We start from the raw sequence: 115343 nt of genomic DNA, 5'->3' as shown, positions 1-115343 counted from the left end.
GCCGCCGACGCGGTGGACGCGATCGGCAGCGACGTCTCCGGCCGCATCGCGCGGTCGATCACCGACAAGGTGCCGCTGCTGGGCGCCGACGGCTACCACGCGCTGGTCAACCAGGCCGACCAGCTCGCGGGCAAGCACGGCGTGCACCCGTACCGGATCCGGCACCTGCTCGACCGCTACGGCTCGCAGGTCCACGAGGTGCTCGCACTGGCGGAGGAGCGGCCGGAGCTGCTCAAGCCGGTGCCGTCGGCACCGAACTACCTGCAGGCCGAGGTGGTCTTCGCGTGCAGCCACGAGGGCGCGCTGCACCTGGAGGACGTGCTGACCCGGCGCACCCGGATCTCCATCGAGTACCCGCACCGCGGCGTCGACTGCGCCGAGGCGGTGGCCCGGTTGATGTCGGACGTGCTGGGCTGGGACGACGAACGCATCGCCCGCGAGGTCGACGTCTACGTGCGGCGGGTCGAGGCCGAGCGCGACTCCCAGACCCAGCCCGACGACGAGGCGGCCGACGCGAAGCGGTCGGCGGCGCCGGAGGCGCGGGCGAAGCTGGTCGAGCCGGGCAGCTGACGGCGACCGGTGCCGTGCGGGCCCGCTCGTCCGGGAGTGCTGACGGGCGGAGTCCTGCGACCACCAGCGGCGCAGCGGCTCCCGGGCGGCCGCGGCCGAGTCGACGCGGCCGGGCGCGGCACTGAACCGCGCTCGCACCCGGGAGCGCCGCCGGACGTCCGCGGAGGGGGACGACCACGGCCGGGGACGACGGTGGTGCGCGTCAGCCCGGGCGTGCGGGGACATCCCGCCGCCCGGGCTGACGCGTTTTCGGGATTTCCGTTGCGGGGCAAGCGGAATCTCTCTTGGCGGTTGGCGGCGGATGCTCGACCGGACCCGTGGGCGAACGGCCGGTCATCGGCCCGCGGGCCGGTCAGTCCCCGGTGACCTCGGCGAGCAGTTCGTCGAGGTGGCCGATCATGCGGCGGGCGTCCACCGGCGCGACCGTGCTCCACGGGTCGCCCGACGGCGACTGCCGCCTTACCTGCACGTAGCGGCCGCGCGGGGTGTCGAAGAACCCGACGACGTGCGAGCCGCGCAAGCGGCGCCCCCAGCGGTCCCGCGCTGCGGCGCCGAACTGACCGCGCGCGCCGACCTCGCCGACCATGCTGGTCAGCGCCTCGGCGTCGCCGGAACGCACGCCCCTGCGCCGCAGCCCCGCCTGCAACCTCTCGACGTCGGCGCCCGCCTCCGCGGCGGCCGCGTCGAGGTCGGCGCTGGGCACCGACACCGAACCGCCGGGACCCGGGCCGAGCTGCGGCAGCACCGATGCGGCCTCTCGCGGCAGGCCGGACGCGGCGGCCGGTCGCAGCGTCAGCGCGTCGTCCTCCTTGGCCGCGAGCACCGCGTGCTCGTCGTCGGCGGCCGCGAGTACCCGGACGCTGCGCCCGAGCCACAGCCGGCCGTCGACCTCGCGCCGCGGCCGCGCGAGGGTCCGCAGCATCCGCTCCAGCTCACCGTCGATGCCGGTGGGCCCGCCGAGGCCGCGCCGCGACAGCGACCGCCACGCCGACTCCACCAGCTCCGCGCGTTCGGTGTGGGTGCGTCCGGGCGAGGGGACCTTGAGCACCAGCGGCATCGTGTCCAGCCCGAGGTGCTCGAAGAGGACGTCGAACTCCAGCGCCGACAGGGTCACCAGCCGGTCCCGGTCGGCTTGCGCGCCGATCACCATCGGCCGGGCTCGCCACCGATCACCGGCCGGGAATGGGTCTGGGGTTCGTCGAAGAAGCCGCCCGGACTGCCGAACTCCTCGGTGACCTCGCGGTCGAGCTGTTCGGGCTCGTCGTTGCGGGGCCGGGGCGTCCCCGCCGCGCCACCGGGGCGGGCCGGTGCGCCACCACCTGGACGAGCCGGTGCGCCGCCGCCTGGACGTGGTCCGGAGCCGCGCGCGGGGGCACCACCTGGTGCGCGGGAAGCCGCGCGAGTTCCGGAGCCCCGGGATGCCACCCCGGTCGCAGACCGCGCCGCCGGGACCGCGGGTGTGCTCGCGCCCCAGCTGATGGTGATCGACTGCTGTCCACCGGGGGTGGGCGAGCTGGACTTCACCGGCGCGTCCACGACGACCTGGGGCGGCGGTGCGAACGACGCCAGCGAGGTGGTGTTGGCGGTCGTCGAGGCTTCGTAGGTGCGCATGACAGCGAACGCGCGCTGCTCGGCGGCGTCGCGCTGGGACTCCTGCACCTCGTAGTCGCTCTGGCCGCCGAAGAGGTGGGTGAGCACCGACTCGGCCGCGCCGGGCTCCTCGGCGGTCACCGGCACCGGCGGCGGCATGTCGGCCCGCGCCTTGCTGATGAACTCCGCCTGCTGCTCGGCGCGGTCGCGCATCGCGTCGGCCGCCTGCTGGGCCTGCATCGCCCAGTCGCCCAGCGGGCGCAGCCCGTCCCGCGCGCTGTCGGCGGCGGCGCCCTGCCAACCCGACATCGCGCCCGACAGGGCCGTCGCGAGCCCGCTGTCGATCTCGCCGAGCGCGCGGGTCAGCTCGCTCCAGCGCCGGATGGAGTCGCTGGAGCCCGACGGGCCCGGACCCTGGTGGATCTGGTCGAAGAGCTCCTCGTGGCGGTAGCCCTGCCAGCGGTGGTCGCCCATCGGCTCAGCAGCCTCCGCCCATGCGGACGACGTTGTCGTCCTCGATCCGCTCGTACTGCCTGCCCGCCAGGCGCAGCGACTCGGCCGCCGCCTGGAGCTGGTCGCGGTACCCGCACAGCGCGGTGAGGGCGTCGTCCCCGCCACCGACCGAACGCTGGTTGAACTCCTCCGCCGCGGTGCTGCTGACCGGGTCGCCGGCCCACGGCCGGATGCGCAGCTCGGTGATCGCGTGCTCGATCTGCACGCCGACCTCGTCGAGCGAGGTCTGCAGGGCGCTGACGAGGTTCGGGATGGCGGAGGGCTCGACCTGCACCGATCCGCCGGCCTGCGCCGGCACTCCGGTGGAGTCCGATGAGCCGTAGCCCGGTGGTGAACTGAGCGGCACGGTTTCCCCTCCCACAGGTGAGACGTCCGCGGAACACTGTAATCACCATTTGTCACTCTGGGGAGTGCTCCAAACGCGGTGAGTGTCACCAACGGAGGGCCTAAAGGTGCCGGTCACACACGAGGCGGTGAACACGCTGGCAACCGGGAGTCGCCGAAAGATCACGCCCGATCGTGTGGCGGCGTGCGCCTAACCGGTGGGTTCGACCACCGGCTCGGACTCGGTCTCCGGCTGCCGGCTCGGCTTCTCGGAGCTCGACGTGGGCGGCGCCACCAGCGACGCGACGGTGTCCTCGGCGACCCGCTGGGCGCCCGCGCACAGCGATTCGAGCGGCGGCGCGGGACGGCCGCCGTCGTCGCGGTAGAGGACGTCGACGTGCTGGCCCTCGGCGACGTCGATCGCGACGTTGCACGACAGGTTCAGGTCCGGAGTCTTGATCACCAGCGCGGGGAATCCGCCGATGACGACCGGGGTCGCCTCGACCTGGGCGGTGTCGTCGGTCCAGACGCCCATGCCCTCGGTGGTGATCAGCGACAGCCGGGCGCCGACCTTCGCGGTGGTGTTGCGGTAGCTGCAGGTGGCCGCGTCGCCGAAGCCTGCCTCGGAGTCCGGCAGCGGCTCGCGGTCGAAGCCGAGCTGCGCGCGCTGGTCGGCGGTGAGCAGTTCGCACGGGTTCAGCCCGTCGAGGGCGATGTCGAACGGGCGCGGCGGCAGCGGCTGCGCCGAGCTCGTGGTGGGCGGCGGAGGTGGCGGTGGCTGCGTCGCGGTGTCGGCGGTGTGCTCCGCCAGGAGTCCGCAACCGGGCAGCGCGAGAGCCGCGACGACCGACGCCCCGCCCAGCAGGCGTCGTCCGGTCCGCGAGCTGTGCATGGTGTTCACCGTAGCGAAACGCCCGGCACACCCGTTGGAGCTCAGGCGAGAACGCGTCGTGCGCTGCGACTCAGCTCACGCGGGGTGTCGCGGGACGGGGCTCACCGGCGGCGCCGGGCGAACCACAGCCCGAACGCCAGCACCAGCAGCACCACGAAAACCGGTTGTTTGACCACGATCGCGAGGAACACCAGCATCGCGCCCACGCACGCCACGAGCACCAGGTTCCCGCTGCGGGACGCCGGGACCGACCGCACGGGTACCGGTGCGCGGTCGGACGGCCGAGGGGAGGGCAGGTCGTCGAAGAGCGCGTCGAGCTCGGAGGCGTAGCGGGCTGAGGCGGCTCTTACGCAGCGTTGGTCGTACTCGTCGACCTCCAGCCTGCCCGCGGACATGTGCGTGCCGAGCAGTTCCATCGCCAGTTCGCGTTCCTGATCGCCGACCCGCAGGTCGCGCTGCTTGCCCACGGCCCCATGGTAGGCCGCCGGACGGGGTGGTCAGTCTTTGAGTTCGCAGAGGGTGGTGCCCTGGGTGAGGGTGTCGCCGGGCTGGGCGGTCAGGCCGGTGACGGTGCCGTCCTTGTGCGCCAGTACCGGGTTCTCCATCTTCATCGCCTCCAGCACCGCGATCTCCTCACCCGCGCCGACCCGGTCGCCCTCGGCCACCGCGAGCTTGACCAGCGTGCCCTGCATCGGCGCGGTCACCGCATCCCCCGAGGCCGCGCCACCACGACCCCCGCCCGAGCGCCTGCGCGCACGCCCCGCCCCCGCGGCCGGTGCGACCGCCGGAGTCAGATCCGCCGGCAGCGACACCTCCAACCGGCGGCCACCGACCTCGACCACCACCGTCCGCCGCCGCGCCGCCTCCGCGGCCTCGGCCGCACCGTCGAACGCCGGCAGCGTGTTGTCGAACTCGGTCTCGATCCACCGGGTATGCACCCCGAACCCACCGGCACCCTCGGCGGTGAACGCCGGATCGGCCACCACCGCCCGGTGAAACGGCAACACCGTGGCCAACCCCTCCACCCGCATCTCGGCCAGCACCCGCCGCGACCGCGCCAACGCCTGCGCCCGATCCCGCCCCCACACGATCACCTTCGCCAGCAACGAGTCGAACTGCCCCCCGATCACACTGCCCGACTCCACCCCGGCATCCACCCGCACCCCCGGACCCGACGGCACCACGAACCGCTCCACCGTCCCCGGCGCAGGCAGGAAATCCCGCCCCGGATCCTCCCCATTGATCCGGAACTCGATCGCATGCCCCACCGGCACCGGATCGGCGTCCAGCCACAACCGCTCACCCGCCGCGATCCGCAACTGCTCGACCACCAGATCCAACCCCGTGGTCTCCTCCGACACCGGATGCTCCACCTGCAACCGCGTGTTGACCTCCAAAAACGAAATCGTCCCGTCCACACCCACCAAAAACTCCACCGTGCCCGCACTCGCATAACCCGCCCGCGCACAGATCTCCCGCGCCGCGGTATGAATCCGCTCCCGCTGCTCCCCGGACAAAAACGGTGCCGGCGCCTCCTCCACCAACTTCTGATGCCGCCGCTGCAACGAACAATCCCGCGTCCCCACCACCACCACGTTGCCGTGCCGATCAGCCAGCACCTGGGCCTCCACATGCCGCGGCCGGTCCAGATACCGCTCCACGAAACACTCACCCCGACCGAACGCCGCCTCGGCCTCCCGCACCGCCGACTCGAACAACCCCGGAATCTCCTCCAGACTGCGCGCCACCTTCAACCCCCGGCCCCCACCACCGAACGCCGCCTTGATCGCCACCGGCAACCCGTGCTCCTCGGCGAAGGCCACCACCTCATCAGCACCCGAGGCCGGCTCCTCGGTCCCCGGCACCAACGGCGCCCCCACCTCCAACGCGATCCGCCGCGCCGTCACCTTGTCCCCCAACACCCGGATCGCCTCCGGCGACGGACCCACCCACACCAGACCCGCATCCAGCACCGCCTGCGCGAAATCCGCGTTCTCCGACAAGAACCCATACCCCGGATGCACCGCATCCGCCCCCGACCGCTTCGCCGCATCGATCACCTTGCCGATGTTTAGGTACGACTCCGCCGCCGTCGACCCACCCAACCCGAACGCCTCATCGGCCAACCGCACGAACACCGCATCCACATCCGGCTCCGCATACACCGCCACACTGCCCACCCCCACATCCCGGCACGCCCGAACCACCCGCACCGCGATCTCACCCCGATTCGCCACCAGCACCTTGCGCAGCGGCGCGGTGCGTTCACGGGTGTCCTGGACGTCCTGCTGGGCCACGGCGGCCTCCCCTACAGAGCACCGGATACGCACCGAGTCTAGGCGCTGACCAGCGTCGGGCCCGGTTTCCGGCGAGACGGGCGGCGAACGCGAAAACAGCCCCGCCCAGGTGGTGGATTTCAGGGGTCGTTGCAACACCGTCTTGGTTGTTAGGTGGTGAGTAGATCACGCAGACGCTCGGCTGGGGTATCCCAGCCGAGCGTTTTGCGTGGTCGGCTATTGAGTTCTTGGGCGACGTGTTCGAGGTCTTCGGGTCCGTGGACGCTCAGGTCGGTGCCCTTGGGGAAGTACTGGCGGAGCAGGCCGTTGGTGTTCTCGTTGCTGCCGCGCTGCCAGGGGCTGGCGGGGTCGCAGAAGTAGACGGTCATGTCGGTGGCCAGGGAGAACTGTTTGTGCCGGGCCATCTCGCAGCCCTGGTCCCAGGTGAGTGAGCCGCGCATGTGCTCGGGCAGGGTCGAAACGGTCTTGATCAGGCCGTCACGGACCTGATCGGCGTCGTGCCCGTGGGGCAGGTGGACCAGCATTGTGTAGCGGGTGGCGCGCTCGACCAGGGTGCCGATCGCGGACTGGTTGCCTTCGCCCATGATCAGGTCACCCTCCCAATGACCGGGGACCGCGCGGTCGGCGACCTCCGCGGGCCGGTCGGAGATCATGATCATCTCGTCGCTGAACCGGTGCCGGCGCTGACCGGGATGCCGCTGCGGCTTGCGGCGGGTCCGGCCGGTGCGCAGCGCGCGTTGAACCTCGCGCTTGAGGCCGCCACGGGCCTGGAAGTAGAGCGCCTGGTAGATCGTCTCGTGGCTCACGCGCATGCTCTCGTCGTCAGGGAAGTCCCTCACAAGCCTGTTCGAGATCTGCTCCGGCGACAACTTCCGCTCCAGGCCCAGCTCGACCTGTTCACGCAGCGCGGTGTTCATGACCAGCTTCGATGCCTTGGGCCGCACCCGGTTGGCCGCGGCATTGCGGTGCGCCTGATGAGGCAGATAGACCCCTTCGACGCTGTGCGCGCCGACCTCGCGGGAGACCGTGGACTTGTTCCTACCGAGGCCGGCCGCGATCTCGGTGAGGGTGAACTTGTTGATCAGTCCGTCGGCGATCACCAGCCGCTCATCCAGAGACAGGTAACGGTCGCTGGTGACAGCATCGGCTGATCGGGTCATGGAGGTGAGGTACCGGGTTCCGGCATCGGAGTCCACGACCACCCCGTTCGGGTAGACACGCGTGTTGCGGGTCTTGCGGACCCCGCCACGCCAGTCCCGCCCGGTACGCGGATGCACACCCACCTTTCTGGCCGCGCGCGTGGTGGACCAGCCCTGTTCGACCAACTCCAAGAACCGCACCCTCGCATGCGCTTTGCCCCTCGCGGCCCTCGCCGCGGGAACCAGCTCGGCCTCGACCAGGATCCGTCGAGCAGCGCCATGACTCAGCCCGCTCACGATCGCCGCTCGGTTGATGCTTGCCGACTCCTCGAACACCGCGATGACCCGCTCGCGTACCACAGCACTGATGCCAGTTCGCTTACCCGACCCCCGGCCACGGGCCCGCAAGATCTCATAGCCACGGCTGCGCCCGACCCCCACAACCTCACAAGCCGCCGCTACCGGCACCCCCGCATCCACCATCCGCACCAGAACATCGCCGTGACGCTCAAGGTCCTCCGAAAACGACATGGCCGCCGCAACTCCTCAGATCGAGGTGTTGCGACGACCATGTGAACCCGCGGGTCGGGCGGGGCCGCTCGCGGCGTCGTGGGTCAGGCCCTGGCCAGACGCGCGTCCGAGGAGTCGTCCAGCAGCGGCGGGGCACTGGGAGCGGCCAGCACCTCGTCGTCGAGCAGTCCCTCGGTGCGGGCCACCACGGTCGGGACCACGATCTGGCCCGCGACGTTGGTCGCGGTGCGCATCATGTCCAGGATCGGGTCGACCGCGTAGGCGATCGCGATGCCGGTGGCCACCACCTCGGGCGGGAAGCCCAGCGCGCCGACGGTCAGCGTCAGCATGGTGAACCAGCCGGTCACCCCGGCGGTGGCGATGGCGCCGAAGACGGCGACCGCGATGATCGTCAGGTACTGGGCCGGACCCAGGTGGATGCCGAAGAGGTTCGCGATGAACATCGAGCCGATCGCGGGGTAGATCGCCGCGCAGCCGTCCATCTTCGTCGTGGTCGCCAGCGGCACCGCGAAGTTGGCGTACGAGCGGTCGACGCCGAGGTTCTCGGCGGCCTGCCTGCTCATCGGCAGCGTCGCGCTGGAGGAGCGGGACACGAACGCGAACTGCAGGACGGTCCAGGTCTTGGCGAAGAACCGGACCGGGCTGACGCCGGCCACGAACCGCAGCAGCAGCGGGTAGACGACGAACAGCACCAGCGCGCACGCGACGTAGACGGCGGCGATCAGCTTCAGCAGCGGGGTGAAGAACTCGTTGCCGTAGGTGGCGACGGCGTTGCCGATCAGGCCGAGGGTGCCGATCGGGGCGAGCCGGATGATCCAGCCGAGGACCCGCTGGATGACCTCGAAGGCCGAGCGGCTGAAGTTCACGAACGGCTCGGCCTTGTCGCCGAGGCTGTAGCTGGCGGCGCCGATCAGCAGCGCCACGAACACCACCTGCAGCGTCTCGCCCTCGGCGAAGGCGCTGACCAGGTTCTGCGGCACCAGGCCGTTGAACAGGTCGAGCCACGAGCCGTGCGTCTTCTCGCCGATGGCGGCGAGCTTGGCCGGGTCGGGTTCGATCACCAGGCCGCGGCCCGGCTGGAACAGCGCGCCGAGGCCGATGCCGATGAGCACCGCGATGAGCGAGGTGGCGGCGAACCACAGCGCGGTCTTGCCGCCGAGCCGCGCGGCGGTGCGGCCTCCGCCGACCGACCGCAGGCTGTTGATGCCGACCACGATCGCGGTGAAGATCAGCGGCAGCACGGTGAAGGTGAGCAGGCTGGTGAAGACCGAGCCGATGGTGTCGAGGGTGGTGACCAGCCAGCTCGCCCCGGTCGTCTTGGCGATCCAGCCCAGCAGCGCGCCGAGCACGAGCGAGGCGACGACCGCGACGGCGAACACCTTGGGGTTGAAGCGCGGTGCGCGCCGGTTCACCTGGGCGGTGGATGTGGACACGAGGATCTCCCGTAAGTCGCGAAGTCCGGCGCGATCGCGCCGGGGGTCGGCTCTGCCGCGGGCCGGTCGGCCGGCGGCTGGCGGGTCTTTCGCCGACTACGGACAGATGGAACTGGCCTGCCGCCGCAGATCGACGTGCAGGCGCTCGGTCAGGTAGATGCGCCGGTAGGTTTCCATCGCGGACAGTTGTAACCGCTGGGTGCGGCGCCGCCATTCCCCGGTAACCGAATTGTGTTCGTGTTCACTCGAACGCCGCGACGGGGCACGTCAGCGCGCGACCGGAGGACCCCACAGCGTCACCACGCTCACCCCGACCTCGGCCAGCAGCTTGCGGGTCAGCGGCAGGCTGATCCCCAGCACGCTGGACGGGTCGCCGTCGACGCCCTCGATGAACCAGCCCCCGAACCCCTCGAGGGTGAAGCCGCCCGCCACGTGCAGCGGCTCGCCGGTGGCGATGTAGGCGTCGAGCTCGGCCTCGGTGGGTTCGGAGAACCGCACCGTGGTGCCCAGGTGTCCCCGCGTTCGGGCCACGACCTCACCGCCGCGCAGCACCACCACGGCGTGCCCGGTCAGCAGCTCGCCGGACCGGCCCGCGGTCTTGCGCCACCGCTCGGCGGCGGCCTGCGGCGTACCGGGCTTGCCGACGATCTCGCCGTCGGGCGCCGACAGCATCGAGTCGCAGCCCACGACGACCGCGTCGGGCTCCTCGGCGGCGACCGCGGGCAGGACGGCCTCGGCCTTGGCCGCGGCCAGCGCGGTCACCAGCTCCGGCGGCGTCGGGTCGGTCAGTCCGGCGGCCACCGCGTCCTCGTCGACGCCGGAGACCCGCACCAGCGGGTCGATCCCGGCGGAGCGGAGCACGGACAGGCGGGCGGGGGAGGCCGAGGCGAGGACGAAGCGCACGGCGCCGAGGATACGACCGCGCGCTGCGCACCGGATCGGACGTGTCGCCGTGGAGCGGGCTCGCTGGACCCGGTGCACAGGGCTGGATGTACCGCCGCGGGCGGATGTACCGGCGCGAGGCTGGGCCGAACGTGTCCTGTATCACCGGAATGGGCTGAATGGCGGCTTCTCCTGTGCGCAAGGAATTCTTACTGTCCTGAATGGCACGGGACCGGTTCCCCGACCGGGCGCCCGACCCCGGATCACCTTCTCCTCCGGTGGCCCGGTTTCCCCGTTCACGTGCGGAGCGAACGACGCCCGGCTGATCACCGGTAGACCGCGAACTCCGCCTTCACCGCATTTGTTTTCCACAACTCCTGCGCGCCCGCGGACCAGAAGTCCGCTCGCGCGGGTGGTCCCCAACCACGGATCTAGGGAGACGAATCATGAAGCGAACAATTCGGCTGGCCGGTGTGGCCGTGCTCGCGGCGGGCACCATCGCCGCGATCGGCGCACCCACCGTCGGCGCCGCGCCGGTGTCGCCCGACCTGGTCGCGGCGATGCAGCGCGACCTCGGCATCTCCGCCCAGCAGGCGCACGCCCGGCTGGCGCAGGAGGCCACGGCGATGCGGGCCGACGCCGAGCTGAGCCGCTCGCTGGGCGAGAGCTTCGGCGGTTCCCACTTCGACGCCGCGCGCGGCAAGCTCGTCGTCGGGGTGACCGAGCAGGCCGACGCGGCGAAGGTGCGGGCGGCGGGAGCCGAGGCCGCGGTCGTGCCGAACAGCCTGCGCGAACTCGACGCCACCAAGGCGGCGCTGGACGCGATGGACGCGGCGGCGCCCGCCTCGGTGACCGGCTGGTACGTCGACGTGCCCAGCAGCAGCGTCGTCGTCTCCGTCAACGGGCGCGACGCCGCGACCGACGCCTTCCTGGACAAGGCGAAGGCCGCCGGGGACTCGGTGCGCGTGCAGGACGTCGCCGAGTCGCCGCGCACGCTCTACAACGTGGTCGGTGGCGACGCCTACTACATGGGCGGACGCTGCTCGGTCGGCTTCTCGGTGCGCTCGTCCTCCGGCCAGGCGGGTTTCGTCACCGCCGGGCACTGCGGCACCCGCGGCACGGCGGTCTCCGGCTACAACCAGGTCGCCATGGGTTCGTTCCAGGGTTCGTCCTTCCCGGGCAACGACTACGCCTGGGTCTCGGTGAACTCGAACTGGACGCCGACGGGCCGGGTGAACCTGTACAACGGCTCGACCCGGGCGGTGTCGGGTTCGTCGGCGGCCCCGGTCGGCAGCTCGATCTGCCGCTCCGGTTCCACGACCGGCTGGCACTGCGGCACCGTGCAGGCGCTGAACCAGACCGTCCGCTACCCGCAGGGCACGGTCACCGGCCTGACCCGGACCAACGTCTGCGCCGAGCCGGGTGACTCCGGTGGCTCGTTCATCAGCGGCAACCAGGCCCAGGGCATGACCTCGGGTGGTTCGGGCAACTGCAGCTCCGGCGGCACGACCTACTTCCAGCCCGTCAACGAGGCGCTGAGCGTCTACGGGCTGAGCTTGGTCAGGGGTTAACCGCCCCGGAGCCGGACCGGGGGCGCACCCGGTCCGGCTCCACCGTCCACGCAGCAGGGGTGTGCCGGTTCCGAGGAATCCGGCAAACCCCGCGTGCGCGCTACGGGCGGTTGAGCTGGACGTCCGGCTGCTGCGGCGCGCGGTCCGGCCGCACGACCGGCGGTCCCGCCGGGGACGTCGCCGTGGTGTGCGGCGAGGCGCCGCCGACGACCGGCAGCGTGACCGAGGTTCCCGAAAGGTCCAGGCCGATCTCGCCGGGCCGGGACGGGGCGACGATGAACTCCTTGTCGGTACCGCCGATGATCAGCGCGAGCCGGTGCCCCGCGGGCACCACGTGGTCGGTGGTCGCGAGCCGGAACGTCATCTCGTACGGGGTTCCCGGCCGCAGCGGCCGCTCATCGGACAGCGACTCGTGGTTGGCCAGGTCGGCCCAGCCGCGGGCGATGATCTCGAAGTCCACATCGGACCTGGTCGCCTCGGTGTCGGTGTAGCAGGCGTCGTCGCCGGGACGGCTCTCCCCCCAGCACGACTCCGTTCCCGTGTTGCGGATGCCCTCGCCCTGGCCGAGGTAGTCGCGCGTGGTGGCGGGGCCGTAGTCGACGAGCATCGCCGAGAGGTGCGCGGTGTCGGTGCCAGGCTTGGCCGCGACGGTCACCGAGCCGGTTCCCGCGATCCGCATGTCCTGTTCGAGCGGGCCCGTGGTGAACAGCGTCCTGGCCGGCGAGGGCTGGTCCGGCCGCGCGGCCCAGTCGTACTCGCCGAGGCGCGGGTCGTCGGTGAACGAGGCGCTGCCCCGTCCCGGTTCCGGGCCGAGCTCGCCGAGTCCGCCGGTCGAGCCCGGTCGCGGGTGCAGCGTGGTGGGCCGGGCCTGCTCGCCGCCCCAGGCCGGTTCGTCGCTCCACTGGTCGGGCGCCCGTTCGACACTGGCCGCGGGCTCCTTCTCGATGCCGTCGTCCATGCCGAGCAGGTAGTGGTCGAACCAGCGGTGCAGCGTGCGCACCCACTCCTCGCGCCGGAAGTCGAACGGGTCGACGTGGCCGGTCTGGCTCAGCCAGACCTTGCGCTCGACGCCGCCGCGGGCCAGCGCGTCCCACCACTGTCCGAACTGGAGCATCTTGACGTTGAGATCGCCCTGCCCGTGCACGGCGAACACGCTCGCCCGCACGTTGCCCGCGTCCGGCACGTGGTTCCGCTCGCTCCACAGTGGAGTCATGTCGCCGTTGGCCGGTGCGCCGTCGACCAGGTTGTGCTTGGCCGGGTCGCAGTCCGGCCTGCCGCCCTCCTCGACGGTCCGGGCGAGCCCGACGGGGTCGAAACCGAACGAGACGCCGTCGGAGCGGTAGTAGTCGTACCAGGAGCTGATCGCGCCGATCGGCACGATGGTCCGCAGCCCCTCGACGCCGGTGGCGGCGACCCCGTTGGCGATGGTCCCGTCGTAGGACTTGCCGATCATGCCGACGTCGCCGGTCGTCCACGGCGCCTCGACCGGCCTGCCGCCGTCGGAGCTGTCGAAGCCCTTGGCGCGGCCGTTGAGCCAGTCGACCACCGCGCGGGCGGAGGTGACGTCGGACGGGCCGCCGACGTCGACGCAGCCCTGCGAGCGGTTCGTGCCCGCGAGGTCGACCAGCACGGTCGCGTAGCCGCGGGGGATGAAGTAGTTGTCGTAGAACAGCGGGAAGCCGACCGGGCGGCCCTGGTCGTCGTAGGTCTTGCGCTCGGACTCGTTGCCGCGTCCGCAGCAGGAGTAGTAGGGGCTCGCGTCCATGATCACCGGCACCCGGGCGTCGGTGCCCGCCGGCCGGGCGATGTCGGCGGCCACCCGGTCGAGGACTCCGTCACCGTCGCCGTCCAGGCCCGTCTCCACCCACACGGTCTCGCGGACGGGTTCGGCGGTGAACACGGGTTGGGAGACCCCGACGCCCGGCTCGGGCGTCGGCTGCGGGGTGGCCCCCGCCTGCGGTGTCATGGCGGCGACTACGAGCGGGATGCCGCACAGCAGTGCGGACCAGCGGGCTTCGGGCACGGCGTTTGCACCTCCGGTTCGGGTTGGCCGGGGGAGCGTAGGCCGGTGATCACGCGGCCACTACAGGCGAAAGTCGGGCTGTCGATCAGACCAGCCGACCCTCCGAACGGATGCCTGCGGCCGACAGCGCCTCGGCGAGCCCGCAGGGTTGCCTACGAGTGGAACCGCGTGCTCTCGGCGAGGTCCGCGCGGGGGATGGTGATGTGGTTGACGGGCGCGGACGGGTCGGCGTAGCCGAAGGAAACCCCGAACAGCAACTTGCGGTCGCTTACGCCGAGTGCTTCGCGGACGGTGTCGGCGTAGAAGCTCAGCAGGCCCTGCGGGCAGCTCGCGATGCCGTGCGCGGCCAGCGCCAGCAGGAGGGTCTGCCCGTACATGCCGAGATCGGCCGCCATGCGCGCTTCGGCGTTCGGCGGCAGGAACAGGAACGCGACGTGGGGCGCACCGTAGAAGCGCAGGCTTTCGGCGTCGTAGGCCGCGCGGGCTTCGTGGTCCTCGCGGCTGATTCCCAGCGCGGCGTACATCGCAGCGCCCGCTTCCCTGCGCCGCCGGGCGTAGGTCCCGACGTACAGGTCTTCCCGGTAGGGGAAGTCCGTGGAGACGGCTCCGCGCGCATGTGCGTCCAGCAGCGCTTCGCCGAGCCGGTCGCGGGCGGAGCCGCTGACGACCTCGACGTGCCACGGCTGGGTGTTGGAGTTGGACGGCGCCGCACCCGCCAGCGAGAACACCGCGCGCAGGGTCTCGTCGGGAACCGGGTCCGGTCGGAACGCGCGAACGGCGCGCCGGTTGCGGATCAGCTGGTCGGCATAGCCGGTCAGGGTGGTCATGACCTTCCTCGTCAGTCGTGCTCAGCGGCGCAGGTAGGACTCGACGAGCCGGTCGGTGGCGTCGACGAGGTTCGCGGCGGAGCGGTCGGGGGCGAAGATCTGTCCGGTGATGTGGGCGCCCTCGACGAGCATCTGGATCAGGTGGGCCAGGTTCTCCGGATCGTCGACGGGGAGGGGAGCGACGAGCTCGGTGAACAGGCCGAGGTACTCGTGCTTCAGCGCCTCGGCCGCCTCGCGCACCGGGTGCGTCCGGTCGGGGAACTCCACGACGGCGTTGGCCAGCGGGCACCCGCGATGGCCGGCTGCGGTGATCTCGCGGGCGATCTGCCCGACCACGTGGCGGAGCTGGGCCCGGGCATCGCCGGGGAACGCCTCTCGCGCCGCCCGCAGGATTTCCCGGGGCGGCACCGCCTTCTCCCGGAGGTAGGCGACCGCCAGTTCGTCCTTCGAACCGAAGTTGCGGTAGATGCTCGGCTTCCCCACGCCGGAGTGCTCGGCGATCTCGGCGACACCGCACGACCGCACGCCTTCGCGGTAGAACAGCTCGTGGGCGGTTTCCCACACGCGCTGTCCCGCCGGTGTCCGTCCCTCGCCCGTCATCGGAGTCCCTCCCGCGCCGTACCGATCGGTACGCAGGTGACCGTACCGATCGGTACGGCGGTGGTCAACACCGGCCCGTTGGGTGGCAGCGGTGGGGCCGATCGGCCGATTGGTGCGTGAGAGCGCTCCCACGACACTGGAGACCTCGCTCACGAGGAGGATCTTGCGATGCCCCTTGCCCGAATCCCCCGCGCCCGCCGGGCGGTCGCCACCCTGGTGGGGCTGGCGGCGACCGTGCTGCTCACCGCCGCCGCCGTGCCGTCCGCCGACGGCGGCCGCCCGGCCTACCGCGACCCGCGGCTACCGGTCCCCGACCGGGTCGACGACCTGATGGCCCGGATGTCGCTGGACGACAAGCTCGGCCAGATGGTGCAGGTCGAGCGCAAGGCCGCCGGACCGCAGGCCGTCGCCGACCACCGCATCGGGTCGGTGCTCAGCGGCGGCGGCTCGGCGCCGGAGCCGAACACGCCGCAGGCGTGGGCGGACATGTACGACTCCTACCAGCGCGCGGCGCTCTCGACCCCGCTCGGCATACCGCTGATCTACGGCGTGGACGCGGTGCACGGCCACAACAACGTGCATGGGGCGACGATCTACCCGCACAACATCGGCCTCGGGGCCACCGGAAACCCGGACCTGGTCCAGCGGATCGGCGCGGCCACCGCGCAGGAGGTCGCCGCCACCGGCATCGACTGGTCGTTCGCGCCGTGCGTGTGCGTGGCCCGCGACGACCGCTGGGGACGCACCTACGAGTCGTTCGGCGAGAAGCCCGAGAACGCCTCGGCGATGACCGGCGCGGTGACGGGGCTGCAGGGCGAGGTGCTGGGCGCCACGCCGAGCTCGGTCATGGCAACCGCCAAGCACTACGTCGGCGACGGCGGCACGACCGGCGGCGACGACCAGGGCAACACCGAGATCGGCGAGCAGGAGCTGCGGGAGATCCACCTGCCTCCGTTCCGGGAGGCCATCGCCCGCGGCGTCGGGTCGGTCATGGTCTCCTACAGCAGCTGGAACGGCGAGAAGCTGCACGCCAGCTCCTACCTGGTCAACGATGTGCTCAAGGGCGAGCTCGGCTTCAGCGGACTGGTGGTCTCCGACTACGACGCCATCGACAAGCTCGACGGCCAGGAGGACTTCACCCCCGACGAGGTGCGGGCGTCGGTCAACGCGGGCATCGACATGTTCATGATGTCCAGCCGCCACGAGAAGTTCATCGACTACCTGCGGGCCGAGGTCGAGGCCGGGCAGGTGCCTGCGGAGCGCATCGACGACGCCAACCGGCGCATCCTGACCAAGAAGTTCGAGCTGGGGCTGTTCGAGCGGCCGTTCGCCCAGCGCGACCTGCTGCCGACCGTCGGCAGCGCCGAGCACCGCGAGCTGGCCAGGCAGGCCGTGCGCGAGTCGCAGGTGCTGCTGCGCAACGACGGCGTGCTGCCGCTGGCCAAGGACGGCGGGAAGCTGTTCGTGGCGGGCAAGAACGCCGACGACATCGGCAACCAGAGCGGCGGCTGGACGATCTCCTGGCAGGGCTCCAGCGGCGACATCACCGAGGGCACCACGATCCTGGAGGGCATCCGGGCGGCGGCGAGCGGCTCGGAGGTCACCTACGACCGCCACGGCAACGGCATCGACGGCAGCTACCGGGCGGCGATCGCGGTGGTCGGCGAGACCCCGTACGCGGAGTTCGAGGGCGACCGTCCCGACGGCCTCGGGCTCGACGAGGAGGACCGCGCCACCATCGCCAAGCTGCGCGCGTCGGGCGTCCCGGTCGTGGTCGTCACGGTGTCGGGCAGGCCGCTGGACATCGCGGGCGAGGTGGACGGCTGGAACGCGCTGCTGGCGTCGTGGCTGCCGGGCTCGGAGGGCCAGGGCGTGGCCGACGTGCTCTTCGGCGACCACAACCCGACGGGCAAGCTGCCGACGACCTGGATGCGCTCCTTCGACCAGCTCCCGATCAACGACGGAGACGGCAAGGACCCCTTGTTCCCATACGCATACGGCCTGAGCTACGACTGATGGCGATGCCGAGCGACCCGGTTTGCGCAGTGGGTCGCCCAGCGGCGCACGGTGAGTCCCACACCGCAAGCGGCTGCCGCCGCTTGCCGGACAACGCGCCGGGCTCCGGGCGGGTGGACCCGTCCCCGGGCCCGGCGCGCTTTTCGTAGGCTTGCCACGTGGGTGAACCGGTGATGCTGGACGGCGGACGACTGCGGGCGCGACTGGTCGACGCCGGGCCCTACGCGGCCCTCGACGTCGTGACGGTGACGGGCTCGACCAACACCGACCTGGCCAAGGCGGCGCACGAGGGCGCCGCCGACCGGACCGTGCTGATCGCCGAGGAGCAGCAGCAGGGCCGCGGCCGGATGCAGCGGCAGTGGATCTCCCCGCGCGGCTACGGCCTGCACGTCAGCGTCCTGCTGCGCCCGGAGGTTCCCGTGACGTCGATGGCGTGGCTGCCGCTGATCGCCGGGGTGGCGCTGGCCGAGACCGTCGAGCGCACCACCGGGGTCCGCGCCGCCCTGAAGTGGCCGAACGACCTGCTGCTGGGCGGCGGCGACCAGTGGCACAAGGGCGCCGGGATCCTCGCCGAGGCCATCGCGGCGCCCGACGGCATGGCGGTGGTGCTCGGCATGGGAGTCAACGTCCACCACAGCCGCGAGGAGCTGCCCGCCGGTGCGGGCGGCCTGCCCGCGACCTCGCTGGCGGCCGAGGGCGCCGACGTAGACCGCGAGGACTTCGCGGCCGGCTTGCTCGAGGCGTTCGCCGCCGTCGACGACGAGTGGCGGGCGAGGTCCGGCGACGTGGTATCCACCGGTCTCCTCGATCGCTACCAGCGCTGGTGCGCCACGATCGGCAAGCGGGTGCGGGTGGAGTTCGGGCGCGACGACCTGCTGGGCACCGCCGAGTCGGTCGACCGGGAGGGCCGCCTGGTGGTGCGCGGACCCGGTGGGGTGAGCAAGGCCGTGTCGGCGGGTGACGTCGTTCACCTCCGTCCCGCGTAGCCGTTCTGCCGGTACCGTGATCCCTGATGCGCGACGCTGGCCCGCGTCCGGCGGTCCGCCTCGGACCGCGTGCGGGCGCTCGACCGGCTGAGGAGGAATCCGGTGGCCTACCCTGACGCGCTGCTCGGCGAGCACGAGCACGTGGTCGTGCACAAGCACCCGCACTGGAAGATGCTGGTGCTGCCGGTGCTGGCGCTGCTGGTGGTGGTCGGAGGCGCCGCTTACCTGGCGGCGCTGGCCGCGCCGCTGAGCTGGCACCTGCCGGTCTGGGTCGTGCTCGCGGTCGTCGCGGCGATCATGGTCGTCTGGCTCACCGTCGCGCCGCTGCTGCGGTGGCGCACCACGCACTTCGTGATCACCACCGACCGCCTGATGGTGCGCGAGGGGGTTTTCACCCGCAGCGGAGTGGACATCCCGCTCGGCCGGATCAGCAGCGTCCGGTTCCGGCACGGGCTGCTGGACCGGCTGGTCGGCTGCGGCACGCTCGTCGTGGAGTCGGCCTCCGACGACCCGCTGGAGTTCGACGACATCCCGGCGGTGGAGAAGGTGCACACCCTGCTGCACCGCGAGATCAGCCAGCCCGACCAGGAGGACGCGTGAGGCCGGTCGCCTCCGGCCCGCGGCGATGGGTGGTCCGGGACACGGCGCGGTGAAACCATGGGGCGGCGCCGCCCCGGAGCCGGTATCCCGGCGGGCCCGGCGTCGAGCAGGGAATCATCGCAGCGGCCCGCGGACCCGCACGGCACATGCGCGGGCGTGCGGCCAGACCTTGGAGGAGCGCTGATGGGAACGCGAGAGCTGGGGTTGCCGATGACGGTGACCTCGCCGGAGCCGGAGGGGCTGCCGGCCTCGGTGACCATCTGGGAGGTCGGCCCCCGCGACGGCCTGCAGAACGAGTCCGGCGTGGTCCCCGCCGAGATCAAGATCGAGTTCCTGCACCGGCTGGCCGACGCCGGGCTGCCGGTGGTGGAGACCACCAGCTTCGTGCGGCCGGAATGGGTCCCGCAGCTCGCCGACGCGGGAGAGGTGCTCGACGGTCTGCGGCGCCAGGAGGGCGTGCGCTACCCGGTGCTGGTGCCGAACTCGCGGGGGCTCGACCGCGCGTTGGAGTCGGGGGTGGGCGACATCGCGGTCTTCGCCTCGGCGACCGAGACCTTCACCCGCCGCAACCTCAACCGCGGCCTGGACGAGCAGTTCGTGATGTTCGACCCGGTGGTGCGGCGCGCGGTGGCCGAGGGGCTGCGGGTGCGCGGTTACATCTCGATGGCCTTCGGCGACCCGTGGGAAGGCGCGGTCGACGTCGACCAGGTCGTCTCCGTCGGCAAGCGGCTGCTGGACATGGGCTGCGACCAGCTCTCGATCGGCGACACCATCGGGGTGGCCACGCCGGGGCACGTCGAGACGCTGCTGCGCACCTTCGCCGGTGCGGGCGTCGGCGTCGAGCGGCTGGCGGTGCACTTCCACGACACCTACGGCCAGGCGCTGGCCAACACCTACGCCGCGCTGCGCGTCGGTGTGTCCACTGTGGATGCGTCGGCGGGTGGTCTCGGCGGCTGCCCGTACGCCAAGTCGGCCACCGGCAACCTCGCCACCGAGGACCTGGTGTGGATGCTCGACGGGCTCGGCATCGAGCACGGTGTCGACCTCGATGCTCTGGTGGAGACCAGCGTCTGGATGGCCGGGCACCTCGGCAGGCCCAGCCCGTCGCGGGTCGTCAAGGCCCTGGCAGGGCAGTGAGCGGCGGTCCGCCCGCGGGGACGCCGGGCCGCGGAGGCTCCTCGTGATCGGCGTCGAGCACCGCCTGCGCCTCGTCGAGTCGCGTCCCGTCCTCGTGTGGCGCTGCGACCGCCCATGGCTGGCGATCTCCTCCGCCGTGCTGGGCGGAGGGATCGGTGAGCGGGCGTGGGTGCTCAACGCCACGGTCGGCACCAACTACGACCACCCCGACCCGGGCGCGCACGTGCGCGAGATGGCCGCCGAGCTCGGGCTTTCGGGCCCCGGCACCGGCATGCTCACGGCGGTCGACGTCCGCCACGAGGTCACCTCGGCCGACTCCGGCGTCCGCGCGAGCGTGACGACGGGAGTCAGCCATCCGGTCTGGGCCGCCGCCGACGGCGAGCGCGTCGCCGCCGAGTCGTCGGCGTGGAGCCCGGGCACGATCAACGCGGTCTGCTGGTCGCCGGTGCGGCTCGGCGAGGCGGCGCTGGTCAACGCGGTCGCCACGGTCGCGGAGGCGAAGGCGCAGGCCCTGCTGGAAGCCGGTGTCGCGGGCACCGGCACGGTCACCGACGCGACGGTCGTGCTCTGTCCGGCCGACGGCGCGGCAGAGGACTACGGCGGGCCGAGGTCGCGCGTCGGTTCCGCGCTGGCGCGGGCCGTGCACGCGGGCGTCGCGGCGGGGCTGCGGGTGGAGAACCCCCGGCTGCGGTGAGCCTCAGCCCTCCTCGCGAGTGCCGAACAGGCCGACGAACGAGAACCGCAGGACCCGGTCGGGCCCGCGGTCGGCGGTGCCGGTGATCTCGACCAGCCCCAGGTTCGGCTTGCTCCGCGAGCGGCGCTTCCCGGTCACCTCCAGCTGGAAGTGCAGCACGTCACCCGGGTAGACCGGCGCCAGCCACGCCAGTTCGTTGCCGCCCGGCGAACCCTGCGAGGTCGAGCCGGCCAGCACGTGGTCGACATAGGCGCGCATCCACAGCGAGGCGGTGTACCAGCCCGACGCGCAGAGGCCGCCGAGCACGGAGTTGCGCCCGGCCTCCTCGTCGAGGTGGAACGGCTGCGGGTCGAACCGGTCCGCGAAGGCGACCATCTCGTCCCGGTCGATCTCGGTCTTGCCCAGGTCGATCACCTGGCCGGGCGTCAGATCCTCGTATGCGATGCCGGTCATGCCCCGATCCTCGCAGTCCACCGCTCCGCCGCGCTGCGGCGCCCCTCACAGCGGGGCGGGCGGGCATGGAACCATTCGGCCGTGGCGCGCGTCCAAAACGTGAGCCGCGCTCGTGCGTCGATCGCCTCCGGGCGCCCAGCGCCCGTCCGGGTGCCCGGCGCCTGCCGACCGAGTACCAGCCTGCGAGGAAAGGGGACCGGCCGTGCCCACCGATCACCGCGCCGAGGTGGCGGAACTGCTCGCGGACTACCGCAGGAGCCGCGAACGCCTCGAGACGACCCGCCAGGAGCTGGCTGCGCTCACCGAGACCGCCCGCAGCGAGGACGGCAGCGTCGAGGTCACCGTCGGGCCGCAGGGCGTGCTGCGGGACCTGCACCTGTCCGACGACGTCCACGAGCGCTACCACCCCGCCCGGTTGTCGGCCCTGATCGTGCGGCTGACCGCGGAGGCGGCGGGCGAAGTCGTGCGCCGGGCGGCCGACGCGCTCGCGCCGATCGTGCCGGAGGGCACCGACCCGGCCGTCCTGCTCGGGCCGCACCAGCCCGCCGCGGACGAGCCGGTCGAAGCCGTTGACGAGGAGCCGGCCGACGACGAGTGGCAGCCCGCCCGCGCAGAGCGGAACCCGTCATGAGCGGATTCCGGGGCGACCTGGGGAGATTGGGCGAGCGCGCGGGCGAGTTCGGTGAACACGCCGCGGAAGCGCAGCGGATCGCCGACGGCCTGCGGCACGCTGTGGAGTCGGCGGGCGAGTGCTGGGGCCGCGACGAGGTCGGCGCGAGCTTCGCCGCGACCCACCGCGAGCGGGCGGACCGGGCGGTGGAGGAGGCCGGCGGGCTCGCGGGCGCGCTGCGCGACCTGGGGTCGGAGTTCGCGGGCGTCGCCGCGGACTACCGCCGCATCGACCGCGATCAGGCCGAAGAGCTCGGCCGGATCACCGGACAGGGGTGAGCAGAGGATGGGGATCGAGCTTCCCGCCGAACTCCGGGACGCCGCCGCCAGGGCCGGGGCGCGCTGGCCGGAGGGCGACGAGGACGCGATGCGCGAGTCCGCCACCGCGTGGCGCGAGGCCGCGCGGTCGCTCGACGCGCTCGCCCGGGACGCCGACGCGTCCGCGCAGGGCGTGCTCGCGGCGTTCGAGGGCGACGCGGCCCGGGCCGCGCGGCGGGAGTGGGACCGCTTCGTGACCGAGGACGGCGAGCTGCCGCGGACGGCGGCCGAGTGCGTCGCCGCCGCGGATCGCCTCGACCACGCCGCCGAGCAGATCGGCGCGGCCAAGGTCCGGATGGTGCGCGAGCTGGTGGCGCTGGCCAAGAGCACCGACGCCGCCGAGCAGGCCGCGGCGGCCGGGCACCCGCAGGCGCTGGGCGAGCTGGACGCGGCGGTCCGGCGGGCGGCGGCGGGACTGGCGCAGGTGCACGAGACCCTGACCCGCGCGGTGGACATCGACAGCGGCGTGACGGTGGATTCCGGCGGCGCTCTCGACTTGGCGTCGGGCGCTTTGTCCATAGTGGATTCCGCGGTCGGTGCTGGGGGGAACGTGCTGAGCGGTGCGTCCGCAGCCGCCCAGGACGCGCTGACGCCGGTCGCGCAGACCGCGGAATCCGTGTCGGGTCAGGTGGAGGACCTGGCTGCGGAGGCCGCGCCGGTCGTCGAGGGCGCAGGCGGTCTCGCGGGAGACGCGTCGGCGGAACTCGGCCGGACGACCGCGCAGGTCGGCGACGCCGTCGCGGGCTCCGCGGCGGACGTGGGAGGTGCGGTCCAGGCCGGAGCGGAGGGCGTCGCGGGGGCCGTGGACCAGGCCGTCGGCGCGGCGGGCCAGACCGCTGACGGAGTGGGCCAGGCCGCTGACGGGGCGGGCCAGGCCGCCGACGGAGTGGGCCAGGCCGTCGGCGCGGCAGGCCAGGCCGCCGACGGAGTGGGGCAGGGGCCCGGCCGCTGGCAGGCCGACGCCGAGCACACCGGTCCGATCGACATCGCCGCCGGCTCCTGGGCCTCCGGCCTCGCCGACGCGGGCACCGGCCCGGTCCCCGTCGCCGGGGCCCAGCCCGGCTGGGCCGCCCCCGGCGACGACCCGGCCTCCACCACCGCCCCGCACTCCGTGCACCAGGCGTGGGCGTCGCCGCCCTCCGCGCCGTCCGGCGCGGCGGCTCCGCCCCCGCCGGCGCCCGGCGCGCCGGCGCCGCAGGGCTTCGCCCCGCCCGCGGGCGGGCACTTCGTGCCGCCGCCGGGCGGTGCCGCGCCCGGCGCGCCGGGCGCGCAGCCGTCGCGACCTCCGGTCGCTCCGCCGCGCCCGCCGGGCTACGCGCCACCGCAGCAACAGCCGCAGCCGCAACAGCCACCGCAGCAACAGCAGCAACCCCAGCCGCAGTCCAAGCCCGCCAACCCGGGAAGCCCGGCCGTGCCGGTCCACCATGGACAGGGCGGTCCGCCCCCGCGCCAGGGGAACCCGGGACCCGGGCAGTACCGGGGCGGTCCCGGTTTCCAGGGGCAGCCAGGGCCGCAGGGCCCACCGGCCGGCTACCAGGGGCACGGTCACAACGCGCACTCCGGCCACCACGGCCAGCAGCCGCAGCACCCGCGGATGCGGCCCGGCGGTGGGCAGCTCCAGCCACCGCTCGGCGCCCATCCGGAACCCCCGCCGCGGGTCCCCCGGCGCAACGAACGCGATCCCGAGGTCCTCGCGTTCGTGCTGCACCAGTTCCCGATCGGCCACATGCCGGTGGCGGCCAGCCGGGCGAGCACCCAGGTGTGCCGGGAGGAAGCCGACGCCGCAGGGCGGTTCCCACCGCAGGACCACCCGCGGGCGGATCTGGTCGACGACACCGACGCGCTCGCGCGGGTTCGCGCCCGCGACGCCCGCGGCGGTGCCGATCTCGAGCGCGCGGATCCGGAGCGGGCGCCGGAGGAGCTGGTCACGACGCACGATCCGCTCGGCGAGCTCAGCGAGATCGAGTGGGAGCGCCAGTACGTCACGAAGCAGGGCGACCACGTGTGGCCGCCGGTCGACGCCCGCCCGGAAGGCGGGGTTGAGGCGGGCGAACCCGTGGTCCTGCCCCCGGACGAGGTGGTCGACCGCATCGGCGACGGCGAAGGCCGGGTGCTCTCCGCGGTGGCGACCGCGTTCTCGCAGCGCTCGCAGCCGCCCGCGTACCTCGAACGCGCCTACCGGCGCTACCGCGTGCTGCGGGAACTGCCGGTGTGGCAGAGCGTCGCCGCGCCGTGGTTCGGCCAGCCGGGCGGTGGTGTCCGCTACCGCACGACCTACCCGGTCGACGATCTGGTGGCGCTGGGGTATTTGGTGGAGCTGACCGCGGAACTGGAGACGGCGGAGGCGCAGACCCTGCGCATCTACCGGGCGCAGGCGGCCGCAGAGGAGGACGTCAGGCTGTGAACAGCGAATCCGTGCTCGGCTGGCTGGAGTCGATGGGCGTGCCGCCCGCGCTGGTCTCGGTCGGGGCCGAGGCCGACGACAGGTGGTGCCTGGTCCGCGAGGACGCCGACGGCGTCGCCGGCTGGGAGGTCTTCTGGCGCGAGCACGGCAACCGCTACGACTGGGCCAGGTTCAGCAGCGAACAGGTCGCCTGCTTCTACTTGTTCGGCAGGCTGACCTGGACGCAGGCGCTGCGCGGAGTCGTGGGACCGCTCGACGCCGCAGGCAGCCCGGCGAGCGGCGGGCAGGCTCAGGGCTGACCGAGCAGCCCGAGCGCGGTGTCGTGCAGGTGGCCGTTTGAGGACAGCGCGGAGCCGCCGTCGTAGCGGGGCTGGCCGGTCAGGTCGGAGAACCGGCCACCGGCCTCCTCGACGATCACCTTCGCCGCCGCGACGTCCCACGGGTTGACGACCGGCTCCGCGGCGAGGTCGATCGCGCCCTCCGCGACCAGGCAGTGCTGCCAGAAGTCACCGAAGGCCCGGTTCTCCCAGCAGGCGTCGACCAGGCGCAGGTAGGACTCCCTGGAGTGGTACTCCACCCAGGTGCCCAGGTGCGTGGTCGAGACGTAGGCGTCGGAGATCTCCCGGACACCCGACACCGAGATGCGCTGCGCGGCACCGCCTCCGGTGCTGCTCCAGGCGCCCTCGCCCGCCGCGGCCCACCAGCGCTTGCCCAGGGCCGGTGCGCTGATCACGCCGATGGTCGGCGAGCCGCCGTCGACCAGCGCGATCAGGGTCGCCCAAGCAGGCACGCCGCGCAGGAAGTTCTTGGTGCCGTCGATGGGATCCAGGACCCACGCGCGGCCCTCGCCCGCGCTGCCGCCGCGCTCTTCCCCGGCGACCACGTCGTCCGGGCGGCGCTCGGCCAGCACCTCGCGCACCGCGTCCTCCACCGCGAGGTCGGCGTCGGTGACCGGAGTCCGGTCCGGCTTGCGGTCCACCGACAGGTCGCGGGCCAGGAACCGGCGGGTGGTGATCCCGTCGGCGACGTCGGCCAGGTGCAGGGCGAGTTCGAGGTCCGTCACGTCCCGCACCTTATTCGCCCGTCCGAGCCGCACCGCCGCCCGGTTCGCGCGCCGAGGTCCGCACAGCCCGGTTCCCACGCCGGCGCCTGACCTGGCAGTCCGCGTGCCGTCGCTCGGTCGCCCTTCCGCTCCCGTCGCTCGGCGCGCTTCGGTCGCCCGGCCGCTCCGGTCGCTCGGCCCGCGGGCCGTCGTTCGGCCGCTTCCACTGCCCGGCCCGCTTCGGCCGCTCGTCTCGCGAGCCGTCTCCCGTCGCTCGATCCGCGTGCCGTCGCTCGGCCGGGTGCTCTCACTCGGGCTGACTCCGGCTCGCGCACCCGTCGCATCGCGCCGCTGACCACCCGCACCGGTGCGCCTTGCCACGGCCGGTTTCCCAGTGGTGGCACGACTTCGGCGTTCACCCTGACCGAGCCGCTCTCACCGGCCCTGATCGACGGGACTCGTCGGTGACGATCCTGCCACGTACGGCCACTCCCGACGTTTCGCCCGTATGCCGCCCGTGATCTTCGGCGCCCTCTACGCTGGAGGCGTGAGTGTTGTGCTGCTGGCGGAAGACGACCCAGCCATCGCTGTGCCGTTGTCGAGGGCACTGCAACGCGAGGGCTACTCGGTCGAGGTGATCGGGGACGGGCCGGCTGCGCTGCGGGCGGCGTCCTCCGGCGGGGTCGACCTGCTGGTGCTGGACCTCGGGCTGCCGGAGATGGACGGACTGGAAGTCTGCCGCCGGTTGCGCGCCCAGGGCCGCGGCCTCCCCGTGCTGATGCTCACCGCCCGCACCGACGAGGTCGACTTCGTCGTCGGGCTCGACGCGGGCGCCGACGACTACGTAGCCAAGCCCTTCCGCCTCGCCGAGCTGATGGCGCGCATCCGCGCGCTGCTGCGGCGCGGGTCGCCCGAGACGCTGGAGGCCTCCGGCGTCCGCCTGGAGCTGACCGCCCGCCGGGTGCTGGTCGACGACCACGAGATCCAGCTCGCGAACAAGGAGTTCGAACTGCTGCGGGTGCTGATGCAGCACGCCGGCCAGGTCGTCACCCGCGAGGAGATCCTCGAGGAGGTCTGGCCCGAGCCCAGCCGGAAGGGCAGCAAGACGCTCGACATGCACATCTCGTGGCTGCGCCGCAAGCTCGGCGACAGCAACGGCCGGTTCGACGACCAGCGAATCGCGACGGTCCGCGGCGTCGGCTTCCGCTTCAACGCCGACTGACCATGCGCACCCGGATCCTGCTGTCGATCCTCCTCGCGGTCGCGGTCACCGCGGCGGTCCTCGGCCTGCCGCTGGGCTTCAGCGCCCTGAAGCTGGTGGAGGACTTCACCCGCGGCGACCTGACCACCCGCGCGCAGCAGATCGCGACGCTGCTGGACGAGCAGATCGCCTCGCACCGGCCGATCGACCTGAACGCGGCGCGGCTGGCCGTGCCCGGTGGTGCCCGGCTGGTGGTGCGCACCCAGCACCAGGACTACACCTACGGCCCCGACCCGGGGGAGAACCCGCTGGTCGAGATGGTGCCGACGGTCAAGAGCGGGACCGTCACGATCGCCGCGCCCAGCGCTCCGGTCCGGGCGCAGCAGCTGCAGGTCGCCGGTCTGGTGCTGCTGCTGGTGGTCCTGTCGGCCGGTACCGGGATGGTCGTGGCCACGGTCACCGCCAGGCGGCTGGCCGATCCGCTGCGCCACGTCGCGGCGCGGGCGGCGCGGCTCGGCGCGGGCGACTTCCGGCCCGACCCCAAGCGCCACCAGGTGCCGGAGCTGGACCGGGTCGCCGACGCGCTCGACGCCTCCGGCGCGGCGCTGTCGCACCTGGTGCAGCGGGAACGCGAGCTCGTCGGCGACGTCTCGCACCAGTTGCGCAGCAGGCTCACCGCGCTGCACCTGCGGCTGGAGGCGCTGACCCAGACCGAGGACGCCGACGTCGCCGAGGAGGCGTCGGCCGCGCTGGAGCAGGCGGAGCGGCTGTCGGCGGTGCTCGACGACCTGCTCGCGGCGGCGACGGCGGCCCGTGCCAGGGACGCCGAGCCCCTCGACGTGTCGGCGCAGCTCGCCGACGTGGCCGCGGAGTGGCGGGACCCGCTCAGGGCGGAGAGCCGGGCGCTGCGGCTGCGGCTCCCCGAAGGGCTGCTGGCCCGCGCGACCCCGGCGCGGCTGCGGGAGGCCATCGGGGTGCTGCTGGACAACGCGCTGCGCCACGGCGAGGGCACGGTCACGCTCACCGCGCGGCAGGGCAACGGCATGGTCGTGGTGGAGGTCGGTGACGGCGGTCCCGGGGTGCCCGACCAGCTCGTGCCGTTCGTCTTCGACCGCGGGTTCTCGGCGGGCGGCTCGACCGGGGTCGGTCTGGCGCTCGCGCGGGCCCTGGTGGAGGCCGACGGTGGGCGGCTGGAGCTGAGCAAGGCCCGGCCGGCGATGTTCGAGGTGTTCCTGCCGCTGGCTCGCGCCGACGACGTGCTCGGCGTGCCGTGGAAGATCGACTCGACCCCGCGGTGACCCGGCGTCGGACAGGCCCGGTCAGCGCCGGCTGAGGCTCAGCGGACGCTCCTCCTGCGGGGCGGACTCCTTCTGGTCGGGGAAGACCCACTTGCGGAACGCCCACCAGCGGAACGCCATGCCGACCAGCAGGCCGACGATCTGCCCGGCGGTGAAGTCGGCGATCTCCTCCACGAAGCGGGTGGTGAACGGCGTCTGCAGGTGCAGCACGTACCGGGAGATCCACAGCGGTGCGGCGTAGAGGGCGACCCCTATGCCGCTGACGGCGAAGTACAGCGTCGCCTCGTGGTGGCGTTCCCGTCCGCCGCGCGTGCGGAACGACCACTCCCGGTTGAGCACGTAAGACACGATCGTGGCCACCAGCACGGCGACGACCTTCGCGGTCACCGGCTTGGGGTCCAGGACGGTCAGCTTCAGCAGGTAGAACACGGCCGTGTCGATGAAGAAGGTGACGCCGCCGACCAACCCGAATTTCAGCAGCTCACGGTGCCGGACGGCGATCCGGCGGTACGGCTGCGGGATGCGCGCGAGCACCGACTCGACAACGGACACGACCCCGAGTCTACGGATTTGCTCCGACCAGGTGACTCCTGCGCCGAAACGTCCGGTTCACCCGAACGGCCACCCCCTGCCGGGCGAGCCGGTGTCCGGCGGCGTGACCGAGATCGGAAGCGGCAGCGGTGGCGGGCATCCGGTGGCAGGCGAGCGCAGCGGCCAAGGCGCCGGGCACGCGGGGCCCTGGGGGCCGTCGGCCGGTGACGGCTCGGGCGCCTCGCTCGTCGGGCTCGGCTTCCCCGCGCCGGTCGGGACCGGCGGCGCGGGGGTCGGCACCGGGCCGCTGGTCGGCTCCGGCTCGGGCGTCCCGTTGGGCGGCGGCTCCGGCCCGGGCGGGAGGCCGGGAAGCGGTGGGAAGCCCGGCTCCGGCTCCGGCGAACCGTGCCAGGGGAACCACAGCCGCACGTCGGTGGTGTCGCGGTCGGTGGCGGTGCCGAGCGTGGCGGTCACCGGGACGGTGATCTCGCGGTACCCGAACCCGGTGTGCGGGTCGAACTCGTGCGGCCAGGGCAGCAGCGGCTTGGCGGTCAGCCACACCACGCCGTCGAACTCCTCGCCCGGCTCCAGCTCTGCCGCGCACCGGACGCGCCGCTCGTCGTCGGAGCGGACCTGGCACTCCAGCGGCAGCCCGGTCGCCGACACGCCCTCGGGCAGCTCCGCGACCGCTTCCGCGCGCCCGCTGCCGCCGCCGGTGTTGCGGACGTCGATCTCGATGCGGCTGCCCACCCACGGCACGTCCCCGGCCGACACCTCGACGTCGAGCCCGTCGGCGGGTCGCAGCGGCCGGACCTCCACCGGCACCGCCGGCAGCCGCAGCTCGACGCTCTGACCCGCGCTGACCCGGGCGTTGACGTCGCCGCCGGTGGCCGTCGAGTCGGCGCGCAGCATGAAGTTGATCACCATGGTCTCGCCGGGCGCGAGTCCCCGGTCGGTCGTGCAGGCGATGCCACCAGCGGACTCCCCGCAGCGCAGCGGCGGTCCTTGCGGGACCGGTGCGGCGGTCTTCGCCGCGCTCTGGGGCGTCGTCGACGCCGGTCCGGGGGCGGCCAGTGGCAACGGACCCGAGGTCGCGGCGCCCGGCACGGTCGCCGACACCCCGGGCGGCAGCGCCAGCGCGGTGAAGACCGGCTCGGACGGCCCTGACCCGGTGTTGCGGATCGTGATCGGCAGTGAGACCGCTTCGCCACCCGCGACGAGCTGGATGGGCGCAGTCGGGCCGGTCGCGCCGAGGTTCGCCTCGGCGGGCGGTGGCGCGGGCGCGGGAGACGGCGTCGGCTGCGGCGTTCGCGGCTGAGGCGTCGAAGGCTTCGGTCTGGGCGGCTGCGGTGGTCGTGGCGGCGGCTGCGCGGGCGCGGGCACCGGGGGCGGGTCGGCCGCCAGCGGCCGCGGGGCCTCCGTGCCCGCGGTGAGCCCGAGCGCGACGGCCGCCACGAGCGCGGCGCCGGACGCCGTCGTGGTGACGGCCTGCCTCGGCGCGGCGCCGGCCGCACCGGCGGCGCCGGAGGTGGCCGCGGCCGCCGTCCCGGCTCCGGCACCGCCGGAGACCGCCAGGTAGCCGGTGGCTCCGATGCCGAGCACGAGCGGGCCGATGATCGCGTGCAGCGCGCCGTTGACCTCGGCCAGCTCGGCGGCCAGCGCGCGGCAGCGGTCGCAGCCGTCGAGATGGGTCTCGACCTGCGCGGTCTCCCGTTTCGACAGGCCCCGCCGGGTCCACGCGCCGAGCCGGTCCATCGTCGCCCGGCAGTGCTCCACCCCGGGCACGGACTCCAGCTGTCCGAGGTGGACCTGGAGGTACGCCTGCCGCAGTCCCTCCCGGGCGCGGTAGGCGAGGGCGGAGACGCCGTTGGCCGTCAGACCCAGCAGCGGCGCCACCTCCGACGGCGACTGCCCTTCGATCTCGACGTGCCAGAGCACGGTCTGCCAGCGCTCCGGCAGCCGGGAGAACGCCTGGGCGGCCAGCGTGCGCTCCAGCCCGTCGACCGCGGTGTCGGTGAACGGCACCCCGACATCGGCGCCGGAGACCTCGGTGACGTCGGGTGCCAGGTGCAGCCTCTTGTCCCGGCGGCCGCGGTCATAGGCGGTGTTGCGCACCGCGGTGAGCAGGTAGGCGCGGAAGGCCGTCGTCGGCCCGCGCCCCGCGCGCAGGGTGTCGAGGACCTTCGCGAACGCCTCAGACACCAGGTCGTCGGTCTCCGCCGCGGATCGGGTGACCTGGCGGGCCATTTTGTAGGCGGCGGTCACGTGCCGCTGGTAGAGCTCGCCGTACGCGTCGGTCGAGCCGTGCCGCACGGCCTCGATCAGTTCCGCGTCGCTGGGCCCCTGCATTCCGGCCGCCGGAGCTGTCGGCACACCGCACCTTCCCACCCGGGCGGGCGACCGACCCCCCTTGTCGGGCCGCCGCTACCGGGCTGCTGTTCTCCTTCGAAGCCGTCAACGATGAGTCACGTCGGCCGCGTGAACGACGGCCTGAACCCGAAGATCAGTGTGATGTACCTCAATTCGGGAACGCCAACCCCTACACCGTCATGGGCGAACCGCTGCTGCGTCCCGATCGCGGGGAGTGAGAAGGAGGGGCCTTGAGCAGCGAAGAACGGACGCCGGGGTGTGACGGGGAACTCGTTGCGGGCAAGTGTCGCGCGTTGCGCGCCCGCTGGCGCACGGCGAGCCTGGCGGCGGGCTGGCCGTTCCCGAGCGACTGGGCCTCGGAGGCCGTCGAGCGCGTCTGCGAGGCGGTGGTCGGCGGTGCGGACCCGCTGGAGCGGCTGGGCGAGCTGGGCGCGGCCAGGGCCGAGGCGGGCGTCGGACTCGCGGGGACCCTGCAGGACCTGGCGGCGCTGCACGCGGCGATGACCGGCGACCACGACGGCCTGGTGTCCGCCGACCCCGACGCGGTGCCCGCGCACCTGGTCCGCGCCACGGCGCTGGGCTGGGCCGACGTGGTCGCGCGGCTGGCCGTGGGCCGCGAGGTGCAGGACCCGCTGACCGGTCTGACCACGCTGTCGTACCTGCGGACCAGGCTGCACGAGCTCTACCGGCTGGCCGGCGCGTCCGGCCGCACCCCGGACGCGGACCACGCGCTGGTCGAGGTGTCGCTCGACGTGCGGGGCGAGGACCGCGGCTACCCGGCGATGATGGCCATGGTGCTGGCCGCCGACGTCCTGCGGGCGGTCTTCGACGCGGGCGAGACGGTGTCGCTGGCGCGGTCGTCGACCGCTCTGGTGCTGGCACCGCGCGGCCGGTCCACGACCGACAGGTGCGCACGCCTCGGGCGCCTCATCGAGCGCCGCATCGCCGACGATCCCGCGCTGCTGATGAACGGCCCGGTCCGCGTCCGGGAGGTGGCACTGCCGCCCGCGCACGAGCAGGCGTGCGCGCTGATCACCTCGATGGCGTGACCGCTTCCGGGGCTTCGCCCTCCGGCCGCCCGGGGTTCCGCCACTCCGGCCCGGGCAGCCCCAGCAGGGCGGTCGCGCCCCAGCGGTGCGGGACAGGCCAACCCCTGCACAGGCCGGTCGGCGCACCGCTTTAGGCTTTTCGGCGTGGACCATCGCACCGGAACCCCCGTCGTCGGCATGATCGGTGGTGGCCAGCTCGCACGCATGACCCACCAGGCGGCGATCCCCCTGGGGCAGTCGCTGCGGGTGCTGGCGACCTCGCCGGACGATCCGGCCGCGCTCGTCGCGCCGGACGTGCGGATCGGCCACCACACCGACCTGGACGCGCTGAAGGACTTCGCGCAGGGCTGCGACGTCGTCACCTTCGACCACGAGCACGTGCCAGGCGAGCACCTGCGGGCGCTGGCCGCCGCCGGCGTCGCGGTGCATCCCGGGCCGGACGCGCTGCTGCACGCCCAGGACAAGCTGGTGATGCGCCGCAAGCTCGACGAGCTCGGGCTGCCGGTGCCGCCCTACGCCGAGGTGACCAAGCCCGCCGACGTCCTGGAGTTCGGCGCCGAGCACGGCTGGCCCTGCGTGCTCAAGACCGCGCGCGGCGGTTACGACGGCCGTGGCGTGTGGGTCCTCAACACTCCCGAAGGCGCCAAGCGCACGACGGCCGAGCTGCTCGACGCCGGCTCGCCGCTGCTGGTCGAGCAGCGCGTTCCGCTGCGCCGCGAGCTTGCCGCGCTGGTCGCGCGCTCGCCGTTCGGGCAGGGCGCGGTGTGGCCGCTGGTGGAGACGGTGCAGTCGGACGGGATCTGCGTGCAGGTGCTCGCGCCCGCGCCCCGCGCGTCCGAGGCGCTGACCCAGCAGGCGCAGGACATCGCGCTGAAGGTGGCCGAGTCGCTCGGCGTCGTCGGGGTGCTCGCGGTGGAGCTGTTCGAGACCGACGGCGGCCTGGTGGTCAACGAGCTGGCGATGCGCCCGCACAACTCCGGGCACTGGACCATCGAGGGCGCGCGGACCTCGCAGTTCGAGCAGCACGTGCGCGCGGTGCTCGACTACCCGCTCGGCAGCACGGAGCTCACCGCGCCCGCGGTGGTGATGGCCAACGTCCTGGGGGCGCCGACCGAGCCGAAGATGGGCGTCGACGAGCGGCTGCACCACCTGTTCGCCCGCTTCCCGCAGGCCAAGGTCCACCTCTACGGCAAGGCCGAGCGCCCGGGCCGCAAGGTCGGGCACGTCACGCTGCTCGGCGACCGGATGGACGAGGTGCGCGAGCAGGCGCGGCTGGCGGCCCACTTCCTGTCGGCGGCGGAGTGGCCGGACGGCCACCAGATCCACTGACAGCCCGCGCCGACGGGTGCGGCGGGAGAAGCGAAGCGGGAGAGGTGTGCAGGTGAATCCACTGGTCGGCGTGATCATGGGCAGCGACTCGGACTGGCCGGTCATGCAGGCGGCGGGGCAGGCGCTGTCGGAGTTCGACGTGCCCTACGAGGTCGGCGTGTACTCGGCGCACCGCACCCCGCAGCGGATGCTCGACTACGCCCGGGAGGCCGCCGACCGCGGTGTGCGGGTGATCATCGCCGGTGCCGGCGGTGCGGCGCACCTGCCGGGCATGGTCGCCTCGGCGACGGTGCTGCCGGTGATCGGGGTGCCGGTGCCGCTCAAGCACCTGGACGGCATGGACTCGCTGCTGTCGATCGTGCAGATGCCCGCAGGGGTGCCGGTCGCGACGGTGTCGGTCGGCGGTGCGCGCAACGCGGGCCTGCTCGCGGTGCGGATGCTCTCGGCCGACTCCGGTGAGCTCGGCGCCCGGCTGCGTTCGGCGATGGCCGCGTTCCAGTCCGATCTGGAGAACCTGGTGCTGGACAAGCACTCCGCGTTGCAGGAGAAGGCCGCCGGCGCCTGACGCCACATGACTTCCGGGAGGGCCCCTCTGCCGAATCCGGCGGAGGGGCCCTCCTGTGTCGTGGCGTGGAATTTCCCGGTCATGGCGTCCAGTTCGGACGGGTTCCCGGATTTTCCGCTGCTGGCCCGGGAAATTCCCGATTTCCCCTGCGAATGCATCCGGGTGTGGATGTGATCTCGCGCGCGACTCAGGGCAATATTTGAACCTTCACGTATATTGGCGCTGAGCTTCCGCTACCCCGAAAGGCTGATCATGGAGCAACGCGCACGTGACCTCACGGTCCTGCTGGCACGCCTGGTCGTGGGCGCGACCTTCCTCGCGCACGCCTACCAGAAGTTCGCCATCAACGGCATCGACAACGTCGCCACCGGGTTCGGCAAGATGGGCATCCCGGCACCGGCCGTCGCCGCCTGGTTCACCGCGCTGGTCGAGCTCTGCGGCGGACTCGCGCTGATCCTGGGCGTCCTGCTGCCGGTCGCGGGCGTGCTGCTCGCGGCGATCATGATCGGCGCGCTCGCCACCGCGCACCTGTCGTCGGGCTTCTTCGCCACCGACGGCGGTTTCGAGTACGTGCTCGTGCTGGCCGTCGCCAGCCTGGCGCTGGGCTTCAGCGGCTCGCGCTACACGCTGGCCGGGGCCCTGCGCGGCAACCGTCAGGTCGCCGAGGGCTGACCCGCCGGGCCGGTGCCGAGTTCGACCGTGATCCGCTCGTCGGACCGGCGCCGGTCCAGCTTCGCGGGGTCGAGGTTGGCGCACTGCACCAGAGCGGCCCGCGCCGCCAGCACGGTCAGCAGACCGTCCACCACACCGCCGCGCAGATCCCAGTCCACAGTGGACAGAACGCGGTCGTCGCCGCCGATGCCGAGCTCGCCCGCCCGCCGTTGCGCCGACTCGACGACCTCGTCCGCGGTCGCCTCCAGCAGGGCGGGCGAGTCGCCCGGAACCGGTGTCAGGGCGAGGAAGTCGTCACCGTGGACCCGGATGTCGGACACGTAGTCCACGACACTCGATGGCAGCCCGCGCACCGGCGCGCCGAGCGCATCCAGGCCGACCGCGGCGACCACGGCCGCGCCGTCGCCCCGGTCCAGGTCCGACGCGGGCACGAACGCCACCTCCGCGCCGCGCGGGTCGTCGCTCACGTGCGCGCCGCACCACCACGAGCCCAGCAGCACACCGACGGTCTGCCAGTGCGCGGGCAACGCGACCGAGACCCGGGTGCCCGGCTCGACGTCGAGCTCGTCGACAAGCCAGTTGGCCGTCTTCGCCGCCCAGTTCGCCACCGTCAGGCGCGACAGCTCGATGCGCGCGCCCGTGGCGTCGTCGTAGTAGGTGACCAGCGGCTTCGGGCCGCCGGTCGCCAGCAGTGGTCCGAGCAGGCGCTGCGTGACGCTCATGCGGTGAGCGTAACGGGCGTCAGTTCACGCAGGGGATGCCGGAGGGCGTGATCGGCTGCTGCCGGTGCGCCGGACCGTCCAGGCGCAGCAGCGGCCGCGACCCGAAGCCGGTCGGGGTCGGCACCACCGTGCCGGGAGGCGGAACCGCGCTGGGGGCGCCCGGGTTCGGAGCGGGCGAGGCCGGACCCGTCACCAGCCCGGCGACGAAGTTCTTCACCTGCGCCGGGTTGACCCGCACGATGCTCTGGTTGCGGTCGTCGCGGGCACCCGCGTCGACGACCGGCATCGTCACGAACTCCACGCTGCCACCGGCCAGCGCCTGCATCTGCTGGGCGAACCCGACGACGTCCCAGTCCTGGTCGAGCACCACCGACCGGCGGGCGGCGTTGACCAGTCCGTTCACCTTCGCCGGGTCGGTCAGCGTGCCGGTCGAGAGCACCTTGTTCAGTACCGAGGCCATGAACGCCTGCTGGCGCACGATCCGGTCCAGGTCGCCGCGCGGCAGGCCGTGGCGCTGGCGGACGAAGGCCAGCGCGTCCCCGCCCGAGATCGTCTGCACCCCTGCGGCGAACTCGGCGCCGGAGTCCTTGTCGCTGGTGGCCTGGTTGAGGCAGACCTCGACGCCGCCGAGGGCCTGGGTGACCTCGAAGAAGCCGAGCATGTTGACCTCGGCGTAGTGGTCGATCCGGGCGCCGGTCAGGTTCTGCACGGTCTGCACCAGCGCGCGTTCGCCCGCGGCCCTGGACTGCCGCTCGGCCTCGGCCGCCGGAACGCCCCTGTCGTCCAGCTCGTCGAAGGCCGCGGTCTTGGCCAGGCCGTAGACGGCGTTGATCTTCTCCTGGGAGCCGCCGGGCGCGGCGGTGTAGGTGTCGCGCGGAATGGAGATCGCCGACGGCGTCGCCCCGCTGTGCGGGACGCGGACCAGGATCAGCGAGTCGGTGTTGTAGCCGTTGCTGCTCTCGGTGCGCAGCTCCTTGAGGATCGCCTCCGGCAACGGGTTGCCCTGCGCGTCGGTGCGGCTGTCGTTGCCGACCAGCAGCAGGTCGTTCGCGCCGTCGTCGACCGGCGGGCCCTCCTGCTCGCCCGCGTCGGCCAGCACCCGGGAGGTGCTGACGTCGCCGCTGAGCCGGTCCAGCGTGATCCAGCCGATCGCGGTGGCGGCGAGGACCACCACCGACACCAGCGCGATCGCCCCACGACCGGCGGCGCTGGCGACCCGTCGCGTGCGGTGCGGCGCGGGTGCCGGGTCCGGTCGGCCGTCTCCCTGCTGGGCTTCGGTATCCGCTGCGGTCGTGTCCGCGTCAGCGGTGCTCGCACCGGGAGTTCCCACCGCCTCGGCGCCTTCGCCGCCGGGCGTTGTCCCGCCGCGAACCGCGACCGGCTCGGGGTCGTCCGGCCACGAGCCGACCGCCTCCGGACCGCCGGACGGTAACCGCGCGTCGGCCGGTTCCGCGCCGCCGGCCCGCGCGCCGTCAGGCGTTCCCGTCCGCGAGTCCGCCGCCGATGCGCCGTCCGCCTGCCCGGCGGCGGCCTCCTCGGCGGCGGAACCCCGTTCCTGCTCGTCCCCCACGCTCGCCTCCAGACGGCGGTCTCCCCGATACGCGACAACCAAGAGTACTGCGTTCGGGGACCGCGATCAGTTGACGCAGGGAACTCCGTCCGCGGTGATCGGCTCCTCCTGCTCCGGCTGCTGCGCGGGAGCGACGACCGGTCCCTGCCGCATGCCGTCGAGCGCGACCGACCTGGAACCCGCGAAGTTCTGCTTGCCGGGGCCGTTGTAGTCCTTGCCGACGTAGACCTCGACCTTGCCGGACTTCACGTTCTCGCTGGGCTGCACCGGCAGCCCGCCGAGGACGTCGGCCACCTGCTGGGCGACCGCCTCCTCGCCGGGGGCGCTGTAGACCACCGAGCTCGGCATCGACTGGGCGTTGGCGCTGCCGCCCTGGGCGAAGCCCTCCGTGGTGACCGCTTCCAGCACGCTGGCGGCGAGCCCGCTGATGCCGGAGGCGTTGTAGACGCTGACGCTGACGCCCGAGCGCTGCTCCTCGGCGGTCGCCTCCGCCTGCTGCTTGATCCGCCGCTCCTCGGGGTTCAGCAGCAGGTCCGCGGCGAACTTCTGGATCTCGCGGGGCTTGATCGTCACCTCTTCCTGGCCGGACTCGCCGACCAGGTGCACCGGGATGGTCTGGAACTCGATGTTGCCGCCCGCGATGCCCTGCATCTGCTGGGCGAAGCCCATCATGTCGCTGCCCAGGTCGTCGTCCACCACGATCGACTTCTGGATCGCGCTGACCAGCGCGGAAAGCTTGGCCGGGTTGCTCAGGGTGCCGCTGGACAGGACCTTGCGGGCCAGACCGGACATGAAGACCTGCTGGCGGACACCGCGGTCGAGCTCGTTGATCAGCCCGTGGCGCTGTCGGACGAACGCCAGAGCGTCGGCGCCCTGGATGGTCTGCGGACCCGCCTTGAACACCGCGCCGGAGTACTCGCTGTCGTCGACGTCGTCCTTGAGGCAGACGTCGACACCGCCCACGGCCCTGGTGATCTCGTAGAAGCCGAGCAGGTTGACCTCGGCGTAGTGGTCGACGCTGACGCCGGAGATGTCCTCTATGGTCTGGATGAGGAACTTCTGCCCGGCCTTGTGCGCGTCCAGCTCGATCTGCTTGGGGTCCTTGGCGCCGGACTCCTGGAGCCGCGCCCGTTCGGCGTTCTTGGCGTGCAGCATCGCCTCGGTGAGCTTGCGCTCGCCGAAGCCCTGGCCCAGCTTGACCATCGTGTCGCGCGGGAAGCTCATCGCGCTGGCGCGCCGGCCTCCGTTGGGGATGCGCACGAGGATCATCGTGTCGGTGAGGTCGCCGCCGCCGTCGTCGGTGGTGCGCAGCTCGCGCAGAATCTCCTCGGGCAGCGGGTTTCCCTGCGCGTCCACGCGGGCGTCGTTGCCGACCAGCAGGATGTCGGTGGCGCCGTCGGGGGAGTTGAAGCCCTTGCCGATGACGTCGTTGGTCTTCAGGCCGCTGTTGAGGCTTTGCAGCGTCGCCCAGGCGTACCCGGTGGTGCTGAGCACGACCACCGACAGCAGTGCGACCAGCACCCGGCCGAAGGTCCGCCCGCCGATGCCCCGGCGCCGGTCGCGGCTCCAGGTGTCGTCATGTGGCGCGTTCTCGGGTGCGCCGGCGCGGGCCGCCGCGACGCGGTCGCGCTGCGCGCCCTGCGGTGGACGGCGGCGAGCCGGACCGGAGGAGGCGGCGCCGCGCGCGGCGCGCCCCGGTTGGGCCGCGGTCCTGTCGCTTCCGCTCCTCGGGCCGTTCCCGGCCCTGGAGCCCCTGCCGGCTCCGGGAGGCGGAACGGGTCTGCCGGGCTGCCCCTGCGGGCCCCCGGGCCACCGCGGCCGGTCGTCCACGCCGAATCCTCCTTGGGCTGCCGTCGAGCGTTACACCCCGCGAGGTGATTTTGCTCGTGTTCAACATGCAGGCTAACGGTGATCGCGTGGAAGTGGTTCGGGTCCCGTCAAGACAGGTGAGATCGCTCATATGAGTGAGATGTAGTTTCACTCTGCGTTGTCAGGGACTGTCACTGTCCGCCGCGCCAAGCGTGTCAGACTGCCGCATGCGCCCCCGTTCGGGGGCGAGGACCGGAGTGTCAGAAAGGCGCCATCCATGCGGGTCTTGGTCACTGGGGGAGCCGGTTTCATCGGCTCGCACTACGTACGGCAGCTCCTCGGCGGGGCCTACCCGGCGTTCGCCGGGGCCGACGTGGTGGTGCTCGACAAGCTCACCTACGCGGGCAACGAGGAAAACCTGCGCCCGGTCGCCGACGACCCGCGGTTCCGCTTCGTCCGCGGTGACATCTGCGACTGGAGCGTGGTCTCGGAGGTGGTGCGCGACGTCGACGTCGTCGTGCACTTCGCCGCCGAAACCCACGTCGACCGGTCGATCCTGGGCGCGTCGGACTTCGTGGTGACCAACGTCGTCGGCACCAACACGCTGCTGCAGGGCGCGCTCGCGGCCAACGTGTCGAAGTTCGTGCACGTCTCGACCGACGAGGTCTACGGCACCATCGAGCACGGTTCGTGGCCCGAGGACCACATGCTGGAGCCGAACTCGCCCTACTCGGCGGCGAAAGCGGGCTCGGACCTCATCGCCCGCGCCTACCACCGCACGCACGGGCTGCCGGTGTGCATCACGCGCTGCTCCAACAACTACGGGCCGTACCAGTTCCCGGAGAAGGTGCTGCCGCTGTTCATCACGAACCTGATGGACGGCAGGAAGGTGCCGCTCTACGGCGACGGGCTCAACGTCCGGGACTGGCTGCACGTCACCGACCACTGCCGCGGCATCCAGCTGGTGGCCGAGTCCGGGCGGGCCGGTGAGATCTACAACATCGGCGGCGGGACCGAGCTGACCAACAAGGAGCTCACCGAGCGGGTGCTGGAGCTGATGGGGCAGGACTGGTCGATGGTCCAGCCGGTCACCGACCGCAAGGGCCACGACCGCCGCTACAGCGTCGACCACACCAAGATCTCCGAGGAGCTCGGCTACGAGCCGGTCGTGTCCTTCGAGCGCGGACTCGCCGAAACCGTCGAGTGGTACCGCGAAAACCGCGCGTGGTGGGAGCCGCTGAAGTCGGCTCCGGACGGGGGCAAGCGATGACCCGCAGCCGGCTCGCGGTGCTGGTGCCGGGCGGTCGCGGCCAGGTCGGCTCGGAGCTGCGGCGAATCGTGTCCGGTTGGTCCGGAGCACTGGTCCACGCGCCGGGATCGGGCGAACTGGACGTGACCGACGCCGAGGCCGTCGCCGACGCGGTGGACTCCTTCGCCGAGACCGCGCGCGACTCCGACCTGCGGCCGGTGGTCGTCAACGCCGCCGCCTTCACCGCGGTCGACGCCGCGGAGCAGGAGACGGAGCGGTCGGCGGCGATCAACGTCGCGGGCGCGGCGGCCCTGGCGGGCGCCTGCGGCAGGCGCGGTGTTCCGCTGCTGCACATCTCCACCGACTACGTCTTCCCCGGAGACGCGACCAAGCCCTACGAGCCCGACGACGAGACCGGGCCGCGAACCTCCTACGGGCGCACGAAGCTCGACGGAGAACGCGCGGTGCTCGACTCGGACGCGCGGGCCTGGGTGGTGCGCACCGCATGGGTCTACGGCGCGCGCGGGAAGAACTTCGTCAAGACCATGGCGCGGCTGGAGTCCGAGCGCGACACCCTGTCCGTTGTGGACGACCAGGTCGGATGCCCGACGTGGGCGGCGGATCTGGCGGCGGGACTGCTGGAGCTGGCCGGACGGGTTGCCGAGCGCAAGGGCCCCGAGCAGCGGGTGCTGCACTGCGTCAACGGCGGCCAGACGAGCTGGTTCGAGTTCGCGCGCGCGGTCTTCGCCGAGCTGGGCGCCGACCCGGAGCGGGTCCGGCCTTGCAGCAGCGAGGAGTTCCCCCTCCCGGCGCCGCGGCCGGCGTACTCGGTGCTCTCCGGCCGCGCCTGGGAGGCGAGCGAGCTGACCCCGCTGCGCCACTGGCGGGACGCGCTCGCCGCGGCCTTCGCCGCCGACGGCGACGCGCTGCGCGGCCGGTAGGACGGCGCCGCCGGCGCGCTCCCGGCGGCCTTACGGCCTGGCTGGTGGCCTGGCCGGTGGCCGCCGATTCCTGCCGCCGGTTCCCCTGGGCCGTCAGGATTTGCGGTCGCTGTCAGTGTTCGCTCGGGCCGTCAGGGTATGCGGGCGACACCGCCGAGCGCGCCCACGTCCGACGGCTCGCAGTTCGCGGCGGCGTCGGGACGCCACTGCGGGTAGGACACCAGGCCCGGCGACACGAACTCCAGGCCGTCGAAGAAGCCGGCGATGTGGCCGGGGCTGCGCAGCCGGTAAGGGGAGGCGTCCCGCTCGTTGTAGTAGTCCTGCGCCTCCACCAGCGACGGATCGGTGTCGGTGGCGTCGCCGATCACCAGGTAGCTGCCGGACGGCACGGCGGCGACCAGCCGTCGCACGACGTCGCCCGCGATGTCGTCGTCGGGGACCAGGCCGAGGACGCCCAGCAGCATCACAGCGACCGGGCGGCCGAAGTCGAGGGTCTGCGCGGCCTTGTCGAGGACGGCCCTGGTGTCCCGGACGTCGGCGTGCAGGTAGTCGGTGCTGCCTTCCGCCGTGCTCGTCAGCAGGGCGCGCGCATGCGCGAGCACCAGCGGGTCGTTGTCGACGTAGACGACGCGGGACTCCGGTGCGACACGCTGCGCGATCTCGTGGGTGTTGTCGGCCGTCGGCAGCCCGGTACCGATGTCGAGGAACTGCCGGATGCCCGCCTCGCCCGCCAGGTGGCGCACGACGCGGGTGAGGAAGCCGCGCCCGGTCCTGGCCATGTCGACGATGCCGGGGAACGTCTGTCGGTAGCGGTCGCCGGCGTCGCGGTCGACGGCGTAGTTGTCCTTGCCGCCCAGCCAGTAGTTCCAGATCCGCGCGGAGTGCGGAACGGTCGTGTCGATGGTGCTCAGCGACGACTGGGCGGACGACGCGGTGGCTGGATCGTCGCTCATCGGCGGACCTCTCGGATGCGGTGCGTTCGGAGCGCCCATACTGCCGCAATCCCCGCACCTGCGGGGCGGCAGCGGCGAATTCCCGGCGCTTCGGCGCAGGTCCGGCGTCGCCTACTGCTCGCGTTGGCGCAGGGTGTGCTCCCTGAGCTGCTGCTTCACCTCGTCAAGGCGAAAGCGCGCCTGACCGCCCGCAGTGACCGCTGCCGGCGTCACGATTCCCTGGCGTACCCAGCGGGCCACTGTTTGGCGCGTGACCCCAAGCTCGCGCGCAACCTCGGAACTCGACACGAGGCGCGACGAAGCGGGCACAGTTCCCGAAACCAGTAGTGGGGCAGGCGAGGTCAACTGTCGGCTGTTCGTTGCAGGTCCGGCGGAAACGCTGCGGTGCCTACTGCTCGCGTTGCCGACGTGTGTGCTCCCTGAGCTGCTGCTTCGACTTCTCAAGATCGAAGCGAGCCTGGCCGCCTGGCGTGTACAGCTCGGGCACCAGGATCCCGGCAGCGACGTAGCGGGCGATCGAACGGCGACTCACGCCGATCTCGTCCGCGAGCTGGCTACTCGTCAGCAGCTTGGGTGCCACCCGCAGAACGTTGACACGAAAGGCTCACTCCTGCTTCTCAGATGACTCATTTTGGGATTGTTGTCATAACATGGCCCAGTTGTCTCAGTTAGAAAGACGAGTCGTCAGAGGGGTCGATGAAATGGCCAGGAGCAGTACGCACACGTGCGGAGACTGCGGTGGAAGTGGCTGCGGGGCGTGCGGTGGCACGGGCTCGATCACGATCGTGGACGCCTAGTGCTGCTGAACCCGTGGGATCTGCCGCCCGAGGCGGTTCCCTGCACCGTGGACCTCGGATCGGCAGGGAAAGGCCGCCGCAAGACCATGACCTTCTACCGGATTCCCGCCATGTCGCAGGGGCCGGAAGCGCGACGCGACAGGGACGGCCGGTGCTACCTCGCGTACATGTACAACTTCTACCTTTTCCGCTGGTACAAGGGCGATGGCGCCGCCTCGATCCACCACGGCCACCTCGGTTGCAGGAACAGCACGCGGTTGGCCTGGGACCTGCCGATCAACGAGCCGTGGGACCCGGCTGTTCTGGAGAGGAGAGGCAGGCAGTGGGCGCGCGATCACGACACGATGCACCGGAACCGACGCTGATCGGCCGTCCGATGAGCATGGCCGCGAATCTCGCCGTCATGCTCAGGGCTGCACAGTGGGAGCTTGACGATGCGGCTCGCAAAGTCCTCGAAGGTCGGTACGGACCCGCGGAGAAGGAGGCGCTGGCTGCTGGTCTCGAAGACCTGGCCCGTGCTGAGGTCGCCGGTGTAGGTGCCACCGCCGTCATCGGTCACCCGCCATCCGATACGCCCGCAATGTCGCTTCGGCGCAGGCTCGCCAGGTGAACCGCGCCGCGTGCGTCCTGCCCGCCTCCGGCGCGCCTGCGTCCAAAGCCCGGTGCAGGGCCGCCCGGAGGCCCTCCGCATCCCCGTACCGGAACAGTTCGGCGTGCCCGCCGGTCACCTCGCGCAGCGCCGGAATGTCGGAGCACACCACGGGGACCCCGCAGGCGAGGGCTTCCAGCGCGGGCAGGCCGAAGCCCTCGTCCCGCGAAGGCAGCACGAGCGCGCGGGCGCCCGCGACGACGCTGCGCAACTGAGGGTCGGGCAGGTAGCCGATGCGCTGCACGCGTCCGTCGTGACCGGGTTCCCCGGGGCCGACGACCACCAGCGGCGGCAACTCGTCGTCGAGCGCGCGCAGCAGGCCTGGCAGGCCCTTGCGGGGTCCGTCGGCGCCGACGAACAGCAGGTAGTCGGCGGGAAGTCGTCGCCGCAACTCCGCATCCGGCTCCGCGTCGAACCACTCGCGGTCCACACCCAGCGGTGTCACCACGAGCTTCGACCGGTCCACGCCGAGCCGCGTGCCGACCGCGTCGGCCACCGCCTCCGTCGGCGTGCACACCGCCACAGCACGCCGGACCGAAGCGCGAACCAGGTCCTCCAGGCCCGGTGCTTCGGAGGGTTCGTCGAGGAAGGCCAGGTCATGCACGGTGACGACACCCCCCGCCCGCGACGACGGCGGCAGCACGAAGTTCGTCCCGTGCACCACGTCGCTCGCCCCCGCCAGCAGTTCCACCGGCGGCAGGGGACCGCGCGACCACAGCGAGCGCAGCACTCGCGCGGGCACCGGCGGGCCGACGACGCGGGCGCCCGCGGGCGCCACCGACCGCAGCTCCCGCCAACCCCGCGTGGTGAACCCGATCAACCGCAGATCCACCAGCGAGGCCAGTTCACCGACCAACGAGGCGGTGTAGCGGCCGATGCCGGTCCGCCGCCCCAGCAACGGCGTCGCGTCGGCGAGGACCCGCAGGTCAGCCATTGCGTCGCAGCCGCTCCGCGGCCAGCCGGCGGAGGCGTCCGGTGGCGCGCTTGGCGACCTCCACCGGCCCGCCCGCGTCGAGGTAGTCGCGCAGCAGCGCGACGTCGCGGCGCAGCGTCTCGACACCCCGCAACTGCGGTGTGCGCACCAGCGGGCCCGACGCCTTCAGGCGGTCGGCCGCGGGCCTCGGGTCGCGGCAGAACTCGGTGAGCGGCGAGAGGACCGACTCCCAGGTGAACCGCTCCCGCACGGCCACGATCCGCTCCTGGCAACCGGCCGCGAACTCGGCGTCGTAGAGCACCTTCTCCAGCGCTTCGGCCAGTGCTTCCGGGTCCTCCGGCGGCACGACGACGCCGAGGCGCTCCTGGCGCACCAGGTCGGCGAAGGAATCGCCGTCGCTGGTCACCACCGGCAGCCCGGCCCACAGGTAGTCCAGGACCCGGGTGCGGAAGGCGAAGGTGGTCTCGACGTGCTCGAAGTGCGTGGTGACCCCGCAGTCGGCGTCGAGCAGGTAGTTCTGACGCTCGTTGTAAGGCACCCAGGTCTCGTTGAAGAACACGTGCTTGTCGGTGAGGCCGAGCCGCCCGGCGAGGCTGCGGGTCTGCCCGGCCATGCCCATCTCCGGCACGTCCGGGTTCGGGTGCTTCATGCCGAGGAAGAACAGCCGGATGTCGTTGTGCTGCTGGGAAAGCCGGTGCACGGCGTGCAGCAGCGTCAGCGGGTCGAACCAGCTGTAGACGCCGCCCGCCCACAGCACCACCTTGTCGTCGGCGTCGACGCCGCGCCGTGCGCCCTTGATCGCGGGGCCGGTGCGGCGCGGCGCCACCGACGGCAGCCCGAACGGCACCACCGACAGCAACGAGCGGACCGTGGGGTCGTTGTCGTAGAGGCCGGGGGTGAGCCTGCCCAGCGACGCGAGGTGGCCGAGCCAGAAGTGGCGCTGGCGTTCGGAGGCGCAAAGGAAGAAGTCGCCGCGCTCCAACTGCGTGTTGAGCACCTTCGTCACGCCCACCAGGTCCTTGGCGCGGCGCTCGTCGTCGGTGTCGCGGCCCTGCTCCAGCAGCTCCAGGTGCATCGGGTCATAGACGTCGCAGACCACGATCTTGGTGGAGTCGGCGTGCTTGAGCGCGGGCACCATCTCCAGCACGTGGCCCTGGAGCACGACGACGTCGGCCCAGTCCACGTGCGCACCGAGTTCGCGGGGCTTGGCGGCCAGCACGGCGAACGGCGACTCCGGCGGGTCGACCCGCTCGTTGACGCTGACCAGCCGCACCTCGTGCTCGTTGGACAGCACGTCGGCCATGTGCCAGGCGCGGATCGCCGGGCCCGCCATCCGCTCGGTCACCGCGTCGCCGGTGATGACCACGATCTTGCGCGGGCGCCCGAACACCTCGTCCAGCCCGAACGCCTCGACCAGCGCGTCGTGCGCGGCGAGGTAGCGCGGCAGCGGGTACGCAGGTTCCATGGCCTTGCGCATCAGCGGCAGCAGGTCGGCGTCGGTGCGGACCCTGGCCTGCTGCTCCGCCTCGCGGGACTCCTTCAGCGACGGCAGCATCTCGACGAACTGGTCGATCGCCAGCATGCCGGCCAGCGCGGCCCTGTCGATGGAGACCTCGCCACCGTCGTCGGGGCCGTCCGGGCGGCGGGTGATCTCAAGCTGCGTCGGGTCGATCTCCCCGCGCGCGGTCGCCCGCCGGACCGAAAGCGCCATCGCCGCGGGCAGCGCCCTGGCCAGGGTCTCGTCGGAGACGTTCTTGTAGAGGCTGGCGAGCGCGTTGCGTTCGAGCAGGTAGTACTCGCGCGCCGAGGCGATCTCGGTCATCGAGGCGTGGTGGCGGTGATACGTCAGCGAGCGAGGTTCGTAGCGGACCCGCCAACCCCGCAGGTTCAGCCGCCAGCCCAGATCCACATCCTCGTAGAACATGAAGTAGCGCTCGTCGAACCCACCGAGAGCCTCGAACAGCTCGGCGCGCACGAACATCGCGGAGCCGGTGCCGAACAGCACGTCCCGCGCCGCGTCGTGCGACCCGTCGTCGACCTCGCCGGCGTGGCGCTTGTAGCCCATGCCGAACCAGGTCAGACCACCGTCGACGAAGTCGACGTGCTTGCCTTCCCAGTCGAGCACCTTGCTGGCCACCGCGCCGACCGTCGGCTCCGACCGCAGCACCGACACCGCGGCACGAACCCACGCCCGATCCGGCCTGGCGTCGTTGTTGATGAACGCCAGCACCTGCCCGGTCGCCTCGCGGGCCCCGAGGTTGCAGCCACCGGCGAACCCGAGGTTCTCGGCGGACTCGACCACTCGGACGCCGGGCTCGGCACTGCGGATGCGCTCGACACCACCGTCCCCCGAAGCGTTGTCGACGCAGATCAGTTCCAGCCGGTCACCGGGGTAGTCGAGCTCCTCGCGGAGCGACCGCAGGCACGTCAGGGTGTCGTCGGTGCCGCGGTAGTTGACCACGATCACCGAAACGGTGGGCAGCATGCTGGACGTATCGGGCACGCCCCTAAGCCTGCACCATCCCGTCCCGCCCGCGGTGCGGAGTCCGGAAACCAGCACAGCGGTGTCCTAGACCACACAACGAGCGGAGGCCGCCACCCCCAAAACCCACGGGGCCCGATCCCAAAGGCCATCCGCAATGACGGGGCCTACCGCCCGGCCCACTCCCGCCAAACCTGAACCCGCCCCACCGCTGCCCGGCGGCCGATGGCCCGCCGTTCCGCCAGCGTCGACGGCAGCTGGGCCGCAACTTCCCCAAGCACCCGAATCCGCAGGGTGAGGCGGAAGTTCGCGGCGTCCGGCACATCCCGTCGCAGGGGCCGCGGTGCGTACCGCCGCACTGGAAGCGCGCAGGTGATCGCCGCGAAGCGGACAAACTCCCTGAACGCCACCGGAGCAGGGGCGCACCGCAGCAGGGTCAGCAGCCTGTTGCGCTCGTTCCAGCGGTGGAAGCGCGCCGAACCCGGTTCCGCTGACGCGCCGTGCAGGTGCGTGGCGCGGGCGCCGGGGACGTGCACGATCCGGCGTCCCGCGAGGCGCAGTCGCCACGACGTGTCGGTGTCCTCGTAGTAGCAGAAGAACCTCGCCGGAACTCCACCGATCGCACGCAGGTCGGCCATCCGCATCAGCACCGCCCCGCCGCAGAAACCGAAGACCTCCCCGCCTGTTCCCGTCGTTCCGCCTACTGGCTGCGCTGCTCCGCCCGCTGCCGCAGCCGCTCCGCCTGCCGCCTCCGGTGCTACCGCATCTGCGCCGTAACCGTCCGTCGTGAGACGGACACCGACCGATTGCAGTCGGCCGTCCGGTGCGAGCAACGCGCTGGAAGCCGCTGCCACAGCATCGGGTCCGGCTTCCTGTCCCAGTGCGTTCTCCAGCGCTGCCAGCCACCCGGGCTCCGGCGCTGCGTCGTCGTTGAGCCAGGCGACGAGAGGGGTCCGCACGTTGGCCAGCGCGGCCGCGACCCCGCCCGCGTAGCCCAGGTTCCGCGGCATCCGGAGCACTTCCGGCCGGGACGGATGGGCCGCCAGTACCTCCGCGGTGCCGTCGTCCGAGGCGTTGTCGACCACCAAGGTCCTATGTGGACGATCCTGGGCGGACAGGGCGTCCAGGCAGGCTCCGACGTGGTCGCGTCCTCGCCAGGTCACGACCACCACGGTGCTGCGCACCCGGTCCGCCGAGGCTCCCGACCGGTCCGCGGACGAAGTCACCGACGTGGTCACGGCGGGCAACGCTACGCGCAGCGGCGTCGTGCGCCCGTGGCAGGCTTGGCGTCGTGCCCGAACTCGTCGCGATCGCCGAGCAACTGCTGGCCCCGGTTCCCGGGGGCACCGGCCGCTACACGCGCGAGCTGCTGCGCGCGATGGCCGCGACCGCGCCGCCCGGGTGGCGGCTGACCAGCGTTGTCAGCCGAGGCGGTGATCCGGGCGCCGCCGTCGTCGACGGCGTCGAAGGGCCGCGCGTGCTCCGGCTGCCGCGCCGTGCGCTCGTCGCCGCGTGGGAGCGCGGTGCCCCGCTGTGGCCGGGCGGCGACAGCGTGCACGCGATGACGCCGCTGGCCCCGCCACCGCGCCGAGGTCGCCGACTGGTGGTCACCGTTCACGACACGGTTCCCTGGACCCATCCCGAGACGCTGACCCCGCGCGGTGTGGCGTGGCACCGGCGGGCCATCGCCCGCGCCGGCCGCACCGCCGACGCCATCGTGGTTCCGACCACGGCGGTCGCCACCGAGCTGGCGCAGCACGTCGATCTCAGGGCCGAGGTCCACGTCATCGGCGAAGGCGTCACCCCGTCCGTCATCGCCGACCACTCCAACTGCAGCGATGCCAACCCCACCGAGCCCCACCCCGACAACGAACGCATCGCCGCCCGTCTGGAGCTGCCGCCCAGCTACGTCTTGGCCGTCGGGACGATCGAGCCGCGCAAGGGGCACGCAGACCTCATCCGCGCCCTCTCGCTCCCCGGGGCGCCCGACGTGCCGCTGCTGGTCGTAGGCAGACAGGGGTGGGGTGGGGTCGACCTGCACGCGCTGGCCGCCGAACACGGTCTGGGCCCCGGCCGGGTGCGCGTGCTCGGCGGTCTCGCCGACGCCGAACTCGCGGTGGTGCTCCGCCGTGCCGGTGCGCTCGCCGCACCAAGCCTGGCCGAGGGGTTCGGCCTGCCGCTGCTGGAGGCCATGGCGGCAGGCGTCCCGGTAGTCCACTCCGACGCTCCGGCGCTGGTGGAGGTCGCGGGCGGTGCCGGGGTGACAGTGCCTCGCTCGGCTCCCGCCGCGCTGGCCGAGGCGCTGCGCGCCGTGGTCGCCGATCCGGACCCCGAGCGCATCGAGGCCGGTCGGCGCCGGGCGTCGGCCTGCACCTGGGAGCGAGCCGCGCGCGAAGTCTGGCGCCTGCACACCGAGAAGCCGTGACCGGCAGAGAAGCCGTGAACGTCGCAGAAACGGTCCGAAAGCAAGGAATGGCCCGAAAGCTGTGAACGGCGCGGAAACCGTGAACGACGCAGCGCATGCCGCCGGTAACGGTGTGCTTTTATCCCCGAACCGGTCACGAAAGCCCGCGGTCGCCCCGTACTCTGCTCGGGTGCACAGACGCGAGCCGCGCATCCTCATCGACGCCACGGCGGTGCCCGCGGACCGCGGGGGCGTCGGCCGGTACGTGGACTCGCTGCTCGCCGCGCTCGACTCCGACGGTGCCCGGGTCGCGGTCGCCTGCCAGCCCAGGGACGCCAGGCTCTACAGCACCATCGCGCCGCACACCGAGGTCGTGCCCGCCGCCGAGTCCGTGGCGACCCGCACCGCCCGGCTGGCGTGGGAGCAGACGACCCTGCCCCGGCTGATCCGCCGCCTCGGCATCGACGTCCTGCACTCGCCGCACTACACCACCCCGCTGGCGAATCCGGCCGCGTCGGTGGTCACGCTGCACGACGCGACCTTCTTCACGGACCCGGCGCTGCACTCGCCGGTCAAGGCGCGCTTCTTCCGGGCGTGGACGCGGACGGCGTTGCGGCGCGCGACGTTGTGCGTCGTCCCGAGCGATGCGACCGCGAGCGAGCTCGCGCGCACCGTCGGTGCCGACCGCGGCGCGATCCAGGTGATGTACCACGGTGTCGACCCCGAGCGCTTCCACCCGCCGTCGCCCGCGGAGGTGCAGGCGGTGCGGGACCGGCTCGGCCTGTTCGACCAGCCCTACATCGCCTTCCTCGGCGCGCTCGAACCGCGCAAGAACGTCCCGTCGCTGATCCGCGGGTTCACCATGGCCTGCCAGGGCCGATCCGATCCGCCGACGCTGGTGCTGGCCGGTCAGCCGGGCTGGGACACCCGCGTCGAGCGGGCGCTCGTGGCGGTTCCGCACCGCATCCGGGTGATCCGCGCCGGCTACCTGCCCTTCGGTGAGCTGGCGGGTTTCCTCGGCGGTGCTCAGGTGGTGGCCTATCCCAGCATCGGCGAGGGTTTCGGCCTCCCGGTGCTGGAGGCGATGGCCTGCGGTGCGGCGGTGCTGACCACCCGGCGGCTCGCGTTACCCGAGGTCGGTGGCGATGCCGTCGCCTACTGCGGGGTCGGCGCGGGTGACATCGCGGCGGCGCTCACCGAGCTGTTCGACGACTCCGCGCGGCGCTCGGCCCTCGCGGCGGCGGCGCAGCGCCGTGCGAAGGAGTTCACCTGGGCCGCCTGCGCCACGCAGCACCGCGACGCCTACGCCCGCGCCGACCACGTCCACCGCCACCGCCGCTGATCACTCCGGCCCGCGCCCGGTCGGCGAGTTCGCAGCAGCCGCCCAGCAACCGACCACCCGGCCGCCGCTCCCGCCCGCGTCCCAAAGCCTGCTCTCCCACCAACCCCGGCCGTCCCGCGACCTGGCCGTGGGACTGCGACGCCGGTTGGCAGAATGTGACGTCGTGACCGACTCGCGCACCTACGGCGACGAGATCGCCGTCGTCACCGTGACCTACTCGCCGGGCGAGACCCTCGACGGGTTCCTCGACACCCTGGCCACCGCCACCGACCGCCGGGTCCGCGTGATCCTGGCCGACAACGGTTCCACCGACGGGGTACCGGAGCGGGCGGCGGCCGAGCGGGACGACGTGCACTTCGTGCCGACCGGCGGCAACCTCGGCTACGGCGGCGGCGCCAACCGCGGTGTGGCCGAGCTGAGCGAGGAGTACGGCTGGATCGTCATCTGCAACCCCGACCTCGAGTGGCGGCCGGGTTCGCTGGACGAGCTGCTCGCGGCGGCGAAGCGCTGGCCGCGCGGCGGCTGCTTCGGTCCGCTGATCAGGGAGCCCGACGGCAGCGTCTACCCGTCGGCGCGGCTGGTTCCGTCGCTGGTGCGCGGCGCCGGGCACGCGGTGCTGGGCAAGGTGTGGCCGTCGAACCCGTGGAGCCGGGCCTACCGGCAGTCCGAGACGACGATCACCGAGCGCACCGCGGGCTGGCTGTCCGGTTCGTGCATGTTCCTGCGCCGGGAGGCGTTCGACTCCACGGGCGGCTTCGACCCGCGCTACTTCATGTACTTCGAGGACGTCGACCTGGGCGAGCGGCTCGGCAACGCGGGCTGGCTCAACGTCTACGTCCCGAGCGCCGAGATCATGCACATCGGCGGGCACTCGACGGGCAAGGCTTCGGCGCGGATGCTCACCGAGCACCACCGCAGCGCCTACCGCTACCTCGCGGACCGGCATCGCGGGTTCGTGTGGGCGCCGCTGCGGGTCCTGATCCGGGCCGCCCTCGCCGTCCGGGCGAGGCTGGAGATCAGGTCCGCCGGAAGGCGGTGACGTCCGGCGTGCGCGGCCGGCGGCCGATCACCGCGGACCGGGGCCGGGCCGATGCGGTCCGCCGCCTGAGCTGCTCGGCCCGCACGCCGCTGCGCAACGCGCGCGGTTCAGTACGGCCCGTAGTGCTGCTGCTGCGTGGCACGCGAACCGAGCGGCCCGAACTCGCCGGGCCCGCGCTGCGCCTGGTACGGGTTCGGCGGGACGTCCTGCGGGTCTTCGGACGGCCACGCGGTCGCCTGCTGGGCCTGCTGCCCTTGTCCGTGCTGCCCCTGGCCGTGCCCCTGCGGGTGCCCGTGTCCCTGGCCCTGCGAGCGGCCCTGCCCGCCTCCCTGCGCGTGCCCGTGCCCCTGCTGCGACTGCGAATGCCCCTGCTGCGACTGGGGGTGGTGCTGGTGCCCGGACTGCTGGTTGTGGTGCGGCCCGCCCTGCTGCGGACCGGGCTGGCTCTGCTGCGAACCGTGGTGGGACTGCTGGGACTGCTGGGACTGCGGGAAGACCTGCGTCGAGTCGGAGTCCGACCTCTCCACGACGGTGCGGGGGATGCGGACGGTGGTGGATGCGTCCATCGGCGACGTCGCGTTGTCTGGTGTGACGACGAACGCACCTCGCGCCCGCGCGCGAGCAAGTGCTTCGTCGGCTCGAAGGCGCGGGTCCATAGGGATGCCCTCTCAGTACTTCGCCGGTCAAGGTGGTCGAGCATGGTCACCGGTGGGCAGCGGTCGAGTACGTCCCTCGGGATCGCCGTCGGAGTTCGTCCCGCGGGGGTCGGCTCGGTCCCCAATGGTGGGCCCGATGACCATTATGCCGTTGCTCCTGCCAGAGTATTCCCCCCAATGGGGTTTTCGTCAGGCAAACTTCCTCAGGTAAGGGATCACCAGGTGAGCAGGGTGAGCCAGGTAAGGAGTTCGTCGCCTCATGTCCACTGAAGCGGTGGTGCTGGTCGGAGGTCAGGGGATGCGGTTGCGCCCGCTGACGCTGTCGGCACCCAAGCCGATGCTGCCGACCGCGGGTGTCCCGTTCCTCACCCATCTGCTGTCCCGGATCCGCGATGCGGGCATCCGGCACGTGGTGCTCGGCACGTCCTACAAGGCCGAGGTGTTCGCCGAGTACTTCGGCGACGGCTCCGCATTCGGCCTGGAGCTGGAGTACGTCGTGGAGAAGGAGCCGCTGGACACCGCGGGCGCGATCCGCAACGTGTCCGACCGGCTGCGCGCCGACGACGTGCTGGTTTTCAACGGTGACATCCTCTCCGGGCTGGACCTGCGCGAGCTGCTGCGGACCCACCGCGAGGCAGAGGCCGACGTGACGCTGCACCTGGTCCGCGTCGAGGACCCCCGGCAGTTCGGCTGCGTGCCGACCGACGCCGACGGGCGGGTCACCGCGTTCCTGGAGAAGACCGACGACCCGCCGGTCGACCAGATCAACGCGGGCTGCTACGTGTTCCGGCGTCCGGTGATCGACGACATCCCGGCGGGCCGCCCGGTGTCGGTGGAGCGCGAGACTTTCCCCGGCCTGCTGGCATCCGGTGCGCGCGTGCAGGGTCACGTCGACGACTCGTACTGGCTGGACATCGGCACGCCCGCCGCCTTCGTGCGCGGGTCGGCCGACGTGGCGCTGGGCAGGCTGCGCTCGGCGGCGCTGCCCGCCCCGGCGGGCGAGGCGGTGCTGCTGGACGAGGTCAAGGTCGCCGCCGACGCGGTGGTGCGCGGCGGCAGCACGGTCGGCACCCGCGGCCACGTCGGCTCCGGCGCGCGGATCGTCGGCTCGACACTGTTCGACGGCGTCCGGGTCGAGGCCGGTGCCGTCGTCGAGCACAGCGTGATCGGCGCGGGCGCGGTGATCGGCGAGGGAGCCGTCGTGCGCGGGGCGATCATCGGTGACGGCGTGACCGTCGGCGCGGGCTGCGAGCTGCTCGACGGGGTGCGAGTGTGGCCTGGAGTAGAACTGCCGCCGGGCGGAGTTCGCTTCTCGGCGGACTGAGGCGATGGAAGAACCACTGACCACGACGTGGCATCCGCCGCATCCACTGGATCTGGCGCGAGTGCTGGCACCGCTGCGCCGGGGGACCGGTGACCCCGCGACGCACGTCGAACCGGACGCCTTCTGGTGGGCGAGCACGACCGCCGAAGGCCCGGCCACGCTACGTCTGCACAAGGACGCGGGTGGCACGGTGCACGCGTCCGCCTGGGGTTCGGGCGCCGCCCGGGTGCTGGACGACGTGCCCGAACTGCTCGGTGCCTCCGACGACGACTCCGGTTTCGTGCCGGTGCACGACGCCGTCGAGCGGGGACGGCGGGCCGCCCGCGGTCTGCGGCTCTGCTCGTCGGGGCGGGTGTGGGACGTGCTCGTGGCGGCGGTCCTGGAGCAGAAGGTGACCAACCGGGAGGCGTGGCGGTCGTGGCGGGAGCTGTGCCGGCGGTTCGGCACCCGCGCTCCCGGCCCGGCGCCGCAGCGCCTGTGGGTGCCCCCGGATCCCGCGCAGGTGCGCGCGATCCGCGACTGGGAGTGGCACCGGATCGGAATGGACGGCGCCCGCCGCCGCACCCTCATCAGGGCGGCGTCGGTGGCCCGGCGCCTGGAGCGGGCCGCCGAGCTGCGCGGGGCCGAGGGCAGGCGGCTGCTGCAACTGGTACCCGGCATCGGGCCGTGGACGGCGGCCGAGGTCGCGCAGCGGGCGTGGGGCGATCCCGACGCCGTCAGCGTCGGCGACTACCACCTGCCCGCCATCGTCGGCACCGCGCTGACCGGGCGCCCGCTCGACGACGACGGCATGCTCGAAGCCCTCGCCCCCTACGAGGGGCACCGCCACCGCGCGGTCCGCTACCTCGCCGCGGCCGGGGTGTCCCGGCAGCGCTTCGGGCCACGGCTGCCCGTCCGCGACTACCGCGCGATGTGAACATGAACGATTCGCAGCAGGGGCAGGACGAAGACGTCCAGGAGCGCATGGCCCGCAACGCCGAGTTGGCTTCGATGCCACCGGTGGGCGGCGGCCTGCTCTCGATGGCGGAGATCGTCCGGGCTGTCCACGAAGCGCACGATGACGCCCCCGGCGAATCGGCCTCGACCGGGTGAAGATCAAGCCGCGACCCTGATTCGAATGCATTGCGTCGCATTGCGATGTGTTCTACTTTCGACGTGCGTGAGATTAGGTGGACCGAAGCGTCCGAGCGGCACATCGCGCGGCATTGTGTGTCCCCGAGTGAGGCCGAGGAGGCCGTCAACAGCCGACCGCAGTGGGTGGTGAACAAACCCGACGGAGTCGACCTCCTGTACGCCCGCACGATCGGCGGGCGCTACCTGCTGGCGGTGTTGGCTGAGGCGTTGGATGGACGACTACGTGGTGACCGCACGCGAGATGACCATCAACGAGCGCCGTACCTTCCGGCGTAAGAGAAGGTGAGAGATCATGGCGAAGCTGGACGAGCTTGCTCAGTACTACGACACCCACGACACGAGCGCCGAGATGGAGGCGGGCCGCTGGGAGGCCGAGCCGCCGTCGCCCGATCCGATGGTCACGACATCGCTGCGGCTGCCGAAGTCCCTGCTGGACCAGGTGCGGGCACGAGCGGCCGCCGAGGACACCAAAGCCACCGCGTGGATCAGGGCGCTGATCGAGGCCGAGCTCTCAGCCGCCGCGCCCAACAGCACCGAAGCCCGCCTCCGGCGGCTGGAAGCCGCCGTCTTCGAGCACTCGGCCTAGGCGTCCGGCGCTCGGGCCCCCGCCTGGCTGCCGACCCGCCGCTCGGCGGCGGCGACCAGCGGACCGAGGTCCGAGCCGTCGGGCAGCGCCTCCACCGGCCACCAGCGCAGGTCGAGCGACTCGTCGCTGCGCGCGGCCTCGGCGCCCTCGGGTGCGCGCACGACGAACCGGACGTCGAAGTGGCGGGTCGGCACGCCGAGCGAGCACGTGATCGGGTGCACGTCCAGGTGCACCGGCACCGGGTCGACGACCAGCCCCTCGATGCCGGACTCCTCGCTCGCCTCCCGCAGCGCGGCGCCGGCCAGCGTGGCGTCCTCCGGTTCGCAGTGCCCGCCGAGCTGCAGCCACGCGCCGACGCGCGGGTGCAGGGTCAGCAGCACGTTGCGCCCGGTCGAGTCGAGCAGCACCGCCGAGGCGGTGACGTGCCCCGGCTCGCAGGCGCGCAGGCAGCCGTCGGCACGCGCGTCGAGCAACGTCAGGAACGCGTGCCGGAGGGCCTCCTGCTGCGGGTCGTCGGGTTTCCACTCTCCGAGCACCCGCCGTGCGTCCCCATGCGGACCAGCCGAGCTGTCCAGCGGCCCGCCCGAACCGCTTCGCACTTCACCATTCGCCGCGCTCACAGCTCCACCAACCCGTCGTGCGCGTCGCGGGGCGGGCGGGGGCCTTCGACGGCCTCGGCGGGGTGGCCGATCGCCACGGTGCCCATCGGTTCCCAGCTCTCCGGCAACCCCAGCGTCGAGCGCACCACGTCCGGGCAGAACATCGTCGAGGACACCCAGCACGAGCCGAGCTCCTCGGCCGCCAGCGCCACCAGCAGGCCCTGCACCGCGGCACCCGCCGCCACCGTGAACATCGACCGCTCGGCCTCGCCGCGCCGCTCGTCCGGGTAGTCGTGGGCGCCTTCGCGCACCAGGAACGGCACCACCAGCTCCGGCGCGGTGTAGAGCAGGTCGCCGCGACCGACCCGGCGCTGCGCGGCCTCCTCCGACATCCCGTCGCGGCGCAGGTCGGCCAGCCACGCGGTGCGCATCGCGTCGAGCAGCTTCGTCCGCAGTGGACGGTCGCGCAGCCAGGCGAACCGCACCGGCCTGGTGTGGTGCGGCGCGGGAGCCGTCAGCGCCGCGCCGACGGCCCGGCGGACGGCGTCGGCGTCGACGGGATCCGGGGCGAAGGCCCGCACGGACCGGCGCATCAGCACCGCCTCCCGGCGGCCCTGTGCCAGCGCCTCGGCGGTGCCCATCCGGAAGAGGTCCTCCTCGACCGGACGGACCAGGTCGCGCGCGGTGGAGCCGTCGTCGACCGGGACCAGCCCGCGCACCACCGCGACCGGCACCCCGCCGAGCTTGCCCTTGACCAGGTCGGCCGCGGCCGCGATCTCGTCGGCCACCGCGACCTCGGTCACCGCCAGCTCGTTGCCCTGCGGGTCGGTGCTGCCCCGGTAGCGGTGCAGCACCTGCAGGCCGGCCGCGCCGATCGCGGCGTCGGTCTGCCCGACGCGCCACGCGCGGCCCATGGTGTCGGTGATGACGACGCCGACGTGCACGCCGAGCCGTTCGGCGAGCCCGGCGCGCAGCCTGCCGGCCGAGGCGTCGGGGTCCTCCGGCAGCAGCGCGATCTGGTCGAGCGCGACGTTGGAGGCGTCCACACCGGAGGCGGCCTGCACGATGCCGAGCCGGTTCTCGGTGATCAGCGTCCGCATGCGGCGCGCGAGCACCTGCACGGCCTCCGACCGGACCAGCTCGCGGCGCAGCTCGTCGCGCTCCTCGGGGTCGCTCGGGGCGCGCACGATGCGGCCCTCGACCTTGGACACCACCTTGCTGGTGACCACCACGACGTCGCCGTCGCTGAGCCACGGCGCGGCGGCGGCGATCGACGCGGCGAGGTCGTCACCGGGGCCGAACTCCGGCAGTCCGGGCACCGAGTACAGCCGCAGGCCGTCTCGTGCCGCGTGGTCCTTCACGGCCGCACCCCCGCGATGTCGAAGGCCGCGCGGGTCATCTCCGCCGTGCTGTCCACATCGGACATCAGCAGCGGGACGGCCCGCACCGAGGCGCCGGGCACGTCGGCGGTGTCACCGGTGTGCACCAGCCACGCGTCCAGGATGCCCTCCGCGGAGCCCTGGCGGGAGCCGTAGTGCCTGCCGACCGCCTCGGCGGTGGTGTCGACGCCGATCGCGGTGAGGCAGGCGTCGGCCATCCCCCGCAGCGGTCTGCCGCCGATGATCGGCGAGAGCCCCACCACCGGCGCCTTCGTGCCGCGCAGCGCCTCGCGGAAGCCCGGCACCGCGAGCAGCGTGCCGACGCTCACCACGGGGTTCGACGGGGCGATCAGGACCACGTCGGCCTCGGCGACGGCGTCGAGCACCGCAGGCGTCGGCTTCGCCTCGTCGGCGCCGACCGGCACGATCGCCCGCGCGGCGGGCTCGGCGCGGTGGCGCACCCACCACTCCTGGAAGTGCACGGCCCGCGGCTCGGGGTCCTCGATCGCGATGTGGGTCTCGACGCGGTCGTCGGTGACCGGCAGCAGCCGCACCCCCGGGCGCCACCGGTCGCACAGCGCCTCGGTCACCGCCGTGAGCGAGTAGCCGGCGCGCAGCATCCGCGAGCGCACCAGGTGGGTGGCGATGTCGCGGTCGCCGAGGCCGAACCAGCTCGGTTCGGCGCCGTAGGCTGCCAGCTCGTCCTTGACCGACCAGGTCTCGCCGAGCCGTCCCCAGCCCTTCGCCGAGTCGATCCCGCCACCCAGGGTGTACATGCAGGTGTCGAGGTCCGGGCATACGCGCAGCCCGTGCATCCACACGTCGTCGCCGACGTTCACCACCGCGGTGACCTCGTGCGGTGACGGTTCCTCCGGTTCACCCACGGCGGGCATGCCCAGCGCGGCCTTGACCCCTTGCAGGAAGCGCGCGCCGCCGACCCCGCCTGCCAGAACAACGACCTTCACGGCCTCAGATCCTCGCACGCGCGTGCCTCACATCCAGAAGCGGAAGGTGCTCATGCCCGCGGCCGTCAGCCCGGCGTCGCCACCCACCGCGTCGAACAGCAGGTACGAGACGTCGAAGAAGAGGCCGCCGAGCGGCGTGGCCAGGATCAACGCGAACAGCACCAGCGGCGCCCACGGCCGCGCCTTCTCGCCGAACTCCCGCGCCGGTCCGGACAGCCACGGCTCGATCGCGCCGTAGCCGTCCAGGCCCGGGATCGGCAGGATGTTCAGCACGAACGCGATCACCTGCAGGTAGGCCAGGTAGCTCAGGCCGGCGCCGAGCCCTTCGGGCATCGGCACCGTGGCCACCACGGCGGTCAGCGCGACGCCCAGCACGAGGTTGGTCAGCGGACCGGCCAGCGAGACCATCGACTCCACGCGTCGCGTCCGCAGGGCGTGGTGGTTGATCCACACCGCGCCACCGGGCAGCGGAATGCCGCCGATCGCGACGAACAGCAGCGGCAGCACGATGCTCAGGACCGGGTCGGTGTAGTGCCTGGGATCCAGTGACAGATAGCCCTTGGAGCGGACAGACAGGTCGCCGCCGCGGTAGGCGGTGAGCGCGTGGCCGAATTCGTGCAGGCACAACGATGTGGCCCACCCACCGAGCACGATCAGCACGACTCCGGTGGTGATCGCGACCATGTTTGGGAAGGTCGCCAGCACACCGCCCGCGACGGTGACGGCGACGAGCGCGAGGAACAGCGGACTTACCCGGACTGCGGAGTTCATCACCGGACCAGTGTCCCCGTCCGACAACGGGCGCGGGGCGGCACCGGGTGGTATGCATTGATCATGAAGGCAGATACCGCTGTACGGAGCACTCGATCATGCGCCGTAAGTGCTCATCCGATGACTCTGAGCGGATGCGCGCGAGGGTTCCCCCTACGGATGGTCTCCACTTGACCGCATGGAGCTACACGGGTGTAATCACAGTGGTGTCATTCTCCGTTGACGTTCACCAGGCCAGCGGTCCGGAAGCCGCTCGTCGCGGGCAGCACCGCTGTTCCGGGTGGAGCTGAGCGTCATCGGCGGTGCCGGCAGCGCCGATTCCGCCGTGGCGGAGCGGGTCGCGGGTGCGGTGCGCGTCAGCGCCCGGCCGGAGGGGAGAACCGGCCGGGGAATCGCAAGTGGGAGTGCGTCCCGTTCAGGTCCTGGGGAGGACCGAATGGAATGGGAGAGACCCGGGGGAGGACCGATGTGGGAAACGACGGAGGGCCGTCTCATGGAGCGGGAAGACCCGCACCTGGCGGAACTCGACATCCTGAACGGGCTGTTCGATCTCGGGGAGGAAGAACAGGAATGGCAGGAGCGCGCGTTGTGCGCGCAGACCGATCCTGAGGCTTTCTTCCCGGAGAAAGGCGGTTCGACCAGGGAGGCCAAGCGGATCTGCGCCGGGTGCGAGGTCCGATCGGAATGCCTGGAATACGCCCTCGAACACGACGAGAGATTCGGGATCTGGGGCGGTCTTTCCGAGCGCGAGCGCCGGAAGTTGAAGCGCCGCGCGGTCTAGCCCGCTTCGGCAGGGCAACTCTTCGCATCCTCGCTCGTTTACCGTCGTGCGGTAGCTGATCACGGCGGTGGGAGGAAGAGTTGGCCGCGAGCACGCCCCGTTTGGACACCGCACCGGTTCTTGTGGTGCTGGTGTGCCACGACGGAGCCGAATGGTCGGCTGACGTCCTGCGCGCGTTGCGCGGGCTCACCGTCGGTCCCAGGCACGTGCTGGCGGTGGACACCGGTTCGTCCACATCGGAGCAGCTCGCGCGGGCGGCGGCCGAAGGCGTCGTCGACGGAGTGCTCGAACTGCCCGCGGAGACCGGATTCGGCGCGGCGGTGTCGGCGGCCCTGGAGCACGCCACCGAACGCTGGGGTGATCCGGGGCGCTGGCTGTGGTTGCTGCACGACGACTCCGCGCCTGAGCCGGACTGCCTGCGCAACCTGCTCGAGGTCGCCGATCTCGACTCGACGGCGGCGATGCTGGGGCCGCTCGGCCTGGACTGGGACGATCCCCGGCTCGTCGTCGACGCCGGGTTGTCGACCGACGCCTCCGGCAACCGCCAGACCGGCATCGGACCGTCCGAACTGGACCCCGCGCTCGGGGAACCCGGTGCGTCGCTGGCGGTGTCCGAAGTCCTCGCCGTCGGCACGGCGGGCGCGCTCGTCCGGCGCGACGTCTTCGAGCGGCTCGGCGGTTTCGACGACGACGCCACCGCCTTCGACGATGTCGACCTCGGATGGCGCATCAACGCGGACGGCCACCTGGTCCTATTCGTGCCCAGCGCACGCATGCGGCATGCACGCGCGATGAGCACGGACCTCCGCAGCCCGGACGCGTTCAGGGCGCGCGGGTTCCGGAGCAGGCGCGCGGCCGAGCGGGTGGACGGCGTCCGGACATTCCTGGTCAACACGGCGGTTTGGTCCTACGTCTTCGGTGTGCCCAGGCTGTTCGTGCTCGCGGTGGCGCGGGCGCTCGGGTTCGCGTTGCTCCGGCGCTGGCCGGAGACGGCGGCCGAGCTGTCGGTGCTGCGACGGCTGCTCACCGGAGGTCTGGGGTTGCGGCCGGGCCGCCGGTCGCGGACGGCGCTGATCCCGAAGCGCCACGGCGTGCGGGGATTGCTGACCAGTCGGCTGACCCGGCTCCGCGACGGTCTGCGCGCCGCGTTCGCCGGCCTGGTCCGCGACCGCGTGCGGCGCGACGTCGTGCTCGGGCGCAGGCCGGAGTCGCTGCGCTCGGTACCGGCAGCCTCCGCCCTGGTGGGCACGCCGGGCAACGGACCGGCCACTCCGGACACGGCCGCTGCCGACCCAGCCGACTCCGAAAGCACGACCGACTCCGAAAGCACGACCGCGCAGGACGCCGACCCCTCGGCAGGTCGCGACACCACCCGGCTGGTCGGGCCGGACGCCCTGCCTGCCGGCGCGGTGGGCAGGCGGGCGGCGGGGCTGCGCAGGCCCGCGGCGCCGGTCGTCGTCCCGGTGGAGGTGGTGCCCGCGCCGGGACCGAGCCCGCGGCCACGGCCATCGCCGGTGCCGAGGAACGGTGAGGCACCGCACGAGAACGTCCCCGCACCGGACCAGGAACTCCTGCTCGTGCCGGTCGACCGCTGGCGCGTGCTGCGCGAGCTCCTGCTGACGCCCCCGGTCGTGCTCGCCGTGGCACTCGTGGTCTTCGCGCTGGTCACCCACGGCCTGCTCGCCGAACACCCGCGGTTCGGGCCGGGGCTGCACGGCGGTCGCCTGCTGCCCGTCGGCGACCTCGCCCAGACGTGGGCCGACTATCTGGCCGCCTGGCACCCGGTAAACGGCGGTACGGCCTCGCCCGCACCCGCGTCGCTGCTGGTGCTGGGAGTCCTGGGCGCGGTGTTCGGCGGACCGGCGACGGTGGTTTCGGCACTGCTGCTGTTCGGCGTCCCGCTCGCCGGGGTCGCCGCTTACGTGGCGACCCGCGCCCTGCCTGTCTCCCGGACGTGGCGCGCGACCGCCGCGGGCGCCTACGCCCTGTTACCGGTCGCGGTGTCGTCCGCCGCGCATGGGCGGGTCGACGTCATGGTGGCGCACGTGCTCGTGCCGCCGCTGCTGGCGGGCCTGGCGTCGGTCGTCGGGCTGGCGCGCCTGACGCCCGTCAAGCACGACCGGAGCTGGCTGGGCACGGCGTGCCTGACCGCGCTCGGGCTGGCCGTCGTCGGCGCGTTCGCCCCGCTCGTGCAGGTCGCGCTGCTCGCGCTGGCGTTGCTCGGCTTCGTGCTCGTGCCGGGCGAGGCCCGCAAGGCGCCCCGGCGGGTCGCGGGCCTGGCGGCCGTCGTGCTGCTCTCGGTGGCGTGCCTGCTGCCGTGGCCGGTCGTCCTGGTCCGCCATTCGCAGCTCCTGCTGCACGGGCCGGGCGCACGGACCACCGAGTCCGCCGCTTCCGCCCCCTGGCTGCTCGCGCTGACGCCGTCACCGGTGGGCTGGGCTGGCGGGCTGCTCGTGCTGGGCGCCGCGGCGGCGCTGGTGCTGGGGCGCAGGCGGGCGATGCTGCCGGGCGTCGTGGTGATGGTCACCGGCTGGGCGCTCGCCGCCGTGGTCGCGTTCGTGCAGGCCGCGCCCGTCGGAGGCGGCCCCGCGAGCACCGGCTGGGCGGGTGCGCCGCTGGTGCTGGTCGCCGCGGGGGCGCTGTGGACGGTGCTCGCGCACCCACCGGCGATGCCGAAGGCGGTGCCTGCGGTTGCGCTCCTGGTGCTGGCGGTCGGCTCGGCGCTGGCCGGCATCGGAGGCCCCCTGACCGCCCAGCAGGGCCGCACCACGCCGGCCCTCGCGGCTGACCTCGACCGGCCGGGTGCGCTGCTGCTCGTCGAACGCGGACCGCAGCCACCGCGGCTGGTCGAGGGGCGCTCCCCGCGCTTCGGCGATGACGACCTGGTGCCGGTACCAAGCGCGACCGAGTGGCTGCACCACATCGACGACGAGCTGCTGTCCGGCGACCCCGCCCGGGTGCGAACCGCTCTGGCCTCGGCCGCCGCGCGCGGCGCCGGATTCGTCGGGGTACCGCAGGGCACGGGCGCGGAGCTGACCGGGGCGGCGGGCGACCTGGTCCTGCCGCACGGACGGCTGGCCGACGGCAGCGAGGTGTTCCGCATCCTGCTGCCGAACAGCCCCGTCGAGGTGCTCGGTCCCGACCTCGCCCGGCAGGCCAGGGCGGAGGCGGCGCCGTCACCGCAGGCCAGGCCGCTGACCGTGCCCGCCCAGCCCCCGGACTTCGCGGTCCGGGTGTCCGAGGGCGGTGTCGGCAGGCTGCTCGTGGTCGGTGCGGAGAACGAACCGGGCTGGCAGGCGTGGATCAACGGCGCCCCGGCGCCCCTGGCGACCGCGTGGGGCCACCAGGTCGCGGTCCCGCTGCCGGAGCACCCGGGTGAGGTGCGCGTCGCCTACTCGGGCGCGGCCCGGACGGCGCTGCTGGTCGTGCAGGCGGCGGCGATCCTGTTCACGGTGGTCGGGGCGCTGCCGGAGCGGCGCCGCCGGGTCACTGCCCCTCGATGACGTCCGGATCCAGGCCGAGGTAGGTGGCGACCTGCTCGATCAGCACGTCGTGCAGCAGGTCGGCCATGTCGGTGCCGTCGCGGGCCCTGGCCTCCAGCGGGCGCCGGTACAGCACGATGCGCGCACGGGTGGGCAGCCCCCGCCGGTCGACCCCCGCCGGGACGAGCCGGGCGAGGGGCACGTTGGCGTCGACGACGACGTCGTCGTCCCACACCACCTTCTCGGCGGCCGTGGTGGTGACCTCCGGTACCTCGTCCACCGCCACGTCGAGCTGGGTCAGCTCGGCGTGCCAGCGCTGTTCGATCGGCTCGAGCGCCTCCAGCACCAGTGCGTCGAAGCGCTGGGAACGGCTCCTGGCCACCGGGACCGAGGACGGGTACAGCGGTCCGCGCAGGCCACGGCCTCGCCTGTCCCGCCGAAGCAGCGTCCGGCGCCGAGATCCACGTGCGGTCACCACGTGGTGAGGGTACGCCGTCGGTAACCGCCGTGGCGCCGGTCGCCTCGGCTCGTTTCCGCGTGCCTGCGGCGCGGGCCGGAAGCGGGACGCTATCGTGCGTGTCGTGCGGAGCGTGAGGCGTTGCTCGCGGACCGGGTGTACCAACCCGGCCGTTGCCACGCTCACTTATGCCTACGCGGACTCCACGGCGGTCGTCGGACCGCTGGCCACCTACGCCGAACCGCACAGCTACGACCTGTGCGAGGAGCACGCCCTGCGCCTGACCGTCCCCAAGGGCTGGGAGGTCGTACGCCACGAGGGTGAGTTCGCGCTCCCGGAACCGTCCGCCGACGACCTCACCGCGCTCGCCGAGGCCGTCCGCGAGGCCGGACGACCCGACCGGCAGCCCGAGGCCCCCGACTTCTCGGTCGGCGGCGGTCGGCGCGGCCACCTGCGCGCGCTACCGGACCCGCGGGAAGAGTAAGGGCCACTGCACCACCTCGCGGTACCCGGCGCGCGAACAGCACGAATACACGTGATGAACAGCTCGCCGGGGGGCCGTGCAACGCCACGACGAGCACGATCGCCGGTAGGCTTCGCACCGCACCAGGTGGATGTCGACGGCATTGGGGAGTGTGCAGCGTGCGGGACCTGTCGGGGATCGTCAAGGCGTACGACATCCGCGGGGTGGTGGGCGAGCAGCTCGACGCGGACGCGGTCCGCGACATCGGCGCCGCCTTCACCCGGCTGGTGGGCGGGCCCGCCGTGGTGGTGGGCCACGACATGCGCGAGTCGTCCCCGGGCCTGGCCGAAGCGTTCGCCGAGGGGGTCACCGGGCAGGGCGTCGACGTGGTCGAGATCGGCCTGGCCAGCACCGACATGCTCTACTTCGCCTCCGGCAAGCTCGAGCTGCCCGGCGCGATGTTCACCGCCAGCCACAACCCGGCCAAGTACAACGGGATCAAGCTCTGCCGGTCCGGCGCGGCCCCGGTCGGCCAGGACAGCGGCCTCTCGGAGATCCAGGAGCTGGTGGCCCACGGCGTGCCGGAGTTCCTCGGCGCCAAGGGCTCGGTCACCGGCCGCGACATGGTCGCCGAGTACTCGCTGTTCCTGCGCGAGCTGGTCGACCTCCGCGGCATCCGCCCGCTCAAGGTCGTCGTCGACGCCGGCAACGGCATGGGCGGGCACACCGTGCCCACCGTCTTCGAGGGGCTGCCGGTCGAGGTGGTCCCGATGTACTTCGAGCTCGACGGCACCTTCCCCAACCACGAGGCCAACCCGCTGGACCCGGCCAACCTCGTCGACCTGCAGGCGAAGGTGCGCGAGATCGGTGCGGACGCGGGGCTGGCCTTCGACGGCGACGCCGACCGCTGCTTCGTCGTCGACGAGCGCGCCGAACCGGTCGCGCCGAGCGCGATCACCGGCCTGGTCGCGGTCCGCGAGCTGGCCAAGGAGCCGGGCGGCACGATCATCCACAACCTGATCACCTCCAAGGCGGTGCCGGAGATCGTCACCGAGCACGGCGGCGAGCCGGTCCGCACCCGCGTCGGCCACTCGTTCATCAAGCAGACGATGGCCGAGACCGGCGCCATCTTCGGCGGCGAGCACTCGGCCCACTACTACTTCCGCGACTTCTGGCGGGCCGACTCCGGCATGCTCGCCGCTCTGCACGTGCTCGCGGCGCTCGGCGGCCAGCAGCGGCCGCTGTCGGAGCTGATGGCCGAGTACACCCGCTACGCCGCGTCCGGCGAGATCAACTCGACCGTGGACGACCAGCAGGAGCGGATGCGGCGCGTCGCCGAGGTGTTCGCTGACCGGAATGGCGCTCGTGCCGACGAGCTGGACGGGCTTACCGTGGAACTCGCGGACGGGTCGTGGTTCAACCTGCGCCCGTCCAACACCGAACCGCTGCTCCGGCTCAACGTCGAGGCCAGGGACACTAACGCCATGGCCGCGCTCCGCGATGAGGTACTCGCGGTCGTGCGAGGCTGAGATCGATGCGACGGGCCGGTGGAGCGCGCACTCCCCGGCGGGCTTGGGAGGAAACGTGGCCGTTGACTTGGAACCGCAGTTGCTGGAGATCCTGGCCTGCCCGTGCCCGGCGCACGCGCCGCTGCGGCAGAGCGATGACGGCCTGCTGACCTGCACTTCCTGCGGTCGCGGGTTCCCGGTCCGCGACGGCATCCCGGTGCTGCTGCTGGAGGAGGCCGTCGGCGGTCCCGCTCCAGGCGATCCCGGAGAGGGGTGACGTCTCGTGCTCGACGACAGCCTCTTCGACGACCCGGCCAGGCTCGCCGACGTCGACACCAGGGGGTTGCTGCGCTCGGCCGCGATGGCCGGCGCGCAGGTGCGTTCGGCGGTCGAGGTGACCGCCGAGACAGGACTCGACGACCTCGCCGACGGCAGGCCACGAGCGGTGGTGCTGCTGGCCCGTCCGGGTGTCTCGCCCGCGGTGTGCCGGCTGCTCGCCGCGCTGGCCGGGCAGTCGTGCCCGGTCCCGGTCGTCGTGGCCGACACCGCGCCGACCTGGGTGGGCGCGCTCGACGTCGTGTTCGCCGCCACCGACGACGCGGGGGACCCGGTGCTGGCGGAGTCGGTGTCGGTCGCCGCGCGCCGCGGCGCGACCGTGGTCCTGGCCGTCCCGGCGGAGGGCCCGGTGGCGGCTGCCGCCGCGGGCCGCGCGAAGGTCATCGCGCCGAAGGTGCCGGTGCCGCCGGCGCTGAGCTTCGCGCACGCCTTCACCGCCGGCCTGAGCCTGTTCGGCGCCCTCGGTCTGCTGCGCGCCGACACCGAGACGCTCGCCGACGAGCTGGACCGCGAGGCCGCCCGGGCGCACCCGTCCCACGAACTGCTGATGAACCCGGCGAAGTCGCTGGCGATGCGGCTGGCCGACCGCGCGCCGCTGCTGTGGGGGCTCGACCAGGTGTCCACCGCGGTCGCCGAGCACGGCGCCTACGCGCTGGGCTGCCACGCGGGCACGGCCTGCGACGTTTCGAGCTACCAGCAGGCGGTCGCCCGTCAGGCCCTGCACCGCACGGCGCGGGGCCTGGGTTCGGAGGCGGACCTGTTCGCCGACCCCGAGGACAACCCCGGCGGTCTGATGCGCGTGTTCCTGGTCAGCGCTCGGTTCGACGCCGAGAGCGAGGCCACCGAGCGGGCCGCGGTTCGCGACCTGCCGGCAGCCGACCTGGTCACCCCGGGCGAGTCGGTGCGCGACGACGCCGTCCTGCGGTCGGCGCTGCTGGCCGTTCGGTTCGACCTCGCCGCCGTGTACCTGGGGCTGGCGGCGGGCACGCTCGACGGTCCCGGCTGGCAAGCCCTGGCGATGCACTGAGGGCAAGCTCAGGGACAGCCCTGATGCGGCGCTCCCCGCCGGAGGGTGTGCTGTGTCCGGCGCGGCGCCGGTGCCGGTGGACGAACGAGCAGGCGTGAGACGAGGAAGCGAGAACGACTGTGGAGTTACTGCGGAACGCGGTGCGCCCCTACGCCTGGGGTTCGCGCACCGCGATCGCGGACCTGCTCGGCCGTCCGGTCCCGACGCCGCACCCCGAGGCAGAGCTGTGGATGGGTGCGCACCCGGGTGACCCCTCGATGCTGGTCCGCCACGACGGTTCTGAAGAGTCGCTGCTGGAGCTGCTGGACGCCGATCCGGCGCACCACCTCGGCGCCGGCTGCAAGGACCGCTGGGGCGGCAGGCTGCCGTTCCTGTTCAAGGTGCTGGCCGCCGACGAGCCGCTGAGCCTGCAGGCGCACCCGTCGGCGGAGCAGGCGGCCGAGGGCTTCGCGCGGGAGGAGTCGGCGGGCATCCCGCGCAACGCCGCCAACCGCAACTACCCGGACCCCACCGCCAAGCCGGAGCTGATCTGCGCGCTGACCGAGTTCCACGCGCTGGCCGGGTTCCGCGAGGCCGGCCGCACCGTGCGGCTGCTCGACGCGCTCGACGTGCCGAGCCTGCGCGCGCACCGGGGTCTGCTGGCGGCCCAGCCCGACGCCGACGGCCTGCGGGCGCTGTTCACCACGTGGATCACCCTGCCCGAGCACTACCTGCGCGACGTGATGCCGGAGCTGCTGGACGCGTGTGTCGAGCACGTGCGCGAGCGCGGCGAGTTCGCGCTGGAGTGCCGCACGGTGCTGGAGCTGGGCGAGGCGTACCCGAACGACGCCGGTGTGCTGGCCAGCCTGCTGCTCAACCGGCTGGTGCTGCAACCGGGCGAGGCGATCTTCCTGCCCGCCGGGAACCTGCACGCCTACCTGCACGGCACAGGTGTGGAGATCCTGGCCAACTCCGACAACATCCTGCGCTGCGGGCTCACCCCCAAGCACGTGGACGTGCCGGAGCTGCTGCGCGTGCTGGACTTCGCCTGCGGTGACATGCGGATCCTCAAGGGTGAGTCGCTGGACGCGAACCTGACCGTCTACAAGACCCCGGCCCAGGAGTTCGAGCTGTCCCGGGTGGACTGGACGCTCGCCGACTCCGGCGGGGTCCTGCTCGACTCGCCGGGGCCGCAGATAGTGCTGTGCACCAAGGGGCGCGTCCACCTGTCCACGGTGGACGGAAGTCGTTCGGTCCAGCTGGAGCGCGGCGAGTCGGTGTGGCTGGCGGCCTCCGACCAGGCGGCCGTCGCCCGCCCCGCGACCCTCGACGCCGACGGCGCGGCCCAGGTCTTCCGCGCCGCTGCCGGTGTTGTCTGACCCGTAAGTCGTCTGGCGACCGGCCCCGCTGTCTGGCGTTTCGTTTCCCCGCCCGGCCGTCCGACGACCCATGCTTCGGTGGGCTCCGAATGGCCGGGCCAATTGCCGCCACGCGTCCGGTGCCGCCTTCCAGCCTGTCGCTTTGGGATGGTCCGCACGAAACGGGTACTTTCCGGCCGACGCGGGGATAGATTGCTCGCGAACTCGGCCGGTGAGGAGCTCACCGGTACCTCACCGGAATTGGGAGTGACAGCGTGTCAGCAGGCGGCGGCACCAAGGCAATCATCGCGGCGCTGGTCGCGAACGCGGGCATCGCGTTGGCGAAGTTCGGCGGGTTCCTGGTCACCGGGTCCTCATCGATGCTCGCGGAGTCGGTGCACTCGGTGGCCGACACCTCCAACCAGGGGCTGCTGCTGCTCGGCAAGAAGACCTCGCAGCGCAAGCCCACCGACGAACACCCGTTCGGCTACGGGCGCGACCGCTACTTCTACTCGTTCGTCGTCGCGCTGATGCTGTTCAGCCTGGGCTCGGTGTTCGCCCTCTACGAGGGCTACCACAAGATCGAGCACCCTGAGCCGCTGAGCACGCCCTGGGTCGCGGTCATCATCCTGGTGATCGCCATCGCGCTGGAGAGCTTCAGCTTCCACACCGCGATCAAGGAGTCCAGGGCGATCAAGGGCGGGCTGGGCTGGTGGCAGTTCATCCGCCAGGCCAAGACGCCGGAGCTGCCGGTGGTGCTGCTGGAGGACGCGGGCGCGCTGTTCGGCCTGATCCTCGCCCTGGGCGGCGTGGGCCTGTCGGTGCTCACCGGCAACCCGGTCTGGGACGGCATCGGCACCGCCTGCATCGGCGTCCTGCTGGGCGTCATCGCGATCGTCCTGATCATCGAGACCAAGAGCCTGCTCATCGGTGAGGGCGCCGACCGGGCGGTCCTCGGCGACATCGTGTCCGAACTGACGCGCGAGCGCGTCGAGAAGGTCATCCACATCCGTACCCAGTACATCGGCCCCGACGAGCTGCTGATCGCCGCGAAGATCGGCCTCGCCTCCTCGCTGACGGTCGCGGAGGTGGCCGCCGAGATCGACGCCGCCGAGGACCGGGTCCGCTCGAAGGTTTCGGCCGCGCGGCTCATCTACCTCGAACCCGATCTTGAGCGCACCACTGAGGACACCGCCGCCAAAGGCGCCGCCGCGAACCACGAGTAGTGCCTGAATGGCAATCCTGTGAACATGAGTCACAAGGCGTTAACGAATTCCGCGCGGGACTCCAGCAGGGCCGTTCCCATTGAAACACTGCGGCGCTAGGGTGCGACCCACCATTTGGGAAGATTGAGGGAGGCGGCAGTGCCAGGTACTGGGCTGTGGCGAACCAAATCGGTCGAGCAATCGATCTTGGATACCGATGAGCCGGACACCAAGCTCCGAAAGAACCTGGGAGCCTGGGACCTGATCGTCTTCGGCGTGTCCGTCGTCATCGGCGCCGGCATCTTCACGCTCGCCGCGCGCACGGCGGGCGACACGTCCGGGCCTGCGGTCTCGCTGGCGTTCATCATCGCCGCCATCGCCTGCGGGCTGGCCGCGCTCTGCTACGCCGAGTTCGCCTCGACGGTGCCGGTGGCGGGCAGCGCCTACACGTACTCCTACGCCACCTTCGGCGAGTTCATCGCCTGGATCATCGGCTGGGACCTCGTGCTGGAGTTCGCGGTCGCCGCGGCCGCCGTCGGCAAGGGCTGGTCGACCTACCTGCAGGAAGTGCTGAGCCTGATCGGGCTCGACATCCCCACGGTGTTCCCGCTGGGGCCGTTGCAGTTCGACTGGGGCGCGGTGCTGCTGGCGGTCGTGCTGACCACCCTGCTCGCCCTCGGCACCAAGCTGTCGGCGCGGGTCAGCCTGGTGATCACCGCGATCAAGGTCGCGGTGGTGCTGCTGGTCATCGTGGTCGGCGCCGCGTTCATCAAGGCCGCGAACTACACCCCGTTCATCCCGCCGGCGCAGGGTGCCGAGGAGAGCGGTCCGGCGCTGGAGCAGTCGCTGCTCTCGCTCATCCTCGGCGGCGAGACCAGCAACTTCGGCATCTTCGGCCTGCTGGCCGGTGCGTCGCTGGTGTTCTTCGCGTTCATCGGCTTCGACGTCGTGGCGACCACCGCTGAGGAGACCCGCAACCCGCAGCGGGACGCGCCGCGGGGCATCTTCGGCTCGCTGGCGATCGTCACCGTGCTGTACGTCGCGGTCGCGTTCGTGGTGACCGGCATGGCGAAGTACACCGACCTGTCGACCAAGCCCGACGGCAGCCGGTCGACCCTGGCCACCGCGTTCTCGCTGAACGGCGTGGACTGGGCCGCGGCGATCATCTCGGTCGGTGCGCTGGCCGGTCTGACCACCGTGGTGATGGTCATGCTGCTGGGGCAGATCCGAATCCTGTTCGCGATGTCCCGCGACGGCCTCGTGCCGCGCGCCCTGTCCAAGACCGACCCCAAGAAGGGCACTCCGGTCCGCGCGACCGTGCTGGTCGGTGCCGTCGTCGTGGTGGCCTCCGGCTTCTTCCCGGCCGACAAGCTGGAGGAGATGGTCAACGTCGGCACGCTGTTCGCGTTCGTGCTGGTCTCCGCCGGTGTGATCGTGCTGCGCAAGACCCGGCCCGACCTGCCGCGCGGCTTCAAGGCGCCGATGGTGCCGCTGGTGCCGATCCTGGCGATCATCGCCTGCGTCTGGCTGATGCTGAACCTCACCGCCCTGACCTGGGTCCGGTTCGTGGTCTGGATGGCCGCCGGTGTGGTCGTCTACTTCATGTACGGACGCAGCCACTCCAGGCTCGGCAGGGGCGAGCTGGCCGAGGTGCCCTCCGGTGGTGCCGGAGGCAAGGGGCCCAACGCCTAGCACCGGCGCTCACTGGAGCGTCATCGCTCCGGTGTCCCGGCTCGACTCGAAGCGGCGCCATCCTTCGGGATGGCGCCGCTTTCGTGTTCGGGGTGAGGGCCTTGTTCGCTGTTATCGAACAGGTGTTCACTCCGATGAGTGATGATTACCGCTGGTCAGCTCGGAATCATGAACTCATGCGACCTCGCCAGCACCACATGACCACTCCTAGCCAGGCCCGCACCGACCTCTCGGCGCAGTACGCCGCAGTCCCAGCGCGACTCGCCGTCCCGGTGTGGCCAACGCCGCCGAGGGCGACCTCGAAGCCACGGACGTACCCCGCACTGCCAGCCGTAGCGAGTCTCAGTCCTCCCTGTGACGGCCTGACCAGCCCGCCGTGCGTCGCTGCCCCGGCCCGGCCCCTTTCCGCCGGGTCGGCTGCCCGCTACAGCCCTGAACGCCACCGCGAGCACTCGTCGCCACTGCGAGCCGTCGTCGGCGACCTGCGTACCTGGCTGGCCACTGCGAGACACGGATGGCGCCTGCACCTGCCCGGGCGGCAGTCAGCCCGCGCCTGTCGTTGCGGACAACGATCCGGGAGCTCGGCGGCCTTTGCCGGCCGCTGCGAGCGCTTGACGGTGTCCGTAGCGCCGCTGGGCTCGCCCGGCCGCCCACTACCGCCCAAGCCGTCTGCGACCTGCCCAGGAGAGCCTTCCGGGCCAGCCATGGGTATCGGGCAGCGCGCCCCTCTTCCGCGTGCCCAGCGCCGTTTCGACGCGGGCCTCGCCGCCCTCGGGCGGGTCGTCCGCTCTCGAGAAACCTCACCGCTCCGCGGAGGAGGAGCGCAACGCCAGGCCCCGCTCCCAGGGCGCCGTGCGCCCGCGTGGCTCGGTGATCTCGGGCAGCACGCTCTGCTCGGCGCGGGAGGAGTCGTCGGCATGCTCGGCCGCCTCCGACGGCTTGCCATTGGCAGTGGACTCGCTCTGCGACGTCTCCGTGGCGCCGCCCGAATCACCTTCGGCTCCCGTCCAGGTACCCGAGCCGGCTCCGGTCGCCGTCCCGTTCTCGGACCCCGACTTCGACTCCTCGGCAGCCTCCGCTTCGTTCCAGACCCTGGTTCGCTCGTCGACTCCGGGTCCGTTGCCCGCCGGCGACTCCGCGCCTGCCTCCGCCTCGGCGTCCGTGCTTGCCGTGGCGATCGAGGCCGCGCGCTCGCCCCGCCCCGTGATCACGAGTGTGAGCGACCCGCCGTCGCCCCCCTGCGCGTGTACCCCCTGCGCGTCGGCGACCTCCGACCCGGCGGCGGTCGGCCCGGACGCCTTCGAAGCACTCGGCGTCGATGTGGTCGTCGGTGTGATCAGCGGCAACGCCGCGGCGCGCGTCGGGGCCTCCAGGCCGGCGGCCATGGCCACGGCGCGGTCCCACTCCGGGTCACCGCTGTAGTCGGTGTGCCCGAGCACGCCGGGTACCCACCGGCGGAAGGAGAACGGACCGCGCTGCGGGTCCGGCAGCCAGTGGTCGCCACCGAGGACGAGCGCACCTGTCGGGCCCCGCGTGGCCGCGGGCAGCGGCCCGGCGGTGCCGTCGGTGCGGAACCCGACACCGATCAGCATGCCGTCGAACACCTGGCGGTTCCAGGTGCTCACGGCGCCGCCGATCGAGTCCGTGCCCCTGCACAGCGAACGCCACCGGCCGCCGAGGGATCCGGACAGGTCGCGAAGCGAGTCGTGCGGCACCACGCCCGGGAACGCCCGGGGGTAGGCCCACTGCAACTGCGAACCGGCGGTCACCAGGCCGACGCGCTCGCGGTCCTCCTCGGGCAGCGACTCCATGAGCCGCGCGGTGGCGACCGCCGCGAGCAGGCTGCCCTGGCTGTGACCGACCAGCACCACCCTGGTGTTGGGGTCGGCGAGGTGCTCGGTGGCGCGCGCGGCAAGCTCGGGGATGACCTTCAGCGCGTAGCACGGCGGAACGACCGGGTGCGCTTCGCGTGGCCAGAAGAGCGTGAGGTCGCAAAGGATTCCGAGGTAGCGGGCGGTCTTCCGCTCGGTGGCGGCCAGGAAGACCATGCGCAGCAGCCCGATCGCGAGCGCGGCCAGCGTCGCCACGCCGAGCGCGATCAGCCAGTTCGACCACGCGGTCCGCGGAAGTCCGAAATACCGCAACAGCATCGTGAGAGCGGTGCAGGCGGTGAGCACACCGGCGATCACGAGGAGAGCCCGGTGGACGTTGCGACGTTGCAGGTCGGCCAGCCGCCACGCGGCCGCCGCGGACTTCTGGTCCTGCTGGCGTCCGGCGTGCAGCAGCGCCACCTCGTCGGGCACCGGTCCCTCCGTCTGGGCTGCCCGCCAGTTCCGGACCAGCACGTACGGCACGAGCACGATGCCCACCGCGATCAGCAGCGCGGCCGCGGTGCCCCAGAAGATCGCCAGGTCGTCGTAGGCCGCGGGCAGCAGCAGGCTGGAATCGCCCAGCGCCTGCCTGATGCTGAGCGCGAGTCCGGCGCCGAAGCCGCTGCCCAGCAGGCACGCGATCATCAGCATCGGCGCGGCCATCCAGCCGCCCGCCCAGGGGCGCAGCTGCGCCGGCACCTGCTTCCACCCCGAGCGGGCCAGCAACGCGGCCGGCACGAGCAGCACCGCGACCACGATGCACGTCGTCACCATCAGCGCGGTGATCGCGTCGATGGTGCCGCCCGAGCCGGGCAGCGCGCTGCTCAGCGAGCCGGGGAAGACCACGACACTGAGCAGCACCAGCCCGGAGACCGACATCAGCGTGCGTCGCGGACCGCGGTGCAGGGCGGCGCGGAACGCCTGGCCGCGCCGGTGCGAGTTGGAACCGGTGGGGTCGTCCATGACCAGCACGCCGACCACGGAGAACACGATGAGCGCGGCGGAGATCAGCCAGCGCGGGTCAAGCGCCCAGCCGGACGGACCGCCGAGCGCGAGGAACGCCACAATGGACAGTGCTCCCGCGACGTGCAGAGCCCGCAGCGCGGCGGTGTCGGGGTCGGAGACCACGTTCGAGCCGGGCAGGATAGGCGCGGTCGCGGAGTGGTGCGTGCCTTCCGATCGCCCTGCCGAGACGTGCCAAGACACCGACGAGAGCCGGTGCATGAGCAGCACCACGAGCGCGACGGGCAGCAGCCCCACCGCGGCGCGCAGCACGTCCAGCTCCCGGACGGTGTCGGGCACGAAGCCCAGGCAACCGGAGTCCGGGCGCAGGCACTGAGCCGCGAGCAGGTCCAGGCCCACCACCGCCAGCTGCGCCACCATCAGCATCGTCAGCAGCAGCGCCGAAAGCCGCAGCAGGGCGCGCAGCACCCCCGAGAGCCCGCGGCTCAACACGTTGCCGCGCCCCGGCGAGGGCAGCATCCAGTGCGCCACGTTGGCCAGGGCGAACGGGAACAGCAGCGCCCACGTCGCCTTGCCCCAGCCGCCCGAGGTCATGCCGCCCCAGACATAGCCCTCGACGACCCGGGGCACCGTGCGTTCCCCCGCCGAGAGCATCGGCCCGGGAACCGGGCGGCGGAGCCGGTCGGCCGGCCGGACGATGCGCCCGACGCCGTCGCCCGCGACGTCCACCGACGCCACCGAGTCGGTCAGCGCGTCTCCGGTGGTGCCGAGGATTCCGTGCACCCGCAGTTCGACGACCCGGGTGTCGGGACCGGGAACCCGCACAGCACCTCCCGGCTCGGTTGCCTGTCGATCACGTGCTGGTCGATTCTCCATCGCAGATCCCACTCCTGGCGACCCCTTCGCGCCTCGCATTGTGGTCGCCCGAACGTCCCGGTGTCCCGGAATCGGCCGAGCCGGCGGTGCCCGATCGTTTCGCCGAGCGACCGCGCCGACACTCTCGGTAGGCTCGTTATACCGCCAGCACCCCCTGTGAGGAGTACTCGGACGATGAACGACGAACGTCTTCAGGTCCGCAACGGTATCGAGTTCGCGATCGCCGATCCGGGTGCGGCCACCGCCGGGCGCCACCAGATCCGCCTCGCCGAGCACGAGATGCCGGGTCTGATGGCGTTGCGCCGGGAGTACGCCGAGGTCTTCCCGCTGCGCGGGGCGCGCATCTCCGGGTCGCTGCACATGACGGTGCAGACCGCCGTGCTGATCGAGACCCTGGTCGCGCTCGGGGCCGAGGTGCGCTGGGCCTCCTGCAACATCTTCTCCACCGACGACTCGGCCGCGGCGGCCGTCGTCGTCGGCCCGCACGGCACACCGGAGGATCCCAGGGGCGTTCCGGTCTTCGCCTGGAAGGGCGAGACGCTGGAGGAGTACTGGTGGTGCACCGAGCGGATGCTCACCTGGCCGGACGAGGCCGGACCCAACATGATCCTCGACGACGGCGGCGACGCGACTCTGCTGGTGCACAAGGGAGTCCAGTACGAGCGCGCCGGCGTGGTGCCGAACCCCTCCGACGACGACCCGGACGAGTTCAAGGTGATCCTGGAGACGCTGCGGGCGTCGCTGGCCGTGGACGCCACCAAGTGGACGCGGACCGCCGAGCGGATCCGCGGCGTCACCGAGGAGACGACGACCGGGGTCAACCGGCTCTACCAGCTCGCGGCGCAGGGCGAGCTGCTCTTCCCGGCCATCAACGTCAACGACTCGGTCACCAAGTCGAAGTTCGACAACAAGTACGGCATCCGGCACTCGCTGATCGACGGGATCAACCGCGCCACCGACGTCCTGGTGGGCGGGAAGGTCGCGGTGGTCTGCGGGTACGGCGACGTCGGCAAGGGCTCGGCGGAGTCGCTGCGCGGGCAGCGCGCGCGGGTGATCATCACCGAGGTCGACCCGATCAACGCGTTGCAGGCACTGCTCGACGGCTACGAGGTCGCCCGGCTCGAGAGCGTCATTGCTAAGGCCGACATCCTGATCACCGCCACCGGCAACAAGGACGTCGTCACCGTCGACCACATGCGCCGGATGAAGCACCAGGCCGTCCTGGGCAACGTCGGCCACTTCGACAACGAGATCGACATGGCCGGTCTGGAGCGGGTCGACGGGGTGCGCCGCATCAGCATCAAGCCGCAGGTGGACGAGTGGGTCTTCCGCGACGGCAAGTCCATCATCGTGCTTTCCGAAGGCAGGTTGCTCAACCTGGGCAACGCCACCGGCCACCCGAGCTTCGTGATGTCCAATTCCTTCTCCAACCAGACCATCGCGCAGATCGAGCTGTTCACCAAGTACCGGGAGTACGACCGGGAGGTCTACCGGCTGCCGAAGGCCCTGGACGAGAAGGTCGCCCGCATCCACGTCGAAGCGCTCGGCGGGGAGCTGACGCGGCTCAGCAAGGACCAGGCGGAGTACATCGGCGTGGACGTCGAAGGTCCGTACAAACCGGACCACTACCGGTACTGAACGCACCGGCGCGTTCGGCCGGGCGCCCGAAGATCGGCTCGAGCGGGGTCAGCCCGCGACGCTGATCTGCGGCTCGTGGCGGACCGGGAAGTTCACCGAGTTCGCGATGAAGCACTTCGCGTGCGCCTGCTCGTGCAACTCGGCGGCCTTGGACAGCATCGACTCGGCAGAGACGGTCACCTGCGGACGCAGTACCACCTCGGTGAAGCGCCCGCCGCGCTCGCGGTCCTCGACCATCGTCCCGCTCGCCTCGTCGCGGTAGCTCGTGACGACCACACCGGCGGCGCTGCACAGCGCGAGGTACCAGAGCAGGTGGCATTCCGACAGCGAGGCGACCAGCAGGTCCTCCGGGTTGTGGCGAGCGGGGTCGCCGCGGAACGCGGGGTCTGCCGAGCCCGCCAGCCGCGGCTTGCCCGGGACCTCCACGTCGTGGTCGCGGCTGTAACCGCGGTAGGAGGCGGTGCCGTCACCGGTGTTGCCGGTCCAGGTCACGGTCGTGGCATAGGAGTGCGTCTTCGCCATACACGTTGTATACAGCAAATCATCCGGTGGCAGAAGTGAATTCCGGCCCATGTCCGACCTGGGATGCGACCGCCGTCCGCGGGTCCGGTCTGAACACCGGTCCGACCCCGCACCAGGTCGCCCGTCCCGCCGCCGCGCGGCTGCACATCGCCCAGCCGCCGCTGAGCGCGCAGCTGCACAAGCTGGAGACCAAGCAAGTGTCGGGGCCCAGGTAGGTGACGGGCGGTCGAGCGCCTCGGCTACCGTTTCCGGCGTGGGGCGGCTGATCGTGATCGAAGGACTGGACGGCGCGGGCAAGCGCACTCTCGCCGACGGGCTCACGGCGGAACTCTCCCGTCGCGGGCGGTCCGTTACCCGTGTCGCGTTCCCGCGCTACGACGCCGACGTCCACGCCGAGCTGGTGGCCGAGGCGCTCCGCGGCGGCCACGGCGACCTCGGCGACTCGGTCCACGGCATGGCCGTCCTCTACGCGCTGGACCGCCGCGGCGCGGCGGACGCGCTGCGCGCCGACATCGAGGCGCACGACGTCGTGCTGCTCGACCGCTACGTCGCCTCCAACGCCGCCTACGGCGCGGCGCGACTCCACCAGGACGCCCAGGGCGACTTCGTCGCCTGGACCGAGGAGCTGGAGATCAAGCGCTTCGCGCTTCCCCGTCCGGACCTGCAGCTGCTGCTCCAGGTGCCCACGGAGGTCGCGGCCAGTCGCGCAGCGCACCGGGAGCGCACGGAGGAGGAACGGCAGCGCGACAACTTCGAGTCCGACGCCTCGCTCCAGGAACGCTGCGGAGAGGTCTACGCGCAACTCGCCGAGCAGAACTGGTGGTCGCCTTGGCGGGTCGTCAGCGGCGTGGGACAGGTCGACTTCTCCGACCTGGCCGACCTCGTCCTGGCCGCGTGACCACGACGCGCCGAGTCGGTGAGCACGGACGCTGACCTGGGGAGAACGAATGCTCTGACGCGGTGGCCACCGGCTCGCTGACGCCGCCGCCCCGCACCGCGACCCGGGCCCGGAACGCCTCTCACGCCGTCCCGCGCTGTCCCGCCGGACCGCCACGGCAGCCGCCGCGACCGCCAACCAGCCCTCCCGGGCCCGGCTCGTTGCCCCGCAAGCCGATCCGTGCGGTTGATCAATGCTCCTTTCGGCGGTACCGGACGCCGGGCCGGCGTGTCCGAGGCGGCGACCTGCGGGGATGTTTAGCGGGCGGTGCACGGCTGGGTAGTGAGAAGTGCAACCATGTGGGGCATGAAGGCACGCGTGCTCGTGGTGGACGACGATCCGGCCCTGGCCGAAATGCTGACCATCGTGCTCCGGGGCGAGGGTTTCGAGACCGCCGTCGTCAGCGACGGCACCAAGGCCATGCCTGCCCTGCGGGAACTCAAACCCGACCTGGTGCTGCTCGACCTGATGCTGCCGGGCATGAACGGCATCGACGTCTGCAAGGCCATCCGCACCGAGTCCGTCGTGCCGATCGTGATGCTGACCGCCAAGAGCGACACCGTCGACGTCGTGCTGGGCCTGGAGTCCGGTGCCGACGACTACGTCGTCAAGCCGTTCAAGCCGAAGGAGCTGGTCGCCCGGCTGCGCGCCCGCCTGCGCCGCACCGACGCCGAGCCCGCCGAGGTGCTCTCGATCGGCGACCTGACCATCGACGTCCCGGGGCACGAGGTGACCCGCGACGGCCAGCCGATCGCGCTGACTCCGCTGGAGTTCGACCTGCTGGTGGCCCTGGCCCGCAAACCGCGCCAGGTGTTCACCCGCGAGGTCCTGCTGGAGCAGGTCTGGGGCTACCGCCACGCGGCCGACACCCGGCTGGTCAACGTCCACGTCCAGCGCCTGCGCTCCAAGGTGGAGCGCGACCCGGAGCGGCCCGAGGTGGTGCTCACGGTTCGCGGCGTCGGCTACAAGGCCGGCCCGCCGTGATCGGCGTCGCTCCGCGACGCGCGTTGCCGCACGCCATCGGCGTGGCTGCGCGCGGTGGGGCACAGGACTTCGGCGCGGTACCCGGTGAACGGTCCCCGGGTGTCCGCGCGTTCGGCATCTCCGAGCCGGGGCGTCGCGGCCCGGTCGCGACCCCCGACTCGTGCTCGCGGGGACGGTCGGCGTGAGTGCTTGGGCGCTTCGCAGCCGAACGGCGCGGCGGATGGCCGCTCGCGCCCGCCACGAGTTCCGCCAGCGCTGGCACAGCTTCGAGCGGATGTGGCGGCGCTCGATGCAGTTGCGGGTGGTGGTCAGCACCCTCGCGCTGTCGTCGGCGGTCGTGTTCGCGCTGGGCATGCTGCTGCAGACGCAGATCGCCTACCAGATCGTGGAGGCCAAGAAGGCCGCGGCGATCGCGCAGCTCGAGTACAGCCTGCCCATCCTCGAACGCGAGCTGACCGCCGTCGACCCGAACTCCGAGCGCGTGTCGGAGCAGCTGGAGGCGGCGCTCAACCGGCTGACCACCACGGTCTCCGGGCAGTCGACCAACGAGACCGTCAAGAGCGCGTTCGACCCCGTCCTGATCGACGGCCACGCACCGACCGGCGACTACCAGCCGTCGGCCGGCCCCGTGCGGGACGTGCCGGTGCAGCTGCGGCGGTTCGTCGAGCGCGGGCAGCTCACCACCATGATCACCACGGTGCCGCGCCGCTACGAGCGGGTCACGATGCTCGCGGTGGGCACCCCGGTCGGCAGCTCGACCCGGCCGTTGCAGGTCTACCTGCTGTTCCCGCTGACCGCCGAGCAGCAGACCCTCGCGCTCGTGCAGAGCACGCTGTTCCTCGGCGGCTCGGTGCTGCTCGTGCTGCTGGGCGCCATCACGAACCTGGTCACCCGCCAGGTCGTGCGGCCGGTCCGCCAGGCCGCGCAGATCGCCGAGCGGCTGGCCAACGGCGACCTCGACAAACGCATGCGGGTCATCGGCGAGGACGACGTGTCCAGGCTCGCCGAGTCGTTCAACGAGATGGCCGACAGCCTCAAGCAGCAGATCAAGCAGCTGGAGGAGTTCGGGCAGCTCCAGCGGCGCTTCACCTCCGACGTCTCGCACGAGCTGCGGACCCCGCTGACCACGGTGCGGATGGCCGCCGACGTCCTGCACGCCTCGCGGGAGCAGTTCCCGCCGGGACTGTCCCGCTCGACCGAGCTGCTGGTCGACGAGCTCGACCGCTTCGAGTCGCTGCTGGCCGACCTGCTGGAGATCTCGCGGCTGGACGCCGGTGTGGCCGACCTGGCCGCCGAACCGCTGGACATCCCCGAGATCGTGCGCCGCACCGTAGAGTCGCTGCGCCCGATCGCGGTCAGCAGCGGCGTCGAGCTGCGGCTGGACCTGCCGTCCGAGGAGGTCACCACCGTCGCCGACGCCCGCCGGGTGGAGCGGATCGTGCGCAACCTGGTGGCCAACGCGATCGACCACGCCGAGGGCGGGCCGGTGGAGGTGCGCTTCGCCAGCAACGAGCGCGCGGTCGCGGTGATCGTGCGCGACTACGGCGTCGGGCTGCGGCCGGGCGAGGCGGAGCTGGTGTTCACCCGGTTCTGGCGGGCCGACCCGTCGCGCGACCGCAAGACCGGCGGGACCGGGCTGGGCCTGTCGATCAGCTCCGAGGACGCGCGCCTGCACGGCGGGTCTCTGGAGGCGTGGGGCGAGCCGGGCGAGGGCTCGTCGTTCCGGCTGACCTTGCCCCGCGCCCCGGGCGAGGAGATCGACGCCAGCCCGCTGTCGATGCCCGACAGCAGGCGGATCGCCGCGCCGGGCGCGCTGCTGGCCGGGGCCCCCGAGCCGCTGCCGGAGGCTGACGGCGAAGGCGAACCGGAGCCGAGGGACCAGGGCCCGGCGCGGTTGTCGGAGGTCTGGGAGGAGTCGAAGTGACCAGGCGCGTGCTGGCCCTGTTCGTGCTCGTCGTGCTGGCCGTGCCGGCCTGCGCGTCGATCCCGGAGAGTTCCGACCCGGAGGCGGTCAAGCGGGTCGACGAGGCCAACACGACGATGCCGGTGACCCCGCCGCCCGACGGCATCGACTCCCTCGAGCTCGTCCGCCACTTCGTCGACGCCGGCGCCGCGCCGGAGAACGACCGCGCCGCCGCGCGCATGCACCTCTCGCCCGCGGCCGGGCGAGTGTGGGTGCCGCCGCCGGGGATGCTGATCGTCGACCACGTCGACACGATCCCGGCGCCCTCCCCGGTGCCGTTGCCCGACGGGGTGCAGCTGGTGAGCCTGCAGGCCGAGCGGGTCGGCAGGCTGCTCGCGGACCAGTCGTTCGTGCCGGAGTCCGGGGAGTACAACACCCAGGTGCGGGTCGAGCGCCAGGCCAACGGCCAGTGGCGGATCACCAACCCTCCCGTGGAGCTGGTCGTCAGCAAGCCGGCGTTCGAGGTGAACTACCGGCAGGTGCCGGTGTACTTCTTCGACCACGACTGGAGCGGAGTGGTGCCGGACATGCGCTACGTCGTCTCGCAGCCGGCCAGCACGCTGCCGCGCCGGGTGGTCGACCTGCTGATGACCGGGCCGTCGGAGGGGCTGCGCACGTCGCTCAACAACGCGATCCCGGCCCAGGTGCAACCCAAGACCAACGTCAGCGAGACCGCCGACGGGGCGTTGGAGGTCAACCTCAGCAGCGTCGGCGACCTGCCGCACGAGGCGCGGCGCCTGATCGCCGCCCAGATCGTGTTGTCGCTGCAAAGCGTCAGCAACGCGCGCGTCCGGTTGCAGGAGGAAGGGGCTTCCCTGCTGCGCGACGGCAAGGACCTGCGCACGACGGACTTCGTCTCCTACGAGGCCGACAACGCAGGGCGGCCCGACCTGCCGGGGCTGGCCGTGGCCAGCGAGCGCCTGCACGTCCTGGACCAGCGGGCGCAGCCGGTTCCGGGACCCGCCGGATCCGGGGAGTACGAGGTGGTCCGGGCCGCGCAGTCGGCCGACGGCGCGAAGCTCGCGGCGGTGGCGCGCAGCCCGGCCGGAGGCGTCACCCTGCGTGTCGGCCCCTACGGCGGTCAGCTGCCGGAGGTCCAGCTCTCCGGTACGGACATGACGCGGCCGTCGTGGCGGGGACGGTCGGAGCTGTGGACCGTGGTCAACCGGCGCGACATCGTCCGCCTGCTCGACGACGGCGGGCGCTGGGTGCCGACGCTGATCGACGCCCGGGAGTTCGCCGCGGGCAAGGAGATCACCGACCTGCGGCTCTCCCGCGACGGCACCCGGGTCGCGGGGGTGGTCGGCGGCCAGATCATCGTGGCGGGCATCTCCGACGAGGACGGCCACCTGGTGCTGCGACGTCCGACGGTGCTGCCGAGCAGGTCTCCCGACCTGCGCGTCACCGGTGTCGAGTGGCTCAGCAACCGTTCGCTGGTGGCGATCACCGACAGCAACGCGGAACCGGTCCTGGAGTTCTCGTCCGACGGGTTCCAGCGGACGCCCTACGCCTCGGCCAACCTCGTGCAGCCGCCGACCGCGGTGGCGGTCAGCCCGGGCGGGAAGGTCGTGGTCGCCGACCGCAGCGGCCTGTGGGAGGCCGACGACTCGACCGACCTCTGGACGCTGATGCAGAACCCGATCGGCGGCAACTCCCTCCCGTTCTTCCCCGGCTGACACCCGAGCCCCCGCCACAATGCGTCTGCGGCGGAACGCGCCAGGTGCGAAAGGCCCTGCGGCGGAACGTTTCGTGCACACCGCCCGCGCCTGACCCCACGCGGGCAGGAGAGGCTCACCCGCGCCTGACCCCGTCGCGGGGATGGGAGGCCACTCACGCCTGACCCCGTCGCGGGGAGTAGAGGCTCACCCAAACCGCACCCCGTCGCGAGTTGGGACGCTGACCCATGCCGCGTCCCGTCACAGGTTGCTGACCCATGGCCTCGCCCAGTCAGGTTTGGGCCTGTCGCGGACCCACGCCTCGCCCCGTCGCAGGTCGCTGGCCCTTGCCTCACCCTGCCTCGCGTGAGCGTCCCCGACACGCCTCGGTGAGTCCGATCGCGATTCCGGCCATGCTCACCGGATGGCCACCCGACTCCGCGAAGCGCTCTCCAGCCTCGCCGACCTGCTCTTCCCCCTGCACTGCGCCGGCTGCCGTCGCAGAGGTGCCTCCCTGTGCGACGAATGCGCTCGAGACCTCGGAGGTCTCCAGCGGCAGCGACGGCCTCTACTGCCTCCTGCGCCGCCGGCGTACGCGCTGGGCGGCTACCGCGGCAGCACCCGCCGCGCCGTGCTCGCCTACAAGGAGTCCGGGCAGCGGCACCTCGCCGCGCCATTCGGCGAGCGGCTGGCCACCGGGCTGCGCGGAATCGCCGCCCTGCACGGCTGGGAGCCTGCGCACTGCCTGCTCATCCCGGCGCCCTCCCGGCCGATCGCGTCGCGCAGGAGGGGCGGCGCCCACATGACCCGGGTCGCCATGCACATGGCCGAAGCGATGTCCGAACCCACCGGTGCGCCACTCGCCATCGCACCCCACGAAGTGCAGCCGTCCCGCGACCATCCACGAGCCAAGCAGCAACCCAACGCCCACCCGCCCAATGCCCAGTCATCCGATGACCGCTGGTCCGCGGAGGTCGTCGACTGCCTGGTCCTGCGCCGGGGTGTCCGCGACTCCGCCGGGCTCGACTCCGCTGAACGGGTCCGTAACCTGACCGGCGGGGTGCTGGTCCGAACCGGTCGACTTGCGCCCGAAACCCTCCGGGACCGCGGTGACGGCGTCCGGACGGTGCTCGTCGACGACGTCATGACCTCCGGTGCGACCGCCGCGAGCTGTCTGCGCGCGCTGGATTCGTCCGGAATGGCCGTCGATGCCGTTCTCGCGCTCACCGCCACGGCCGGCTGGGACGAACGAGTGGCGCCCCCGGCACCCGGAGGGGCCAGGAACACACGCCGCCGCGCACTCGTTCCCCGGGTGTGAGCTGGCCGAACCGGACCGGGACGAGCGCTCGCGGGGCGCAACGCCGCGAGTGGGCCGAACGGGTGAAACTTCCTGCGAGCATCGCCCGATCGGCTTTTCTCCCGCACGCGTGGCCAGTGCTTCCAACGGTGGCGGCAATCACCCTCGGTGGCCGCTTGACTTCGCCCAACTCGGGGGGTGTCACAAATCGGTAAAGAGAGCTAACGTGCCACCAATCAGCCGTACCCGGGCTGCGGGAAGGAGTGCGAAGCCCATGTCCCTGGCGCCGGAAGTGAGCTGAGATCACCTTTCCGGCGCTCTTCGTGACCGTCGCTCACGGGCGCACGAAATTCGGAAACGGAGGTCGTGAATGGACATCGTCGTCAAGGGTCGCAACGTTGAGGTGCCCGACCACTACCGGCAGCACGTCGACGAGAAGCTGACTCGGCTTGAGCGGTACAGCAAGAAGACCATCCGGGCGGATGTGGAGCTCTTCCACGAACGCAACCCGCGGCAGGCGAAGACCTGCCAGCGCGTCGAGATCACCCTCAAGGGCAAGGGCACACCGGTGCGCGCCGAAGCAGCCGCAGGCGATTTCTACGCCGCTCTCGACGCCGCGACGACCAAGCTCGAAGGGCGCCTCCGCCGGATGTGCGACCGCAGGAAGGTGCACTACGGCCAGCACAACCCGACTTCCGTGGCGCAGGCGACGGCCGCGATGGCCGACCGGACGGTGGTGACCGGGAACTCAGGCGGGAGGACCGCCCTGCTCGAAGCCCCCCAGGAGGAACAGGAGGAGCAGGAGGAGAGCGCCGAGTACACCGCCGAGGTGCCCGAACAGCGCTGGAGCTCCGACGACGGGTACGAGCCGGGACGGATCGTCCGCGAGAAGGAGCACACGGCCGAGCCCATGACGGTCGACCAGGCGCTCTACCAGATGGAGCTCGTCGGTCACGACTTCTACCTCTTCTCCGACGCCGACAGCGGTCGCGCCAGCGTGGTGTACCGCCGGAAGGGATTCGACTACGGAGTGATCAGGCTCGCCGAGTCCCCCACTGGGTGACGGGCGAGTCTGCGCCAACGACGACCCCTCGAGCTGTCCCCCGCGTACCGTGGTTCGCGGGGGACAGCGACGTTCGCGGGGACGTCGAGGTTCTCCGACCAGCTCTAATACGATGACCGCAAAGCGTCCGTGACGGACGCGTCACGATCAGCTAGTGAGGTCGACCGGATGGTCCTGTCCCGACTGCTCCGCGCCGGTGAGGGCAAGATGCTCAAGCGCCTGCGCAGGATCGCGGCGCACATCAACGAGCTTGAAGATGACGTTCTCGCGCTGTCAGATGCCGAGCTGCGGGCCAAGACCGATGAGTTCAAACGTCGGCACGCCGACGGCGAGTCCCTCGACGAGCTGCTGCCCGAAGCGTTCGCGGTCGCGCGTGAGGGCGCGCGGCGCACGCTCGGCCAGCGCCACTTCGACGTCCAGCTGATGGGCGGGGCCGCCCTGCACCTCGGTCAGATCGCCGAGATGAAGACCGGTGAGGGCAAGACGCTGACCTGCGTGCTGCCCGCCTACCTCAACGCGATCGCCGACCGGGGCGTGCACGTGGTCACGGTCAACGATTACCTGGCCAAGCGCGACGCCGACTGGATGGGCCGGGTGCACCGCTTCCTCGGCCTCGAGGTCGGCGCGATCATGGCCGACATGACGCCGGAGCAGCGGCGCCACGCCTACGCGGCCGACATCACCTACGGCACCAACAACGAGTTCGGCTTCGACTACCTCCGCGACAACATGGCGTGGAGCCTCGCCGACTGCGTGCAGCGGGGCCACTTCTTCTCCATCGTCGACGAGGTCGACTCCATCCTGATCGACGAGGCCCGGACGCCGCTGATCATCTCCGGCCCGGCCGACCAGTCCTCGCGCTGGTACCAGGAGTTCGCCCGGCTGGCCCCGATGCTGAAGAAGGACCAGCACTACGAGGTCGACGAGCGCAAGCGCACGGTCGGTGTGACCGAAGACGGCGTCACGATCATCGAGGACCAGCTCGGCATCGAGAACCTCTACGAGGCGGCCAACACCCCGCTGGTCGGCTACCTCAACAACGCGCTGAAGGCCAAGGAGCTCTACAAGCGCGACAAGGACTACATCGTCCGCGACGGCGAGGTCGTCATCGTCGACGAGTTCACCGGCCGCATCCTGCACGGCCGCCGCTACAACGAGGGCATGCACCAGGCGATCGAGGCCAAGGAAGGCGTCGAGATCAAGGCCGAGAACCAGACGCTGGCCACGATCACGCTGCAGAACTACTTCCGCCTCTACGAGAAGCTCGCCGGCATGACCGGTACCGCCGAGACCGAGGCCGCCGAGTTCAACGGCACCTACAAGCTCGGTGTGGTGCAGATCCCGACCAACCGCCCGATGGCCAGGGCCGACCAGCCCGACCTGGTCTACAAGAGCGAGGTCGCCAAGTTCGAGGCGGTCGCCGATGACATCGAGGAGAAGAACCGCAAGGGCCAGCCGGTCCTGGTCGGCACGACCAGCGTCGAGCGCTCCGAGTACCTGGCGAAGCTGCTGGTGAAGAAGGGCGTTCCGCACAACGTGCTCAACGCCAAGTACCACCAGTCGGAGGCCGCGATCATCGCCGAGGCGGGCCGCAAGGGCGCCGTCACGGTGGCGACGAACATGGCCGGCCGCGGTACCGACATCGTGCTCGGCGGCAACGTCGACCACCTCGCCGACGCCGAGCTGCGCAAGCGCGGCCTGGACCCGGTGGACAACCGCGAGGAGTACGAGGCCGCGTGGCCCGCGGTGGTCGAGAAGATCAAGGAGCAGGTCGAGGTCGAGGCCGAGCAGGTCCGCGATCTCGGCGGCCTCTACGTGCTGGGCACCGAGCGCCACGAGTCCCGCCGAATCGACAACCAGCTCCGCGGCCGCTCCGGCCGGCAGGGCGACCCCGGTGAGTCCCGGTTCTACCTCTCGCTCGGCGACGAGCTGATGCGCCGCTTCAACGCCGCGATGGTCGAGACGGTGATGACCCGCCTGAAGGTGCCCGACGACGTGCCGATCGAGCACAAGATGGTCACCCGCGCGATCCGCAGCGCTCAGACCCAGGTCGAGCAGCAGAACATGGAGATCCGCAAGAACGTCCTCAAGTACGACGAGGTCATGAACCAGCAGCGCCGCGTCATCTACGACGAGCGCCGCCGCGTGCTGGAGGGCGAGGACCTGCACGAGCAGGTCAAGCACATGATCCGCGACGTCGTCACCGAGTACGTCAACGCCGCGACGGCCGACGGCTACGCCGAGGACTGGGACTTCGAGAAGCTGTGGTCGGCGCTCAAGACGCTGTACCCGGTCTCGGTCAGCTGGGAGGCCCTGGTCGACAGCGACGAGGACCTGAGCAAGGAGCGGCTACTCGAAGAAGTGCTCGCCGACGCCGAGGCCGCCTACGCCAAGCGCGAGGCCGAGGTGGACGGCAAGGTCGGCCCGGGGGCGATGCGGGAGCTGGAGCGCCGGGTGGTGCTCAGCGTGCTCGACCGCAAGTGGCGCGAGCACCTCTACGAGATGGACTACCTCAAGGAGGGCATCGGTCTGCGGGCCATGGCCCAGCGCGACCCGCTGGTGGAGTACCGGCGGGAGGGCTTCGACATGTTCCACGCGATGCTCGACGCGCTGAAGGAGGAGTCGGTCGGCTTCCTGTTCAACGTGCAGGTCGAAGCCGCCGAGCCGGAGCCAGCACCCGAGCAGCCTTCCGTGCCGGTGTCGGTCAGCCGGTCCGCGGAGCCGACCCCCGACCTGCAGGCGGCCGCGGAGGCCGCTGCGGCGCAGCCGCAGGTCAAGCGCGCGAAGCAGACGTCGGCGGGCCCTGCGCTCAGCCAGCTTCCCGGCACCACCACGCAGGCCCCGTCGCCGCTGCGCGGAAAGGGCCTCGACGCCCCGGAGAAGCAGCGGCTGAACTACTCCGGCCCGACGGAGCAGGGTGGCGTCCAGACCACCAGCGAGTCCGCCGGTGAGCAGGGCAACGGCACGAGCAGCCGGCGCGAGCGCCGCGCGGCGGCGCGTGCGGAGGCGAAGAAGAACAAGCGGCGCTGAGCTCACAGCAGGGACAGCACGGTGCACACCCACCGTGCTTCCTCCTGCTCGAGTCGCATCACCAGGGCCCGGACCCGGCTGGTGGTTCCGACGATCAGGCAAGCCTCGACCGTGTGGTCATCGGTCAGGCTCGCGTGAACGGAACGCAGCCGGTGGTCCGGGCCCTCTGCGTACCACCGGGGCAGGAGCGCCAGGAGCAGTGCCGCGACCGGAGTCGACAGATGCCGGCGCAGCTGGGACAGGGACCTCCGCCCCGCGAGGACGTCGAGGATCTGCTCGCCGGCGGAGCGGGCGAGCGCGCAAGCGGTCCTGTCGGTCACCTCGGCACCGGCCGGAGTCAGGACTGCGGTCATGGAACCTCCCCTGGATCTGTTGATCTCCCGCATTACTGAGAGACGACGACCCCGGATCCGGTCACCTCCGAGCCGACATTGACCGGAACGTGTGACCACCGGCCATTGCGCCCAATCAGCCTCCACAACCGCATTCATGCCCCCTGACCTGGTGTTTTGTTGTTAATGGGGGGTGGTGTTCAGGGGGTGTTCAGGGTGCTGTAGATTTCTTCGTGTCAGAGCGGAACGGGCCGGACAGAAACGGGCCGGGCACTGACGGGGGTTGCGAACCAAGCTCCTGCCTTCGGGTGGTAGAGTGGGCGGCCTCGAAACACAAAGTGAGCTTTTGTTAGCTTGACTGGTGTTCACAACTCCATGCAGTGGCTCGAGGGTTTTGGTTGGGTTCGAGCGGGGAACGCGGAAGTGACCCCCCTGAAAACGCCGAATTTGAGTGCTGCTAGTGTGGTGGACACAAGCGAGAGGAAATGCTCCCCGGAGCTTCGCGGCCTGAAATTGGGGTCGGGGTGATGGTGTGGGTGTGTTCTTTGAGAACTCAACAGCGTGCCGATGATTTAGGTTAGTGTAGTTTTTATGCCCCTGAATCTCGTGGATGACCAGGGTTTTTGTGGTTGTTTGTCGGGGTTTGGTGGTTTCTTTGAGTATGGCGCTCCGACCCTGTGGGGTTGTTTGAGTGTCTGCTGGGATTGTTTTCGACAGTCATTGTTGGAGAGTTTGATCCTGGCTCAGGACGAACGCTGGCGGCGTGCTTAACACATGCAAGTCGAACGCTGAAGCATCTTCGGGTGTGGATGAGTGGCGAACGGGTGAGTAACACGTGGGTAATCTGCCCTGCACTCTGGGATAAGCCCGGGAAACTGGGTCTAATACCGGATAGGACACATGGCTGCATGGTCTGTGTGTGGAAAGTTCCGGCGGTGCAGGATGAGCCCGCGGCCTATCAGCTTGTTGGTGGGGTGATGGCCTACCAAGGCGACGACGGGTAGCCGGCCTGAGAGGGTGACCGGCCACACTGGGACTGAGACACGGCCCAGACTCCTACGGGAGGCAGCAGTGGGGAATCTTGCGCAATGGGCGAAAGCCTGACGCAGCAACGCCGCGTGGGGGATGACGGCCTTCGGGTTGTAAACCTCTTTCGACATCGACGAAGCCTTCGGGTGACGGTAGGTGTAGAAGAAGCACCGGCTAACTACGTGCCAGCAGCCGCGGTAATACGTAGGGTGCGAGCGTTGTCCGGATTTATTGGGCGTAAAGAGCTCGTAGGCGGTTTGTCGCGTCGTTCGTGAAAACTGGAGGCTTAACCTTCAGCTTGCGGTCGATACGGGCAGACTTGAGTTCGGTAGGGGAGACTGGAATTCCTGGTGTAGCGGTGAAATGCGCAGATATCAGGAGGAACACCGGTGGCGAAGGCGGGTCTCTGGGCCGATACTGACGCTGAGGAGCGAAAGCGTGGGGAGCGAACAGGATTAGATACCCTGGTAGTCCACGCCGTAAACGTTGGGCGCTAGGTGTGGGGACTGTTTCCACGGTTCCTGTGCCGTAGCTAACGCATTAAGCGCCCCGCCTGGGGAGTACGGCCGCAAGGCTAAAACTCAAAGGAATTGACGGGGGCCCGCACAAGCGGCGGAGCATGTGGATTAATTCGATGCAACGCGAAGAACCTTACCTGGGTTTGACATGCACTAGATTGCCTCAGAGATGGGGTTTCCCTTGTGGTTGGTGTACAGGTGGTGCATGGCTGTCGTCAGCTCGTGTCGTGAGATGTTGGGTTAAGTCCCGCAACGAGCGCAACCCTTATCCTGTGTTGCCAGCACGTAATGGTGGGGACTCGCGGGAGACTGCCGGGGTCAACTCGGAGGAAGGTGGGGATGACGTCAAGTCATCATGCCCCTTATGTCCAGGGCTTCACACATGCTACAATGGCCGGTACAGAGGGTTGCGATACTGTGAGGTGGAGCGAATCCCTTAAAGCTGGTCTCAGTTCGGATCGGGGTCTGCAACTCGACCCCGTGAAGTCGGAGTCGCTAGTAATCGCAGATCAGCATTGCTGCGGTGAATACGTTCCCGGGCCTTGTACACACCGCCCGTCACGTCATGAAAGTCGGTAACACCCGAAGCCCATGGCCCAACCCTTTGTGGGGGGGAGTGGTCGAAGGTGGGACTGGCGATTGGGACGAAGTCGTAACAAGGTAGCCGTACCGGAAGGTGCGGCTGGATCACCTCCTTTCTAAGGAGCAGCATTCACTTCCATCGAACTGAGTTCGGTGGGGTGTCCGCAGCGTAGTGCCCGTGTGTGGTGCTGTTGTGGGTGCTCGGAGGATTAGTGGAAACGCTGACCGTTCACCAATGTTGTGTGTGTTGGTGTGGAGGTTGTTGGCACGTTGTTGGGTCCTGAGGGAACACGCTTGTGTGTTGTCTTCTGGTTGTTGTTTGAGAACTGTATAGTGGATGCGAGCATCTTTGTGGCCAAGTTTGAAAGGGCACATGGTGGATGCCTTGGCACCAGGAGCCGATGAAGGACGTGGGAGGCTGCGATATGCCTCGGGGAGTTGTCAACCGAGCTGTGATCCGAGGATGTCCGAATGGGGAAACCCAGCCCGAGTGATGTCGGGTTACCAGCATCTGAATGTATAGGGTGTTGGGGGGAACGCGGGGAAGTGAAACATCTTAGTACCCGTAGGAAGAGAAAACACTGGTGATTCCGTGAGTAGTGGCGAGCGAAAGCGGAGGAGGCTAAACCGTGCATGTGGGATACCTGGCAGGGGTTGCGTGTGCGGTGTTGTGGGGCGCTGCTGGAGGAGGCTGCTGACTCTTCAGCGTGTGTGTGTTGGTTAGTTGAACAGGTTGGGATGCCTGGCCGGAGTGGGTGAGAGTCCCGTAGGCGAAAATCGATGCACTGCGTGTGGTGGTGTTCCCGAGTAGCAGCGTTTCCGTGGAGGGCGCTGTGAATCTGGCGGGACCACTCGCTAAGCCTAAATACTTCCTGGTGACCGATAGCGGATAGTACCGTGAGGGAATGGTGAAAAGTACCCCGGGAGGGGAGTGAAAGAGTTCCTGAAACCGTGTGCCTACAATCCGTCAGAGCCTTTGGGTGATGGCGTGCCTTTTGAAGAATGAGCCTGCGAGTTGCTGCTGCGTGGCGAGGTTAACCCGTGTGTGGGGTAGCCGGAGCGAAAGCGAGTCTGAAGAGGGCGTTGAGTCGCGTGGTGCAGACCCGAAGCGGGGTGATCTACCCATGGCCAGGGTGAAGCGCGGGTAAGACCGTGTGGAGGCCCGAACCCACCAGGGTTGAAAACCTGGGGGATGAGTTGTGGGTAGGGGTGAAAGGCCAATCAAACTCCGTGATAGCTGGTTCTCCCCGAAATGCATTTAGGTGCAGCGTTGCGTGTTTCCCGGGTGGGGTAGAGCACTGGTTGGCTGATGGGCCCTATCAGGTTACTGACGTCAGCCAAACTCCGAATACGCCTTGGGTGAAGCGTGGCAGTGAGACGGCGGGGGAGAAGCTTCGTCGTCGAGAGGGAAACAGCCCAGAACACCGGCTAAGGCCCCTAAGTGTGTGCTTAGTGGGAAAGGATGTGGGATCGCTGAGACAACCAGGAGGTTGGCTTAGAAGCAGCCATCCTTGAAAGAGTGCGTAATAGCTCACTGGTCAAGTGGTCCTGCGCCGACAATGTAGCGGGGCTGAAGTACACCGCCGAAGCCGTGTCAATGCGACTGATGTTGTGTTGGGTAGGGGAGCGTCCTGCATGCAGTGAAGTGCCGCCGTAAGGTTGGTGTGGAGTGTGTGGGAGTGAGAATGCAGGCATGAGTAGCGAGTGCAGAGTGAGAATCTCTGCCGCCGGATGACTAAGGGTTCCTGGGGCAGGTTCGTCCGCCCAGGGTGAGTCGGGGCCTAAGGCGAGGCCGACAGGCGTAGTCGATGGATAACGGGTTGATATTCCCGTACCCGTGCATATGCGTCCATGGTGAAACGGTTGAGACTAACCATCCGCTGGCTGTGTGAGTTTTCGGACGAGCATGGTTGGTGCATGGGACCTGATTCCGCGGTAGTCAAGTGATGGGGTGACGCAGGAGGGTAGCTCTGCCAGTGAGTGGTAGTACTGGTGTAAGCCTGTAGCCCGGTGTGTAGGTAAATCCGCATGCCATAGGGGTGAGGGGTGATGCGTAGCCGTGGTGGTGAAGTGAGTGATCCCATGCTGCCGAGAAAAGCCTCTAGCGAGTGTGTGCATGGCCCGTACCCGAAACCGACACAGGTGGTCAGGTAGAGTATACCGAGGCGGTCGGGTGAACTGTGGTTAAGGAATTCGGCAAAATGCCCCCGTAACTTCGGGAGAAGGGGGGCCATTGCTGGTGAACGTCCGTGCGGCGGGAGCTGGTGGTGGCCGCAGAGGCCAGGGAGAAGCGACTGTTTATTAAAAACACAGGTCCGTGCGAAGTCGTAAGACGATGTATACGGACTGACGCCTGCCCGGTGCTGGAACGTTAAGAGGACCCGTTAGCCCCTTTGGGGGTGAAGCGGAGAATTTAAGCGCCAGTAAACGGCGGTGGTAACTATAACCATCCTAAGGTAGCGAAATTCCTTGTCGGGTAAGTTCCGACCTGCACGAATGGCGTAACGACTTCTCCGCTGTCTCGACCACAGGCCCGGTGAAATTGCAGTACGAGTAAAGATGCTCGTTTCGCGCGGCAGGACGGAAAGACCCCGGGACCTTTACTATAGCTTGGTATTGGTGTTTGGTTCGGCTTGTGTAGGATAGGTGGGAGACTGGGAAGCGCTCACGCTAGTGGGTGTGGAGTCGTTGTTGAAATACCACTCTGGTCGTTCTGGGCATCTTAACCTCGGGCCCTGATCGGGTTCAGGGACAGTGCCTGGTGGGTAGTTTAACTGGGGCGGTTGCCTCCTAAAGGGTAACGGAGGCGCCCAAAGGTTCCCTCAGCCTGGTTGGCAATCAGGTGTTGAGTGTAAGTGTATAAGGGAGCTTGACTGTGAGACTGACGGGTCGAGCAGGTGCGAAAGCAGGGACTAGTGATCCGGCACTGGCTGGTGGAAGCGGTGTCGCTCAACGGATAAAAGGTACCCCGGGGATAACAGGCTGATCTTGCCCAAGAGTCCATATCGACGGCATGGTTTGGCACCTCGATGTCGGCTCGTCGCATCCTGGGGCTGGAGTTGGTCCCAAGGGTTGGGCTGTTCGCCCATTAAAGCGGCACGCGAGCTGGGTTTAGAACGTCGTGAGACAGTTCGGTCCCTATCCGCCGCGCGCGTAGGAGACTTGCGGAAGGCTGTCCCTAGTACGAGAGGACCGGGACGGACGGACCTCTGGTGTGCCAGTTGTCCCGCCAGGGGCATGGCTGGTTGGCTATGTTCGGAAGGGATAACCGCTGAAAGCATCTAAGCGGGAAGCCTGTTCCTAGATGAGGTCTCCCTCCCCTTTGTGGGTTAAGGCCCCCAAGAGATGATTGGGTTGATAGGCTCGACATGGAAGTCCAGTAATGGATGGAGTGGACGGGTACTAATAGGCCGAGGACTTGTTCACAAAGGTTGCTGCGCATCCACTATACGGTGTCTGAAACAACAATCAGACACATAATTGAATGTTCCACTGTGTGGAGCCCTAAGGTTTCCTGCCTGCACGTGGGTGTGTGGTGGGGTGGGGTTTGTCGGTGGCGATAGCGGTGGGGAAACGCCCGGTCCCTTTCCGAACCCGGAAGCTAAGCCTGCCAGCGCCGATGGTACTGCACTCGACAGGGTGTGGGAGAGTAGGACACCGCCGACAATCAACGAGAGATGGTGGGGTCACCCGAGTATTCGGGTGACCCCACCATTTTCGTGTTTCCGGGGCTTGCTGGGGTGTTGGGTGTGGCGGGGACGGGAGCTGCCTGACGGGGCGGAACCTGCCCCAACGTCTTTGTGTGTGTGTGTGTCTTGTGGGCGTGTGGGTGTTGTGGTGGCCGGTTTGTTGGGTGGTACGGCGGCCGGCTGGGTGTGTGGTGTGGTGTGTGGGGCTGCCCCGGGTCGGGGCCGCCCCTTTTCTGTTTCTGCTCGCTTGCGTTATTTGCCGGCGCGGCGGAGGAGTTCGAAGCAGAGCACCGCGGCCGCGCTTGCGACGTTGAGGGATTCGACTCCGCCGCGCATGGGGATGGAGACGGACTGGGCGATGCGGGTCTGCACGTCCTCCGACAGGCCGGCTGTTTCACTGCCCAGCACGAACACCGCGCGGGAACCGAAGTCGGCTTCGTAGATGGATTCCTGAGCGCCGGCTTCCAGGGCGTAGAGCGGGTAACCCGCCTCGGTCAGCAGCTCCGCGGCGTGGCCCGCTGTCTGGGCGCGCAGCACGGGAGCGTGGAAGGCGACTCCGGCGGAGGCCTTGATGACCAGGGGGTCCAGGCCCGCGACTCCTCGGTGCGGGACGACGATGCCGTCGATGCCGGCCGCGGTGGCCGTGCGCAGGATCATCCCGACGTTGGCCGGGGTGGTGAGGCCGTCGAGGAGCAGGACGTTGCGCGGCGCGGTCGCCGGGTCCTCGAGGGCGTCGGCTAGCGGGCGCATCTTGCGGGCGACGACGTCGGCGAGCACACCCTGGTCGTGCCTGCCGTTGCCGGCCAGCACCTTCACCCGGTGCGCGCTCGCGCGCTGCACGCGGACCGCGCGGTCGGCGGCGGCCTCCTTGATCTCGTTGATGACCGCTCCGCCAAGGCCCTCCGCGATGATCACCTTGTCCACGCGCAGGTCGTAGTCGCTCAGCGCTTCGAGCACCGGCTTCCGGCCGTAGACGGTGACGAATCGATCTTTGGGGGACACTTCGCTGGTCACCCGTCAAGTGTCACATGCCCGGCCCGGGAGTCCCCGCTCGCCGCCGTCGATGTGCCAATATCGCGGACATGCCGGATCGCCTCTCCGCCCTCGACGCGTCCTTCCTCTACCTCGAGGACTACACGACGCCGATGCACGTCGGCGGGGTGGCGGTGTTCCGGCGACCGCGCACGGGCTTCGACTACGACGACGTGCTGGCCATGATCGAACGCAGGCTGGCGCTGATCCCCCGCTACCGCCAGCGCGTAATGCAGGTGCCGGGCAAGCTGGCCCGCCCGGTGTGGGTGGACGACCAGGACTTCGACATCACCTACCACGTGCGCCGCTCCGCGCTGCCGAAGCCGGGCACCGACGACCAGCTGCACGACCTGGCCGCGCGCCTGATGTCGCGCAAGCTCGACCACGCGCGTCCGCTCTGGGAGATCTACCTCGTCGAGGGCCTGTCGAAGAACCGGGTCGCGGTGATCACCAAGACCCACCAGGCGATGGTCGACGGCATCGGCGCGATCGACATCGGGCAGGTGATCCTCGACGTCTCGCGAACACCGGAGGTACCGGACCGCGAGGAGCTGTGGATGCCGCAGCCGCAGCCGACCCGCTCGCAGCTCGTGCTGGAAGCGGTCACCGACGCCGTGCAGAGCCCGGGCGAGGTGGTCGAGAACGTGCGGGCGGCCGTGGTCGACGCGACGGCGACGGTGCAGAAGGTCACGAGCACGCTCGGCGGTTTCGCCTCGGCGCTGCGGGCCGCGGTGGTGCCCGCTCCGGTGGGCCCGCTGAACGGACCGACGTCGCGGCATCGCCGCTTCGCGGTCGCGCGCACCCGGCTCGAAGACCTCCGCCGCGTCCGCCGGGCGCACGGCGGCACCGTCAACGACGTGGTGCTGGCGGTGGTGACGGGAGCCCTGCGCAACTGGCTGCTGTCGCGCGGCGAGGTCGTGTCCGGTTCGACGACGCTGCGGGCGATGGTGCCGATGTCGGTGCGGGCCGACGACGCGGCGGCGAAGGAGACCTACCCCGACACCAGCAGCCTCCCGATCGGCTCGGTGGGCAACCGGGTGTCGGCGTACCTGGTGGACCTGCCGGTCGGCGAGGCGAACCCGATCGTGCGGCTGCACCACATCAGCCACGCGACGCGAGCGCACGCCGAGTCCGGGCAGTCGGTCGCGGCCGGTGCGCTGGTGAAGCTGTCGGGCTTCGCACCGCCGACGCTGCACGCGCTGGGCGCGAGGGTCGCCAACGGCTTCTCGGACCGGCTGTTCAACGTGCTGGTCACCAACGTTCCCGGTCCGCAGGTGCCGCTGTACACCGCGGGAGCGAAGATGATGGAGATGTTCCCGGTGGTCCCGCTGGCCAAGAACCAGTCGCTGTCGATCGGCGTGACCTCCTACGACGGCGGGGTCTACTTCGGCCTCAACGCGGACCGGGACGCGATGTCCGACGTGGACGTGCTGGCGGCGATGATCGGGGAAGCAGTGGACGAGATGATCGGGACGGTCGACGCATGAGGGTTTATCTGCCCGCCACGCTGCGGATGTTGCGGCAACTGGTCGAGGACAAGCAACTCCAGCCGCTCAGCGGGACGGCGTTCGCGCTGACGCCTGCGTTGCGCGAGTCCTACGCGAGCGGCGACACGGAGGAACTGGAGTACGCGGCGATGCGCGAGGCGGCGCGAGCGTCGCTGAGGCTCATCGCGAGTGAGCAGAGCGAGGGCGAGAAGACGGAGTTCCGCCGCGTGGTGGTCTCCGCCGACATCGACGACGTGGCGCTGCGGCCGGACCTGGACCACGCGGTGGTGCGTCTGTCCGGCCCGGTGCCGTGGAAGAAGGTCGCCGCGGTGCACGTCGACTCGGCGGATGCAGAAGAGGCGGTGCGCAACGCGGCCGAGGTGATCGACGCGGCCGACCTCGGCGACCCGGACGCGGACTTCACGCTCGGGGAGGCCGAAGACCACGAGCTCGCCTGGTACGCGCCGCAGGAAGTGCCCTTCCTGCTGGAGCTGATGTGAGCTGACCGCTGGAGTCGGGGCGGTTGCGCGTCCGGGCCGGGCGACTGCGTGTCGGCGGTCGAGGACGGTGGCCCTTCGGGTGTGGAACGCCTGCGTGGGGGAGCCACCAGTGGCAGAACCAAGCGCGGGGTGACTGCGTGGGGAAGTTGTCGGCGGGCGCGGAATCAAGTGTGGGACGACCGGGGGCGAGCCGTCGGCGGGCGCAGAACCGGCTGAGCTGATGCGCCGCATGCCTTCGCCCGGGGCCAGCCCCGCAGCACGCTCGGTCGGCTCCGCTCAGCGCGGCGGGCGCTCCGCCTCGGGCGGCGGCCCCTCCGGGAAGGCGCCGACGAGGTGCTCGGGCGGAGCCTGGATGTTGGTGGGTGCGCCCCAGTCGCGGTAGGTCGAGGTCAGGGACACGCGACCGGCCTGGGCGACGTCGCGCGTCGCGCTGAAGCGGGCGGGTAGGCCGGCCTCGTCGACCCACAGCTCGTAGCCGCGCTCACCGGCCGGCGCGGCGACGCGCAGGTCGTAGCGGGTGACCGGCTTGCCGTCGATCTGGTCCTGGCCGCTGGACTGGATGCGGGTCGCCTGCTCGACGTCGGCGAAGGCCGCCCGCGGGTCGAGAGCCTCGCGAAGCTGTTCCACCGCCGGACTGAGCAGCTTCGCGGCGAAGTCGGAGCCGCCCGGGACGATGCGCAGCCACGGCCGGTTCGGCTGCGGCCGGGTCATCGGCGAGTTGAGGTAGCCGACACCGTCGACGACCGCGACCTCGACGCGCTGCCTCGGCTGGTTCCGCGGCTGGTTGTGACCCGTCAGCGACAGGTCTGCGAGCGGCTTGTGGTAGTTCACCGAGCTTTCGGCCGTCAGCTCGCCGAGGAGACCGAGATCGCCGGTGACGGTGCCGCGGACGCTGCCGCGTTCGGCGATGCGCTGGTTGACCGAATCGATCAGCGGTGCCGCGGTGGGCCGGGGATCAGGCCGGGCGACGGCACCGGGGGACGGTCGTGGCGGCGGTGCGCTGCAGGCTGCGGCGAGCAGGACGAGACCAGCGGATACGGCGGCGGTGATCCCGGCTCGTGGCATCGGCGAGCTCCTGGGGGCGGGAGGTGGCGGGCCTCCTCCACGCTAACAACGGTGCGGCGGCGCCACAGGATCTCAGGATTCGTCCAGACCGGCGCGGGAGCGCAGCAATCTGCGCAGCGACGCCAGCTGTTCCTTGTTCCCGCTGCCCTCGGCGAAGTCGCCGAGGTGGCAGTCGGGGTCGTCGGATCCGCCCAGATGTCCGCAGTTCGGCGGGCATTCCTCGGCCGCCTCGGCGAAACCCTCGAACGCCGCGATCACGTCGTCGGGTGTGACGTGGGCGAGTCCGAACGAGCGGATGCCGGGGGTGTCGACCACCCAACCTTCGCCCGGAAGTGGTAGCGCCACCGCCGATGTCGAGGTGTGCCTGCCCTTGCCGACTCCGCTGACCTCACCGGTGGCGCGGTCGGCGTCGGGCACCAGCCGATTGACCAAAGTGGACTTGCCGACGCCGGAGTGGCCGACCAGCGCCGAGACCCGCTGCTCCAGCCGGTCGCGCAGCTCGGTGGGTTCGGCGTCCATCCGGGTGACGATGACCGGCAGCTCCAGCGACGCGTACGCCTCGATCCACTCGTCGGGCGAGGCGAGGTCGGACTTGGTCAGGCACAGCACCGGGGTGAGCCCGCCCGCGTAGGCGGCGACGAGGCAGCGGTCGATGAAGCCGGGGCGCGGCGGCGGGTCGGCCAGCGAGCAGACGATGATCAGCTGCGCGGCGTTGGCGACCACGATCCGCTCGTAGGGGTCGGTGTCGTCGGCGGTGCGGCGCAGGACGCTGCCGCGGTCGCTGACCCGGACGATGCGGGCGAGGCTGTCGGGTTTGCCGGAGGTGTCGCCGACCAGGCCGACCAGGTCGCCGACGACAACCGGCGTGCGGCCGAGCTCGCGGGCCCGCATCGCCACCACCAGGCGTTCCGGGTCACCGGCGAGCGCACACGTCCAGCGCCCCCGGTCGACGGCGACGACCATCGCCTCCTCGGCGTCGGCGTGGTCCGGGCGCCGCTTGCTGCGCGGCCGGCTGCCCCGGCGTCCGGGGCGAACCCGGACGTCGGACTCGTCGAGCTCCCGCCAGCCGCGCCGGGCCATCAGTCCACCGCCCCGAGCATCGACGACCACATGCCGGGGAAGTCGGGGATCGTCTTGCGCGTGGTGGCGATGTCCTCGACCAGGACGCCGGGCACCAGCAGACCGAGGATCGCGCCCGCGGTAGCCATTCGGTGGTCGGCGTAGGAGTGCCAGTTGCCGCCGGTCAGCGGGCGGGGCTCGATGAGCAGGCCGTCGTCGGTCTGCTCGACGTCGCCGCCTAGGCCGGTGAGCTCGCGCTGGAGCGCGGCGAGCCGGTCGGTCTCGTGCCCGCGCAGGTGCGCGACGCCGCGCAGGCGGGAGCGGCCGGCCGCGAAGGCGGCCAGCGCGGCGACGGTGGGAGTGAGCTCACCGACGTCGTGCAGGTCGATGTCCAGCGGGGCCAGCTCCGCGGGGCCGGTGACGGTGAGCCCAGCCGGGCCCAGCTCCACGGTGGCGCCCATCCGGGCGAGGATGTCGCGGATCGCGTCGCCCGCCTGATCGGTGCGCTCGGGCCATCCCGGCACGGTCACGGAGCCGCCGGTGACCGCGGCCGCGGCCAGGAACGGTGTCGCGTTGGACAGGTCGGGCTCGACGTCGAGGTCCAGCGCGCGGATCGGGCCGGGGGCGACGCGCCAGACGTCCCACGTGCTGTCGTCGACCTCCACGCCGGCGGCGCGCAGCATCGACACCGTCATGTCGATGTGCGGCAGCGACGGGACGGGCTCGCCCGCGTGGGTCACGGTGACGCCCTGCTCGAAGCACGGCGCCGACAGAAGCAGGCCGGATACGAACTGCGACGACGCGGAGGCGTCGATGGTGACCGCACCGCCCGCGAGCTTGCCGGTGCCGTGCAGCTCGAACGGCAGCGAGTCGCCGCTGATGTCGGCTCCCAGCGCGCGCAGCGCGTTCAGCACCGCGTCCAGCGGCCGCTCCCGCGCCCTGGGGTCGCCGTCGAAGGTGACGCGGCCCTCGGCGAGCGCGGCGACCGGTGGCAGGAACCGCATCACGGTGCCCGCCAGCCCGCAGTCGACCTCGGCCGGGCCGCGCAAGGGGCCCGGGGCGACCCGCCAGGAGCCTTCCGGCCCGTCCTGGAGGTCTGAGCCCAGCGCGCGCAGCGCCTCGGCCATCAGCTCGGTGTCGCGGCTGCGCAGCGGGCCGCGCAGGGTGGACGGTCCTTCGGCGAGCGCGGCCAGTACCAGCGCACGGTTGGTGATCGACTTCGAGCCGGGTACCGGGACGGTCGCGCGGACTGCGCCGGATGCCGCTGGAGCAGGCCAGAACTGGGTCATACCGGATATGATCCCCCACCTGGACTCCAGGTCGCCCGGGACGGGGTCGCCCGTGTCGGTGGGTGCTGTCACGATGATGTCCCACGGCCGGAAACAGGAGGTCCCCAGGCATGTGCGGCAGGTACGCCTCCACGAAGGATCCCGCGAAGCTGGCAGCCGAGTTCGCCGCGGTCGACGCGACCGGCGACGCCGCGCCGGGGGCCGACTACAACGTCGCGCCGACCAAGAGCGTCTTCAGCGTCGTCGCACGTCACCCGCGTGACGAGGCCGGTGAGCGCGACGAGTCGCGCACCGAGCGCACCATCTGGCTGATGCGCTGGGGGCTGGTGCCGAGCTGGGCCAAGAGCATCTCGGTCGGCAACCGCATGATCAACGCCAAGTCCGAGACCGTCACCAGCAAGCCGGCCTTTCGCAGCCCGATCAAGCGCCAGCGCTGCCTGCTGCCCGCCGACGGCTGGTACGAGTGGAAGCGCGACGGGCAGGTCAAGCAGCCGTACTTCATGACCACCCAGGACGGGTCGAGCCTGGCCATGGCCGGGATCTGGTCGACCTGGCGCGACCCGGAGGCAGGCCCCGACGCGCCACCGCTGGTGAGCTGCTCGGTGCTGACCACCGACGCCGTTGGCCCGCTGACCGACATCCACGAGCGGATGCCGCTGCTGCTCGCGCCGACGGTGTGGGAGCGCTGGCTGGACCCGGACAACGCCGAGGTCGGTGAGCTGCTCGCGCCGCCGACGCGCGACCTGGTGGACGAGCTGGAGCTGCGCCCGGTGTCGACCGCGGTGAACAACGTCCGCAACAACGGCGCCGAGCTGCTCGAGCGCGTCGACCCGGACCCCGCCCCGGTAGGTTTGGACCATGATGGTTAGCCCGGGTGAGCGCTGATGTGCGGCAGGTACGCCCAACGGCAGGACCCGGCCGCGCTGGCCGGTGAGTTCGAGGCGGTCGACCGCACCGGCGGTTCGGTGGGGCCGGACTACAACGTCACGCCGACCAAGACGGTCCCGATCGTCGTCGAACGCGGTGGCGAGCGCAGCGTGCGCCCGGTGCGGTGGGGCCTGGTGCCCACCTGGGCCAAGGACACCGCCAGCGGCCCGCCGATGATCAACGCTCGTGCGGAGTCGATCACCAGCAAGCCCGCCTATGCCGAGTCCGCGGCGCGGCGGCGGTGCCTGCTGCCCGCGGCCGGCTGGTACGAGTGGCGGCCCGGTGACAAGCGGCGGCAGCCGTACCTGTGCCGGCGCGGAGACGGGGCGAGCATGGCGCTGGCCGCGGTGTTCTCGGCGTGGTGGCCGCCCAGCGGCGACCCGCTGGTCACCTGCGCTGTCGTCACCACAGACGCGGTCGGGGAGCTCGCCGACATACACCACCGCATGCCGCTGGTGCTGCCCCGCTCCGCGTGGGCGGGCTGGCTGGACCCGCAGCGCACGGAGGTCCCGGAGCTGCTGAGCCCGCAGCCCGGGGTGCTCGACGAGCTCGTGCTGCACCCGGTGTCGACCGAGGTCAACAGCATCCGCAACAACCGCCCGGAGCTGCTGGAGCGGGCCGAGCCCGTGCCGGAGCCCGCCGAGCAGGCAGCGCTGTTCGAGTCATGACCAGGGTCGAGGTGGACACCCCGCACGGCCCCGCACGGGCCGAGCTGCACTGTGCCGAGGAGGGCCGGGCGGCGTTGCTGCTCGGCCACGGCGCGGGCGGCGGTATCTCCGCGCCCGACCTGGTGGCGGTCACCCGTGCCGCGACCGCGGCCGACGTGCACGTGGCGCTGGTCGAGCAGCCTTACCGGGTCGCGGGTCGCCGGGCGCCTGCGCCGGCCAGGCAGCTCGACGCGGCGTGGCTGGCAGTGGCCGACGACCTGGGCGTACGCTGGTTCGCCGACCTGCCGCTGATCTTCGGTGGGCGGTCGTCGGGGGCGCGGGTCGCGTGCCGGACGGCGGAGGCGGGTGAGGCGTCGGCCGTGCTGTGCCTGGCGTTCCCGCTGCACCCGCCGGGCAAGCCGGAGAAGAGCAGGCTCGGCGAGCTCGACGGCGTCGAGAGCCCGGTGCTGGTGGTGCAGGGCGAGCGCGACTCGTTCGGCCAGCCCGAGCCCTCGCACAACCGCGAGGTGGTGCTGGTGCCCGGCGACCACTCGCTCAAGGCCGACACCGACTCCGTCTTCCGCGCCGCCCAGGAGTGGCTCGGGCGCATCCTGCGCCTGGTCGAGTAGCGCTCCCGCGACGTGGGAAAAGGTGTGGCGATCAGCCCGTCGTCGCGTGCAGGATCAGCGAGTGTTCAACGCCGGCCTGGCCACAGCCCCCGCGAGCGTGCGGTCGGCTGCCTCAGGCGGCGATTTCAGCTATCTGCGCGTCGAGCAGGCGCACCAGGTCGGACGGGTCGAGCTCGATCTCCAGGCCGCGCCGCCCGGCGCTGCAGTAGATGGTGTCGAAGCCCTTCGCCGAGCTGTCGACGACCACCGGCAGCCGCTTCTTCTGCCCCAACGGCGAGATGCCTCCCGCGACGTAGCCGGTGGCCCGCTCCGCGGCGGCCATCTCGGCCATCTTCGCCTTCTTCCCGCCGCAGGCGGCGGCCAGCGCCTTCAGGTCGAGCTGCCCGGTGACGGGCACCACACCCACGGCCAGCCGCCCGTCGACCTCGGCGACCAGCGTCTTGAAGACCCGCTCCGGTGCCAGCCCGAGCACCTCGGCGGCTTCCAGTCCGTAGGACTCCGCGCGCGGGTCGTGCTCGTAAGCGTGCACGTGATGCGGAACACGCTGCTTGGCCAGCAGCGCGGTAGCCGGGGTGCCCTTGCCTGCCATGGGGTCAACCCTAGAGCCGCCCGCCACCGGGTTTCGCGGTGCGGCCAGGGTGATCGGAGGCACCCGTGAAGCGGAATAACCGCCCGCCCGGTGCGCGTTGGATCGGGCGTGCCAACAGAGCAGACGAACACTTGCGTACTCGACCGACCAGGTGCGGAGCCGGTTTCGTCCACGAGTGGGCCCGGGGCGCGCCGCGTATCCTCGAAGCCGAGCCATGCGCAGGACCGCATGGGTTCGTCGCCAGTTGTCACCAAGTCCTGGCGACGGGAAAGGAGCCAGGTGCCTAGCACCCCCCAGCCGCCGAGCAACGCTGGGCAGCTCGACACTGCCGAGGACCAGCGCCCGGACCAGACGGTTTCCGCAGACGGACAGGTCGAGGAGACCGAGGACGAACGCGCCGCACGGTTCGAGCGCGACGCGATGCCGCTGCTGGACCAGCTCTACGGTGCGGCGCTGCGGATGACCCGCAACGCACCCGACGCCGAGGACCTGGTGCAGGAGACCTACCTCAAGGCGTACTCGGCGTTCAAGTCCTTCGCCCAGGGCACCAACCTGAAGGCGTGGCTGTACCGGATCCTGACCAACACCTACATCAACGGCTACCGGAAGCGCCAGCGCCAGCCGCAGCAGCAGCCGACCGACGAGATCGCCGACTGGCAGCTCGCGCAGGCGGAGAACCACACCTCCAGCGGCCTGCGTTCCGCTGAGGTGGAAGCGCTGGACCGGCTCCCCGACACTGACGTCAAGAACGCGTTGCAGCAGCTCGCCGAAGAGTTCCGCATGGTCGTCTACCTTGCCGATGTCGAAGGCTTCGCGTACAAGGAGATCGCCGAGATCATGGGGACCCCCATCGGCACCGTCATGTCGCGGCTGCACCGCGGCCGCAGGCAACTGCGCGACATGCTCACCGATGTCGCACGCGACCGCGGGTTCCTGCGGGAGAACAAGCGGGAGGTGAGCACTTCATGAGCAGAGGCGAGCGAGAGCACACCTCTTGCGACGACGTGCTCGCCGAGGTGTGGCTGTTCCTGGACAACGAGTGCGACCGCGAGCGCCGCGCGATCCTGCAGCGCCACCTGGACGACTGCGGGAGCTGCCTGGAGCACTACGGCCTCGAGGAGCACATCAAGGCGCTGCTGCACCGCAAGTGCAGCGGTGAGCACGCACCCAAGGAGCTGCGCGACCGGCTGCGTGCGTCGATCCGCGAGACGGTGCTCCGACAGGCCGAGGTCACCGTCGAGCATGGCCCGGATGGCACCTCCGTGGAAGTGCGCACGAGGAAAACCTCGTCGGCGGAGTAGACGACGCCGATGAGCCGGACGCAGGAAGGGCCCCGAACCAGCAGGTTCGGGGCCCTTCCGCGCTTGTCGTGGCGTGAGCGCCGCGGTCAGCTGTTCGGGCGCTTGCCGTGGTTGGCCTTGTTCTTGCGCCGGTCCTTCTTCTTGCGGGCCCGCTTGCCCATGGCAACTCCCTCGGTCTGTGGTCAACGGCTTGTCTCGACCAGCCCGCGCACCGCGTGGACGTCGCAAGGCGTCCGGGCCGACGGCTCGAGCTGGGCCAGCTCGTCAAGTCTGACATGGCCCCACCTGCCGCTTGCCGGTGCCCCGCCACGTGGTTTCCTTGTCTGGGGCCCACCGGGCCCCGCTGTCGAGGAGGGGAACTGATGGCCGAGCGGGATGAGATCCGCGCTGACGTGGCCGCCGGTGTGAAGGCGGTGCGGGTCGCCGAGGGCGACCACGTCAGCGGCGGGGACGCCCTGGTCGTGCTGGAGTCCATGAAGACCGAGATCCCCGTCCTCACCCAAGCGGCAGGCGTCGTGAGCCGGCTGGTCGTGCGGCCCGGCGACGCCGTGCAGGAAGGCGACCTCATCGCCGTCGTCGAGGGATGATCTTTGTCGACGCTCAGTGACCTGCTCGCCGAGCACACCGGCCTGTCCGGGGCCGCGGCCGACCACCTGCAGCTCGTGGTGGCCGAGTGGCAGCTGCTCTCCGACCTGTCCTTCGCCGACTTCCTCATGTGGGTGCATGTCGGCCCGCAGGACGCGCCCGAGTCGCGCTTCCTGTGCGTTGCCCAGGCCCGTCCGACGACGGCGCCGACGGCGCACCCGGAAGACGTGGTCGGCAGCGAGGTGACCCAGGACGAGCACCCGCAGCTGCGGCGGGCGGCCGTGGAGGGCCGGATCTGCCGTGAGGAGGACCCGCGCTGGCACCTGGGGGTGCCGGTGCGGCGGGAGACGATCCCGGTCAAGCACGGCCGGGACATCGTCGCGGTGCTCAGCCGCGACACCAACCTCGCGGTGCCGCGGGTGCCGAGCCCGCTGGAGATCTCCTACCTGGGCAGCGCGGCCGACCTGTGCCAGATGGTCGCCGACGGCACGTTCCCGACCCCGGAGCCCTCGCCCGACGTGCACACCAGTCCGCGTGTCGGAGACGGCCTGATCCGCCTGGACTCCTCCGGCTCGGTCGTGTTCGCCAGCCCGAACGCCCTGTCGGCCTACCACCGGATGGGCCACGCGTCGGATCTGGTCGGCGCCCAGCTGGCGCCGCTGACCCGGTCGCTGCTGACCGATCCGTTCGACGCCGACGAGGTGTCGCAGCGCATCCGGCGCGCGAACGGCGGACAGCCCAGCTTGCGGATGGAGGCCGACGCCAGAGGCGCCACCGTGCTGTTCCGGGCGCTGCCGCTGCACCCGCGCGGCCAGCAGGCGGGTGCCCTGGTGCTGGTGCGCGACGTCACCGAGGTCAAGCGGCGGGACCGGGCGTTGCTGTCGAAGGACGCGACGATCCGGGAGATCCACCACCGCGTCAAGAACAACCTGCAGACGGTGGCGGCGCTGCTGCGCCTGCAGTCGCGGCGCACCGGCAACTCGGAGGCGCGGCTCGCGCTGGAGGAGTCGGTGCGGCGGGTCACGTCGATTGCGCTGGTCCACGAGACGCTGTCGATGTCGGTGGACGAACGGGTCGACCTCGACGACGTCGTGGACCGGGTGATCCCGATGATGAGCGACGTCGCGGCCGCCGAGACCGGGGTGAAGGTCCGCCGGGACGGCCGGTTCGGGGTGGTGTCGGCGGAACTGGCGACACCGCTGGTCATGGTGCTGACCGAGCTGGTGCAGAACGCTTTCGAGCACGCCTTCCCGGAAGGGCAGGGCGGAGAGGTCGTGGTGCAGGCGGAGCGTTCGGCGCGCTGGCTGGACGTCGTCATCTCAGATGACGGTCGCGGCCTGCCGAAGGGATTCTCCCTCGAGCGCGCCGAACGCCTCGGCCTGCAGATCGTGCGGACCCTCGTGGAGTCGGAGCTCCGAGGATCGTTGAGCTTGCGTGGTCGGGGGCGTCAACGCGGAACCGAAGCCGTGCTGAGGGTTCCGCTGAAGTACCGCCGCTGACCGGCGCGTGCGTCGATGTCCGTTGGCACGTCCATGCGGGGTGGCGTGCCGGTGGCCGATCGGTCGGTGCGCACCGGGCTCGCTGCTCGCGAGGCGGGCGCGGCCGACATCAACGCTGATCGACCTGGGTTCTTCTCGTCGGGGTTCTTCGTCTTACGCGACAGCCGTTGGGGCCGGGGCCGGAACACGAGGGTCGGCCAGTGGACCGTGGCCGACCCGTTACGCTTCCGACGGGACGCGCTACCTCAGGCGTTGGTGCGGGCCCGGGTGCGGGAGTTGCGCCGCTTGAGCGCACGCCGCTCGTCCTCGCTCATGCCGCCCCAGACACCGGCGTCCTGGCCGCTCTCCAGCGCCCAGGCCAGGCACTCGGAGGCAACCGGGCAGCGCCGGCAAACGGCTTTCGCCTCGGCGATCTGCAGGAGCGCAGGACCGCTGTTCCCTACGGGGAAGAACAGTTCCGGGTCCTCGTCACGGCAAACCGCATCGTGGCGCCAGTCCATCGTTCCTTGCTCCTCGCTAGGCACGCCCGTGCGTGCCGATAGTTTCGTTCGGGGTGTTTGTGAATGCTTTCACGGAGTCCGTGTGCTTGTGAATGCTTTCACGAACTGCCGTGATGTCAAGGGTTCGATCTCCAGCGGTGAGGGAACTCACCTGAAAGATCGATAGGTCTTGACCTGGGGTTTCGGTTGATCATCGGCAGCGGACGGGGCCACGCGCCGACGACGACCATCCGTTGCGAGAAAGTTATACGGCGACACGCAGGGCGTCCGGTACCGAGGTGAACTCGATGACCGAGCGCTCGCCCAGGTTGTCGCCGTCCACCTGCAGGCGCAACGGCTCCTGACAGGTTACGTGCAGACGACCCACGTCCGCACGCCGAAATGAGTTTCTACCGTGTGGTTTCGCTCTACCGCGCAGCATCTGCGCTACATGATGTAACACAGAGTAAGCATCCATGCTGCGCAGCGAGAAGACGCCGAGACCGGTGTCGAAGGATGTTTCCGGGTTCATCCGCACGGGGCGAGGGCCCAGGTAGGTCCACGGGTCGGTGTTGGTGACGAACGCCGTGTGCAGGTCGGCCACCGGCTCCTCGTCGTCGACCCGCACGCTGATCAGCGGCTTGTGCCGGGCGACGCGGAAGTAGCAGGCCAGGGCGATGCGCGCGTACAGCGCGGGGCTGACCTCCCGGCCGCCGGCGCGCAACCGCTCGACTTCGGCGACCACGTCGGCGTCCCACCCGACGCCCGCGTTGAAGGTGAACCAGCGGTCGTTGGCCCGGCCCAGCCCGACCCAGCGGCCGCTGCCGGTCTCCACCGCGCGCAGCAGCCGGTGCGTGGCCTCGACCGGGTCCTTCGGCAGCCCGAGCGCTCTGGCGAAGACGTTGGCCGAACCGCCGGGCACCACACCCAGCGTCGGCATCGGCGCGGTGCCGGCGGGCGCTGCCGAGAACATGCCGTTGACCACTTCGTTCACGGTGCCGTCGCCGCCGTGCGCGATCACCAGGTCCACGCCTTCGACCACCGCCGCGCGCGCCGCGTCGGCGGCGTGGCCGCGGTAGCGGGTCTCGACGACGTCGAGCTTGAGCGTGCTGGCCAGCGCGTGCGCCAGCACATCCCGGCCCGCCGCGGTGGTCGAGGTCGCCTGCGGGTTGACGACGAGAACGGCACGCACACCCGAAGCCTAGGTGACACCTCGACGGGCGACGCGTCCGCGTCCGCGCGATCGGTCTCCTACCGGCGGACCCCCTTCCGTCCGCTGCGGTACGACCTCGCCGGGCCGAGCCCGGCGGCGGTGGTTGCGGCGGGCTGAGACACCGGCCACCGGTGCGCCTCGCCGTCGACTACCACCAGGGGCCGATCCGCGGCAGGTGCGCAACCCCGGAACGCACCTGGCGTGGACGGATCGGCGTCGGCCGGGCGAGTGGCGGAACGCGCGGGCACCCCGTGACCCTCGACCGCCGCACCAGCCATAGGTCCGATCATTGCTCCCCGACCCCGCGACGGCCATGCGACGTTCGGGCGGTATTACCATCGTGGGCGCACACGTAGAGTGACCGGACTTTTTCTGTCGAAAGGGCGATGGCGTCGTGCCGACCGAAGCAGCCCCGCGATCCATCCGCATCGCCGGCGTCATCACCACCCTGCAGGCGGTGGCCGGACTGGTCTTCGCCACCGCCCTGGTGGTCCGCGGCGCGGCCGTGGACCTCGGCGGCGTGGGTGAGCTGGACCGCCGCTCCACCTACGGCGAGGCGGGGTACTACACCGTGCTGTCGGCCGCGGTGCTCGCGGCGGGCATCGGGCTCGTGCGGGGCAAGCACTGGGCCCGCACCCCGGCGATGCTGCTGCAGCTCCTGCTGCTGGGCGCGGCCTGGTACGCGATCGGGCCGTCCGGGCAGCCGCTGATCGGCTTCGCGATCGCGGCCCCGTCCGTCGCGGTCCTGTGGTTCATGTTCAACCGCGAGGGCCGGGCGTGGTCGTTCTACTCCAGTCCCGCGCCGGACGCCGACCGCGAGAGCTGACCTCCGGGCGCGCGGCCCGGGTGTGCGCCGGCTGGCCGGTGCGCTCCTCCCGTCCGCGGCGCAGGGCCAGTGAAGGCCGCCACTGCGACGCGGACGGTCCTCACTTCGTTAGCTCAACCGGTCCCGTGTTCAGCCCGCGAATGAGCGCAGCGCGTCGTCGGTCAACCGGAAGACGGTCCACTCGTCCATCGGGATGGCCCCGGCGGCCTTGTAGAAGTTGATCGACGGCTCGTTCCAGTCCAGCACCGACCACTCCAGGCGCGCGTAGCCGCGGGCCACGCATTCCTGCGCCAGGGTCTGCAACAGCGCCTTGCCCAGCCCCAGGCCGCGGTGCTCCGGGCGGACGTAGAGGTCCTCCAGGTAGATGCCGAGCACGCCGCGCCAGGTCGAGAAGTTCAGGAACCACAGCGCGAAGCCACCGACCGCCCCGTCCACTTCGGCGACGTGGCCGAAGACGGCGGGCGACGGGCCGAACAGCGCTTCGCGCAGCTGCCCCTCGGTGAGGTGGCACTCGTGCTCGGCGCGCTCGTAGCGGGCCAGGTCGTGGACGAGCTCGACGACGGCGGGCACGTCGGTCTCGGTCACCCTGCGGATCATGTTCCGGCTACCTCCCTCAGTCGCCGGAATCCTGCCACGCGGGGATGTTGGAGCGGACGACCTGGGGTGCGCCGCGCTCGTGGCCGAGGACGGCGACGCCCGCGGGGTCGAGCGCGAAGCCGACGCCCGAGGTGACCGGCAGCCCGAGCCAGCGGGCGACGAGCGAGCGGCTGAAGTGGCCGTGGCCGACCAGGACGACGTCGGACTCGGCGTGGCGGACCCGCGCCAGGACCTTGTCCGCGCGGGCCGTGACGTCGTCGGCGGACTCGCCGGCCGGGCACGAATGCGTCCACACCGTCCAGCCCGGCACGCTCTCGCGGATCTGCGGCGTGGTCAGGCCCTCGTAGTCGCCGTAGTCCCACTCGGCCAGCAGCGGCTCGGTGGCGGCGCCGCGCAGTCCGGCGAGCTCGGCGGTGCGCCGGGCGCGCTCGCGCGGGCTGGTCAGCACCAGTGCGGGCATGACCAGCCCCAGCGAGGCCAGGGTGCGGCCGGCGCGGCGCGCGAGCCGCTCGCCGTTGGCGGTGAGCGGGATGTCGGTGCGGCTGGTGTGCCTGCCGTTGCCCGACCACTCCGTCTCGCCGTGCCGCAGGAGGTAGACGCGGTGCTCAGGACGTGTCACGTCGTGAGCGTAGCCGCGTCAGAGCGCGTTCACCGCCGCGTGCAGGGCGGTGACCATCTCGGCCGGGGCCCTGTCGGGGGACCCGGTGTCGAACGGCGGCTGCGGGTCGTACTCGAGGCCCAGGGTGATGCGCTGAGCGGCATCTTCGCCCCAGGCACGCGCGACCAGTCGCAGCGCCATGTCGATGCCCGCCGACACGCCGGCAGCGCTGACCACGTCGCCGTCGAAGACGACGCGGTCGGTGCTCACCTCGACGCCGAGGCCCGCGAGCACGTCGCGGCAGGCCCAGTGGGTCGTAGCGGTCCGCCCGGCCAGGACGCCGGCCTTGGCGAGCAGCGTGGAGCCGGTGCACACCGACGTCGTCCACGTCGCGGCCGGGTGCACGGCGGCCAGCCAGGCGATCAGGTCGGCGGCCTCGAGGGCGTTGCGCCACCCGGATCCGCCGGGCACCACGACGACATCGGGTCGGGTCAGCTCGGCGAAGGTGGTGGTCGGCTGGACGGTCAGGCCGTTGTCGGCGCGCACCGGGTCGCGCGTCGCGGCCACGAAGTGGCCGGTGGCCGACGGTACGGCGGAGAGCACCTCGTAGGGGCCTACGAGGTCGAGCGCGGTCATGTTCTCGTAGAGCACGAACGCGATGTCGGTCTTCTGCTCGGTCATCTCGGTTTTCCTCTCAACTGGCGGTCCGGAACCGGTCCCGGTAAGCGGCCGGCGGCACCCCGAGCTCGCGCAGGAACGCGCGGCGCATGCTCTCGGCGCTGCCGAAGCCGCACCGGCGGGCCACGCCGCGGTGGCCTGCCTCGAGCAGGGAGCGCGCTGCCTCGACCCTGGCGCGTTCGACGTAGCGGCCGGGGCTGGTGCCGACCTCGCGGGTGAACAGGCGGCTGAAGTGGCGGGCGCTCATCGACATCCGCCGGGCCATGGCGGTGATGCTCAGGTCTCCCGCGGGGTGGGCGGCGATGTCGCCGAGCAACTCGCGAAGGGCCTCGTCACGCACCGGGCGGCTCTGGTTCCAGATGCTGAACTGCGACTGCCCGCCCGGGCGTTGCAGGAACACCACCAGCCACTTCGCGACGGTGCGCGCGACCTCGGCGCCGTGGTCGTCCTCGACCATCGCCAGCGCCAGGTCGATACCGGCGGTCACGCCCGCCGCGGTCAGCATCGGGGCGTCGCGGACGTAGATCGAGTCCGGCAGGACGGTGACGTCCTCGTAGGTCCGCGCCAGCTCGGCGCAGTACGCCCAGTGCGTCGTGGCGCTGCGGCCGCGCAGCAGTCCTGCCTCGGCCAGCAGGAACGCTCCGGTGCACACCGAGGCGACGCGACGCGCCCCGGCGGCCAGCCTGCGGACGTGGCCGACCACCTCGGGATCGCCGACCGCGTCGCTGAATCCCACGCCGCCCGCTATGACGAGCGTGTCGGGGCTCAGCGCGGTGTCGGCGAGGTCGGCGTCGGCGCCGAGGCGGACGCCGGAGGCCGCCCGCACGGTCCGGCCGCCGGGGGAGAGCACCCGCACCCGGTACCCGCCTCCGGTCGCCCGTGTCGCGCCGTCGAAGACCTCGACGGGCCCGGCCACGTCGAGGAGCTGGACCCCGTCGTACACCACCACCGCAACGTCGTGACTGCTCACGACACCAAGAATGGTGAGCGGCCGGGGTGGCAGCAACGACATGCTGCCCTCGGATCAGGACATGTCACTGCTGCGGAGGTTCGGCGGTGCCTCCCGTCAACGCCCCCAGCTTCCCGGCGATCTCGTATCCGGCGCCCTGCTGCAACTCCTCGTAGATACGGCTTGCCCAACCCTGTCCCGGCCGGATGTTGATGACGGCCAGTCCGGAGTATTCGTCCCCGGCCGTGAACCGGCACAGCAGCTTGAGCTGCCGCAGGTCGACGACGAAGCCGTCCAGCACGACACGGCCGGAATAGCCGAGGGGCTTCGTCCGTCCGTCGCCGGACTCGGGTGGGCTGTACTCGGCGACGCGAAGCACCACCAGGTACTGGGTGCTCAGCCCCTGCTCCAGCGTGGCCCGCAGCTCACGGTCGTGGCGTTCTTCCCATTGCGGGGCTGGTGGGTTGAGGGTGAAGCGGTCCTCCCCGAGCGGGCCGTGCGGGCCGGTCCAACGCAACGACTGCACCAGCTCTGTCGCGCCGTCGTAGGCGAAGACGTCGACGTTGTCGACCAGAACGGTGTCAGGGGCCTGGAGCGCCGGCTCCATGACGACCTCGGTGTTGTTGCCGGCCCGATCATTCGTCCCGACGGAGCCGCCCTGGTAGTTCAACATCGGGCTCAGCGGAGGCTTGGCATCGCAGGAGTCCTCACCGGCCCTCCCAGCCGGCAACAGGGACTCGACTTGGACCAGCTTGCGCCGCACCTCATCGAAACGGGGTTGGTAGGCGCGCAACGTGTCGCTCTGGCTGGGTCGTTGGACCTCCTGCGCGCCGCATCCGAGCAAGGTCGCGCACGCGGCCAGGATCGGCACCGCCTTCAGCACGAGCCATCTCGGAGCGCGCACACGACCTCCCCGGCGCAGGGAACCAGCTCAACCGGCCGATCTTCACACGGATCAGCCCACCTTGGCGAGGTACATCAAGGCGGAGCCTGCTGTGCACACGAGCAGTGGATCGAGCCCGCGAGCAGTTCCCCATCCGCGAAGCGGGCGTCTGATCCCACCGGATTTCAGCGCGGACAGCCTGCGTTGATCCAGGTCTCGAACAGCTGCACCCGTTCGGCAGGCCAGGCTTCGTCGCAGGGCATGCTGCCGTCCGAGAGCTTCTCCTAGCCGTCCACAGTGGTCGTTTTCAGGCCGTCCACAGGCCGTCTGACAACACCGGGAGACAAGAAAAGACGCCGACCAACGGGAACATGCTTCCGCTGGCCGGCGTCTTCCTCGTGTGTCTGGCCTCAGCCCTGCTTGGTCTCCCAGAAGATCTTGTCGATCTCGGCGATGTAGTCCAGCAGCTCCTGGCCCTTGGCCGGGTCCATCGAACCCTTGGTCCCGGTGGCACCGGCGGCCTTGGTGGCCTTGTTGACCAGTTCGTGCAGCTGCGGGTACTTCTCGAAGTGCGGCGGCTTGAAGTAGTCCGTCCACAGCACCCACAGGTGGTGCTTGACCAGTTCGGACCGCTGCTCGGCGATCAGGATCGCCCGGGTGCGGAACTCCTGGTCCTCGTTGGCCTGGTACTTCTCCTGGATGGCCTTTACGGACTCAGCCTCGATCCGGGCCTGAGCCGGGTCGTACACGCCGCACGGCAGATCGCAGTGTGCGGTCGCCTCCAGACGCGGGCTGAGGATTCGCGACAGTAGCCGCATCATTCCTCCCTGACAGTGAATGCTCCGACAGCAGGGACCCTACCGGATACCCGCCTCGCGTTCTGCCCGTCGTGCCCACCGTGGATCTTGTTCCCGCGACGTGGACCGCGCCGCGGGAGGGGCAGGATGGGAGCCGTGGTGGTTCTGGGCCGATGGCCGTGGCGGCGCCTGCTGGTGCGCGGGCCGTCGATGGTGCCGACGTTGCGCGACCGCGACGTCGTGCTGCTGCGGTTGCGCGCCCGCCCGCGGGCAGGCGCGGTGGTCCTGGTGCGCTGGGAGCGGCGTCCCGGCCAGCTCTCGGTGAAGCGCGCGGTGCGGGCCGAGGGCGGTGGCTGGCACGTCGAGGGCGACAACGCCTTCGGCTCGACCGACTCCCGCGAGCTGGGGCCGGCCGAGGTGCTGGGCGTGGTCGGCTGGCGGCTGTGGCCGCGGCCCGGGCGGATACGGTGAGTGATACCCGTTCACTCAGGTTTACAACGTTTACGTGAAAATCCTTCGCGCCGGTTGGGCGCGGGGCGCGGCGCAACGCATGATCACCTGCCATGACTAGTTCGGTGACCCGCAGGCGTTTCCTCGGCATGGCCGCGATGCAGTCGGCGGCGGTACTCGGTCTGGGCGCGGTCTCCCTCGGTCGCGCCGACGCCGCCGAGCGTCCCTTCGTACCGGTGGTGGTGGTCGGTTCGGGCTACGGTTCGGCCGCCACCGCGCTGCGACTGGGCGAGGCGGGCGTGCCCACGCTGGTGCTGGAGATGGGCAGGCTGTGGGACCGGGCGGGCGAGGACGGCGCCATCTTCTGCTCGATGCTCGAGCCGGACCACCGCGCGATGTGGTTCAAGACCCGCACCGAGGCGCCGCTGTCGTCGTTGCTCTGGATGGACCTGGTCAACCGCGACATCAAGCCCTTCGCCGGTGTGCTCGACCGCATGCACCCCGGCGACATGTCGGTCTACGTAGGACGCGGTGTCGGCGGTGGCTCGCTGGTCAACGGCGGCATGGCCGTCACGCCCAAGCGCGGCTACTTCGAGGAGATCCTGCCGCGGGTGGACGCCGACGAGATGTACGGCAGGTTCTTTCCGCTGGCCAACCGGATGCTCGGGGTGAACACCGTCGACCAGGCGTGGTTCGAGGAGTGCGAGTCCTACCGGTACGCGCGGGTCTCGCGGGGCCACGCCCAGCGCGCGGGCCTGCGGACCACGTTCGTGCCCAACGTCTACGACTTCGGCTACATGCGGCGCGAGGAGCGCGGCGAGGTGCCGAAGTCCGCGCTCTCCTCGGAGGTCATCTACGGCAACAACCACGGCAAGCGCAGCCTGGACCGCTCATACCTGCCCGCCGCGGTCGGCACCGGCAACGTGACGATCCAGAGCCTGCACCGCGTCCGGAGCATCCGCCAGGAACCCGACGGCACCTACGTGCTGACCGTCGAGCGGATCGACGAGCTCGGTAACCCGCTCGGCACCACCGAGATCGGCTGCCGCTGGTTGTTCCTCGGTGCGGGGAGCATGGGCACGACCGAACTGCTGGTGCGGGCACGGGAAACCGGTGTGTTGCCGCGGCTCGCGGACTCCGTCGGCCAGGGCTGGGGCACCAACGGCAACGTGATGCTCGGCCGCGCGCTGCACGGC

General features: G+C 71.3%; 106 protein-coding genes and 3 rRNA genes (2 of these 109 only partly in view). 60 read left to right on the top strand and 49 right to left on the bottom strand.

The genetic code is table 11. The features are described 5' to 3' along the window. On the top strand, window positions 1–570 hold the 3' end of the coding sequence (gene glpD / locus HUO13_RS32695; RefSeq protein ID WP_211898756.1) for a glycerol-3-phosphate dehydrogenase. Its footprint begins 1185 nt before the window's first position; the window shows 570 of its 1755 coding nt (coding positions 1186–1755); its start codon lies off the left edge, out of view; its stop codon occupies window positions 568–570. Between the two features lie 352 nt (window positions 571–922). On the opposite strand, the gene HUO13_RS32690 is transcribed toward glpD, so the two are convergent. From HUO13_RS32690 to HUO13_RS32650, 10 genes are all read right to left on the bottom strand, one after another. Further along, complete coding sequence (locus HUO13_RS32690) at window positions 923–1720, bottom strand: ESX secretion-associated protein EspG (protein WP_211898755.1); 798 nt, start codon at window positions 1718–1720, stop codon at window positions 923–925. Continuing rightward, window positions 1714–2634 carry a PPE domain-containing protein gene (locus HUO13_RS32685; RefSeq protein ID WP_211898754.1) on the bottom strand — a complete coding sequence of 307 codons (921 nt, stop codon included), beginning with the start codon at window positions 2632–2634 and terminating at the stop codon, window positions 1714–1716. Before HUO13_RS32685 ends, HUO13_RS32690 begins: the two co-directional genes overlap by 7 nt. A gap of 4 nt (window positions 2635–2638) precedes the next feature. Next, window positions 2639–3019: a hypothetical protein gene (locus tag HUO13_RS32680; RefSeq protein WP_211898753.1), complete on the bottom strand. Its 381-nt coding sequence runs from the start codon at window positions 3017–3019 to the stop codon at window positions 2639–2641. Window positions 3020–3208: 189 nt separating this feature from the next. Beyond that, on the bottom strand, window positions 3209–3889 hold the full coding sequence (locus HUO13_RS32675; protein ID WP_211898752.1) for a DUF3558 domain-containing protein: 681 nt from the start codon (window positions 3887–3889) through the stop codon (window positions 3209–3211). 101 nt (window positions 3890–3990) lie between these two features. After that, the gene (locus HUO13_RS32670) at window positions 3991–4356 is read right to left on the bottom strand and encodes a DUF1707 SHOCT-like domain-containing protein (protein ID WP_211898751.1); all 366 of its coding nucleotides are present in this window, start codon (window positions 4354–4356) and stop codon (window positions 3991–3993) included. A gap of 30 nt (window positions 4357–4386) precedes the next feature. Beyond that, on the bottom strand, window positions 4387–6186 hold the full coding sequence (locus HUO13_RS32665) for an acetyl/propionyl/methylcrotonyl-CoA carboxylase subunit alpha (protein ID WP_211903320.1): 1800 nt from the start codon (window positions 6184–6186) through the stop codon (window positions 4387–4389). Between the two features lie 149 nt (window positions 6187–6335). Beyond that, on the bottom strand, window positions 6336–7526 hold the full coding sequence (locus HUO13_RS32660) for an IS30 family transposase (protein WP_349253387.1): 1191 nt from the start codon (window positions 7524–7526) through the stop codon (window positions 6336–6338). 413 nt (window positions 7527–7939) lie between these two features. Beyond that, window positions 7940–9289 carry a dicarboxylate/amino acid:cation symporter gene (locus HUO13_RS32655; protein ID WP_211898750.1) on the bottom strand — a complete coding sequence of 450 codons (1350 nt, stop codon included), beginning with the start codon at window positions 9287–9289 and terminating at the stop codon, window positions 7940–7942. A 96-nt stretch (window positions 9290–9385) separates the two neighbouring features. Next, a complete protein-coding gene (locus HUO13_RS38465; RefSeq protein ID WP_372491256.1) occupies window positions 9386–9466 on the bottom strand; it encodes a putative leader peptide in 81 nt (26 codons plus the stop codon). Window positions 9467–9556: 90 nt separating this feature from the next. Then, the gene (locus HUO13_RS32650; RefSeq protein WP_211898749.1) at window positions 9557–10192 is read right to left on the bottom strand and encodes a Maf family protein; all 636 of its coding nucleotides are present in this window, start codon (window positions 10190–10192) and stop codon (window positions 9557–9559) included. 425 nt (window positions 10193–10617) lie between these two features. Between HUO13_RS32650 and HUO13_RS32645 the strand changes: the two genes are divergently transcribed. Continuing rightward, the gene (locus HUO13_RS32645; RefSeq protein ID WP_211898748.1) at window positions 10618–11742 is read left to right on the top strand and encodes a S1 family peptidase; all 1125 of its coding nucleotides are present in this window, start codon (window positions 10618–10620) and stop codon (window positions 11740–11742) included. A 100-nt stretch (window positions 11743–11842) separates the two neighbouring features. Here the strand turns inward: HUO13_RS32645 and HUO13_RS32640 are convergent, their stop codons facing one another. From HUO13_RS32640 to HUO13_RS32630, 3 genes are all read right to left on the bottom strand, one after another. Next, complete coding sequence (locus HUO13_RS32640) at window positions 11843–13765, bottom strand: Xaa-Pro dipeptidyl-peptidase (protein WP_211898747.1); 1923 nt, start codon at window positions 13763–13765, stop codon at window positions 11843–11845. A 152-nt stretch (window positions 13766–13917) separates the two neighbouring features. Beyond that, window positions 13918–14592 (bottom strand): nitroreductase, encoded by a 675-nt coding sequence (locus HUO13_RS32635; RefSeq protein ID WP_211898746.1) that lies wholly within the window; start codon window positions 14590–14592, stop codon window positions 13918–13920. Between the two features lie 21 nt (window positions 14593–14613). Then, a complete protein-coding gene (locus HUO13_RS32630) occupies window positions 14614–15192 on the bottom strand; it encodes a TetR/AcrR family transcriptional regulator (RefSeq protein WP_211898745.1) in 579 nt (192 codons plus the stop codon). Between the two features lie 168 nt (window positions 15193–15360). Here HUO13_RS32630 and HUO13_RS32625 point away from each other — a divergent pair, with 168 nt between their 5' ends. From HUO13_RS32625 to HUO13_RS32605, 5 genes are all read left to right on the top strand, one after another. Next, the gene (locus HUO13_RS32625; protein WP_211898744.1) at window positions 15361–17208 is read left to right on the top strand and encodes a glycoside hydrolase family 3 protein; all 1848 of its coding nucleotides are present in this window, start codon (window positions 15361–15363) and stop codon (window positions 17206–17208) included. Between the two features lie 158 nt (window positions 17209–17366). After that, window positions 17367–18194: a biotin--[acetyl-CoA-carboxylase] ligase gene (locus tag HUO13_RS32620; RefSeq protein ID WP_211898743.1), complete on the top strand. Its 828-nt coding sequence runs from the start codon at window positions 17367–17369 to the stop codon at window positions 18192–18194. A 102-nt stretch (window positions 18195–18296) separates the two neighbouring features. Further along, window positions 18297–18794 (top strand): PH domain-containing protein, encoded by a 498-nt coding sequence (locus HUO13_RS32615; protein WP_211898742.1) that lies wholly within the window; start codon window positions 18297–18299, stop codon window positions 18792–18794. Window positions 18795–18977: 183 nt separating this feature from the next. Next, window positions 18978–19931, top strand: a complete 954-nt coding sequence (locus tag HUO13_RS32610) for a hydroxymethylglutaryl-CoA lyase (RefSeq protein ID WP_211898741.1) — start codon at window positions 18978–18980, stop codon at window positions 19929–19931. A gap of 43 nt (window positions 19932–19974) precedes the next feature. Continuing rightward, entirely contained in the window at window positions 19975–20625 is a 651-nt protein-coding gene (locus HUO13_RS32605; RefSeq protein ID WP_211898740.1) for an adenosylcobinamide amidohydrolase, read from the top strand. Between the two features lie 3 nt (window positions 20626–20628). On the opposite strand, the gene HUO13_RS32600 is transcribed toward HUO13_RS32605, so the two are convergent. Then, on the bottom strand, window positions 20629–21078 hold the full coding sequence (locus HUO13_RS32600) for a MaoC family dehydratase (RefSeq protein ID WP_211898739.1): 450 nt from the start codon (window positions 21076–21078) through the stop codon (window positions 20629–20631). Between the two features lie 202 nt (window positions 21079–21280). Here HUO13_RS32600 and HUO13_RS32595 point away from each other — a divergent pair, with 202 nt between their 5' ends. From HUO13_RS32595 to HUO13_RS32580, 4 genes are read left to right on the top strand one after another with little or no spacing between them, the layout of a single operon-like run. After that, complete coding sequence (locus HUO13_RS32595; RefSeq protein WP_211898738.1) at window positions 21281–21709, top strand: YbaB/EbfC family nucleoid-associated protein; 429 nt, start codon at window positions 21281–21283, stop codon at window positions 21707–21709. After that, window positions 21706–22026, top strand: a complete 321-nt coding sequence (locus tag HUO13_RS32590) for a WXG100 family type VII secretion target (RefSeq protein WP_011875059.1) — start codon at window positions 21706–21708, stop codon at window positions 22024–22026. The genes HUO13_RS32595 and HUO13_RS32590 overlap by 4 nt, the downstream gene beginning before the upstream one ends. Before the next feature lie 7 nt (window positions 22027–22033). Next, entirely contained in the window at window positions 22034–24469 is a 2436-nt protein-coding gene (locus tag HUO13_RS38215) for a glycohydrolase toxin TNT-related protein (RefSeq protein WP_211898736.1), read from the top strand. Continuing rightward, the gene (locus HUO13_RS32580) at window positions 24466–24768 is read left to right on the top strand and encodes a hypothetical protein (RefSeq protein WP_211898735.1); all 303 of its coding nucleotides are present in this window, start codon (window positions 24466–24468) and stop codon (window positions 24766–24768) included. The genes HUO13_RS38215 and HUO13_RS32580 overlap by 4 nt, the downstream gene beginning before the upstream one ends. Here HUO13_RS32580 and hisN read toward each other — a convergent pair. Continuing rightward, window positions 24759–25541 carry a histidinol-phosphatase gene (hisN, locus tag HUO13_RS32575; protein ID WP_211898734.1) on the bottom strand — a complete coding sequence of 261 codons (783 nt, stop codon included), beginning with the start codon at window positions 25539–25541 and terminating at the stop codon, window positions 24759–24761. The genes HUO13_RS32580 and hisN overlap by 10 nt on opposite strands. A gap of 517 nt (window positions 25542–26058) precedes the next feature. Between hisN and HUO13_RS32570 the strand changes: the two genes are divergently transcribed. Both HUO13_RS32570 and HUO13_RS32565 read left to right on the top strand, forming a co-directional pair. Next, on the top strand, window positions 26059–26733 hold the full coding sequence (locus tag HUO13_RS32570; protein WP_029621864.1) for a response regulator transcription factor: 675 nt from the start codon (window positions 26059–26061) through the stop codon (window positions 26731–26733). Between the two features lie 2 nt (window positions 26734–26735). Further along, the gene (locus HUO13_RS32565) at window positions 26736–28010 is read left to right on the top strand and encodes an ATP-binding protein (RefSeq protein WP_211898733.1); all 1275 of its coding nucleotides are present in this window, start codon (window positions 26736–26738) and stop codon (window positions 28008–28010) included. Between the two features lie 21 nt (window positions 28011–28031). On the opposite strand, the gene HUO13_RS32560 is transcribed toward HUO13_RS32565, so the two are convergent. Beyond that, complete coding sequence (locus HUO13_RS32560; RefSeq protein WP_211898732.1) at window positions 28032–28562, bottom strand: GtrA family protein; 531 nt, start codon at window positions 28560–28562, stop codon at window positions 28032–28034. 57 nt (window positions 28563–28619) lie between these two features. Further along, entirely contained in the window at window positions 28620–30914 is a 2295-nt protein-coding gene (locus HUO13_RS32555) for a sigma-70 family RNA polymerase sigma factor (protein WP_249124237.1), read from the bottom strand. Window positions 30915–31141: 227 nt separating this feature from the next. Between HUO13_RS32555 and HUO13_RS32550 the strand changes: the two genes are divergently transcribed. The 4 genes from HUO13_RS32550 to HUO13_RS32535 all read left to right on the top strand — a co-directional run bounded on the left by HUO13_RS32550 (window position 31142) and on the right by HUO13_RS32535 (window position 34526). After that, window positions 31142–31960 carry a hypothetical protein gene (locus HUO13_RS32550; RefSeq protein WP_249124236.1) on the top strand — a complete coding sequence of 273 codons (819 nt, stop codon included), beginning with the start codon at window positions 31142–31144 and terminating at the stop codon, window positions 31958–31960. A gap of 144 nt (window positions 31961–32104) precedes the next feature. Further along, window positions 32105–33289 (top strand): 5-(carboxyamino)imidazole ribonucleotide synthase, encoded by a 1185-nt coding sequence (locus tag HUO13_RS32545; protein ID WP_211898731.1) that lies wholly within the window; start codon window positions 32105–32107, stop codon window positions 33287–33289. Between the two features lie 52 nt (window positions 33290–33341). Beyond that, a complete protein-coding gene (gene purE, locus HUO13_RS32540; protein WP_211898730.1) occupies window positions 33342–33854 on the top strand; it encodes a 5-(carboxyamino)imidazole ribonucleotide mutase in 513 nt (170 codons plus the stop codon). A gap of 216 nt (window positions 33855–34070) precedes the next feature. Then, a complete protein-coding gene (locus HUO13_RS32535) occupies window positions 34071–34526 on the top strand; it encodes a DoxX family protein (RefSeq protein ID WP_249124235.1) in 456 nt (151 codons plus the stop codon). On the opposite strand, the gene HUO13_RS32530 is transcribed toward HUO13_RS32535, so the two are convergent. From HUO13_RS32530 to HUO13_RS32520, 3 genes are all read right to left on the bottom strand, one after another. Next, complete coding sequence (locus tag HUO13_RS32530; protein ID WP_211898729.1) at window positions 34508–35248, bottom strand: TIGR03089 family protein; 741 nt, start codon at window positions 35246–35248, stop codon at window positions 34508–34510. The two genes, HUO13_RS32535 and HUO13_RS32530, sit on opposite strands and share 19 nt — an antisense overlap. Window positions 35249–35267: 19 nt before the next feature. Then, window positions 35268–36818, bottom strand: a complete 1551-nt coding sequence (locus HUO13_RS32525; protein ID WP_211898728.1) for an LCP family protein — start codon at window positions 36816–36818, stop codon at window positions 35268–35270. Window positions 36819–36884: 66 nt separating this feature from the next. Further along, a complete protein-coding gene (locus HUO13_RS32520) occupies window positions 36885–38648 on the bottom strand; it encodes an LCP family protein (RefSeq protein ID WP_249124234.1) in 1764 nt (587 codons plus the stop codon). A 256-nt stretch (window positions 38649–38904) separates the two neighbouring features. Between HUO13_RS32520 and rfbB the strand changes: the two genes are divergently transcribed. After that, window positions 38905–39897 carry a dTDP-glucose 4,6-dehydratase gene (gene rfbB, locus HUO13_RS32515; protein WP_211898727.1) on the top strand — a complete coding sequence of 331 codons (993 nt, stop codon included), beginning with the start codon at window positions 38905–38907 and terminating at the stop codon, window positions 39895–39897. After that, window positions 39894–40817 carry a dTDP-4-dehydrorhamnose reductase gene (gene rfbD / locus HUO13_RS32510; protein WP_211898726.1) on the top strand — a complete coding sequence of 308 codons (924 nt, stop codon included), beginning with the start codon at window positions 39894–39896 and terminating at the stop codon, window positions 40815–40817. Before rfbB ends, rfbD begins: the two co-directional genes overlap by 4 nt. A 131-nt stretch (window positions 40818–40948) precedes the next feature. Here rfbD and HUO13_RS32505 read toward each other — a convergent pair whose 3' ends face one another. The 3 genes from HUO13_RS32505 to HUO13_RS32495 form a co-directional block, all read right to left on the bottom strand. Continuing rightward, entirely contained in the window at window positions 40949–41770 is an 822-nt protein-coding gene (locus HUO13_RS32505) for an SAM-dependent methyltransferase (RefSeq protein WP_211898725.1), read from the bottom strand. 111 nt (window positions 41771–41881) lie between these two features. Then, window positions 41882–42058: a MerR family transcriptional regulator gene (locus HUO13_RS32500; RefSeq protein ID WP_282975243.1), complete on the bottom strand. Its 177-nt coding sequence runs from the start codon at window positions 42056–42058 to the stop codon at window positions 41882–41884. Window positions 42059–42158: 100 nt separating this feature from the next. Beyond that, a complete protein-coding gene (locus HUO13_RS32495) occupies window positions 42159–42350 on the bottom strand; it encodes a MerR family transcriptional regulator (RefSeq protein ID WP_249124233.1) in 192 nt (63 codons plus the stop codon). Between the two features lie 216 nt (window positions 42351–42566). Between HUO13_RS32495 and HUO13_RS32490 the strand changes: the two genes are divergently transcribed. Then, window positions 42567–42932, top strand: a complete 366-nt coding sequence (locus tag HUO13_RS32490) for a hypothetical protein (protein ID WP_211898723.1) — start codon at window positions 42567–42569, stop codon at window positions 42930–42932. Between the two features lie 183 nt (window positions 42933–43115). Here HUO13_RS32490 and HUO13_RS32485 read toward each other — a convergent pair whose 3' ends face one another. The 3 genes from HUO13_RS32485 to HUO13_RS32475 all read right to left on the bottom strand — a co-directional run bounded on the left by HUO13_RS32485 (window position 43116) and on the right by HUO13_RS32475 (window position 47870). After that, entirely contained in the window at window positions 43116–44150 is a 1035-nt protein-coding gene (locus HUO13_RS32485; protein WP_211898722.1) for a glycosyltransferase family 4 protein, read from the bottom strand. Beyond that, window positions 44143–46635: a glycosyltransferase gene (locus tag HUO13_RS32480; RefSeq protein ID WP_211903313.1), complete on the bottom strand. Its 2493-nt coding sequence runs from the start codon at window positions 46633–46635 to the stop codon at window positions 44143–44145. The genes HUO13_RS32485 and HUO13_RS32480 overlap by 8 nt, the downstream gene beginning before the upstream one ends. 164 nt (window positions 46636–46799) lie before the next feature. Beyond that, on the bottom strand, window positions 46800–47870 hold the full coding sequence (locus HUO13_RS32475) for a glycosyltransferase family 2 protein (RefSeq protein WP_211898721.1): 1071 nt from the start codon (window positions 47868–47870) through the stop codon (window positions 46800–46802). 53 nt (window positions 47871–47923) lie between these two features. Here HUO13_RS32475 and HUO13_RS32470 point away from each other — a divergent pair, with 53 nt between their 5' ends. The 3 genes from HUO13_RS32470 to HUO13_RS32460 all read left to right on the top strand — a co-directional run bounded on the left by HUO13_RS32470 (window position 47924) and on the right by HUO13_RS32460 (window position 51417). After that, on the top strand, window positions 47924–49057 hold the full coding sequence (locus HUO13_RS32470) for a glycosyltransferase family 4 protein (RefSeq protein ID WP_211898720.1): 1134 nt from the start codon (window positions 47924–47926) through the stop codon (window positions 49055–49057). 190 nt (window positions 49058–49247) lie between these two features. Further along, window positions 49248–50378, top strand: coding sequence for a glycosyltransferase family 4 protein (locus tag HUO13_RS32465; protein WP_211903312.1), 1131 nt, complete (start codon window positions 49248–49250; stop codon window positions 50376–50378). 163 nt (window positions 50379–50541) lie between these two features. Then, a complete protein-coding gene (locus tag HUO13_RS32460) occupies window positions 50542–51417 on the top strand; it encodes a glycosyltransferase family 2 protein (protein WP_211898719.1) in 876 nt (291 codons plus the stop codon). Between the two features lie 107 nt (window positions 51418–51524). On the opposite strand, the gene HUO13_RS32455 is transcribed toward HUO13_RS32460, so the two are convergent. Next, on the bottom strand, window positions 51525–51983 hold the full coding sequence (locus tag HUO13_RS32455; protein WP_432757793.1) for a hypothetical protein: 459 nt from the start codon (window positions 51981–51983) through the stop codon (window positions 51525–51527). Between the two features lie 349 nt (window positions 51984–52332). Here HUO13_RS32455 and HUO13_RS32450 point away from each other — a divergent pair, with 349 nt between their 5' ends. From HUO13_RS32450 to HUO13_RS32435, 4 genes are all read left to right on the top strand, one after another. Next, window positions 52333–53397: a sugar phosphate nucleotidyltransferase gene (locus HUO13_RS32450; protein WP_211898717.1), complete on the top strand. Its 1065-nt coding sequence runs from the start codon at window positions 52333–52335 to the stop codon at window positions 53395–53397. Between the two features lie 4 nt (window positions 53398–53401). Then, a complete protein-coding gene (locus tag HUO13_RS32445; RefSeq protein WP_211898716.1) occupies window positions 53402–54313 on the top strand; it encodes a DNA-3-methyladenine glycosylase family protein in 912 nt (303 codons plus the stop codon). 2 nt (window positions 54314–54315) lie between these two features. Then, a complete protein-coding gene (locus HUO13_RS32440; RefSeq protein ID WP_211898715.1) occupies window positions 54316–54489 on the top strand; it encodes a hypothetical protein in 174 nt (57 codons plus the stop codon). Window positions 54490–54823: 334 nt separating this feature from the next. Continuing rightward, window positions 54824–55117: a hypothetical protein gene (locus HUO13_RS32435; protein WP_211898714.1), complete on the top strand. Its 294-nt coding sequence runs from the start codon at window positions 54824–54826 to the stop codon at window positions 55115–55117. On the opposite strand, the gene HUO13_RS32430 is transcribed toward HUO13_RS32435, so the two are convergent. From HUO13_RS32430 to HUO13_RS32415, 4 genes are all read right to left on the bottom strand, one after another. Continuing rightward, window positions 55114–55653 (bottom strand): NUDIX hydrolase, encoded by a 540-nt coding sequence (locus HUO13_RS32430; RefSeq protein ID WP_211898713.1) that lies wholly within the window; start codon window positions 55651–55653, stop codon window positions 55114–55116. The two genes, HUO13_RS32435 and HUO13_RS32430, sit on opposite strands and share 4 nt — an antisense overlap. An 80-nt stretch (window positions 55654–55733) precedes the next feature. Continuing rightward, on the bottom strand, window positions 55734–57077 hold the full coding sequence (locus HUO13_RS32425) for a coenzyme F420-0:L-glutamate ligase (protein ID WP_211898712.1): 1344 nt from the start codon (window positions 57075–57077) through the stop codon (window positions 55734–55736). Continuing rightward, window positions 57074–58060 carry a 2-phospho-L-lactate transferase gene (cofD, locus tag HUO13_RS32420; RefSeq protein WP_211898711.1) on the bottom strand — a complete coding sequence of 329 codons (987 nt, stop codon included), beginning with the start codon at window positions 58058–58060 and terminating at the stop codon, window positions 57074–57076. Before cofD ends, HUO13_RS32425 begins: the two co-directional genes overlap by 4 nt. Before the next feature lie 27 nt (window positions 58061–58087). Then, window positions 58088–58834: a site-2 protease family protein gene (locus HUO13_RS32415; RefSeq protein ID WP_211898710.1), complete on the bottom strand. Its 747-nt coding sequence runs from the start codon at window positions 58832–58834 to the stop codon at window positions 58088–58090. Window positions 58835–59324: 490 nt separating this feature from the next. Here HUO13_RS32415 and HUO13_RS32410 point away from each other — a divergent pair, with 490 nt between their 5' ends. Then, window positions 59325–59612 carry a WhiB family transcriptional regulator gene (locus HUO13_RS32410; RefSeq protein ID WP_011875050.1) on the top strand — a complete coding sequence of 96 codons (288 nt, stop codon included), beginning with the start codon at window positions 59325–59327 and terminating at the stop codon, window positions 59610–59612. A gap of 80 nt (window positions 59613–59692) precedes the next feature. Next, window positions 59693–63115, top strand: coding sequence for a glycosyltransferase (locus tag HUO13_RS32405; protein WP_432757791.1), 3423 nt, complete (start codon window positions 59693–59695; stop codon window positions 63113–63115). Here HUO13_RS32405 and HUO13_RS32400 read toward each other — a convergent pair. Then, complete coding sequence (locus tag HUO13_RS32400; protein ID WP_170108602.1) at window positions 63099–63572, bottom strand: metallopeptidase family protein; 474 nt, start codon at window positions 63570–63572, stop codon at window positions 63099–63101. The two genes, HUO13_RS32405 and HUO13_RS32400, sit on opposite strands and share 17 nt — an antisense overlap. A 103-nt stretch (window positions 63573–63675) precedes the next feature. Here HUO13_RS32400 and HUO13_RS32395 point away from each other — a divergent pair, with 103 nt between their 5' ends. The 7 genes from HUO13_RS32395 (at window position 63676) to HUO13_RS32365 (ending at window position 71119) form a co-directional block, all read left to right on the top strand. Then, complete coding sequence (locus tag HUO13_RS32395) at window positions 63676–64035, top strand: DUF3499 domain-containing protein (protein ID WP_193755466.1); 360 nt, start codon at window positions 63676–63678, stop codon at window positions 64033–64035. Window positions 64036–64193: 158 nt separating this feature from the next. Further along, window positions 64194–65543 (top strand): phosphomannomutase/phosphoglucomutase, encoded by a 1350-nt coding sequence (locus tag HUO13_RS32390; protein ID WP_211898709.1) that lies wholly within the window; start codon window positions 64194–64196, stop codon window positions 65541–65543. Between the two features lie 55 nt (window positions 65544–65598). Beyond that, entirely contained in the window at window positions 65599–65799 is a 201-nt protein-coding gene (locus HUO13_RS32385) for a Trm112 family protein (RefSeq protein ID WP_029621875.1), read from the top strand. A 6-nt stretch (window positions 65800–65805) separates the two neighbouring features. Next, entirely contained in the window at window positions 65806–66885 is a 1080-nt protein-coding gene (locus tag HUO13_RS32380) for an SIS domain-containing protein (protein ID WP_211898708.1), read from the top strand. Between the two features lie 119 nt (window positions 66886–67004). Continuing rightward, window positions 67005–68243 (top strand): mannose-6-phosphate isomerase, class I, encoded by a 1239-nt coding sequence (gene manA, locus HUO13_RS32375; protein ID WP_211898707.1) that lies wholly within the window; start codon window positions 67005–67007, stop codon window positions 68241–68243. A gap of 254 nt (window positions 68244–68497) precedes the next feature. Then, on the top strand, window positions 68498–69448 hold the full coding sequence (locus tag HUO13_RS32370) for a cation diffusion facilitator family transporter (protein WP_211898706.1): 951 nt from the start codon (window positions 68498–68500) through the stop codon (window positions 69446–69448). A gap of 138 nt (window positions 69449–69586) precedes the next feature. Continuing rightward, window positions 69587–71119 (top strand): amino acid permease, encoded by a 1533-nt coding sequence (locus HUO13_RS32365; RefSeq protein ID WP_211898705.1) that lies wholly within the window; start codon window positions 69587–69589, stop codon window positions 71117–71119. 800 nt (window positions 71120–71919) lie between these two features. Here the strand turns inward: HUO13_RS32365 and HUO13_RS32360 are convergent. Next, window positions 71920–74778 carry a hypothetical protein gene (locus tag HUO13_RS32360; RefSeq protein WP_211898704.1) on the bottom strand — a complete coding sequence of 953 codons (2859 nt, stop codon included), beginning with the start codon at window positions 74776–74778 and terminating at the stop codon, window positions 71920–71922. A 225-nt stretch (window positions 74779–75003) separates the two neighbouring features. Here HUO13_RS32360 and ahcY point away from each other — a divergent pair, with 225 nt between their 5' ends. Further along, the gene (gene ahcY / locus HUO13_RS32355; protein ID WP_211898703.1) at window positions 75004–76467 is read left to right on the top strand and encodes an adenosylhomocysteinase; all 1464 of its coding nucleotides are present in this window, start codon (window positions 75004–75006) and stop codon (window positions 76465–76467) included. Between the two features lie 48 nt (window positions 76468–76515). Here ahcY and HUO13_RS32350 read toward each other — a convergent pair whose 3' ends face one another. Then, a complete protein-coding gene (locus tag HUO13_RS32350) occupies window positions 76516–76989 on the bottom strand; it encodes an OsmC family protein (RefSeq protein WP_211898702.1) in 474 nt (157 codons plus the stop codon). A gap of 26 nt (window positions 76990–77015) precedes the next feature. Between HUO13_RS32350 and HUO13_RS32345 the strand changes: the two genes are divergently transcribed. From HUO13_RS32345 to secA, 8 genes are all read left to right on the top strand, one after another. Beyond that, window positions 77016–77204: a hypothetical protein gene (locus tag HUO13_RS32345; RefSeq protein WP_211898701.1), complete on the top strand. Its 189-nt coding sequence runs from the start codon at window positions 77016–77018 to the stop codon at window positions 77202–77204. A gap of 38 nt (window positions 77205–77242) precedes the next feature. Continuing rightward, the gene (locus HUO13_RS32340) at window positions 77243–77887 is read left to right on the top strand and encodes a dTMP kinase (protein ID WP_211898700.1); all 645 of its coding nucleotides are present in this window, start codon (window positions 77243–77245) and stop codon (window positions 77885–77887) included. 345 nt (window positions 77888–78232) lie between these two features. Next, window positions 78233–78910: an MtrAB system response regulator MtrA gene (mtrA, locus tag HUO13_RS32335; RefSeq protein ID WP_044548066.1), complete on the top strand. Its 678-nt coding sequence runs from the start codon at window positions 78233–78235 to the stop codon at window positions 78908–78910. A 220-nt stretch (window positions 78911–79130) separates the two neighbouring features. Further along, complete coding sequence (gene mtrB, locus HUO13_RS32330; protein WP_249124232.1) at window positions 79131–80834, top strand: MtrAB system histidine kinase MtrB; 1704 nt, start codon at window positions 79131–79133, stop codon at window positions 80832–80834. After that, window positions 80831–82549 carry an LpqB family beta-propeller domain-containing protein gene (locus HUO13_RS32325; protein ID WP_249124231.1) on the top strand — a complete coding sequence of 573 codons (1719 nt, stop codon included), beginning with the start codon at window positions 80831–80833 and terminating at the stop codon, window positions 82547–82549. The genes mtrB and HUO13_RS32325 overlap by 4 nt, the downstream gene beginning before the upstream one ends. 403 nt (window positions 82550–82952) lie before the next feature. Next, complete coding sequence (locus tag HUO13_RS32320) at window positions 82953–83846, top strand: ComF family protein (protein WP_211898698.1); 894 nt, start codon at window positions 82953–82955, stop codon at window positions 83844–83846. Between the two features lie 349 nt (window positions 83847–84195). Next, entirely contained in the window at window positions 84196–84888 is a 693-nt protein-coding gene (gene hpf, locus HUO13_RS32315; RefSeq protein ID WP_211898697.1) for a ribosome hibernation-promoting factor, HPF/YfiA family, read from the top strand. A gap of 168 nt (window positions 84889–85056) precedes the next feature. After that, window positions 85057–87918, top strand: a complete 2862-nt coding sequence (gene secA, locus HUO13_RS32310) for a preprotein translocase subunit SecA (RefSeq protein WP_211898696.1) — start codon at window positions 85057–85059, stop codon at window positions 87916–87918. A 2-nt stretch (window positions 87919–87920) separates the two neighbouring features. On the opposite strand, the gene HUO13_RS32305 is transcribed toward secA, so the two are convergent. Continuing rightward, window positions 87921–88271, bottom strand: coding sequence for an Rv3235 family protein (locus tag HUO13_RS32305; protein WP_211898695.1), 351 nt, complete (start codon window positions 88269–88271; stop codon window positions 87921–87923). Between the two features lie 699 nt (window positions 88272–88970). Between HUO13_RS32305 and HUO13_RS32300 the strand changes: the two genes are divergently transcribed. From HUO13_RS32300 to rrf, 3 genes are all read left to right on the top strand, one after another. Beyond that, window positions 88971–90495, top strand: a 16S ribosomal RNA gene (locus HUO13_RS32300). Window positions 90496–90732: 237 nt separating this feature from the next. Beyond that, window positions 90733–93805 (top strand): 23S ribosomal RNA (locus HUO13_RS32295). Window positions 93806–93928: 123 nt separating this feature from the next. Beyond that, a 5S ribosomal RNA gene (rrf, locus tag HUO13_RS32290) occupies window positions 93929–94045 on the top strand. Together the 16S, 23S and 5S rRNA genes form the textbook arrangement of a ribosomal RNA operon. Window positions 94046–94320: 275 nt before the next feature. Here the strand turns inward: rrf and HUO13_RS32285 are convergent. After that, window positions 94321–95082: a TrmH family RNA methyltransferase gene (locus tag HUO13_RS32285; RefSeq protein ID WP_211898694.1), complete on the bottom strand. Its 762-nt coding sequence runs from the start codon at window positions 95080–95082 to the stop codon at window positions 94321–94323. 68 nt (window positions 95083–95150) lie between these two features. On the opposite strand from HUO13_RS32285, the gene HUO13_RS32280 reads away from it, so the two are divergent. Together HUO13_RS32280 and HUO13_RS32275 are read left to right on the top strand one after the other, a co-directional pair. Continuing rightward, the gene (locus HUO13_RS32280) at window positions 95151–96587 is read left to right on the top strand and encodes a WS/DGAT/MGAT family O-acyltransferase (protein ID WP_211898693.1); all 1437 of its coding nucleotides are present in this window, start codon (window positions 95151–95153) and stop codon (window positions 96585–96587) included. Further along, window positions 96584–97087 (top strand): DUF6912 family protein, encoded by a 504-nt coding sequence (locus HUO13_RS32275; protein WP_211898692.1) that lies wholly within the window; start codon window positions 96584–96586, stop codon window positions 97085–97087. Before HUO13_RS32280 ends, HUO13_RS32275 begins: the two co-directional genes overlap by 4 nt. Window positions 97088–97363: 276 nt before the next feature. Here HUO13_RS32275 and HUO13_RS32270 read toward each other — a convergent pair whose 3' ends face one another. The 3 genes from HUO13_RS32270 to aroA form a co-directional block, all read right to left on the bottom strand. Then, window positions 97364–98152, bottom strand: coding sequence for a hypothetical protein (locus HUO13_RS32270; RefSeq protein ID WP_211898691.1), 789 nt, complete (start codon window positions 98150–98152; stop codon window positions 97364–97366). Between the two features lie 72 nt (window positions 98153–98224). Continuing rightward, window positions 98225–99232 carry a ribosome small subunit-dependent GTPase A gene (rsgA, locus tag HUO13_RS32265; protein WP_211898690.1) on the bottom strand — a complete coding sequence of 336 codons (1008 nt, stop codon included), beginning with the start codon at window positions 99230–99232 and terminating at the stop codon, window positions 98225–98227. Then, complete coding sequence (gene aroA, locus HUO13_RS32260) at window positions 99232–100500, bottom strand: 3-phosphoshikimate 1-carboxyvinyltransferase (protein ID WP_211903309.1); 1269 nt, start codon at window positions 100498–100500, stop codon at window positions 99232–99234. The genes rsgA and aroA overlap by 1 nt, the downstream gene beginning before the upstream one ends. A 110-nt stretch (window positions 100501–100610) precedes the next feature. Between aroA and HUO13_RS32255 the strand changes: the two genes are divergently transcribed. From HUO13_RS32255 to HUO13_RS32245, 3 genes are read left to right on the top strand one after another with little or no spacing between them, the layout of a single operon-like run. After that, complete coding sequence (locus HUO13_RS32255) at window positions 100611–101369, top strand: SOS response-associated peptidase (RefSeq protein ID WP_211898689.1); 759 nt, start codon at window positions 100611–100613, stop codon at window positions 101367–101369. 15 nt (window positions 101370–101384) lie between these two features. Beyond that, on the top strand, window positions 101385–102095 hold the full coding sequence (locus HUO13_RS32250; protein WP_211898688.1) for an SOS response-associated peptidase: 711 nt from the start codon (window positions 101385–101387) through the stop codon (window positions 102093–102095). Then, complete coding sequence (locus HUO13_RS32245) at window positions 102092–102703, top strand: alpha/beta hydrolase family protein (protein ID WP_211898687.1); 612 nt, start codon at window positions 102092–102094, stop codon at window positions 102701–102703. The genes HUO13_RS32250 and HUO13_RS32245 overlap by 4 nt, the downstream gene beginning before the upstream one ends. A 112-nt stretch (window positions 102704–102815) precedes the next feature. Here the strand turns inward: HUO13_RS32245 and ybaK are convergent, their stop codons facing one another. Next, complete coding sequence (gene ybaK, locus HUO13_RS32240; protein WP_211898686.1) at window positions 102816–103292, bottom strand: Cys-tRNA(Pro) deacylase; 477 nt, start codon at window positions 103290–103292, stop codon at window positions 102816–102818. Between the two features lie 279 nt (window positions 103293–103571). On the opposite strand from ybaK, the gene HUO13_RS32235 reads away from it, so the two are divergent. Together HUO13_RS32235 and rsrA are read left to right on the top strand one after the other, a co-directional pair. Further along, window positions 103572–104261, top strand: coding sequence for a sigma-70 family RNA polymerase sigma factor (locus HUO13_RS32235; protein WP_211898685.1), 690 nt, complete (start codon window positions 103572–103574; stop codon window positions 104259–104261). Then, a complete protein-coding gene (gene rsrA / locus HUO13_RS32230; RefSeq protein ID WP_211898684.1) occupies window positions 104258–104593 on the top strand; it encodes a mycothiol system anti-sigma-R factor in 336 nt (111 codons plus the stop codon). Before HUO13_RS32235 ends, rsrA begins: the two co-directional genes overlap by 4 nt. Before the next feature lie 86 nt (window positions 104594–104679). Here the strand turns inward: rsrA and HUO13_RS38460 are convergent, their stop codons facing one another. Continuing rightward, window positions 104680–104754, bottom strand: coding sequence for a 50S ribosomal protein bL37 (locus HUO13_RS38460; RefSeq protein WP_372448851.1), 75 nt, complete (start codon window positions 104752–104754; stop codon window positions 104680–104682). Between the two features lie 201 nt (window positions 104755–104955). On the opposite strand from HUO13_RS38460, the gene HUO13_RS32225 reads away from it, so the two are divergent. Together HUO13_RS32225 and HUO13_RS32220 are read left to right on the top strand one after the other, a co-directional pair. After that, window positions 104956–105180, top strand: coding sequence for a biotin/lipoyl-binding carrier protein (locus HUO13_RS32225; RefSeq protein ID WP_211898683.1), 225 nt, complete (start codon window positions 104956–104958; stop codon window positions 105178–105180). Window positions 105181–105183: 3 nt separating this feature from the next. Further along, the gene (locus HUO13_RS32220; RefSeq protein ID WP_211898682.1) at window positions 105184–106677 is read left to right on the top strand and encodes a PAS domain-containing sensor histidine kinase; all 1494 of its coding nucleotides are present in this window, start codon (window positions 105184–105186) and stop codon (window positions 106675–106677) included. A gap of 245 nt (window positions 106678–106922) precedes the next feature. On the opposite strand, the gene HUO13_RS32215 is transcribed toward HUO13_RS32220, so the two are convergent. After that, a complete protein-coding gene (locus HUO13_RS32215) occupies window positions 106923–107177 on the bottom strand; it encodes a WhiB family transcriptional regulator (protein ID WP_009949684.1) in 255 nt (84 codons plus the stop codon). Between the two features lie 244 nt (window positions 107178–107421). After that, on the bottom strand, window positions 107422–108348 hold the full coding sequence (locus HUO13_RS32210; protein ID WP_211898681.1) for a diacylglycerol/lipid kinase family protein: 927 nt from the start codon (window positions 108346–108348) through the stop codon (window positions 107422–107424). Window positions 108349–108763: 415 nt separating this feature from the next. On the opposite strand from HUO13_RS32210, the gene HUO13_RS32205 reads away from it, so the two are divergent. Beyond that, on the top strand, window positions 108764–109195 hold the full coding sequence (locus tag HUO13_RS32205; protein WP_211898680.1) for a hypothetical protein: 432 nt from the start codon (window positions 108764–108766) through the stop codon (window positions 109193–109195). A 129-nt stretch (window positions 109196–109324) separates the two neighbouring features. Here the strand turns inward: HUO13_RS32205 and HUO13_RS32200 are convergent, their stop codons facing one another. The 6 genes from HUO13_RS32200 to sodN all read right to left on the bottom strand — a co-directional run bounded on the left by HUO13_RS32200 (window position 109325) and on the right by sodN (window position 113718). Continuing rightward, window positions 109325–109792, bottom strand: coding sequence for a GNAT family N-acetyltransferase (locus HUO13_RS32200; RefSeq protein ID WP_211898679.1), 468 nt, complete (start codon window positions 109790–109792; stop codon window positions 109325–109327). 16 nt (window positions 109793–109808) lie between these two features. Next, window positions 109809–110411, bottom strand: a complete 603-nt coding sequence (locus tag HUO13_RS32195) for an acid phosphatase (RefSeq protein WP_211898678.1) — start codon at window positions 110409–110411, stop codon at window positions 109809–109811. 18 nt (window positions 110412–110429) lie between these two features. Then, on the bottom strand, window positions 110430–111071 hold the full coding sequence (locus tag HUO13_RS32190; RefSeq protein WP_211898677.1) for a DJ-1/PfpI family protein: 642 nt from the start codon (window positions 111069–111071) through the stop codon (window positions 110430–110432). Between the two features lie 13 nt (window positions 111072–111084). Next, window positions 111085–112080, bottom strand: coding sequence for a GlxA family transcriptional regulator (locus HUO13_RS32185; RefSeq protein WP_432757789.1), 996 nt, complete (start codon window positions 112078–112080; stop codon window positions 111085–111087). A 22-nt stretch (window positions 112081–112102) separates the two neighbouring features. Then, on the bottom strand, window positions 112103–112921 hold the full coding sequence (locus HUO13_RS32180; RefSeq protein WP_211898676.1) for a hypothetical protein: 819 nt from the start codon (window positions 112919–112921) through the stop codon (window positions 112103–112105). Window positions 112922–113310: 389 nt separating this feature from the next. Beyond that, window positions 113311–113718: a superoxide dismutase, Ni gene (gene sodN / locus HUO13_RS32175; protein ID WP_009949693.1), complete on the bottom strand. Its 408-nt coding sequence runs from the start codon at window positions 113716–113718 to the stop codon at window positions 113311–113313. Between the two features lie 135 nt (window positions 113719–113853). Here sodN and HUO13_RS32170 point away from each other — a divergent pair, with 135 nt between their 5' ends. Together HUO13_RS32170 and HUO13_RS32165 are read left to right on the top strand one after the other, a co-directional pair. Next, complete coding sequence (locus HUO13_RS32170) at window positions 113854–114168, top strand: S24 family peptidase (RefSeq protein ID WP_211903307.1); 315 nt, start codon at window positions 113854–113856, stop codon at window positions 114166–114168. A gap of 92 nt (window positions 114169–114260) precedes the next feature. Continuing rightward, window positions 114261–115343: the 5' portion of a GMC oxidoreductase gene (locus HUO13_RS32165; RefSeq protein ID WP_211898675.1), read on the top strand. The gene runs 522 nt beyond the window's last position; 1083 of the gene's 1605 nt are visible here — the first part of the coding sequence; it begins with the start codon at window positions 114261–114263; its stop codon lies beyond the right edge, outside the window.

It is taken from the genome of Saccharopolyspora erythraea (assembly GCF_018141105.1).
GTDB lineage: Bacteria > Actinomycetota > Actinomycetes > Mycobacteriales > Pseudonocardiaceae > Saccharopolyspora_D > Saccharopolyspora_D erythraea_A.
The sequence above is the reverse complement of the archived record's forward strand: the minus strand, read 5'-3'. Positions and strand labels throughout refer to the sequence as shown.

Excerpts from the sequence above, each read along its gene's own strand:
- HUO13_RS32690 (WP_211898755.1), bottom strand. The coding sequence starts at position 1,720 with ATGGTGATCGGCGCGCAAGCCGACCGGGACCGGCTGGTGACCCTGTCG.
- HUO13_RS32685 (WP_211898754.1), bottom strand. The coding sequence starts at position 2,634 with ATGGGCGACCACCGCTGGCAGGGCTACCGCCACGAGGAGCTCTTCGAC.
- HUO13_RS32675 (WP_211898752.1), bottom strand. The coding sequence starts at position 3,889 with ATGCACAGCTCGCGGACCGGACGACGCCTGCTGGGCGGGGCGTCGGTC.
- HUO13_RS38465 (WP_372491256.1), bottom strand. The coding sequence starts at position 9,466 with ATGGAAACCTACCGGCGCATCTACCTGACCGAGCGCCTGCACGTCGAT.
- HUO13_RS32645 (WP_211898748.1), top strand. The coding sequence starts at position 10,618 with ATGAAGCGAACAATTCGGCTGGCCGGTGTGGCCGTGCTCGCGGCGGGC.
- HUO13_RS32635 (WP_211898746.1), bottom strand. The coding sequence starts at position 14,592 with ATGACCACCCTGACCGGCTATGCCGACCAGCTGATCCGCAACCGGCGC.
- HUO13_RS32630 (WP_211898745.1), bottom strand. The coding sequence starts at position 15,192 with ATGACGGGCGAGGGACGGACACCGGCGGGACAGCGCGTGTGGGAAACC.
- HUO13_RS32625 (WP_211898744.1), top strand. The coding sequence starts at position 15,361 with ATGCCCCTTGCCCGAATCCCCCGCGCCCGCCGGGCGGTCGCCACCCTG.
- HUO13_RS32610 (WP_211898741.1), top strand. The coding sequence starts at position 18,978 with ATGGGAACGCGAGAGCTGGGGTTGCCGATGACGGTGACCTCGCCGGAG.
- HUO13_RS32600 (WP_211898739.1), bottom strand. The coding sequence starts at position 21,078 with ATGACCGGCATCGCATACGAGGATCTGACGCCCGGCCAGGTGATCGAC.
- HUO13_RS32590 (WP_011875059.1), top strand. The coding sequence starts at position 21,706 with ATGAGCGGATTCCGGGGCGACCTGGGGAGATTGGGCGAGCGCGCGGGC.
- HUO13_RS38215 (WP_211898736.1), top strand. The coding sequence starts at position 22,034 with ATGGGGATCGAGCTTCCCGCCGAACTCCGGGACGCCGCCGCCAGGGCC.
- HUO13_RS32565 (WP_211898733.1), top strand. The coding sequence starts at position 26,736 with ATGCGCACCCGGATCCTGCTGTCGATCCTCCTCGCGGTCGCGGTCACC.
- HUO13_RS32530 (WP_211898729.1), bottom strand. The coding sequence starts at position 35,248 with ATGAGCGTCACGCAGCGCCTGCTCGGACCACTGCTGGCGACCGGCGGC.
- rfbB (WP_211898727.1), top strand. The coding sequence starts at position 38,905 with ATGCGGGTCTTGGTCACTGGGGGAGCCGGTTTCATCGGCTCGCACTAC.
- rfbD (WP_211898726.1), top strand. The coding sequence starts at position 39,894 with ATGACCCGCAGCCGGCTCGCGGTGCTGGTGCCGGGCGGTCGCGGCCAG.
- HUO13_RS32505 (WP_211898725.1), bottom strand. The coding sequence starts at position 41,770 with ATGAGCGACGATCCAGCCACCGCGTCGTCCGCCCAGTCGTCGCTGAGC.
- HUO13_RS32485 (WP_211898722.1), bottom strand. The coding sequence starts at position 44,150 with ATGGCTGACCTGCGGGTCCTCGCCGACGCGACGCCGTTGCTGGGGCGG.
- HUO13_RS32480 (WP_211903313.1), bottom strand. The coding sequence starts at position 46,635 with ATGCTGCCCACCGTTTCGGTGATCGTGGTCAACTACCGCGGCACCGAC.
- HUO13_RS32455 (WP_432757793.1), bottom strand. The coding sequence starts at position 51,983 with ATGGACGCATCCACCACCGTCCGCATCCCCCGCACCGTCGTGGAGAGG.
- HUO13_RS32450 (WP_211898717.1), top strand. The coding sequence starts at position 52,333 with ATGTCCACTGAAGCGGTGGTGCTGGTCGGAGGTCAGGGGATGCGGTTG.
- HUO13_RS32445 (WP_211898716.1), top strand. The coding sequence starts at position 53,402 with ATGGAAGAACCACTGACCACGACGTGGCATCCGCCGCATCCACTGGAT.
- HUO13_RS32440 (WP_211898715.1), top strand. The coding sequence starts at position 54,316 with ATGAACGATTCGCAGCAGGGGCAGGACGAAGACGTCCAGGAGCGCATG.
- HUO13_RS32435 (WP_211898714.1), top strand. The coding sequence starts at position 54,824 with ATGGCGAAGCTGGACGAGCTTGCTCAGTACTACGACACCCACGACACG.
- HUO13_RS32410 (WP_011875050.1), top strand. The coding sequence starts at position 59,325 with ATGGAGCGGGAAGACCCGCACCTGGCGGAACTCGACATCCTGAACGGG.
- ahcY (WP_211898703.1), top strand. The coding sequence starts at position 75,004 with ATGAACGACGAACGTCTTCAGGTCCGCAACGGTATCGAGTTCGCGATC.
- HUO13_RS32350 (WP_211898702.1), bottom strand. The coding sequence starts at position 76,989 with ATGGCGAAGACGCACTCCTATGCCACGACCGTGACCTGGACCGGCAAC.
- mtrA (WP_044548066.1), top strand. The coding sequence starts at position 78,233 with ATGAAGGCACGCGTGCTCGTGGTGGACGACGATCCGGCCCTGGCCGAA.
- mtrB (WP_249124232.1), top strand. The coding sequence starts at position 79,131 with ATGGCCGCTCGCGCCCGCCACGAGTTCCGCCAGCGCTGGCACAGCTTC.
- HUO13_RS32320 (WP_211898698.1), top strand. The coding sequence starts at position 82,953 with ATGGCCACCCGACTCCGCGAAGCGCTCTCCAGCCTCGCCGACCTGCTC.
- hpf (WP_211898697.1), top strand. The coding sequence starts at position 84,196 with ATGGACATCGTCGTCAAGGGTCGCAACGTTGAGGTGCCCGACCACTAC.
- secA (WP_211898696.1), top strand. The coding sequence starts at position 85,057 with ATGGTCCTGTCCCGACTGCTCCGCGCCGGTGAGGGCAAGATGCTCAAG.
- HUO13_RS32305 (WP_211898695.1), bottom strand. The coding sequence starts at position 88,271 with ATGACCGCAGTCCTGACTCCGGCCGGTGCCGAGGTGACCGACAGGACC.
- HUO13_RS32280 (WP_211898693.1), top strand. The coding sequence starts at position 95,151 with ATGCCGGATCGCCTCTCCGCCCTCGACGCGTCCTTCCTCTACCTCGAG.
- HUO13_RS32275 (WP_211898692.1), top strand. The coding sequence starts at position 96,584 with ATGAGGGTTTATCTGCCCGCCACGCTGCGGATGTTGCGGCAACTGGTC.
- HUO13_RS32270 (WP_211898691.1), bottom strand. The coding sequence starts at position 98,152 with ATGCCACGAGCCGGGATCACCGCCGCCGTATCCGCTGGTCTCGTCCTG.
- rsgA (WP_211898690.1), bottom strand. The coding sequence starts at position 99,232 with ATGGCCCGGCGCGGCTGGCGGGAGCTCGACGAGTCCGACGTCCGGGTT.
- aroA (WP_211903309.1), bottom strand. The coding sequence starts at position 100,500 with ATGACCCAGTTCTGGCCTGCTCCAGCGGCATCCGGCGCAGTCCGCGCG.
- HUO13_RS32255 (WP_211898689.1), top strand. The coding sequence starts at position 100,611 with ATGTGCGGCAGGTACGCCTCCACGAAGGATCCCGCGAAGCTGGCAGCC.
- HUO13_RS32250 (WP_211898688.1), top strand. The coding sequence starts at position 101,385 with ATGTGCGGCAGGTACGCCCAACGGCAGGACCCGGCCGCGCTGGCCGGT.
- HUO13_RS32245 (WP_211898687.1), top strand. The coding sequence starts at position 102,092 with ATGACCAGGGTCGAGGTGGACACCCCGCACGGCCCCGCACGGGCCGAG.
- ybaK (WP_211898686.1), bottom strand. The coding sequence starts at position 103,292 with ATGGCAGGCAAGGGCACCCCGGCTACCGCGCTGCTGGCCAAGCAGCGT.
- rsrA (WP_211898684.1), top strand. The coding sequence starts at position 104,258 with ATGAGCAGAGGCGAGCGAGAGCACACCTCTTGCGACGACGTGCTCGCC.
- HUO13_RS32225 (WP_211898683.1), top strand. The coding sequence starts at position 104,956 with ATGGCCGAGCGGGATGAGATCCGCGCTGACGTGGCCGCCGGTGTGAAG.
- HUO13_RS32215 (WP_009949684.1), bottom strand. The coding sequence starts at position 107,177 with ATGGACTGGCGCCACGATGCGGTTTGCCGTGACGAGGACCCGGAACTG.
- HUO13_RS32200 (WP_211898679.1), bottom strand. The coding sequence starts at position 109,792 with ATGATCCGCAGGGTGACCGAGACCGACGTGCCCGCCGTCGTCGAGCTC.
- HUO13_RS32190 (WP_211898677.1), bottom strand. The coding sequence starts at position 111,071 with ATGACCGAGCAGAAGACCGACATCGCGTTCGTGCTCTACGAGAACATG.
- HUO13_RS32185 (WP_432757789.1), bottom strand. The coding sequence starts at position 112,080 with ATGTCGTTGCTGCCACCCCGGCCGCTCACCATTCTTGGTGTCGTGAGC.
- sodN (WP_009949693.1), bottom strand. The coding sequence starts at position 113,718 with ATGCGGCTACTGTCGCGAATCCTCAGCCCGCGTCTGGAGGCGACCGCA.